A 115,343-nucleotide genomic window follows, 5' to 3' on the forward strand; every position below is an offset into this window, starting at 1 on the left:
CACAGAATGATGTCACGCTGAAAATGCCGGCCTTTGAATGGGTTCATGTGCAGCTCCATCAGCAAAAGGGGATGATAAGTTTATCACCACCGACTATTTGCAACAGTGCCGATAGTTTGGCTGTGAGCAATTATGTGCTTAGTGCATCTAACGCATAGTTGAGCGGCGGGCGCAGCCCGTCCGCTTGAACGCCGAGTTAGGCATCAGATGCCCTCGGCGCGGGTCGATGCACTTTTCGCACATGCCGCTCAACGCAAGATTCTCTCAATCGTTGCTTTGGCATATCGAACGAACGCGGCCGTCTCTTCGACGCGCATTGCTAGGTCGTCGTCCTCGCTACCCAGGTACGCCGCGCGTGCCTTGCAGATGAGGGGCCGATGCTCGGCAGGCAAACGCTCCGATACCCATGCGGCAGCAACGTCCTTAGGAGCAATGAGACCAGTTGAAGCGCTGTACCAAATGCGAGCAAGAGCAAGAACGACGTTCCGCTCGTCACCCTTCCAATCCGACTCTGCATTCCACTGGGCAATAGTGTCGAAAAGCGCCTTGGAGAAATGCTCCTTCGGCACCGGCTCGAAAAACGTGGCTGCGGATGGGCCTAGAAGCGCAAGGCTGTGTTGCCTCGCCTTGGTCAGCAAAATCGCAAGATCGTGATCCAGAACGGCAGGCTCGAACGTTCCGGAAAGGATGTCGTGGCGGAGCCACTCACCGAACTGAAGCTCACGCCGCGCCGGATAGCGCCAAGGCACTACTTCGCTTCGAGCGACAACAGTTAGCTCCAGCGGTCGCCATGTTCCGCCATCGCCTGGCGGTGATGAGACTTTCAGCAAATCGAGCATTAGCGCCTGCCGGAGCGAATCGTTAGGTGCGGCGCTGACGGTCACGAGCAAGTCTATGTCGCTGTCCGGCTTCAGCCCTCCATCGATCGCAGATCCGAACAGGTGGATTGTGTCCAGTGTCGCAGCCAGATGGCGCTCGATCACCGCGCGAGCGTGGGACAGCTGCTTGAAAACTTGTGCAGGGAAAAATTCACCCATGATGCCTAACGTTAAGTTCAGCGGCAGCTTTTAAGTTGCGGCTTTGTGGAATACTTTTGCGCAGCAAAACCACAAAGACGCGACTTAAAAGCTGTCCAAGGAGCGAAGCGACTGGTGCTGCAACGCATTGTTAGCCTTTTTTCCAAATCTGGTATGTATAATTTATATTAGACATAAAAAACTGTTCAAAAACCAAATTGAAATTCTCAGGCATTATAGGGAATTTGATATCACCTTCGACTTCAACGTGAACAGTAGACAAATGAATTATATCTGCTTTTTCAATAAGGCTATTATAGATTTGACCCCCGCCAGAGACATATACATGATCTGTAACTTTTGATAGCTCTTTCAAAGCATTTTCTATTGAAGGAAAAACTAGGACGTTTTCATTTGAGCTTGAAATTCCGTTCTTTGACACTACTGCATATTTGCGATTTGGAAGAACACCCATAGAGTCAAATGTTTTTCTTCCGACAAGGAGCCATTGATTATATGTGAGCGCTTTAAAGAGTAGTTGCTCACCTTTTACTGACCACGGGATATCAGGACCACTACCGATTACGCCATTTTCTGACACTGCAGAAATCAATGATATTTTCAATTTAACTCCCTTAATGGCTAACTTTGTTTTAGGGCGACTGCCCTGCTGCGTAACATCGTTGCTGCTCCATAACATCAAACATCGACCCACGGCGTAACGCGCTTGCTGCTTGGATGCCCGAGGCATAGACTGTACAAAAAAACAGTCATAACAAGCCATGAAAACCGCCACTGCGCCGTTACCACCGCTGCGTTCGGTCAAGGTTCTGGACCAGTTGCGTGAGCGCATACGCTACTTGCATTACAGTTTACGAACCGAACAGGCTTATGTCCACTGGGTTCGTGCCTTCATCCGTTTCCACGGTGTGCGTCACCCGGCAACCTTGGGCAGCAGCGAAGTCGAGGCATTTCTGTCCTGGCTGGCGAACGAGCGCAAGGTTTCGGTCTCCACGCATCGTCAGGCATTGGCGGCCTTGCTGTTCTTCTACGGCAAGGTGCTGTGCACGGATCTGCCCTGGCTTCAGGAGATCGGAAGACCTCGGCCGTCGCGGCGCTTGCCGGTGGTGCTGACCCCGGATGAAGTGGTTCGCATCCTCGGTTTTCTGGAAGGCGAGCATCGTTTGTTCGCCCAGCTTCTGTATGGAACGGGCATGCGGATCAGTGAGGGTTTGCAACTGCGGGTCAAGGATCTGGATTTCGATCACGGCACGATCATCGTGCGGGAGGGCAAGGGCTCCAAGGATCGGGCCTTGATGTTACCCGAGAGCTTGGCACCCAGCCTGCGCGAGCAGCTGTCGCGTGCACGGGCATGGTGGCTGAAGGACCAGGCCGAGGGCCGCAGCGGCGTTGCGCTTCCCGACGCCCTTGAGCGGAAGTATCCGCGCGCCGGGCATTCCTGGCCGTGGTTCTGGGTTTTTGCGCAGCACACGCATTCGACCGATCCACGGAGCGGTGTCGTGCGTCGCCATCACATGTATGACCAGACCTTTCAGCGCGCCTTCAAACGTGCCGTAGAACAAGCAGGCATCACGAAGCCCGCCACACCGCACACCCTCCGCCACTCGTTCGCGACGGCCTTGCTCCGCAGCGGTTACGACATTCGAACCGTGCAGGATCTGCTCGGCCATTCCGACGTCTCTACGACGATGATTTACACGCATGTGCTGAAAGTTGGCGGTGCCGGAGTGCGCTCACCGCTTGATGCGCTGCCGCCCCTCACTAGTGAGAGGTAGGGCAGCGCAAGTCAATCCTGGCGGATTCACTACCCCTGCGCGAAGGCCATCGGTGCCGCATCGAACGGCCGGTTGCGGAAAGTCCTCCCTGCGTCCGCTGATGGCCGGCAGCAGCCCGTCGTTGCCTGATGGATCCAACCCCTCCGCTGCTATAGTGCAGTCGGCTTCTGACGTTCAGTGCAGCCGTCTTCTGAAAACGACAATGGAGGTGGTAGCCGAGGGTGTGGAAACACCCGACTGCCTTGCGTGGTTGCGGCAGGCGGGTTGCGACACGGTGCAGGGTTTCCTGTTCGCCAGGCCGATGCCGGCGGCGGCCTTCGTCGGCTTCGTCAACCAATGGAGGAACACCACCATGAACGCCAATGAACCGAGCACCAGTTGCTGCGTGTGCTGCAAGGAAATCCCGCTCGATGCCGCCTTCACGCCGGAAGGGGCCGAGTACGTGGAGCATTTCTGCGGGCTGGAGTGCTATCAGCGCTTCCAGGCGCGGGCCAGCACTGCGACCGAAACCAGCGTCAAACCGGACGCTTGTGATTCGCCGCCGTCAGGTTGAGGCATACCCTAACTTGATGTCAGGCAGGGCCGCGCCGCTTCGTCAGAATAGAGTCTGCTTTCCCATTTTTTGACACATGCCCGCGAAGGTTATAGATTTCAGCCTGACAGAAATGGGCTTTGAGGCACAACGGAACAGAAAGTGCACTTAAGCCGCCTTCAACCAAGGAGACATCGTGCAGGGGCACCGCATCGGCTACGTCCGGGTCAGCAGCTTTGACCAGAACCCGGAACGCCAGCTGGAACAAACCCAGGTGAGCAAGGTGTTCACCGACAAGGCATCGGGCAAGGACACCCAGCGCCCCCAGCTCGAAGCGCTGCTGAGCTTCGTCCGCGAAGGCGATACAGTGGTGGTGCACAGCATGGATCGGCTGGCCCGCAACCTCGATGACCTGCGTCGCTTGGTACAGAAGCTGACTCAGCGCGGCGTGCGCATCGAGTTCCTGAAGGAGGGCCTGGTGTTCACTGGCGAGGACTCGCCGATGGCCAACCTGATGCTGTCGGTGATGGGGGCCTTCGCTGAGTTCGAGCGCGCCCTGATCCGCGAGCGGCAGCGTGAGGGCATCGCCTTGGCCAAGCAGCGTGGCGCGTACCGGGGCCGCAAGAAAGCCCTGTCCGATGAGCAGGCTGCTACCCTGCGGCAGCGAGCGACGGCCGGCGAGCCCAAGGCGCAGCTTGCCCGCGAGTTCAACATCAGCCGGGAAACCCTCTACCAGTACCTCCGCACGGACGACTGACACATGCCGCGTCGCTTGATCCTCTCGGCCACGGAGCGGGACACCCTGCTTGCGCTGCCGGAAAGCCAGGATGACCTGATCCGCTACTACACCTTCAACGACTCCGACCTGTCGCTGATCCGCCAGCGACGCGGCGACGCCAACCGCCTCGGCTTCGCCGTGCAGCTCTGCCTGCTGCGCTACCCCGGTTACGCGCTGGGAACCGACAGCGAGCTGCCCGAGCCGGTCATCCTGTGGGTGGCGAAGCAAGTCCAGGCCGAGCCGGCGAGCTGGGCAAAGTACGGCGAGCGCGACGTGACCCGTCGCGAGCATGCCCAGGAACTGCGCACCTACCTGCAACTGGCCCCGTTCGGCCTGTCCGACTTCCGCGCCCTGGTGCGCGAGCTAACCGAGCTGGCCCAGCAGACCGACAAAGGCTTGCTGCTGGCCGGTCAGGCCCTGGAGAGCCTACGGCAGAAACGACGCATCCTGCCGGCGCTGAGCGTGATTGACCGGGCCTGCTCGGAAGCCATTGCGCGAGCCAATCGGCGGGTCTACCGCGCCCTGGTCGAACCACTCACGGACTCGCATCGGGCCAAGCTGGACGAGCTGTTGAAGCTCAAGGCCGGCAGCAGCATCACCTGGTTGACCTGGCTGCGCCAGGCACCGCTGAAACCCAACTCTCGGCACATGCTGGAACACATCGAGCGGCTGAAGACATTTCAGTTGGTGGACTTGCCCGAAGGCCTGGGCCGGCACATCCACCAGAACCGCCTGCTCAAGCTGGCCCGCGAGGGTGGGCAGATGACGCCCAAAGACCTCGGTAAGTTCGAGCCGCAGCGCCGCTACGCGACCCTGGCCGCCGTGGTGCTGGAGAGCACCGCGACCGTGATCGATGAGCTGGTCGATCTGCATGACCGCATCCTGGTCAAGCTGTTCAGCGGCGCGAAGCACAAGCATCAGCAGCAGTTCCAGAAGCAGGGCAAGGCGATCAACGACAAGGTGCGCCTGTACTCCAGGATCGGCCAGGCGCTGCTGGAAGCGAAGGAAAGCGGCAGCGACCCCTATGCCGCCATCGAGGCGGTGATTCCCTGGGACGAGTTCACCGAGAGCGTCAGCGAGGCCGAGCTGCTGGCCCGGCCGGAAGGCTTCGACCACCTGCACCTGGTCGGCGAGAACTTCGCCACCCTGCGCCGTTACACGCCGGCCTTGCTGGAGGTGCTGGAACTGCGCGCCGCGCCGGCCGCGCAAGGCGTGCTGGCAGCCGTGCAGACCCTGCGTGAGATGAACGCCGACAACCTGCGCAAGGTGCCGGCCGATGCACCCACGGCCTTCATCAAGCCGCGCTGGAAGCCGCTGGTGATCACCCCGGAAGGCCTCGACCGGAAATTCTACGAAATCTGCGCCCTGTCCGAGCTGAAGAACGCCCTGCGCTCCGGCGACATCTGGGTCAAGGGCTCGCGGCAGTTCCGCGACTTCGACGACTACCTGCTGCCGGCCGAGAAGTTCGCCGCACTCAAGCGCGAGCAGGCCCTGCCCCTGGCGATCAACCCGAACAGCGACCAGTACCTGGAAGAGCGTTTGCAGCTGCTGGACGAGCAGTTGGCCACCGTCACCCGCCTGGCCAAGGACAACGAGCTGCCCGATGCCATCCTCACCGAGTCAGGGCTGAAAATCACCCCGCTGGATGCGGCGGTGCCGGATCGGGCGCAGGCGCTGATCGACCAAACCAGCCAGTTACTGCCGCGCATCAAGATCACCGAACTGCTGATGGACGTGGACGACTGGACGGGCTTCAGCCGCCACTTCACCCACTTGAAGGACGGGGCCGAGGCCAAAGACAGGACGTTGCTGCTGTCCGCAATCCTCGGTGATGCGATCAACCTCGGGCTGACCAAGATGGCCGAGTCGAGCCCCGGCCTGACCTACGCCAAGCTGTCCTGGCTGCAAGCCTGGCACATCCGCGACGAAACCTATTCGGCGGCCTTGGCCGAGCTGGTCAACCACCAGTATCGCCACGCCTTTGCCGCCCACTGGGGCGACGGCACGACCTCATCCTCCGATGGCCAGCGCTTCCGCGCGGGTGGCCGGGGCGAGAGCACCGGGCACGTCAACCCGAAGTACGGTAGCGAGCCGGGACGGCTGTTCTATACCCATATCTCCGACCAGTACGCGCCGTTCAGCACCCGCGTGGTGAATGTCGGCGTCCGCGATTCCACCTATGTGCTCGACGGCCTGCTGTACCACGAGTCCGACCTGCGGATCGAGGAGCACTACACCGACACGGCCGGCTTCACCGATCACGTCTTTGCCCTGATGCACCTGCTAGGCTTCCGCTTCGCGCCGCGCATCCGCGACCTCGGCGAAACCAAGCTGTACGTGCCGCAGGGCGTGCAAGCCTACCCGACGTTGCGCCCGCTGATCGGCGGCACCCTGAACATCAAGCACGTGCGTGCCCACTGGGACGACATCCTGCGCCTGGCCAGCTCGATCAAGCAGGGCACCGTCACCGCCTCGCTGATGCTGCGCAAGCTCGGCAGCTACCCGCGCCAGAACGGACTGGCCGTGGCCCTGCGCGAGCTGGGCCGGATCGAGCGCACGCTGTTCATCCTGGACTGGCTGCAAAGTGTTGAACTGCGCCGCCGCGTGCATGCCGGCCTGAACAAAGGTGAGGCGCGCAACTCGCTGGCCAGGGCGGTGTTCTTCAACCGCCTTGGGGAAATCAGGGATCGGAGCTTCGAGCAGCAGCGCTACCGGGCCAGCGGCCTCAACCTGGTGACGGCGGCTATCGTGCTGTGGAACACGGTGTACCTGGAACGCGCCACCCAGGGGTTGGTCGAGGCCGGCAAGCCGGTGGACGGCGAGCTGCTGCAATTCCTGTCGCCGCTGGGCTGGGAGCACATCAACCTAACCGGCGATTACGTCTGGCGGCAGAGCCGCAGACTGGAAGACGGGAAGTTTCGGCCCTTACGGATGCCCGGAAAACCTTAGCGTACGATTTTTTCCGAATTCTGCGGGCTCCCCTATCTCATCTGCGCAAGGCAGAACGTGAAGACGGCCGCCCTGGACCTCGCCCGCGAGCGCCAGGCGCACGAGGCCGGCGCGCGGACCCGCGCCACGGCCCACGAGCGGACGCCGCAGCAGGAGCGCCAGAAGGCCGCCAGAGAGGCCGAGCGCGGCCGTGAGGCTTGGACGCTAGGGCAGGGCATGAAAAAGCCCGTAGCGGGCTGCTACGGGCGTCTGACGCGGTGGAAAGGGGGAGGGGATGTTGTCTACATGGCTCTGCTGTAGTGAGTGGGTTGCGCTCCGGCAGCGGTCCTGATCAATCGTCACCCTTTCTCGGTCCTTCAACGTTCCTGACAACGAGCCTCCTTTTCGCCAATCCATCGACAATCACCGCGAGTCCCTGCTCGAACGCTGCGTCCGGACCGGCTTCGTCGAAGGCGTCTATCGCGGCCCGCAACAGCGGCGAGAGCGGAGCCTGTTCAACGGTGCCGCCGCGCTCGCCGGCATCGCTGTCGCCGGCCTGCTCCTCAAGCACGGCCCCAACAGTGAAGTAGCTGATTGTCATCAGCGCATTGACGGCGTCCCCGGCCGAAAAACCCGCCTCGCAGAGGAAGCGAAGCTGCGCGTCGGCCGTTTCCATCTGCGGTGCGCCCGGTCGCGTGCCGGCATGGATGCGCGCGCCATCGCGGTAGGCGAGCAGCGCCTGCCTGAAGCTGCGGGCATTCCCGATCAGAAATGAGCGCCAGTCGTCGTCGGCTCTCGGCACCGAATGCGTATGATTCTCCGCCAGCATGGCTTCGGCCAGTGCGTCGAGCAGCGCCCGCTTGTTCCTGAAGTGCCAGTAAAGCGCCGGCTGCTGAACCCCCAACCGTTCCGCCAGTTTGCGTGTCGTCAGACCGTCTACGCCGACCTCGTTCAACAGGTCCAGGGCGGCACGGATCACTGTATTCGGCTGCAACTTTGTCATGCTTGACACTTTATCACTGATAAACATAATATGTCCACCAACTTATCAGTGATAAAGAATCCGCGCGTTCAATCGGACCAGCGGAGGCTGGTCCGGAGGCCAGACGTGAAACCCAACAGACCCCTGATCGTAATTCTGAGCACTGTCGCGCTCGACGCTGTCGGCATCGGCCTGATTATGCCGGTGCTGCCGGGCCTCCTGCGCGATCTGGTTCACTCGAACGACGTCACCGCCCACTATGGCATTCTGCTGGCGCTGTATGCGTTGATGCAATTTGCCTGCGCACCTGTGCTGGGCGCGCTGTCGGATCGTTTCGGGCGGCGGCCGGTCTTGCTCGTCTCGCTGGCCGGCGCTGCTGTCGACTACGCCATCATGGCGACGGCGCCTTTCCTTTGGGTTCTCTATATCGGGCGGATCGTGGCCGGCATCACCGGGGCGACTGGGGCGGTAGCCGGCGCTTATATTGCCGATATCACTGATGGCGATGAGCGCGCGCGGCACTTCGGCTTCATGAGCGCCTGTTTCGGGTTCGGGATGGTCGCGGGACCTGTGCTCGGTGGGCTGATGGGCGGTTTCTCCCCCCACGCTCCGTTCTTCGCCGCGGCAGCCTTGAACGGCCTCAATTTCCTGACGGGCTGTTTCCTTTTGCCGGAGTCGCACAAAGGCGAACGCCGGCCGTTACGCCGGGAGGCTCTCAACCCGCTCGCTTCGTTCCGGTGGGCCCGGGGCATGACCGTCGTCGCCGCCCTGATGGCGGTCTTCTTCATCATGCAACTTGTCGGACAGGTGCCGGCCGCGCTTTGGGTCATTTTCGGCGAGGATCGCTTTCACTGGGACGCGACCACGATCGGCATTTCGCTTGCCGCATTTGGCATTCTGCATTCACTCGCCCAGGCAATGATCACCGGCCCTGTAGCCGCCCGGCTCGGCGAAAGGCGGGCACTCATGCTCGGAATGATTGCCGACGGCACAGGCTACATCCTGCTTGCCTTCGCGACACGGGGATGGATGGCGTTCCCGATCATGGTCCTGCTTGCTTCGGGTGGCATCGGAATGCCGGCGCTGCAAGCAATGTTGTCCAGGCAGGTGGATGAGGAACGTCAGGGGCAGCTGCAAGGCTCACTGGCGGCGCTCACCAGCCTGACCTCGATCGTCGGACCCCTCCTCTTCACGGCGATCTATGCGGCTTCTATAACAACGTGGAACGGGTGGGCATGGATTGCAGGCGCTGCCCTCTACTTGCTCTGCCTGCCGGCGCTGCGTCGCGGGCTTTGGAGCGGCGCAGGGCAACGAGCCGATCGCTGATCGTGGAAACGATAGGCCTATGCCATGCGGGTCAAGGCGACTTCCGGCAAGCTATACGCGCCCTAGGAGTGCGGTTGGAACGTTGGCCCAGCCAGATACTCCCGATCACGAGCAGGACGCCGATGATTTGAAGCGCACTCAGCGTCTGATCCAAGAACAACCATCCTAGCAACACGGCGGTCCCCGGGCTGAGAAAGCCCAGTAAGGAAACAACTGTAGGTTCGAGTCGCGAGATCCCCCGGAACCAAAGGAAGTAGGTTAAACCCGCTCCGATCAGGCCGAGCCACGCCAGGCCGAGAACATTGGTTCCTGTAGGCATCGGGATTGGCGGATCAAACACTAAAGCTACTGGAACGAGCAGAAGTCCTCCGGCCGCCAGTTGCCAGGCGGTAAAGGTGAGCAGAGGCACGGGAGGTTGCCACTTGCGGGTCAGCACGGTTCCGAACGCCATGGAAACCGCCCCCGCCAGGCCCGCTGCGACGCCGACAGGATCTAGCGCTGCGTTTGGTGTCAACACCAACAGCGCCACGCCCGCAGTTCCGCAAATAGCCCCCAGGACCGCCATCAATCGTATCGGGCTACCTAGCAGAGCGGCAGAGATGAACACGACCATCAGCGGCTGCACAGCGCCTACCGTCGCCGCGACCCCGCCCGGCAGGCGGTAGACCGAAATAAACAACAAGCTCCAGAATAGCGAAATATTAAGTGCGCCGAGGATGAAGATGCGCATCCACCAGATTCCCGTTGGAATCTGTCGGACGATCATCACGAGCAATAAACCCGCCGGCAACGCCCGCAGCATCGCGACCGTCATCGGTGAGAAGTTCGGCAGGTATTGGGTGGTGACAATGTAGGTGCTGCCCCAAATGGCAGGTGCTATCGCTGTGAACAATAAATCGGGCGTGCGTAATGACATGCGATTACAAGACCTCCGCTACGGCGATGGGTTTTTGAGAGTTGCAGGCGCCGCGATGACCGCACCCTGACTTGGACTGGCCCTGCCTCGCACCAATCCACCTGCGGCTATGGCCGCGATCATGCGAGGCCCGAAAATTACACGACCTGTACACGTCCGCCGAACCCGGAACGCAACAGAGCTTCGTGGGCATCCCGATCCGGGTCGTAGCAGCAGTCCTGGACCAAACGCACGTCGTAGTCCGCATCACTAGCCCAGGCGACGCTTGAAAGAACAACGCCGGTGGTGCTTATCCCGGCCATGACAAGCGTGCTTACGCCGCGCGTCCGAAGGTCGGCGTCGAGCGCCGTGCCATAAAAGACGCTGGCTCGCGGACATGCATAGAAAAGGTCGCCCCGTTCGATCGCAAGCCCTTCGACGGGCAGACCGGTGCGAAATCGTCCGCTCGGGAGATACGGTGAGATTTGGCGATTCGTCGCCGGCGGCGCATGTTCATACTCTTCGCCGAGCGAAAAGTTGGGGAACAGCACGGGCCGGCCGCGCAAGGCGTGCTGGCAGCCGTGCAGACCCTGCGTGAGATGAACGCCGACAACCTGCGCAAGGTGCCGGCCGATGCACCCACGGCCTTCATCAAGCCGCGCTGGAAGCCGCTGGTGATCACCCCGGAAGGCCTCGACCGGAAATTCTACGAAATCTGCGCCCTGTCCGAGCTGAAGAACGCCCTGCGCTCCGGCGACATCTGGGTCAAGGGCTCGCGGCAGTTCCGCGACTTCGACGACTACCTGCTGCCGGCCGAGAAGTTCGCCGCACTCAAGCGCGAGCAGGCCCTGCCCCTGGCGATCAACCCGAACAGCGACCAGTACCTGGAAGAGCGTTTGCAGCTGCTGGACGAGCAGTTGGCCACCGTCACCCGCCTGGCCAAGGACAACGAGCTGCCCGATGCCATCCTCACCGAGTCAGGGCTGAAAATCACCCCGCTGGATGCGGCGGTGCCGGATCGGGCGCAGGCGCTGATCGACCAAACCAGCCAGTTACTGCCGCGCATCAAGATCACCGAACTGCTGATGGACGTGGACGACTGGACGGGCTTCAGCCGCCACTTCACCCACTTGAAGGACGGGGCCGAGGCCAAAGACAGGACGTTGCTGCTGTCCGCAATCCTCGGTGATGCGATCAACCTCGGGCTGACCAAGATGGCCGAGTCGAGCCCCGGCCTGACCTACGCCAAGCTGTCCTGGCTGCAAGCCTGGCACATCCGCGACGAAACCTATTCGGCGGCCTTGGCCGAGCTGGTCAACCACCAGTATCGCCACGCCTTTGCCGCCCACTGGGGCGACGGCACGACCTCATCCTCCGATGGCCAGCGCTTCCGCGCGGGTGGCCGGGGCGAGAGCACCGGGCACGTCAACCCGAAGTACGGTAGCGAGCCGGGACGGCTGTTCTATACCCATATCTCCGACCAGTACGCGCCGTTCAGCACCCGCGTGGTGAATGTCGGCGTCCGCGATTCCACCTATGTGCTCGACGGCCTGCTGTACCACGAGTCCGACCTGCGGATCGAGGAGCACTACACCGACACGGCCGGCTTCACCGATCACGTCTTTGCCCTGATGCACCTGCTAGGCTTCCGCTTCGCGCCGCGCATCCGCGACCTCGGCGAAACCAAGCTGTACGTGCCGCAGGGCGTGCAAGCCTACCCGACGTTGCGCCCGCTGATCGGCGGCACCCTGAACATCAAGCACGTGCGTGCCCACTGGGACGACATCCTGCGCCTGGCCAGCTCGATCAAGCAGGGCACCGTCACCGCCTCGCTGATGCTGCGCAAGCTCGGCAGCTACCCGCGCCAGAACGGACTGGCCGTGGCCCTGCGCGAGCTGGGCCGGATCGAGCGCACGCTGTTCATCCTGGACTGGCTGCAAAGTGTTGAACTGCGCCGCCGCGTGCATGCCGGCCTGAACAAAGGTGAGGCGCGCAACTCGCTGGCCAGGGCGGTGTTCTTCAACCGCCTTGGGGAAATCAGGGATCGGAGCTTCGAGCAGCAGCGCTACCGGGCCAGCGGCCTCAACCTGGTGACGGCGGCTATCGTGCTGTGGAACACGGTGTACCTGGAACGCGCCACCCAGGGGTTGGTCGAGGCCGGCAAGCCGGTGGACGGCGAGCTGCTGCAATTCCTGTCGCCGCTGGGCTGGGAGCACATCAACCTAACCGGCGATTACGTCTGGCGGCAGAGCCGCAGACTGGAAGACGGGAAGTTTCGGCCCTTACGGATGCCCGGAAAACCTTAGCGTACGATTTTTTCCGAATTCTGCGGGCTCCCCAATTACAAAGTAGGTGCTGTCCTCAGAAACATCATCTACTTAAAGATTTTGCCTTCTACTATTGAGCGAAGTCGAAAGCGTCTGGCACTAACGAAAAGTGCAAGTAGCGGTGCGTTTCCTGGCAGAAACTAAACCGTCGCGATTGGCACTGTTGAGTAATAAATACTGGCAGTGCTGAATTGATGGTGTAGCTCAGCGGTAGAGCAGTTGGCTGTTAACCAACTGGTCGGTGGTTCGAATCCACCCACCATCGCCAATTTAGGGGAGTTAGTCCGTAGAGGTAGCGGTGTAGACTGTAAATCTACTGTCATGGCGACTCGGGTGGTTCGACTCCATCACTCCCCACCAAATTGCCGGTTTAGCTCAGTTGGTAGAGCAGTCGCTTTGTAAGCGAATGGCCAGCGGTTCAAGTCCGTTAACCGGCACCAACACAACAGGTAAGAGCATTGGGCGAATCGGCGATACTGACCCACAAGGCCGTAAATCGATAGAGTCAGACCAGTGCTCTTACCGTTGTGAGGAAGTGCAGCTCTTTGAAGCAACCAGAAGATAAGCATCTGGCTTCACAACACAACGATAAGATCATTACGGTTAATCGTCGTTCATGTGCACAATGACTGGTCGAAAGGTAGTGATCTTACCGTTGTGATGAATGCACAGGCTGATGTGCCGCAACTACAGTAGTGCGCGCTTTGCGGGGCTTGCTACAACCCTGTGTCGGAGTTCAGCACCGACCATCACAATAGCTGGAGAGTAGGGAGCATGGTGCTCAAGCGGTCTTGAAAACCGTCCCATTGCGCAAGCGATGATGGTTCGATTCCATTACTCTCCGCCAGACACAGCGTTGAGCGGTTTGGCCTTTTAATCAACTCGATTAAGACTCCGCTAACATAAACCAGACCGCTCAACGCTGTGATAGACAATTACGGCAGACGTTCTTAACCATAGCTTGCTAACATCCTAGCAACACTTTTTTAAGCGCAAAATCCAAAGGGGCTTCGGCCCCTTTTTTGTTAATGATTGCCTAGATATGATTTTAGTTCTTCTTTAATGATTAGTGAGTATTCTAAAATATCACTTAGTAAAAATTTTGCTCTGTTAAAATACCCACCAAAAGAACCTAAAATTTCAGATGGTCTTTCTAAGAGCATCACAATATCATCTTCTTGCACTTTAGTAATGTAACTTCTAACAGCTCTTTCTCCAATAACTCTTTTCTTACCGTTTATTTCAGATTCATCTAAAACCTTATTTATAAATTTTTCTGTATCATTGAATCGTCCACTATTGTGTACTATTGTATGTCTTAGTAGTTCAATTAGCTTGATGTTAAAGCGATAGTTTTTGCCAATCTTGTTGTTTGTTTCTATCTCTTTGAAGCCAGGTATTTTATTTCTGAAAATTTTAGTTATTTTTTTCGATGGGTTACTTTTTGCTTTTAATAATCTGTAATAAACTTCCCTTTTCCCAATTTCATCATCTTCAACCTTACCAAAATCACTTGAGGACCATAAATCATTTCGAACACATACAGTATAGACATATATTGCCTCAATATAGTCTTCCAGTAACTCATAGGCTTCAGTAATAACCCACTGATATTGTTTATTTTTCAAAGTATTACACAATCTTATCTTTTCTTCTAAATCAATGGCGCTGTTACCTATCTCTAATGTTGAACCTGTATATGGGTTTGAACATAAATGGCGAGCTAACGTTGTGCCACACTTAATCTTAATAGTTTCATTAATATTAATAATAGTATCTGGATTTTGTGCATACTCCACTTCTTTAAGAAGACGTTTTATATTTTTCTTTGTTGTATCATTTATCTGATTTAAATAGTCAAAAAGTAAAGATATTTCTTCTCTAAATTCGTTGTATTTATTTTCAATCAAAGAATCAGACAACTTACCAATCATTAAAACCTCTATAAAATGTACATTTCAAGGCAATCCTTACTGTAATCTATTGTCGTAATCACTTCAATTGTTTACTAGTCAATCAATAAGTTACTACATACTTATCAAAAAAATCTGTTTGTAGTATAGTCTGATATGTTCGAATCAATATTTATAAAGGTATTTGTTAAGTTATGACGATCACTATCTACGGACGAGATAACTGCTCATACTGCAAACGTGCGGTCGAGTTGGCGAAGCAACTAAAGGGACATGGCTACGGTGATTATGAGTATATAGATATTACATCTGCGGGGATCAACAAAGAAACGTTGAGCAACCAGGTTGGTAAACCAGTGGATACCATACCTCAGATATTCATACATGGAGAGCATATTGGGGGGTATACGGAATTTGCGGCGCTGGTGAGTACACTATAAAAATGAAAAGGCCCATATAGGCCTTTTCATTTAGCGGAGATATACGCTTTACGCAACCGCGCTTTTAGCATAGAGGTGCTATTAACTTTCAGGCTTTCACCTACATATTTACCGTTAATCAGTTTAATTTCCCCTGAACCCAACTTGTTCTTTAAATCCTGACCAGCAGCTTTCTGTAGTCTTTCGCCCATTTCAAGGCTCAAACGTTCTGCAGAGGTGGGGTAATAATTAATAACTTTCAGTCGTGACGACATAGCCTCTTCCTCCTGTTGGTACATCACAGTATGCCTCCCATCCAGGAAAACCATTGGCGAACAATCTACTTTTACGTTTTCCATTTAGACCTAGTATCTTACAGTAAATGTCTACCAAGTCAGTTCTGCGTAAATGCTGATGGTCGTCTGCGGCGGAGAAGACATAAGCTCCTGCGTTACAAACAGTATAATGGTCAAAGATTATACTTGCAACATTCAAAAGCACTTGACCACCTGCCAAGCCTTGATGTTGGATATGCCGAAATCCTTTGAAATCCATTTCTACAGGGTCAATTTCGTCAAAAATCACTCCCCATACACCACTCAGAGGAAACCGGAATGTTGGATGTACATTTAGGATATCAACTCCCTTACGTGTGAAATCATCCATCGTCAATATTTGTTCAAACCCAACGGCATAAATAGTGCTTCCCACAGTGAATTGTCTGTGTACCATCCCACTGCCGAATTCTTCTGAGAATGGGTAGTCCCAATGAATTTGGTTGTTCACTGATTATTCCATATCTGAATAAACATGCGTCTATTCAAGCAGATGCCAACACAAAACACAATTTTTAGTTTAGATAATTTATCCTGAGAAGAATCACAGATTTTATAAAAAAGGCCTACAATGATTCCATACCTACTATGTATGGAATCATTACTGAAAATGAGTTACTTTTACTCTTGATCCTATAAGAATCTATGCCTAATATACTGTTTACTTATACAGTGCATCGGCGTAACTCGGTGATTGTCATATGAAAAATAGCTTTGACAGAGCACGCGCTGCGGAGAACACCTCAAAAGAGGCGATTGAGTATCTCGAAAGAGCATCTCAAATGCAGGCCGTTATGATCTCCCAGGTCAGCAATGACATGAGATTCTCGGACGCATTCATGTTATTCACTCGCTTATCTCTGCTGATAACAAGACGTCGGCCAGAGATCGCTGTTCATTGTATTTTGATACATGTTTTGCCGCACATTGCCGATGTAAAAGTAAGTGATATTAATAGGTTCATGGTGAACCAACTGGTCAACCCACTAATACTGGATGGCAAAATTGTTATGGGTCGCCGCGTTTTCTCTCTGATGAAGCAGTTCCTCAGCTGGTGCGCCTTCCAGGGGATGATCGACGTGTCACCGTTAAACGATATGTCACTTAACAAAGTTGCCGGTGGCGCAAAGCCCACACCTCGCGAGCGGAAGCTAACCGACGCAGAGGTATGGGTGTTCTGGAATATATGGGACTACTTCAATGTGTGTGCTGGTACAAAATGGGCGGCCAGGCTATGTCTTGTATCCGCAAGACGACCTGACGAAGTACTGCGGGCTAAAAAAAGTGAGTTCAATCTTAAGCGTGGGGTTTGGAATCAAGGCAAGAGGAACAAATCTGCCCGTGAGCATTCTCTGCCTTTAAGCTCATTAATGCGCACATGCATTGAAGAGTTGTTCGAATACGGTAAAGGCAGCCAGTGGCTCGTGCCTTCGAATAAAAAAATCGGGAAAGACCTTCCTATGTCTAAAGTGGCAATAGCCCAGGCATTACGTCGTATTCTGGAACGACCAGAACTGATGGAGCTTGAGCCATTTACACCCCGAGACTTGCGCCGCACTGCGCGTAGTTACTTCCCAGCATTAGGCATAAGCCAGGAGGTATCACGCAAAATCATGAACCACAGTCTTGAGGGGATAGATCGAGTCTACGACCGGCACGATTATATGGACGAGATGCGAGACGCCTTAGAAAGTTTCTCGACGTACATCGCATCAATCGTAGAGCAACCGGATTTAGACGAAATTGACCACAAATTCAAGGGAGATCGTCTATCAACAGAGCTTATTCGTGTAAATTTTTCATAGAGACTTTATGGCCTCAACAACCTTTTGTGATGCGCCTTTCTCTTTACCGAATCGCTCGTTATATGCAGCAAGAACCTGTTTTTCGTCCTCGTTAAGAGGAGCGGTGCCTTCTTTGTATAAAAATGCTGCGAGTTCAGGTTGGCGTTCTTCCAGCACCATCATCATAAGACGACTTGGCTCAATACCCAGCGCCAGCGCCAACGGACGAACCTTATCGATAGGCAAAGGAATTTTGCCACTTTTAATTAAAGAAAGGTTGTTGGCATTTTTATAACCAATAAGTCTGGCTATTTGGGCCTGACTCATAGGTGAGGATTCAATCAGCCCTGCGATAAAAGCAGCATAGCGACTTTCTATAAATTCAATCTTGTTGTCAGACATTGTTACAACCTTTGCGCGTTCAATTCTCTCTGGTAAGTGCTTACCGATATTACATCAAAGGTTAGGGTTGTAAAGCTATTATCATTTTTTTCGATAGGCACTTAAAAGACCGGTTAAAGGCCATTGCACGGAGAAAAATTAGCCCAAAACAGGTAAGAAAATTAACTTGCATATGATATGAATGTATTCAGTATTGATATAAATTTTAGTAGTATTCCTTACCATAGTATAAGTTAGAATGGATTGATTGAATGAACACCACTATTTCCAGCCTAATCGCTCTTGAGATCGGACACGTACAGAAATTAGCTGATGAGTGTGTAGCTGACATCCTCACCGATCTACCGAATGAGCAGATTCAGGTTGGTGTGAATGACACAACTGGCTTTATATTCGAACTTAACAACAAACGCTTCACGCTTCTCAATATCGGCTCCGGGTCTTTAGCCGTCAGAATCTGTTAACCCCTCTTCTCCCTGCGCGAATGGCTTAGTTCCCTGTTCGCGCAGTGCTACATTAAACACACTAGTAAATAATTTGTTTTCATAACAAAGGATTAGCCATGTCTAAAAAACGTTCCATCAAAGAGGTTCAGGACTTCCGTGACAGTGTAAAACGAGTAGTCGCTCTCCTTTCAGGTAAAAACATCCCTGTTGCAGAACGAGGGGACGACGCTTATGTACGCTATAACGATGATGGAGAGCCAATTTTCGTAAACATCCCATCAATCCCGGATAACGCAACACCGGCATTGATGAATGCTGTGCGCGGATTTCTCGATCATGAGGTTGCTCACATTTTGTTTACCGATATTCGTGTGTCCAACAAAATGAGAGAAAAAGGACGCGTTCCTTCCTGGTCGCTATGGAATGCCTTAGAAGACGTGTTCATCGAGCGAAAAATGGGTCAGGTCTTTAACGGAACAAGACGTAATCTGATGGCAACTCAGCGCCTTATAATCGAAAAAGTCTTTAAACCAAAGGCTTCAGAGGCTATTGCTTATTGTGGCAAAGATCAGCGCGCGCTTTTTCTAAACTTCTTTCTCTGTCCGGTTGTAAGAGCCTGGGATGGCCAAGCACCGTTCGTAGATTTCATGGATGAACATTGGCCTGTCATTGAGAAACCAATTTCATTATTAAAAGAACATGGTATCGATGTGGCCGTGCGTAACATGTCTTGCACCGAGGATTGTGTAAAGGTGGCTGCGACCATAGCTAAGATCCTCAAAGACACTGAAAGTGAAAGCAAAGGTAAGGAGTCAGCTCCGGGAAAAACTTCCGATCCTTCAGACGCTGACCAGACGGATGCCTCTGGAGAAAACAATGAAGACAACGAAGATCATGAGACACCCTCAGTGTTAGATAATCACAAATCTATCAAATCAGAATCACATAGTAAGTACAAACATGATAATAGCGACAGTGATGATTCAGATAATTCTGAATCATCAGAAACAATATTCGATGATACAGAAAATGATAAAGAGGTATCAGATTCTGATGCTTCTGATAACGCGGCGTCAGAATCATTAACCGCTGACCACGAAAAAAGAAAAACGACAGAAGATGGCTCTTCAGATATCCCAACTCCGTCAAAAATGAGTCTGGAAGAGGCTTTAGAGGAGCTGGATAGCATAGAAGATGAAGTCGGAGGCATGACAGAAGATGCTCTATCCGAAACGATTAAAAGCGAGTTAACAGAAAGCTCGAAAAGCGAATACAGGCCATACAATCGCTCATACGACTTCATCGGCTCGATTGATCAGGCAGAAGCCCATATCAAACGGCTTATTAAAACATTCTCCGATATTGATTTGGGAGGATATCCAATCAGCCGCTATCGCATCGTTCCTGAAGGCAACCAGCTCTTCGACAAATATATTGAAAAGCATCTTTCGTCAGGTGTTTCGTCGACGCTGGCAAAAGACCTGGAGCGAGCAATAGCAAGCAGAAACAGAGTTCAGTTTATACCGGGCCAGCGTCGGGGGCGCATTCATGGTTCTAGTATCTACAGATTAGCAATGAATGATGCTCGCGTGTTTCGTAAAAAAGAAGAATCTAAAGCCGTTAACGCCTGTGTTCAACAAGTGATTGATTTATCAGGTTCAATGAGTGGTATAACGATTAAACTGGCTCTTGCAAGTGCATATACCATCGCCGATGCCCTTGATCGAATAAATGTTCCCAACATTATCACCGGCTTCACTACATTTGGTAGTCATATGGCGGCAGGAGAACTTAAGGCTGTCAAGTATGAGTTCTCTCGCTTTGAATCTTTAATGCTACCTATCATCAAAAATTGGAATGAAAAGGTAAATTCTCGCGAAGTTCGCTCACGTATGGGGTGCGTAGGCTACACATTCCCACTTCTTAATAACGTGGATGGTGAAAGCATAGCCAGCCTTGCATCGTTATTTTCCGGTCGCATGGAGGACAGGAAGATCATGCTTGTTCTGAGTGATGGCGCGCCGTGGGCTGTTGGGAGAGGTTTTGACGCTCATTTGCGTTCAGTTGCGAAGCAAATTGAAACGCAGACTGATATTGATTTGATGGCAATTGGCATCATGACTGACGCACCGGAGAGATTTTACTCAAATCATGCCCTGGTAACGAGCGTTGATAGTCTTGGTTCATCTGTAGTTACTGAACTATCTCGTATCATTTTAAAGTGAACAAAACAGCCTTAACGATAAGTAACCACTTACGATATATAATGATATATTTATATAAGAAGTTGAACGCTCATTAGAGAACAAAGGAAAAACGCATGACGACTACTGCACTGCAAAATGAAAAAAATCCTTCTGATTACCTTGTTTGCAAGTGGTGCGGCAAATCATTTCACTATTTTAAGTCCCATGTAGCCAATGGTAATTGCGAGGGCATTCCTGAGTCAGTAAAAGATGCCGATCCTGACACCGTACTGAAAATGTACACAACGCAGTTTCCAGATGAACCAACGCTATCGAAAAAGGCACTTGATGCAATTCAAGCTAAACGTGCCGAGCAAAAAAGCGAAATGGCCAAATCTTCTGTCTTGACCAGTAGCCCTGGCTACACAGGCACAGTTGAGTACAAGACAGATCTGGTCGCAGCTCACGAACTGCTAAACGTAACGGTGGAAGAACTCGGAACAAAACGTGGGACGCCGCTCATGGTTAGCGTCAACGTCAATACGCCGTATCCAGAGTTCGTTCCAGAAGTGAAGAAGGGCTACGTATATGGCGACTTCGAACTGATCAAAGATATTTTCATGATGCTTGAACTTGGCATACCTGGCTATTTGTGGGGTCATGCAGGAACAGGCAAATCGTCATTGCCTACACAGCTATGTGCTTTGCTCAATCGTCCGTTGATCCGTGCCCAACATACAGCATCAATGGAAGAGGCACATGTTACGGGGCAAATTCTGGCGCGTGATGGCTCTACGTATTTCGAACCTGGCTTGCTTGCGCTCGCAATGAAGCATGGCTGGGTTTACCTCGCGGATGAATACGACTTTGCGTTTCCACAAATTCTTGGCGTGTATCAGCCAGTGCTGGAAGGTGAAGCGTTGGTCATCAAAGAGGCAACTCCAGAATGGCGTCGCATTACTCCGCATGAACGGTTTGCTTTCATTGGCACTGGCAACACGAACGGATCTGGTGATGAAACCGGCTTGTACCAGGGTACAAACATCCAGAACGCCGCGAACTTTTCGCGTTTTGGCATCGTTTCGAATGTGAAATACATGAGCAAAGACGCAGAGATCAACATGTTGACAAATGCAGGCATCGTGGATGAATACGCTGAAAAGATGGTTAAGTTTGCCGGTATCGTTCGCGATGGATACGAAGAACACCTTATTAGTCAGCCAATTGGCCCTCGTGAACTTTTGTTGTCAGCCAAGATTGGAATGATGCGAGGCGACTTTGTGACAGGTATTGAGCGTTCTTTCATTAACAAACTCCCTTCAGCTTCTGCACAAGCGGCTCGTGAAGTTGTTCAAAAAATATTTGGTTAATCGTGCGTAAAGGATGTTTCGGCTCTCTTATCGCTGCTTCTGAAACAGGTAAGGCTTGTCTGGTGTGTCCAGACAAGCCCGATTGTCACCAATCAGCAAAAGAAGTTGCGATTTCGATGCATGGGAAGTTCGTAGGCTTCCCCAATGACAAAATCAAAAAAACCAGAAAGGTAAAAACACATGAAGGCACTGATGGTTCGAACTGACTTCTCACTTGGGGAGTCGGCTCTAAAAGCAGAAAACGCGGTGAAGATTGCCAGAGAAGCTGGCTACACCGCTGTAATTTCAGCAGATAGCATGAATATTGCGAGCGTTATTCCACTACAACGTGCCGCTGGTGACGACATGGCGGTTATTTGTGGTGTGAAACTAAACATTGTTGATGATCCCACATACGAGCACCGGGCTAAACTTGCTAAAGAATCTATGAGATGTATGGAATCATTAGAGCGAGGACGTAACTACTCGTTTACCGCTCTAATTAAAAATGAGAAAGGATATCGCGACATCTGCGAACTAATGACGGCGGCCAACACACGAGAACAGTTCTACTTTGTACCGCGTCTCTCGCTCGAACAGTTGGTTTCTACATATGCCAAAGGCAACATCATCCTGCTTACTTCCGACATCGGTAGCGTGTTCCAACGCAACGATTTTGCAAAAATCATAAGCACACTGATTACAGCGGGTGGAAAAGACAACTTCTATAGTGTGGTTTATCCGCACCCTACCCCATTCTACGACCAGATTAACGTCCGGGCGATGAAAGTCGCCAGCGCACTGAAAATAGAGCCAGTAGCGTTCTATCCCGCTTATTACGAATCGATCGACGATGCAGACATTAAAGACATTGCGCACATGGTTACGAACAACATAAAAATCGACCAGCCGCATCGTCTGCGTATCCCCCACCAGCGAGATAACGCCATCAATGGTCGTCGCCATCTCCTTGAGGCGCTTAAAGCCTTCTCCGTTCGCATGGATGTGCCGGTAACAGCTGCAATGGCCTCAACAACGCAGGACTCCATTATCGATGCCTGCACATGGCGCTGGCATGAATTGCCACCAGCACTGCCCAAGATGGCAGACGACGAACCTGCAACGCTGATGAAACTGGCTGTTGCAGGGCTGCGTAAACGTCTTACCACAAAAGAGTTTGGATACACACCACCTGCTTCTGAGAACAGGGTTTATGTTGAGCGACTTAAGTACGAAATGGACACGCTTACTCGCCTGGGATTTTGTGGTTACTTCCTGATGGTACGCGATCTGATGAATCACAGCCGTGAAACTGGCATTCCTGTCGGGCCTGGTCGTGGTTCCTCTGCCGGTTCTCTGGTGGCGTGGTGCATAGGCATAACCAACGTCGACCCAATCCGTCACGGTCTTCTGTTTGAGCGTTTCATCAACCCTGAGCGTCTCGACTTGCCGGATGCGGACTTGGACTTCAGCCAGGCACGTCGCCATGAGGTGATCGAGTATCTGAATGAACGCTACGGCGAAGATTACGTTGCAGGCATTCCGAACTTCACCTACCTGGGCGCAGCCTCTGCACTACGTGACACCGCTCGTATTTATGGTGTGGAGTCCGCAGATATGGCGGTATCAAAAGAACTGAAGAACGTCGAGGATGATAGCCTTCCATTGGAAGAGCTGCGCGAACAACTGGCAAGTCTCGACAAATACGCAACAAAATATCCTGATGCATTCAATGCAGCCTGCAAGTTACAAAGCCTTATGCGTGGCTTTGGTAGACATGCGGCAGGGATGATCGTAGCAGGTGTTCCTCTGACAGAACGTACACCGGTTGAACGCCGTGGTGACGCGCGTTGTATCGCATTTGACAAGCGTTACTGCGAGGCTATGGGCCTAATTAAGCTGGACGTGCTTGGCCTGGCAACTCTCGATTTGCTCGATAGTGCAAAACGCTACATAAAAGAGAACACAGGTGAAGATATCAATCTTGATGCCATTTCTCTTGAAGATCGCAAGGTGCTGGATGGTTTTGCTGCAGGGTATACACAGGGCGTATTCCAGCTTGAATCAGGCCCAATGCGCAAGCTGCTTAAAGATTTAGGTGGTGGAATTGAGCCAATGAGCTTTAAAACGGTCGTCGCTACAACTGCGCTCTTCCGACCTGGCCCGATTCAATCCGGCATGTTGGACGATTATGTGTCCGTGGCCAAAGGCTTCATGGCCCCACATTCCTTACACCCAATGCTGGACGACATCTCTCGCGACACAAACGGAGTTCTGATTTATCAGGAACAGATCATGGCTGCTACGCGAATCTTGGCGGGGTTCTCAATGGCGGAAGCAGACTCGGTCAGGAAAGCGATCGGGAAAAAAGATATGGAGAAAATGAAATCCATTGGCGGCGACTTCATTAAGCGAGCGGAGGAAGGCTGGGTGACAGTGTCACTGGATGATGGTTCTACGAGAAAAATCCATAAAGCAGCACGCCTACTTTGTGCTGATGGTGAGCGTCGCACTTATGCCGAAGCAATGGCAATAAATGCCGACATAACGAGCTTCGATATTTGAGAATTAATTTATAAGATAAGAAAACAATTTGTTTAGTGAGTCTTAGAAATGCCGAGTACGAAGTACAAAATCACAGAAGAATGGTTACGTCAGCGTTACATGGTTGACCTGATGAGAAAAGAAGACATTGCCGCCGAAGCTGGTTGCAGCAAGGCAAATATTGACCGCTTATTAGCCAAATGGGGGATCAGGCGCGGAAGCGCGCGGATCTCCGCTACCCCAGCCTGGAATCGTGGCAAAAACAAAAATAATGACGAACGTATGAAGCGTCTCTCCGAAGCCCGGACTGGCACTGGCAACCCTATGTATGGGAAAACCTCGTGGAATGCCGGTCTGCGTGCTGATATCGATGAGCGAGTGGCCACCGTTTCGAAAAAGCTAACCGGCAGAACAATCCGCGCGGAGACGAAGGAAAAGCTGGCGGCTGCCAAACGCGGAAAGATCGGAGAAGAAGCGAACAACTACAAAGGTGGCATCATCGTAAAAACCAACGGCTACATGATGCAGCTGGTTGGTAACAATGGCGTTTCGCAATACGAATACGTTCATCGATTGATAGCGAAAGAACGTCTCGGTCGGGAGCTACGTGACGATGAACATGTCCACCATATTAACCGCGATACGATAGATAACGCCCCTGGGAATCTTGTAGCACTTCCAGAAGACGCCCACATTCGCCTGCATAGTGAAATGCGTGAAGAGATATGGAGCTGGGAGCGCCAACGGAACTGGCTGGCCTCCAATGGGTATGAGTTCGTGAAGATTGATGAGGTGACTGCATGAAAATTACCGGTGTTGTCGAAGAGAGCAATGGCCTGACGCACGAACGAGCCGAAGAAATCTGGAATATGTTTGAGAAATCCGGCGCGTATGCCTTCAACAAATCACACTCTGTTGCTTACTCCTTAATCAGTTATCAATCTATGTGGTTGAAAACTCATTATCCCGCAGAGTTTTTCGCTGCTGCTCTCACTATTCTTGGCGAAGATAAACACCAGGGGCTGGTTAAAGATGCGCTGACCTATGGCATTCGCGTATTGCCACCAGACGTTAACGTGTCATCTAACCGAATCGAGATCCGCACGCTTGAAGATGGCAGCCAGGTGCTGTATGCGCCCTTCTCTGCTGTGAAGGGGTGTTCTGAGAATGGCTGCCAAGCCATCATGAGAGCGCGAGAAAAAGTTGGCGGCAAATTCGAGTCACTGGCGCAATTCGAAGAAGCTGTCGAGAAACGTGCCTGTAATAGTCGAGTGCGCGAATCGCTGCAAAAAGTAGGGGCGTTTGCATCCATCGAGCCAGGCAGTCTGCCAGCAACTGATCCAGAGCGCCTACGCGACCAGGCTGAATTGATGGGAAACCTTGTCATAGACGCAGTTAAAGCCTCACGTCCGTTTGAGATGAACCCCAAACGTTCGGCTGAAATTAACGTACTCATGACGCGGATGGCGGCTGAAATGGGCTTAGGTGATGAACTAATCCGCCCCAGCATTGGTATTAAGCCGAAAATCATGATCATTCTGGACAATGCGAACGGCAATGATGCTCGAACCGGTTACTTTATGGAGAACGGATACGACGACTTTAAGGCCAAGCTATTGACGGCTGGAGATTTACGCATGGGCGATCTCTATGTCACAGGTGTTTGCAAGAAGGTTAAAGACAAAGAAAAAGACTACACCAAAGACGAGATCGGCCAGTTCACCGACTTTATGCGTGAAGAGATCAATCTGGTGCGTCCGACCTATGTGCTGACGTGTGGCAGCCGGGCAACTTCATTGTTTAACAACAAAAACAAGCCATCCGATTTGGTCGGCAGGAAGGAGTATCTTCCAGACCTTGACGTTACTGTCTTTTACGGGTTTAACCCCAACATTCTTTACTTCAGACCTGAAGAGGGAGAACGACTAGAAGCGATATTAGCCGACGTAGCAGAAACTATTAAGACGTGATCCAATAAACATGGCCATAAAGGCCATGTTTTCCCTTATCCCCTCACCCCCCCTATCTTCAAGCTCATTGCCTCATCATTACAATGATATAATCAATACAAAATGATAAGTGATAAGGAAATGTGCATGATCGCCGATATTTACGAGAAAATAATGTCTGATCTCGAGTTTGACCGAGACAATCTGGAGGAAGTCTGGCGTAGACAACCCCGCCTTTTAATGGAGTATGGCTCAAAACTCGCTCATGCAGAAAGAAGTGTCGCAGAGGCAAAACTTAACCTTGAAGCTGTTGAAGCAAAGCTATACGACACAGAGCGTAAGAACTTGAGTATGAACGGCATTAAGTTCAACGAATCTGTACTGGACGCTAAGGTTAAAACAAACCCACAGTATCTGTCTAAAAGGCAGAAGTTGGATGAAGCACGGCACATCGCAGACATATACAAACATGCTGTCGCCGCCTTTTCGCATCGCCGAGACATGATCGTTCAGGCGTCAAAGATGGCCATCGTTGAATTAGAGCGATTAGGCTCTGAACGCTTTATTACTCCCCGTTGATTTTTGATAGATAATAAGTAAGTACTGATCTATCATTTAACAGCTCGAAAGAGCCACGAATGAACGAAAGCCCAACGCGCATAGCGCCATCGGCCAAATCACAACAAGGAGAAACACATGTCTAAGACATTACTTGATTTGCTTAACAAAACTCGTGAAGACATTGCCGCCAAACGTGGTAACAACGTTGATCTGACTCGCTTAAAAGACGGCGTCAACTATATCCGCATCTTCCCGAATAAAGACGACCCAAACGGTAAGTTCTTCCAGACTTTCGGTATGCACTACGTTAAGTATCAGAACGAGGAAGGTAAAGAAGCAACCAACGCTTATATTTGTGAGCAACATACTCACGGTCGCGCTTGTCAGCTATGCGAAATGGTGATGGAAGGTCGCGCTCGTCACAAGGGTAACAAAGCAATGGAAGAACGCATCGGTCAAATGCGTGCCACTCCTCGCTACCTGGTCAACGGCATTCTTTCTGCTCGTGAGGATTTCGCAGATGCTGAGAAATGCCAGTTAATCGAGCTGCCGTCTACTGTATTCGATGATATCTGCAAAGCAATCACCGAAGACATCGCTGATGATATCGGCAATCCACTGAGCAAAGAGGAAGGCTACGCATTCCTGATTAAACGTACTGGCTCTGGTCGCGATACCAAATATGACGTCTCGCCTAAGCGTAAAGTCTACAAAGGCGATATCGAAGATAAATTCTGGAATACCCAGCATGATCTGATCGCATACGCAAATCAGGCTGATGAAACTCGTCTTCTGTCGACAGTTCGCACTATGGGTCGTCTGATTGGCATCGCTGCACCAACTGCCGCAGCATCTGCACCAGCAATTTCCTCAACCGCGAAAACATCGGCTGCGGCACTACCTGGATTTGGCTCTGTCACTGGTCATACGGAGGGTGCGACTGCTGTAGCTACCGCTCATACCCCAGCTTCTGAACCAACCAGTCTGGTTGATGAAGAAATCCTCCGTGCCGTTGAAACTGAATTTAAACCAGAAGCAAGTCCCGCTGCCGTTGCAGTATCAGTCAAAGAGTCTGAAGCAGTCGCAACGACATCTGTAGCAGCCGCATCTGCGACGGAAGATGAAGGTCTGGATGACCTACTGAGAGAGCTGGACTCTCTGTAATCCCATTACGTGACCAGTAAGGCGTCTACGGACGCCTTACTTTTTGGAAGGAATGTACCGGTGAATTATCTCTTCGTAGATGGCAATAGCCTGGGTTATTACCACCAACAATCTGACAAATTGCACAACGGCGAAATGGAAGTACAGGCTGCTTTCGGCTTTGTTAAGAACGTCCGTCGTTATGCCTCCATCCTCCATGCCCGACCTATGATTCTTTGGGATGGATTTAGTGACAAGCGTCGCGACTTTTACCCGGACTACAAAGCAAATCGCGACGACGATCCTGATATGAAAAAGATGAAGGAAGGCTTTGCTATCCAGAAGCCATACATCCTCAAAATGATGACCGCGCTTGGAGTTACCCAACTCATTGCAAAAGATGCAGAAGCGGATGATCTGGCCGGGCTGCTGGTATCCCGCATGGCACCGCAGCCAACCGTTGAACACATCTATCTGTTAACAGGCGATAGCGACTGGCTTCAGTTAGTTCGTGAAAACGTAAGCTGGGTAAGCCTGCGTGAAGACGCCAAAAACAAGCAGGTTAATTTTGAGCAATTTGCGGAGCTGACAGGATTCGCTACTCCTCGCGCATTTTTGGAAGCAAAAGCATTACAAGGCGATAAATCGGACAACATTAGCGGTGTTGGTGGCATTGGTGCTGGCGGTGCGAAAGAGCTGCTGCATGAATGGGGAAGTGTCGCAACGATGGTACGCGGCATCAACGACGGCTCAATCGTGGTTGACAAAGGACGCCATAAGACCGCCTTCAACAAACTAGCGAAGAATGCCTTCAACGAGAAAACAGGCTGTCGAATGCTCGAAGCGTTCAAGAGAAACATCACGCTAATGAACCTGATTGAGACGAAGTTTCCGCCTACCGAAATCGAAACAATCAAAGGCAATCGTGACGTGAAAGCATTCGAGCAACTGTGCTACGAGCTGAATTTCCGTTCGTTCCTTGAAGACCTTGAAGTGTATGTTCTTCCATTCGAAAGGTATTGCTAATGCTTAAATCAATTATTAATGGCGCTACAACCACCCCTGCCCAACTGGCAAAAGAGATTGTCTTTTATCACGGTGAGTACGCTGTCATCGCACTGCCGTCAATTCTAGGCGCTGCCGGAATGAAAGCGACAGATCGCGAGTTTGGATTAGTCAGCGAGCAGGTCGTAAAAATCCTCGCTCGTGTATCCAGACTCCTTAACCACGATGCGATTGTATTCGATGAATCCGCCGCTTTAAAACGAATCAACGAAACAAAAGGAGCCTGATCATGGCAAAAGGAAAATCCGCACTGGCACTTGCTCTGAAAAAGAAAATCGGTAGCAACGACGAAATTCAGAAAGTAACTCATTGGATTGATACAGGCTTTCCACCGTTAAACAAAGCTATTTCTGGTCGTTACGATGGCGGCTTCCCATGTGGTCGTATCGTCGAAGTATTCGGTCCTCCAAGTGCAGGGAAATGTGTTACCGCAGACACCATGCTGCTGACGGAGCGTGGAATGGTAACAGTGAAAGAGTTGTTTGAGATTGAAGGGTACAAAGCGACATGCACTACTCGCGATGTAGAGCATAACGTTGGACTCATCAATGAAAATGGCGTGATAGAGAAGACCTCACACCTGACATGGAACAACCGTCGCAAATTCAAGCGTATTAAGCTGGCATCAGGCGGTTATATCGAGGCTACGTTCCGTCACCCAATCCGTGTGGTTGACGACTTAGGTAATGTCGTCTGGCGACATGCTGAAAAAATCAGTGTAGGCGACACGATTCCTTCAATGGTTGGCACACATCAATTCGGCGATCAGCACCTGGATGCCAATATCGCAAAACTGATGGGCTATTTAATTGCTGACGGATACGTCGCCTCTGAAAATTCAGTGAATTTTTCTAACACAGATCCTTTCATCAAGGATGAGTACTACCGCCTCATTTCGCTGGTATCAGACAAGATGCCAGTTACGAGAAAACATAACGGCTCGGAAGACCATGTGCTGTTTAGCAAAGAGGTGCGTTCGCTGCTTTTTAAAGAATATGGTCTGGAGTATGAGAAAGCTGCTGGCAAGCAGGTTCCGTTGAGTGTGCGTCGCGCCAATAGCGAGGCTCAAATTGCATTCCTTCGCGGCTACTTTGAGCTGGAATGCCACGTCAATGATGGTCGCTGCATTGAGGTTGTGAGCGCGAGTGGGCTGCTGCTACAGCAAATTCGCCTCATGCTCCTGAATCTGGGGATTACGTCAACTATCTCTGAAAAACACGTCGCGGGTTATGAAAATACATATTACCGGCTGTCATTCAGTGGCTCTAATTACGACCTTTTTCTGTCAACGATTGGTTTCGAATCTCCGGCACGTTTATCAGTGGCAACCAAACGGGACATTGGTTTTGACCGCACTTACTCAGGCTATGTTCCGCACATCAGCGGCTTAGTGAAATCACTCTACGAGTCGCTCACCAAGACCACCCGTGAAGACTACGCTCTGGTAGACCACGTTATTGGCCGCGGCGATCGTGTCGGAATAGACAAACTGCGAGAAATCTATGTCTCCTTCATTGGCAGAAAGAATCGTTTTAACGAGCATCTGTTTGCACAACTGGCAGCGGTAATTGGCTCTAACTTGTTCTACGACGAAGTCGTGGCTATTGAGGAAGGTGAAGCACCAACGTTCGACGTAGCGATGCCGGAAACACACTCTTTCTGGTCTAACGGGATTATCAGCCACAACACATTCCTTGCAACAGCAGCGATGATCTCCGCTCAAAAACAAGATGGTCTGGCGGTATTCCTCGATCATGAAAACAGTTTTGACGTTGGCCTGGCTGTAGCCAATGGCCTGAACGCAGATGAGGATGACGGTCAGTGGGTCTACAAACAGCCGGATACCTTCGAAGACTCCGTAGAGCTGATCGGCACAATCCTCAAGCTGGTGCGCGACGAAGAGCTTATTCCGGAAACAGCCCCTATCTGCATCGTAGCCGACTCTCTGGCGTCGATGGTTCCGAACTCGAAGGCTGAGAAGTTCGACAAGATGGCAGAAGGCACTGCGAAAGACAAAGATCAGCTGAACATGAACGACAACACGGCGCTGGCGCGCGCGACAAGTGCGAACTTCCCTACTCTGGCGCTTTGGGCGCGTAAGTACAACGCGTGCATCATCTTCTTGAACCAGGTGCGTACCAAAATTGGTGTGATGTTTGGCGATCCGACTACGTCTCCGGGTGGCGACTCTCCGAAGTTCTACGCGTCGGTGCGCATCCGTCTGGGTGCATCCGTCATGAAGGATGGCAAAGAGAAGATCGGACAGGACGTTGGCGCCGAGTGCATTAAAAACAAAGTCGCGCCTCCGTTTGGCAAATGCTCATGGAAATTCTACTTCGACCCGACTCGCGGGCTGGACGTCGTCGAGTCTCTGGTTGAATACATGCTGGAGGAAGGATACCTGCCCAAGAGCGCCAGCGGGCGTGTGGAAATTGGCGAGAAGAAATACACCAAATCACAGATCGTCGAGATGTACCGGGAGAAGCCATTAGCTGAAATCATTGCTGCGTTACAGGCAATAGATGACAGGCGCGAGAAGACATCACCGACAGATGAATTAGAAGATTAATTTTCAGGCGTCCGAATGGACGCCTTTATACCTTGAAAATATATAAACACTTACTCACCATCTACACACAATAGCCACATAGGAAAACACATGATCAAACTCTATCTGATGGCAGTGGCTACAGGTATATCTGTAGTTTTCATCTACTGTTTGCTGGTTCCGTCGCTGATCTCGGCTAAAAGCGATATTGCCGTAATGCTTGGAATCATTGTTGCTTTTGGCGCTCCTGTTATCGGCTTTAATGTTGGTCGTAACTTTCTGAAGTCACTAATTAATTCGAAGGGGAAGTAAGTAATGAAGAAAGGTTTACTGGCAGTGATCGTGGCTGCTGTTTGCACAATGGGTCTTACAGGCTGCGATCGTGTTGAGCCTGGGTACGTTGGCATCAAAGTAAACAAATTGGGTGAAGACAAAGGTATCGGTGAAGTTGTCGGCGTTGGCCGTCAGTGGACTGGTCTGAATACCGAGCTGTACACCTCTCTTTAAGTCATCTTAAATGACTCTGAGGTGTCTGTTAAACCTGTGGCGATTCAGTCTATTAAACCTGTGGCGATTCACTTTATGGTGTCATAAACTTAAATCTAGCGCCGGGTAGAACAAGTTAATCGAACGATGTAGAGGCCATTTAGGCGTTACAGAAAGAACAGAATTTTAAATTTATAGTGAAGCCGTTGCAGCAACTTTGTGGGGTGCAACCAACACTGAACAGGAAAAGAAAATGGATCATAGTGTACATAACAAGCTCATCTCATTTATATGGAACATTGCCGACGACTGTTTACGTGATGTGTACGTTCGCGGTAAGTACCGCGATGTGATTTTACCTATGGTGGTATTACGACGTTTAGATACGTTACTTGAACCCACCAAAGAAGCCGTGCTTGAAGAGGTCAAGTTCCAAAAAGAAGAGATGCAAGCCACGGAGCTTGATGATGAACCATTGAAGGCGGCTAGTGGTTATGTTTTTTACAATACATCTAAATGGACCCTGAAATCCCTGTTCAACACCGCAACGAATAACCAACAGATATTACTCGCCAACTTTGAAGAGTACCTGCTTGGCTTTAGCGATAATGTTAAAGAAATCATTGAATGCTTTAACCTCAAGTTGCAAATTCGTCACATGGCCTCAAAGCAAGTCCTTCTTGATGTCGTCGAAAAGTTTGTTTCCCCTTACATCAACTTAACTCATGAAACGATCGAAGACCCAGATGGCAACAAGATGCCAGCCCTTACTAACCTGGGTATGGGGTACGTGTTCGAAGAGTTGATCCGTAAGTTCAACGAGGAGAATAACGAAGAAGCCGGTGAGCACTTTACACCTAGGGAAGTGATTGAGCTGATGACACACTTGGTTTTTGACCCAGTGAAAGAGCAGCTACCATTGACCATGACCGTTTACGACCCTGCGTGTGGTAGCGGTGGTATGCTCACTGAATCTCAAAACTTCATTGAAGAGAAATACCCGAACGACAGCCGAGATATTTACCTTTACGGCAAAGAGATCAATGACGAGACCTACGCGATTTGTAAATCGGACATGATGATCAAAGGTAACAACCCTGAGAACATCAAGGTAGGCTCAACCTTGTCTACCGACGAGTTTGCGGCTTCACGCTTTGACTTTATGTTGTCTAACCCGCCATACGGTAAGAGTTGGGCGTCTGAACAGAAGTACATTAAAGACGGCAGTGATGTGATTGACCCGCGTTTTAAGGTTAGCCTGAAAGACTATTGGGGAAATCTCGAAGTGGTGGATGCCACGCCACGTTCGAGTGATGGCCAGCTGCTTTTCTTAATGGAGATGGTCAACAAGATGAAAGATCCGAGCGTAAGTCCATTAGGCAGCCGGATTGCCTCTGTTCATAACGGCTCATCGCTCTTTACCGGAGATGCGGGCGGTGGTGAAAGTAATATTCGTCGCTTCATCATTGAAAACGACATGCTAGATGCCATCGTTCAGTTACCTAATAACCTGTTCTATAACACTGGCATTACCACTTACATTTGGGTGTTGAGCAACAATAAACCTGAGGCGCGTAAAGGTAAGGTGCAATTAATTGATGCCAGCTTGCTCTACCGTAAGTTGCGCAAGAACTTAGGTAACAAAAACTGCGAATTTGCGCCTGAGCACATCACGGAAATTACCGATACTTACCTCGCGTGTAAGGATGTTGAAAGAGCACTGGATGCAAACAATGATCCTGTTGGCATCGCCAGTAAGGTATTCAGCAATGACGATTTTGGCTACTACAAAGTCACTATCGAGCGCCCAGATCGCCGCAAAGCCAAGTTTACTCAAGATGCCATAGCCCCACTGCGTTTTGATAAGCAACTTAGTGAAGTGATGGAGTACGTGTACGCAGAGCACGGCGAACGTGTTTACGAAAAAACTGGCTACGGGTCAGATCAGAAAAAGAGCTTCTTAAAATCCATCGAGAAAGACATTCTTTCTTGGTGTGAAGATAACGACATCAGTCTCAATGCTAAGGCTAAGGCCAAACTGCTTGATGTGAAACACTGGCTGGCGCTAAAAGCATTGCTTGAAACTGCACAAACGCTGATGGCTGACATCGGTAGCATTGAATTTGATGACTTCAATAGCTTTAAAACCCAAGTTGATAAATCGCTAAAAGCCCATGCTATTAAGCTTTCAGCACCTGAGAAAAATGCCATTCTTCACGCGGTGAGCTGGTATGACGAAACCGCCAAGAAAGTGGTTAAAAAGGTAGTTAAATTAACGGGTGATAAATTAAACGACCTGCTGGAGCGCTATGAGTGTGAAGTCGCTGACTTGCCAGATTTTGGTTATTACCCCGTTCCTTCAGCAGAAGGCGGTAAAAAAGGCGAGTATATCACTTACGAGACCAATTCAGACCTGCGAGATACAGAATCTGTTCCATTAAAGCAAAGCATTTACCAGTACTTCCTAGATGAAGTGAAGCCTCATGTCGATGAAGCATGGATAAACCTAGATACGGTAAAAATTGGCTATGAAATCAGCTTCAATAAGTATTTCTATCTGCATAAGCCATTACGTAGTCTTGAAGAAGTAGCAACTGACATTATCAATCTAGAGCAGAAGGCTGATGGTTTGATTGCACAAATATTAGGCGTGAAAGTGGCGGAAGTTCAGGGAGAAGCCTAATGGAAAGCATTACCTCAACGCTAAAGTATGATCAATATAGTGACTCTGGTTATGAGTGGATTGGCGAGATTCCAGAGCATTGGGACTTGGTTAAGTTAGGCTCGTGCCTATCTCCGGTGTCGGTCAAAAACTGCCCTGAATTGCCACTACTTTCGATAACACGCGAACAAGGTGTTATCGAGAGAGACGTGGATAATCAAGAGTCAAATCACAATTTTATACCAGATGATCTTAGCGGCTATAAAAAGCTTGAGAAAGGTCAATTTGGAATGAATAAAATGAAAGCGTGGCAGGGTTCTTACGGTGTATCAAAGTTCACTGGAATTGTAAGTCCTGCGTATTTTATTTTTGATTTTACAAAGGCAATAAATCCTGAGTTTTTCAATTGGGCGATACGCAGTAAGTTATATGTATCGTTTTTTGGTAGTGCATCAGATGGTGTAAGGATTGGTCAGTGGGACCTTTCAAAAGCACGGATGAAGGTGATTCCTTTTGTCCTGCCTTCAGAAGAAGAGCAGTCCCTAATTGCAAATTTTCTCGACAAGAAAACCGCTCTAATCGACGAAGCGATTTCGATCAAAGAGCAGCAAATTAGCCTGCTGAAAGAGCGTAAGCAGATCATCATCCAACAGGCGGTGACCCAAGGGCTTGATCCCAATGTGCCAATGAAAGACTCCGGTGTGGATTGGATTGGTAAGATTCCAGCGCATTGGGACGTTAAGAGGTTAAAATATCTTGGTAAATCGATCATTGGGTTAACTTATTCGCCAAATGATTTAAGTGATGAAAAAGGCGGAACTCTAGTTGCGCGATCATCAAACTTATACGAAGGGAAGTTTAAGTATGGTGAAAAGGAAAATGTTTATGTCAATTGCTTTATTCCTGAGCACTTAAAGCTTAAAAAAGGTGATATTTTGATATGCTCCAGGAATGGAAGTCGAGACCTAATTGGCAAGTGTGCATTTGTATCTGACGCTGATGAGGGAAACAGCTTCGGGGCCTTTACTACGGTATTCAGATCTAAACACAATGAGTATTTATTTTGCATTCTAAATAGTGATGTTTTCAAAATGTTATCAGGGACATTTCTTACATCAACAATTAATCAGCTTACAGTGGGGAATCTTAATAGCATTTTTGTGCCTTTCCCCCCTTCTAAAAATGAACGAGATGGAATTATTACGTACATTAACAGATTAAATGGTGATGTTGAGCGAGCTATAGAGTATCAAAAAATACAAATCGAAAAGCTTAAAGAATATAAAACCACCCTGATCAACAGCGCCGTGACAGGAAAAATCAAGATCACCCCAGAAATGGTTGAGCAATAGGAAGCGAATATGTTCACGGTAAATCATCAGACCAACAGGATTAGTCCGGTTAAGACGAAGAGATTCAGTGAGTTGGGCTTTACTGAGCGCAAAAATCTTCAGGAATGGTTGGCACACGAGCCTTCCGCACTGGGTGAAGAGCTGCTGATTATTCAAAAAGAGTTCGATGGCTTTGATGACACCCGTGAACGCTTAGATTTACTGGCACTGGATAAAGATGGCAACTTGGTCATTATTGAAAACAAGCTGGACGACAGTGGCCGCGATGTGGTGTGGCAGGCGCTTAAATATGCCTCCTACTGCGCAAGTTTAACCAAAGCGCAAATCGTTGAAATTTACCAGCAGTACTTAGACCGCTATGAGCCTGTAACAGGAGAGGTTGACTTGTTTAATACCCCTGCAAGTGCCTCTGCTAGAATATGTGAGTTTTTGGATGCGCCCGATCTCGATGAGTTAAAGCTCAACCTGGGTAACAGCCAGCGCATTATGTTAGTTGCGGCAAACTTTCGCAAAGAAGTGACCAGCACCGCGCTGTGGTTATTGGGTCAAGGCATTAGCATTGCCTGCTTCAAAATCACGCCTTATTCACTGGGTGAACAGCTACTGATTAATATTGACCAGATCATTCCAACGCCAGAAGCGAAAGAGTTGATGATCGGCATTAATGCCAAGGAAGCGGAAGAAAAAACCACCGAAGTGGTACTAAAAAACCGCCATACCGTGCGTCGCGAGTACTGGGAGCGTGCCTTAGAGGCGTTTCAGAAAAGCTCTTGCCAACTCTATAACAACATTAGCCCAAGCAAAGATCATTGGTTATCAGCAGGCTCAGGGCTAAGTGGATGTCCGTATAACCTGATATTTCTGCAAAAAGAGCTTCGAGTAGAGCTTTGGATCAGCCGTGGGGTTACCGAAGAGAATAAATACCTTTTTGATTTGTTGAGTCAGTCCAAACAAGACATTGAGCATACTTTTGGTGCAGAACTTGAGTGGATGAGGCTGGATGAGAAGAAATCTTGCCGTATCCAGTTTTCGACCAAAGCTGACGGGTTTAACAAAGAGACTTGGCCCCAAGCGGTTGCGTGGCACTTAGAGCAGATGACAAAGTTAGAAAAAGCCTTAAAAGGACCGCTGCAAAAAGCGGCTGAGGCAATGAAACAGAAGAATTTTGATTAAGGGAACTTACAATTATGGTCAGTCAAACCAATGAACAAGCATTAGAGTCGGCCATTGAGAAATGTCTGGCTGGGATCAGTACTGAAGAGCTCAAAGAGGGGCTGAGTCAGCAGTCACTGGGTGCTGGATACTTCATTGGTGCTGCTAGTGACTTTAATATGCAATATGCCATTGATGAACGTTTTTTCTGGCAATTTCTGCAAAAGACACAAGAAGTAGAGTTGGCCAAACTGCAAAAGAACAACCCCTCAGATTGGCAACGTAAGTTACTCGAACGATTTGACCGACTGATTAAGAAGCATGGCATTCTTCATTTACTTAAGAAAGGGCTAAGCGTAGACGATGCTCATTTCAATTTGCTCTATCCAGCCCCTTTGGCAAGTAGTAGTGAGAAGGTAAAGCAAAACTTTGCAGATAACGTGTTTAGTTGTACTCGCCAAGTGCGCTATTCCATGGTAAATCCCCTACAAGAAATCGACATGGTATTGTTTATCAACGGAATACCCTTGATAACGCTGGAGTTGAAGAACGCATGGACCGGGCAAACAGCACGTTATCACGGCCAAAAGCAGTATCGAGATGATCGGGATGCAACTCAGCCATTGCTGACCTTTGGCCGCTGCCTAGTGCATATGGCGGTCGATACCGACGAAGTGTATATGACCACCAAGTTATCAGGTAGCAGTACATTCTTCTTGCCGTTCAATAAAGGTCACAATCTTGGACAAGGCAACCCGCCGAATCCATCTGGCCATAAAACGGCATACCTATGGCAAGAAGTATTCACTAAAGACAGCTTGGCGAATATTATTCAGCATTTTGTGCGTCTGGATGGGTCAAGCAAAGATCCATTACCCAAGCGAACCCTGTTCTTTCCTCGATACCATCAATTGGATGTGGTGAGAAAATTAGTAGACCATGCCGCCCAGCACGGTGTCGGTCAGACTTACTTAATTCAACACTCAGCCGGTTCAGGTAAGTCTAACTCGATTACCTGGGCAGCTTATCAGCTAATTGAAACCTATCCTGCTTCGTCTGATGTGGCAGGCGGAAAAAGCTTGGAGCAGCCGTTGTTTGACTCTGTGATTGTGGTCACCGATAGACGCCTATTGGACAAGCAGCTGCGGGATAACATTAAAGAGTTTTCTGAAGTAAAGAACATTATTGCCCCAGCGAATAAGTCTTCTGAGCTTAAGCAGGCGCTGGAGAATGGCAAAAAGATTATTATAACGACGATTCAGAAATTCCCGTTCATTATTGATGGTATCGCCGATCTTAGTGACAAGCGCTTTGCAGTGATCATCGATGAAGCACACAGCTCACAGTCTGGTTCGGCGCATGACAATATGAACCGAGCGATGGGCAAGTCTGAAGTCGAAGAGGCAGAAGATGCTCAGGATAAAATCCTTCAGGCGATGAGATCGCGTAAGATGCGCGGGAATGCGTCGTACCTGGCATTTACAGCGACACCAAAAAACAGCACTTTGGAGAAATTTGGTCAACGCCAAGAAGATGGCTCTTACAAGCCGTTTCACTTGTATTCGATGAAACAAGCCATTGAAGAAGGCTTCATCTTGGATGTGCTGGCAAATTATACGACGTACAAAAGTTATTATGAGATTGAGAAATCAATTGCTGATAACCCTGAGTTTGATACCAAAAAGGCGCAGAAAAAACTCAGAGCTTATGTAGAACGAAGCCAGCAAACAATTGATATCAAGGCAGAGATTATGCTGGAGCATTTTGTTCCGCATGTCGTGAATACGAAAAAGCTCAAAGGTAAAGGTAAAGGAATGGTGGTCACTCAAAATATTGAGGCGGCCATTCGATACTACAAAGCGATAAGGCGAATACTTGAGGAGCAAGGAAACCCGTTTAAAGTTGCCATTGCTTTCTCAGGAACCAAAGAAGTTGATGGTATTGAATATACCGAAGCAGATATTAATGGTTTTGCCGAGTCAGATACCAAAGATATGTTTGATACCGATGAGTATCGACTTTTAGTGGTTGCTAACAAGTATCTGACTGGGTTTGACCAGCCTAAGCTTTGCGCCATGTATGTAGATAAGAAGCTCGCCAGTGTCTTGTGTGTTCAGGCGCTATCTAGGCTCAATCGCAGTGCACCTAAGCTAGGGAAGAAAACAGAAGACTTGTTTATCCTGGATTTTTTCAACTCGGTTGAAGATATTCAATCAGCATTCGATCCTTTCTATACAGCAACGTCATTGTCCCAAGCTACAGATATAAACGTACTGCACGAGTTGAAAGATGAAATGGACGATGTCGGTGTGTACGAGTGGTATGAAGTTGAAGACTTTGTGACGCGTTATTTCAAGAATGAAGACGCCCAAACACTCAGTCCAATCATTGATATTGCCGCAGCGCGGTTTGACCATGAACTAGATCTTGAAGCTGAAGCTAAAGTGGACTTTAAGATTAAAGCCAAACAGTTCGTTAAAATCTATGGGCAGATGGCTTCTATCATGCCTTATGAAATGGTCAGCTGGGAAAAACTGTTTTGGTTCCTGAAGTTTTTAATACCGAAATTGAAAGTGGAAGATCCCGATGCTGATGCTATTGATGAGCTTCTCGATTCTGTCGATCTGAGTTCATACGGTTTGCAACGTGTGAAGCTTAACCACAGCATTAAACTTAGTGACCAAGAAGCGGAGCTTGATCCTCAAAATCCGAACCCACGTGGGGTGCATGGCGGTGAAAAAGAAACTGACCCGCTGGATGAAATCATTCGCACATTTAATGAGCGATGGTTCCAGGGCTGGAGTGCCACACCTGAAGAGCAAAAGGTTAAGTTCGTGAACATCGCTGAAAGTATCCGCAATCACCCTGACTTCGAATCGAAATACAAAAACAACCCAGATCCCCATAATCGAAATTTGGCCTTCGAAAAAATGCTCAAGGAAATCATGCTGCAACGCCGTAAAGATGAACTTGAGCTCTACAAGTTGTTCGCAGGAGATTCAGCATTTAAAGCCTCGTGGACGCAAAGTATGCAACGAATGGTGGGTAGGTAGAAAGGAGTGATGGTTTGCTGAAGGCAGTCTCAGAGTTATTAGGTGGGTCACCAGGCCTGAAAGGACGTCAAATTGCCAAGGAGCTGGGGCTGGTCAGCTGTCAGCAGCCGACTCACCGGTATAAACGTGGTGGTCATGAACATGTTGCTATCCCTAACTACCTTGAACGGCAGTTCGCCGTGACCGAGCCAAATCAGGTGTGGTGCGGTGATGTGACCTATATCTGGACGGGTAAGCGCTGGGCGTACCTCGCCGTTGTTCTCGACCTGTTCGCAAGAAAACCAGTGGGCTGGGCCATGTCGTTCTCGCCGGACAGCAGGCTCACCATGAAATCGCTGGAAATGGCATGGGAAACCCGTGGTAAGCCCGGCGGAGTGATGTTCCACAGCGATCAGGGCAGTCATTATACGAGCAGGCAGTTCCGGCAGTTATTGTGGCGATACCAGATCAGGCAGAGTATGAGCCGGCGCGGAAACTGCTGGGATAACAGCCCAATGGAACGCTTCTTCAGGAGTCTGAAGAACGAATGGATGCCGGTGGTGGGTTACGTAAGCTTCAGCGAGGCAGCTCACGCCATAACGGACTATATCGTTGGATATTACAGCGCACTAAGACCGCACGAATATAACGGTGGATTACCCCCAAATGAATCGGAAAATCGATACTGGAAAAACTCTAACTCGGTGGCCAGTTTTTGTTGACACTTCATCTACACTCGCGGCATTGGAAGCAAAGATATGATCGTCTGGCACCTGATGCACATTGATAAGGCTATCAACCACACGCTGGAGAAGTTCTTTCCACCAGCCTGAACACAATGATTGTGCGCCTTATAGCGCCCATTAAGATAGATAAGTACTTACCAACAAGGAGAAAACACATGAAGACTTTGGTTCGCATTTCATCTAGTACCGACTATGACGTTTACCCGTTGTTCATGATCAAGTGCGACGGGCTGAACGATGAAGAAATTCAAGCGGCAATTGAACGCAATCTAGTTGAATACACAGGAATGGATGCGGATTCTATTTATATCGATGATGACGGTGTTTGTTGGCACAACGGTAGCTGCTGGTACGTAGACGACACAATGCTGGTAAGCGATGAAGACGCGGCCCATCTTGAGCGCATTTTGGGTATCAGCACTTTTGAGTGATATTTACAGCAAAAATATATAAGTTAGCATTTACCTATCGTGAAAATTTTATTAGATATCACGTTACTTATTATCTCGATAGCCTTTGTGCTCGACTGCATCTTCACAGGGGCAATCCGTAAAGCGCTGGCGCCTGTTAATGATGTGATGATCAATGCGCTGGCCGTAGTACTGGTCTTCGACTCAGCATTAGGCGTTTTCAAAGGAGTCGTGGCATGAAGAAAACAGCCCTGGTACTGGCGCTGCTCACTCTCCCCGTCTTTGCGGACACACATGTCTATGAGTGCGAAATGTTTGTGGTCGAAGCGAAAAACGGCCTGATCCGCAACGCCGTTAAAGCTAATTACGGCGCGATGGTTGTGGACCGTGGCGAACAGTTTTATGTGGTACGCGATGATCGCGTCCTGTCTTCCCCGTTTCTCACTAAACGTAACGGCGAACTATCTGGCGTAGGTAAAGATAGGTTCGTTTACAACAAATCGGGTGATGTATACGGCGTTCACGCGAAGAACGACAGCTACCTTTTCGATGACTGCAAGGAGGTTGGGTAATGGCATTAACACTGGCAGGTCTGGAAATCGAGAAAACAAGCGGCTACTGGCGTGCTAAGGGTTTCAAGCAGCCTGGCATTCTTGAGCGTCTGGAACGTGAAGATGGGTATATCGTCCACCAGCGGCGTGAATGGCGTATGTACGATCCAGAAACAGGAAAACTGACTACAAAAGCCGGAACACTTTGGGGTCTGTTAAAGAAAATACACTAAATGCAAACTGACTGCGGCACGTTCCGCAGTCATATTTCATAGTCGTCACCGCTGACAGCATACACAATCAACTACCGCTGATAGCATATCGAGAGTCTATCTCACCGCTCACAGCATACTTTACTCGATTTTTTACCGCTGACAGCATACTTAAGACATTGCATGAATAATGTGTCCCGGTATGGGTATAACCAGAACAAAATTACCGCTGGCAGCATACGAAGGTCTGACATATACCATTAATTACCGCTGATAGCATATCCAAACAAAAATTCCTCAATAAAACACCGCTGACAGCATACATTCTATCAGGGAGTAGCAGGCAATAAATGCCTTTCACTACAAGCAATCAGCGCAATAGCAATAGAATGTTAGTGAGCGCAAACCTATATGGAATGCACTCTTCGAGGTTAGTAACCACTGGGGAGGTATGGCAGAGCATTGAGTGGTGATAGATGATTTACCGCTCACAGCATACGTTCATCTCACTATACCGCTGGTAGCATATCTTTAACCGTTCACAGCATACTTTTCAGAAAAATAGCCGCTGATAGCATACATTTCACCGCTGACAGCATATCAAAGCAGTTTGAGACTATTGGAAAGGATCTCAATCATCTTGATATTTTCAGGCGTCAAATTCTGCGAAAGTTCGGTTATCTTATTGATAATGTTCTGTTTGGCATCAATTTCCCCGGCTTTCTCATCTGGTTTTTTGGGTTCGATGTCTTCAGGTTTTGGCGGTGCGACTTTGAGTTTTGGATTGCGGCTGTGAATCTGGATATAGATCGACCGCCCACGCTTAATCTCGCTGTATTCGAGATAGCCCAAATCTTGGAGAGCTTTTAAGCCGTTACGTATAGTCTGATTCTGCGAGCTGACATTCCTGCTACTCAAATTGAGTCGCGCACGCAATCGAGCAAGCGATACCGGCGCAGGCTTGGTTGGAAGACTTTCGATGAAGGTGTACAGAGCCTGTGCTGTTTCTTTGCGTGGTAGCTTATTGATAACCTTTAACTGCAAAAGAACCTTATGGTCAAAGCGATATAGTTCGGCCAGCTTCGGTTCTGCATAGAACACCACCGTATCTTTCTGCTCGTTGTAGTCCACGCTATTGATGAGGTGCACCATCAGAAGCGAGATCTTGTTAGAGCCGTCGACGTTCTTTTCTTCATACGTTCTCTGGAAAGACAGAGTTGTACGCATGATCTTCAAAAGACTGTTTGTAAGCCGGTCGCGGAGTGTTTTGCGGATCTGTGACGATGGATAGCCACAAAACTTCGCAAATTTCGTGATGCTTAACTCGACACGACCGTTAGGTTCGCCGTATTCTGCCAGCGAACGCACAACGCCCACCCACGTTTTGAAATCATGATCCATGTCGAGACGAGGACCGGTTATCTTGATATCGGAATAGCCTTCAGAACGGGCTACTTCGAGCTGGACAAGCTCCTTTGAAGCATCGATCTCATTTGGCTTGTTACGTTTACTGTATTTTGTTCCCTTAAGCGTGGGGACGAACAACCCCAGTCGCATCAACGCAATTGGTTGGACTGTATTGTTGCTATTAGGGACAAGTTCCCCTGTGTACAATTCAAGGGAACCTTCTTCAAAGTTGTCGATGTTATCTTCTACTTCTTTGTTATTTTTACCTTTTTTATTTTTTGTGGACATGTGGACACCTTTGTCATTCAACCGCTGACAGCATACTTGATTTGCCGCTGACAGAATACCAAAAACAGTTGGCAGCATACGGTGAACCGCTGACAGACTATCAATTACCGCTGACAGCATACATGAACATGACTTCAGACCAGTCGTGGCGCGGCTTACAGCGATCGGGGATCTTATTTGATCTATATAAGGATCTATCTATGGATCTCTTTATTAGGATCTATCCTGTGGATATGTGAATAATTAAAACAGGCATTTACTACCTTCGGCGCACCTGGTGGGTTATCGTTGCCTCGGCTAACAATCACAGAAAAATGACATATGGATCTAAAACGCACGCGCTGGGTTCGTCGTCTTGAAGACGGCTCCTACACTATCGAATCAAATTCCAACCTGAATAAGCAGAAGTTGCTTTGTGACATCTGCGGTATAGCGGCGAAGTGCCCGATCTACGAAACCAGAATTAAACTTGATAAGGCTGGTGTGAATTTTCATTTAAACAGTTGCATCAGGTACGTTCCATTACTCGCATTTCGTAAACCGATCATCGGATTGGATGCTCCCTACTTCAACACACTCCGTTCAGGTGTGACGTGGCGAGATCGTTTATCACCAGACAAGCTGATTTGCCTCGTATCCGCAGACACAGGGAAAATCATCCGTTTTGGGAAAGTAGACAAGGTTTACTCAGGCCCAGTAGACGAAATGTTGCGGAAACACAGCCGGTTTAATCATCTCTGTATGGGTGGTGAGAAAATCGAGAAGGTAGAAGAAGTGATCCGCAAATCCTACGGACACTTTCTGACCAAAGATAGCCTGCTCACCGCAATCTACATCAGACATGTAAAACGTGAGTTCGACCTCGAATACCACAGCGAAGAAGAGCTTAACCTTGTTGACCCACGTCCAAAAGCTGGCGTCATAAGCATAAACGCAGCGCGTAAAAAGCCCACTGACGCGCTGTAACCCTCCAGATCGTATATTGGCGTAGATAGAATCTACGCCTCCTCAAAATAGCTCTCATAGCGTTCTACAGTGATCCTGTCTTATTTTTAGTCATACAGACAAGCAAAGTTGCGCCACAATAAATAGGTATATACTTACTTATAAGTTTTGTATATTAAGACGCTCGTTTCATTCCTAACATACCGTTATGCATAGTTGTTTACCTTCTCATTGCTCTTAAAATTTGTATCAAAATAACCACAAAGGAAAAACACATGACTTTGCCATACGGCGTCATTTCTGACTGCCACTACCACAAATGGGATGCGTTCTCCACGACGAACGCAGAGGGGCTTAACTCCAGACTTGAAATACAGTTGGAAGCAACGAAAGAAGCAGCCATCGCCATGAAGAAGGCCGGTTGTAAGTACATGTTGGTTGCCGGTGATACATTTCACGTCCGAGGAACTGTGTCCCCTTCTGTTTTGCATTACGTAACTGAAACGTACAAGTGGATTATCAACGAGCTTGATCTGACAGTAGTAATGCTGGCCGGTAATCACGATCTTGAAACCAACGATTCAGTATATAGCGCCAACGCAGCAGCATCGCTGAGTTCTATCGGCGTGGTAATCGTATGTGGCAAGCGCCCACACTCAATAAAAATTGGTGATGTGACTGTCCACCTGATTAGCTGGCGTAACAATCATGCGGAGCTTATCAGCGATCTGAAAGCATTACGTAAGAGCGTAGAAGGTGATAACCATGACGTTGTTATCCATACATCCATTAACAAAGCCATTCCAACAATGCCTGACGTCGGTATCGATGCGCAGGAGTTAAAGGATATCGGCTTTCGTCTCGTGCTTAGTGGGCATTACCACAACCACAAAGAGGTCATTCCTGGAGTTATCAGTGTCGGTGCGCTGACCCATCAAAATTGGGGAGATGTTGGATCTCTGGCTGGTTACATGATCGTAAACCCGGACGGCAGTTTCAGTCACTACGAAACCAGTGCGCCTAAATTCATTAACCTGGAAGATTATGTTGCCGATGACCAAATTCGCGGCAACTACGTGCGTTTCCGCGCCGTAATTGAGAACGATGAAGAAGGCATTAAGTACCAGAACATCCTCAAAACAATGGGTGCAAAAGGTGTCGTGTGCAACTTCATCCGTAAGTCATCAATGATGGAAGGGACAGCAAGCACAACGGAAACCAGCAAAATCGATAGCCTGGGAGAGTCGGTATCTGCTTATTGCAAGATTGTCCACGATACTGACGGCGGATTTGATCTGAGCAAGTTGGATATTTTGTGTCAGGAAATCCTCACCGAAGCGGAGAGTTCGGAGGCTGTGTGAGGCAAAGTCGTTATGGGAGCTTTCGAGACTTTGCCATCACGATGAAAAGACTTGAACGAGGCCAGACGGTGATGTTTCACAAGCCCTACCCGCCACAAGGAAATCCCGTAGCGTTTTATCTTGGAAGGTTAACCAGAAAAGGCGTATTGAGGCGCAGATCCTTCCCGGCGCATACGGAGTTCAGATTGAAAGAAGGTCAAAAGCTAACACACGGTATCAAAGGTGTTATATGAAGTTTTTAAAGCTCCAGGTTGAGAATTTTATGGCTATCGCCAGCGCGGAGGTCGAGTTAGATCAGCGTGGTTTAGTGCTCATTCAGGGTGTTAATAGTGATGATAGTTCCGCATCAAGTAATGGCTCTGGAAAGTCAACGCTAATGAATAGCCTGATGTGGTGTCTTTATGGCGAAACAGCTCATGGTGTGAAGGGGGACGATGTGTTGTCTACCGACCATGAAAAGAACTGTCGTGTTGCAGTAACCATCGAGGATGAAGGCAAGAGATATGCGATCATTCGTCACCGTAAACACAAAGAGTTCAAAAATCGGCTTATCGTTCGTGGTGAAGACGGCGATATGACGAAAGGCAAAGATGCGCTGACGCAAGAGTTCGTCGAGCGTCTGATCGGTGCATCTAAAGAGGTTTTCATGGCTTCCATCTATGCGAGCCAAGAAGCTATGCCAGATTTACCTGGAATGTCCGACAAAAACCTCAAAACCATCGTAGAAGAAGCCGCTGGCGTTGACAGACTGACACGCGCCTACGCTATTGCTCGTGAGCGAGCTAATGCAGCTGCCGCACGTATGGATGTGGTTAAAACCAAATTGGAGTCGACAATCTCGACCATTGAGGCAACACAGTCAGAAATTGAGTCAGCGAAAGCCTCCTCTGAATCATGGGAGCAAGAGCGTTCTAAACGTTATGACGATGCCCTGGCTGGGCTGGCCAGTGCCGAAGTTGAGTTAACGGAAGTTGAACTTGAGATCCGCACTCTTCCCGAACAGATCCGTGATACCGAGAAGGCAATCGAAAGTGAGCGCAAAAAGTTAGCCTCAAAAGAAGAACATGACGCCAAGTTGCTCAAAGTTCGTGGTGCGATAACTGATATTCGGGCAAGCATCAAAGCTACAGAAAATAGTCAGGCTGATGCAATGAGCCGCGCGCGTAATTTTAAGACCAAAGCAGAAGAGGTTGGTACTAAAGTGGGATCACCATGCCCTACTTGTGGCAAAGCCTACTGCGAAGAAGATCTATCAACGGTGAAGGAGAATTTCATTGAACAAGCACGTCAGGAAATTGGTCAGGCGAAGACACTTGCAGAGGCAATGGCTAAACACAAAACGAATCTTGAGAAAGCGTTAAGCATTGAGTCTGCCCTTGTTAAAACGACACCTGATGTAACGGCTATCATTGCCCGGATTGAAGAGCTTACGAAACAACTCTCATCTTTGCGTCATCGTGAGAAGGAGGTTGTTGCTATTGAGTCTCTTGTGACTCGTGCTCGTACTGAGGTCGATCGTATATCAAAAGAGATTAATCCGTTTATTGCTCTTATCGCCAGACACGAAGATAACCTGGTATCCAGTAAGTCTACCTTCAAGTCCTTAAAAGATGAGTTGAAGGCTATTCAGGAACAAACGTTGCTATTGGAAAAAGCTCGTCAGGTCTACTCTCCTGCCGGGGTGCGTTCTCATATTTTGACGTCTGTTACGCCTTTCCTGAATACACGCACTGCCGAGTATCTCAATACGTTGTCTGACGGGAATATTACTGCTGAGTGGTCGACGATGGATGTCACTAAAAAAGGTGAGTATCGCGACAAATTCAACATTAGTGTGCAGAAGAAAGGTTCAAGTAAGTCGTTCCAAACCCTCTCTGGTGGTGAGAAGCGGAAGGTTCGCATTGCGTGTTCTTTGGCATTGCAGGATCTGGTTAGTAACCGGGCGAGTAAAAACATCGATTTGTTTATCGGCGACGAAATTGACGATGCACTCGATACAGCCGGTCTTGAACGCCTCATGGGTATTCTGGAGTCCAAAGCTCGCGAGCGAGGTACTGTGCTGATTATCTCCCATAAAGAGATGAAGTCATGGTTCCGGGAAACTATTACGCTGGAAGTTAAAGAGGGGCGCAGCTATGTCGTTTAAATTAAGCCGCTCGCAGTTTTTGCAGGTATTTGCAGTGATGCAGTCGATAAAACTGATCAATGGGCATACTTCCAATGGTGCGGCTCCACGTATTCTATGGGGCAGCAACAATATTGACGGAGTACAATTCGCCGCGTTGCTTGGTCTAATATCCGAGACACCATTGATGCAAAGTTTGAAATCACTACCACCTGGATGTATTGCGCCGATCCTGATTAATCCTTTTGTTGAGGGGGGATATCTTCCCAACGTCGGGCCTGGGTTTATTGCATCCCATGAAACTGAAGATCTTAACATTAATAGCGAAGGGTTCTTTGGGGGAATGGGTGCGCATCACTGTATGGCTTTCACGAACCTTATTCGACTTGCCAATAAGCGGGTGGATAGTTTGGCATCGCCAGGTGATGCTTTTACTGGTTTCCTTATCCAAAGGAGGGATAAAAAGTACAGTGCGGACAAACTACAGTTTGTTGGTAAGTATGGAGAAATGGTAGAAATCGAACTTCAGCTCCCTCATGTTTTAGCAAACGATAGTGCAGACAGTCGGAGGCTGTTGGGCATCATGCGTCATTTCATAGCAAGTGGCGTTAAACATGCCGTAGATAAACGTGTCACGCAGGAAAATGAGTATTCAGACTTTGCAAACTATCCCCAACCAACGTTGCAAACGGCAATAGTAGCCAATTCGTTGGAGGCGAGATTATTGGAAAACCCTCTATGGGGAACATGGTAAGGAGACTATATGAGTAAAAAAATCAGCGTAGTTGGTGTTGATCCCTCTATGAGCAACTTTGGGCTTGCTGTGGGCACTTTAGACCTTGAAACGGACGAACTTGAGATTCACGGCCTTACTCTTGTTGAGACTAAAGCGGGGAGTAACAAAAAGACCGTTCGTGTGAACAGTGACGATCTGCGCCGTGCCAGTGAAATATGGCGTGTTGCGAAGCCAATCATTGATAAGGCGAATATGGTTTTTTGTGAACTACCGGTTGGGAGCCAAAACTCTCGTTCGCAGACGTCTTACGGTATTTGTATCGGTGTACTTGCGTGTGTGGATAAGCCATTGATCCAGGTCACTCCAAACGAAATCAAGCATTTTGTTGGCAATAAACTTACTACATCGAAAGAAGAGATTATCCAGTGGGCTACGAAAAAACACCCTAAAGCACCGTGGCTGCGTCGTAAGCAATCTGGACAGGATGTTCTCGTGAACAAAAACGAACATTTGGCTGATGCGGTGGCTGCCATCCATACCGGTATGCAAACAGATCAGTTTCGCCAGGTGCGCGATGTTCTCAAGTCTCTCATTTGATCTCATTGATAGGTAAGTGCTTATCTATTAACATGGGCCACTAAATATAGTGGCCCTCTTTATTTGGTGATACATGATAAGCATCGTAAAACGTAACGGCCAAACAGAGCCGTTATCCGAAGAAAAATACAACCGCGTCGTAATGTATGGCGTAGAAGGCATTCGTGGTGTAAGCGCATCCGCTGTAGCAATGGGAGCTGCGGCCAGCATTTTTGATGGGATTACCACCAGCCAGTTGCATGAGGCTTTGGTTAAATCTGCCGCTGATTTGATCTCACCAGATGCACCAAATTACTCGCAGGTGGCTGCCCGCCTGAACATTTTTAAAATCCGCAAAGATGCCTTCGGTCGTTACGACTATCCGAACTTCTACCAACACATTATCAAGAACGTTAGCAAGGGCGTTTATGACAAGGATTTGCTGACACATTATTCATTTGAAGAGATCGAAGAACTCGGCAATTACATTAAGCCTAAACGTGACGATCTTTTTGGCTATGCGGCTACGGTGCAATTGCAAAGCAAATACCTCGTTCAAAACCGTGTTACTGGTGAGATTCATGAGGGGCCGCAACATATCTATATGCTGGTGGGCATGTGTCTGTTCCAGAATTGGGAAGACGACTGCGCTGGCAAAACACGTATGGAGATGGTCAAAGGTTTCTATGACGTTACAAGTACGTTCAAACTGTCTCTGCCCACACCAATCATGGCCGGCGTCCGTACTCCAACCCGTCAGTTCTCCAGTTGTGTGCTGATTGAGTCTGGCGATAGTCTGAAAGGGATTAGTGCAGCTTCAGCCGCAATTATCGACTACGTTTCACGTCGTGCTGGAATTGGTATTGGTTTTGGCCGTATCCGTGCGCTGGGCAGCGAGATCCGCAATGGTGAAGCCACCCATACCGGAGTTATTCCATTCCTGAAGCATTTCCAGACTGCTGTTAAATCTTGCTCGCAAGGTGGTGTCCGTGGTGGCGCAGCAACAGCGTTTTACCCGATTTGGCATCTTGAAGTTGAAAGTCTGCTGGTGGTGAAAAATAACCGTGGTATCGATGAAAACCGCGTTCGCCATCTTGATTACGGTGTCATGAGTAACCGTCTGATGTACCGTCGACTCGTCAGAAGCGAGAACATCACTCTGTTCAGCCCGCATGATGTGCCTGATATGTACGAAGCCTTCTTCACAGACCAGGATCTGTTTGAAAAGCTGTACCATAAATACGAAGCCGATGATTCAATTCGCAAGAAGTCAGTACCTGCCATTGAGCTGTTCTCATCTCTGATGCAGGAACGAGCGTCCACGGGCCGAATTTATATTGCGAACGTCGATCATATTAATGAGCATGGCGCTTTCATTCCTGCTCTTGCACCTGTCCGCCAGTCAAACCTGTGTATGGAGATCACCCTACCCACCCGTCCACTGGCATTTACCGACGACCCGAACGGTGAGATCGCGCTATGCACTTTATCCGCTTTTAACCTCGGAGCCATCCGTTCACTGGAGTCTCTTAAAGAGGTGGCGTTCTATGCCGTTGCTGCACTGGATTCGTTACTGGATTATCAAGACTATCCGATGGAGGCAGCCGAAGTGCCTGCCAAAGCTCGTCGTAGCTTGGGAATTGGTGTAACCAACTTTGCTTATTACCTGGCAAAAAATGGCGTTCGTTATTCTGATACCGCTGGCAATAAACTGGTGCATGAAACGTTCGAAGCTATCCAGTATTACCTTCTTGATGCCAGCTGCCGACTTGCTGAAGCAAAAGGTGAGTGTGACTGGTTTGAGCAGACCAAGTACGCAATTGGTCAGTTGCCGATCGACCATTACCGTTCTTCATTAGACGAAAGTGGCGAAACCAACTTTGAGTTAAAGATGCCGTGGGAAGAACTGCGTGAACGTATTGCAAAATACGGCCTTCGCAACTCCACACTGACGGCACAAATGCCATGCGAGACTTCCAGCCAGATCACTAATTCCACCAACGGCATCGAACCGCCTCGTGGCCCGGTGTCAGTGAAATCTTCTAAGGACGGCATCGTCAAGATGGTCGTGCCTGAGTTTGAAAAACTGAAGGAACAGTATGAATACCTGTGGGATATGCCGGACAACCGCGGCTATCTGACAAAGGTGGCGATCATCCAGAAGTTCTTTGACCAGGCTATTTCAGCCAATACCAACTATGACCCTTCTCGCTTTGAAGGCGATAAAGTCCCAATGATGACGCTACTGTCAGATGTGCTTCTCGCCTACAAGATGGGAGTTAAAACGCTTTACTACCACAACACCAGAGATGGGGCAGGAAAGCGTGATGACGACGAACCGCAGAATCCACTGACGCAAGCTGTAGCCGTCGAGCCAGAAGATGAGTGCGACGGAGCCTGCAAAATCTGACATATGGTGGGGTGTATCCCCACCTTCTCTTTGATTTGTAAGCCTTGTTTAAACAAATAAGATAACAACTTGTTTAAACACATAAAAAAGAAAAAGGAAAAACACATGTCATATTCAACGTTCCGTTTGGGTGCTAATGATGCAACCAAAGAGTCTATGTTCCTCGGACAATCTGTCAACGTGGCACGTTACGATCAGCAAAAATACCGTGATTTTGAAAAGTTGATTGAACGTCAATTGTCTTTCTTCTGGCGGCCGGAAGAAGTTGATATTTCGAGCGATCGTATCGACTTCAACACGAAGCTGCGGGACCACGAACGTCACATTTTTCTGAGCAATCTCCGTTATCAAACGTTACTCGATTCAGTTCAGGGACGTAGCCCAAATGCAACGCTGCTGCCGCTTATCTCTATTCCTGAACTGGAAACGTGGGTTGAAACGTGGTCTTTCTCTGAGACTATCCATAGCCGCAGCTACACCCACATTATTCGTGGCATGGTGGACGATCCGAGCATTGTTTTTGACGGTATTGTTACGGATGAAGAAATCATCAACCGAGCGATCAGTATCTCTGCTGAATATGACAGGCTTTATGGGATGACCTGCGAGCGCCAGTCGTTAGGTGAGAAGGAATTTGAGCGTCTGTACGTAAATGAATATGGCTGGGAGCCATACCCTTTGCATCGTCAGCTTTTCCGCACGTTGGTGTCCATTAATGCGCTTGAGGCGATCCGTTTCTACGTAAGTTTTGCATGTACGTTTGCCTTTGGTGAACGGAAGTTGCTTGAGGGTAACACCAAAATTATGCGCTTTATTGCCCGTGATGAAGCTCTGCATTGCGAAGGAACTGAACGCATGATCCGCTTCATGCGTACCGGTCGCGAAGGTTTATTGTGGAAAGAGATTGCTGCTGATGAAGAAAACGTCATTTACGACACCATGAAATCAGTCGCCGAACAAGAAATGAACTGGGCAGACTATCTCTTCAAAGACGGTTCGATGATTGGTTTAAACGCGGATATTCTCAAAACCTATGTAAAATACCGCACCAATCTGGCTATGAATCGTCTTGGCCTGAAGGCTTTATTTCCAGAAGTTACCACTGACCCGCTGGTCTGGATGAACAAGTGGTTGTTAACCGACACACTGCAAATTGCACCACAAGAGGCAGAGCAAAGCACATATCTGGTAGGTCAGATCGATTCTACCGTGGATAAGGCTTCTCTAAGCCAGTTTGCAGACCTGTAAACCGATACAAAGCATTATGTGGCCTGGCAACGCTGGGCCACAATGGATCACAAGAATTAAGAAGGAACAAAACTAGCATGAACTTTACCAAACTGACTGACCACCTGAAACTTGCCACCGATCGACTCATTGGATTTAAGCCAGAACCATATGAATTGCATGAAGGCCATGGTGTAGCCACTGAAAGTATTTACAAGATGGTCGATCAGTTTCATGAACTCTTCCAGCATCCGAGACGCGTTATGCCGACACCAGAGCTGCTTCGTCTCCGTGCAAGCCTGATTCATGAAGAAGCTGTAGTGGAAGGTATTCCAGCCGCAATGAATGGGGATATTGAGCAACTGCTGGATGCAATGGCCGACTTTTTATACGTTGGTGTTGGTACGATGGTCGCCATCAAAGGTGGTATTTCTACCGGCATGACTTATTACACGCAGGAACAGAGCATTGATCGCTTTATGCAGACAATTTTTGTGCCTGGTAACACTGTTTTCGATGATATGGCAATGCCATTTCAGGAAGCTCGTGAGGCGTCATGTATGCTCGAAGAGCTGGCAGATAAACTTGAGAAGAAGACTGTTAAGGATTCTGAGCTGATTCAGGAACTGCGCCGTGTAATGAACAAAATCTATGTGGCGTGCATGATGACTTATCGACTGGCTGATTTTCTCGGTATCAATGTCGTCGAGCTGGTTGGCGAAATTCATCGGTCCAACATGACAAAATTATGGCCTGCAGATGCCGAAGAGCGTCGCCATGCTGTGGCCAACTGCAAATACGACTCTTCTGACCTGGGATTTCGCCATGCTGATGGCACCGATAAGATGATCGGTTTTCGAATTTCCGATGGAAAGATTCTGAAGTCTCCAACCTATAGTGATGTCGATTTATCCTCCTTTGTTGAGCAAGCTAAAGCCTCAGCAATGTACGGAATGATCAAAAAATAATTGTAGGTAGTTATCTATCTGTGTATATTTCGCTGGCGCGTTAAATTTCTGAAACAACTATTCGTTTTTGGTGGCCTATGGCCACCATTTTTTTATCTATCTGGCCTTGTTCCCTCAATAAATGTAAACTCACTTAATGAATAAGTGGTTACTTATCTTTGTGAGGTTTTTGTGTCACTCCTTTTGAATCGTGAGCATACGAACGGTCAGGTAACAAACGCATCGTATGCAAAAGTTATTGAGACGGTGCTTAAAAGCGGCGTGCAGGCTGATGATCGCACAGGCACTGGTACTTTAAGCACCTGCTACGTTCCCTCTTACTACATGCTTACTGGTGGGACTGTGCCGCTTATTTCTGGAAAGGCGGTAAATCTTAAGCCACTGCTTGTCGAACTTGAGTGGTATCTGAAAGGCACGGGCAACATCCAATTTCTCAAGGATAACGGCGTTAAGATTTGGGATGCATGGGCCGATGAGAATGGCGATTTGGGGCCGGTTTACGGTAAGCAGTGGCGTCGATGGGAAGATACCCGCATCGTGAGCCATAGTGAATATCTGAGCAAGATCGCTACTTTCCGTGAACGCGGGTACAAAGTCGAGGGATACCTGGGTATCAGTGAAGATCGCGTAGTGCTGTCCCGTGAAATCGATCAGCTACAGCGTATTGTCGATACACTGCGCACGAACCCTACCGATCGTCGCATCATGCTTAACGCATGGAACGTAGGCGAGCTTGAGGATATGAAACTGCCACCTTGCCACTTTGTCTTCTCTTTGTGGAGTCGTGAACTGGATTTTGAAACCCGTTTAACGATGGCAACTGACATTGGTCTTCAACACAGTCGCCTCGGTTATGAGTCTATCTACACCAAGATGCTATACGATCTGGAGATGGACGGCAGTGTTACTGAAACTGAACTGGATGAACTTGGAATCCCCAAACGCATCCTCAACTCCTGCCTCGTACAGCGTAGCGTAGACACTTTTGTTGGTATGCCATTCAATATTGCTGGCTATGGCATTCTCACTCATTTTCTCGCGAAGATTACGGGTCACATGGCCGGTGCATTTGTGCATTTTGGCTTTGACGTGCATTTGTACAACAACCACATGGAAGGTGTGTGTGAGCTAATGCAACGACAGGCTCCAGAGCATTCAGATCCGGTCGTTATATTCCCTAATGAATGGTCTGAGCTGGATGATTTCAAATGGGACGAGATTCTTATTCTTGGCTATGCCCCTCTACCGTGGATCAAGGTTCCAGTGGCGGTGTGATATGGCAAGAGGTATGTATGTCTTATGCGAAATTGAAGGTGTGCTGGCAAATACCAGCCATCGTAAATCTGTATCTGACTCGGATGCAGGCCAATTCATTGCCGGTGATGAACTCATTTTCCCCACCAGCCGTATGTTGCGTGGTTTTGCTCGCTCAGGGGCTGAAGTGGTGCTTATCAGTAGCCGCTCTGAAACTCTTGAAGCGCCAACTAAACGATGGCTGAAAGATTTTGGCGTTGATTATGACTGGCTTCATCTCGTACCGAATGGCACCAGTTATGAGAAGCATATTAAGCGCACATTAGCGGAGCATAAAGGCGATCTGCTTATCGCTGCGCTGGTGCACGATCCTCGACTCCGTGCCGCTTTAGCCGACTCTCACCATCGACCGGTCATCTATGAGGTGAGCAAATGAAGATGATCGCTGCTGTTGGCCGTAACTATGAGATCGGCATAGCGAATGAACTCCCCTGGCGTTGTTCTACCGATCTGAAGCTATTTAAGAGACTCACCAAAAACGCCACTGTCGTTATGGGGCGTAAAACGATGGAAAGTCTCAAACGCCCTCTTCCAGAGCGTCATAACCTCGTTTTGACGCGCTCTCATGGCTTTGTACCAAATGGATTCTACCCTGCTGGTGTGGATGATGTGTTGCGATTACCAGAGCCTGTGTGGGTGATTGGCGGGGAACAAATTTACTCGCTATTCATGCCGCATGTTGAAGAGATTTGGCTCTCCCACATCGGCATTGATGTACCAAACGCCGATGCATTCTTCCCGGCAAGCATGATGCGTAACTTAGGCTTTGTGCCTGTTGAAACAGCTTATACCCAACGAGCCAGCGAGGAAGAGCCTGGCTTTTCGCAGATCGTATACAGAAGGTCGTAATGGATTACCGGATTGGGATCACTGGTGCTCAGGGCAGTGGGAAAACAACCCTGGCTAAATATATCGACAAACATTACGGAATCCCTTACGTGGATGCTGGTGTCGGAAGTTTGATGAGCCGCCTCGGTGTTCGAGTAGGTGATTCTATGCCTCTATATGAGCGGCTTCAGATTCAAATGGAAATAGCAAAGCATATAGAGCTACTTACGCGTGGTGTTGAAGGCTTTGTTATCGATCGCACACCTGCTGATGTTATGGCCTACACGTTGGATTTGGTCGGCCATACAAATGAAGATCGGTGTATTGAGTTAGCCCTCGATATCGAAAAGTTTTGCCACAAAACTGCTATTTCAAACTTTAACGCCATTGCTGGCTTACGCCCGGGAGTCGCTCTCTCAGAGCGAGATTACTTGCGATCACAACGAGCATCATTAGACCGTCTGTATGTCGCTCGTATTGATGCGTTGATGTGCGGGGAACTGACAAAAATTCACCTGCATCCGCAAAGGGGAGATCTGCAAACCTTCGTCGTTTCCAACCGATATCGCACGGTTGAAGCAAGAGCCAGATCAGTGATGAGAATGCTAGATAACGCTGTAGAAAAGATAGAAAACCGGTTCTGTGGCCGAGTGACCGTTCATTAGAAATTGTTCGCCTCTTCGACATTGCGACAATAAAACTCTCAAAATGGGTTAAGGATAAAAAATGTTTAGTGAAATGTTGCTTGAAGATGAACTGGATCGGAAAACAACAGAGGCTTTGATTCGTGTAGCGGACGAACATTCCCGGTCGCTTATGAGCGATCGAGAGGCTCGTCTGGCTATTCGTGCCATATTCGAAACTGCGCAGGGGCTTGTTGGTACACAAGTGGGTGAAGCCATTAACATCGCCATGTCTCAGTTCAGTGAAGGCAGTAAAAAGCCTCTGTTTCCTATGCATTTGATGCTGGCTGGTGGCACAGTGCTTTATATCTCTGTTTGTCTGGATAGCAACCAAATCAATATTCTCAACACTGTGTCAGGTAAGTGGAAAGATCCGATTGTCTGTGAAACCAGTGAAGAAACTTTGAAAAAAGCGGCTCAATTTGTACGTAGCGCACTACTTAAGGGCGCTAAGAAGTTGTAAGGAGTTCTGATGACAACGATTGTTGCAGGCATCGATATCGAGTCTACGGGACTGGATTTCCTTGCTGGTCATAAAATTATTGAAATCGCAATTACCCGCTATGAACTGGAGACACAGAGACATATTGATAGTCTGGAGATGCGTTTTAACCCTCGCAGAAACATAGATCCGAAAGCTCAAGCCGTTCATGGCATTTCATTGGAACAGCTCGCAGCTGAACCTTTGTTGTCAAATCATGCCAGCGAAATTGGCGCTTATATGGGGGCATGTAGTGTGTGGGTTGCTCATAACGGCGAAGCATTTGATATACCATTTATTCGACACGAGTTTTCAGGGTATGGAGTAAGACTGCCAGAAGTTCCTGTTATAGATACTATGTTATCGGGATTGTGGGCCACAGAAGACGGTAAACGTCCCCGCCTTGAAGAGTTGGCCTTCTCTCTTGGCTTTATATACGATCATGCCAAAGCACATAGTGCCTTATATGACACAAACTTAATGATGCAATGCTTCTTTAAGGCACGTAATAAGTACGGATTTTTTAAATTACCCTCTGAAATTGTGTAAAACAAAAGCCTACTTTAAAAAGTTTAAAGTAGGCTTTTTTTTAAAGAACAGTCGCCTTTCAATCATTTTCTGCCTGTATTTAATACTTTTCCGCCTGATAGGTTTAGTCAAAATGCAGCCATCGAAACGCAAATGTAACCAAACAGAAGGAGACTTACATGAGTTCGGTTGAAAATGTAATGACAAATGATGATCTGGACGAGCTGACAGCCATGTTGCAATCACTTGATGAACCAGTAAAAAAAGCTGCACAGGTTGAAAATACTGATGATATTGACGATCTGCTGCTCGGCCTAGATGCTGGCGTAGCCATGAGTTCTGATGATGTTGCCGAAGAACTTTTCAATGAAGAAAAAGCAGGTGATTTCAGCTCTGCTTTAAATGAGTTGGAGTTAGCGCATGAGCCTATAAACGTAATTAACGCTGAAAGTGTTGAAGCTGCCGAAAACGAGCCAGAACAATTGGGATTTATTGAGGTTGAAGAGTGTGTTGAGGTTAATGATGAATTAAAAGTTCAACAGTCAAATGATAGCAATACAAATAAAAAAGCTCGTACTGCAAGAGGTCCTCGTTTTACTTTAAGTGATAAAGATGATTCGTTTTTCAATAAAGCGGGCTTAGAAAAAGATATTTTCTTAGACGCTTACGATAACGCGCCTGTCAAAGCAAAGGATAAGATATTAAACCTTCTTAATTGGTTTAGCGGAGGTCCAGATATTAGTGTTTACACGGTAATTTCCATGAGACACCTTCTCACAGAAAAGAAGGCTACAAGTAATAGTATTAAGATTGCTTTAATGAGCAATCCAGAAAAACCGTATCCGCTTAACACTGCGTCAACTCAGGCTGGGCAAATGATGGCTGTATTTCCAGCGACAGGAATTGCCGTTAGAGACGGTGGAAATCTAACATTGAACGAAGAATCACCGATCGTTAAGAAGTTTGTCGCGGAGTACACTATTGGATGACGTTCCCCTACTTAAAATAAAGCCCATAGAGAGCTTTATAGTACTGGGTAAGCCAATCACATACCCAGCACCACAAAAACGCGCCAGAGAGCTTCTCGTTTGCATTTCTGGCGCGTTTTATTTGATTGCCAGACATAAAATCAAATGCAAAAATAGGTATTTACTTACCTATCGAGAAAGAAGATGATTGCAGCCGAAAAAATCAAACAGCGAAAGCGTGACAACTCTCTTCGTGACCTCTGGAGAACACCTGACTGGCTGTTTTCTGCCATTCAACGTTATCTTGGAGTGACATTTGATGTTGACGTTGCCTGCAACAAGGACAATGCAAAGCTGCCTAATTTCATAGGCGTTGAGCGTGATGCTTTGAAATCTGAATGGGGACAGCCAGGTACAATTGCCTTCCTCAATCCACCCTACTCCAAAATCTACCCCTGGATTGATGCGGCTATACGTGAGCAGGCTCGCGGAGTTACAACAGTGATGCTAATTCCTCAATCCCTAGATACAAAGTGGTATGAGCGTGCAACAGAGTGTGCGAATGAGACGATTATTCTGTCTGGTGGCCGCGTAGCGTTTGTCGAGCCTGACGTAAATCTGGGTCAGGTAGAAGTAAACATCAACCCAGGTGGCAGTATGCTCGTTGTTTTTCGAGGATTCTGTCAGGACGCTGGGCACTCTATAAGCAAGATCCCTTTGGACGTCATGAAAAGTCTGGGAGGGTATGATCCTGCGAATGTGATCAGGAAAAAAAGACCATCAAAGAAGGCTGCTTAGTTTGTTCTGGCGTCTGTAATTAGCCTGCTTCTGTATATATAAATAACTACATATTAATTATTAATATACGGAAGCAGGCTGTTTTGTATCAGAGACTCCAGACCTGAACATCACAACAGAATCCACTAGAACCCCTTCCCAGACGCTTTAAAATCGATTTTATGAACCACTTTAAGGAAACCAACATGTCATACCCGACTAATGTCGTTGCGCTCGTAGAGAGCGATTTTCTGGCCCAGGCTCGTGAAATGATGAAAGATCGTGAGCAGGCTTTCAACTTGTACGAATGGGCAATTAAGTGCTTGCATCTTGGCGAGCATCGCGAACTTGTTGAACAGCTTTTAGGTGAGTTGATCAATGAGGTGTTTGCCTTGAATGTTCAACTACATGGTAGAGAAAATAATCAATCACAATGATAGATAAGTACAAACTATTCATAAAGTGAATTGTAAGTGCTAAGATCTGATAGTTTCCAGTCGTAGACTGGAGACTCGACCTGATGGGTGGGGGTAAGCGTCACTGGCGTCAGGTTTAAAAAAGCTCACTACCAGCGTAGAACTGGTGCCGTTTAGGTGTCGGGGAAGGGGGAACCAAAGTGAGCAGAGACAAGGGTCACTTTATGATTGTCGAGTCTGGGGTGTTTCGAGAGGTTGAATCCAGTACTCCCCTTCATAAAGTGTGGGAAGATCTCGGTTCTGGGGTGCTGTCATCCATAACTTCCCAAGTCTAAGCTGGCAGTAGACTTAGACCATAACTTTTCAGGTTATGAAACGACCAGGTTGGTGAGAGATTTTTATACTCACCTCCCTGGGAGAGTATTACCTGAAAAGACAACCTCTCACTTCGTTCGAGGTGAACTTCACTCACTTCGTTCGTTCAGTTCAGGTTTATAAAAACCTGTTCTGGGAAGTAATTTGTTTATTTTAATAATTATTAACACGCACGCGTGTGCGCACGCGCGAGGAAAAATCGGCGCGGCGCTTGATTCAGGAGTTTATATGACGACGAAGACACCAGCCCGATCGCAAGCAAAAACTCGCAAAAAAGCCAAAAACAAAAATTCCCCCCGCACCAATCCCACAACGCCTGTCGTAGAGTTCAATCCCCAGCTTAAAACCGTGAAAATCTTTAGTGATGGCTCTTGCCTTAAAAATCCGGGTGGCCCGGGCGGTTACGGTATCGTTCTCCAGTATCGTGGTGAGGAACGCGAGTTCTCAGATGGTTTTCATAGCACCACCAATAACCGCATGGAGATGATGGGGGCACTTATCGGGCTGGAGCGTTTGAAATATCCATGCAACGTTATTTTGCACTCTGATAGCCAGTATCTGAAAAACGGCATGACACAGTGGATGAAATGGTGGAAACGCAATGGATGGATGACTTCTGACAAAAAACCGGTAAAGAATGTTGATCTGTGGAAGCGTCTGGATGAGGCCGCAAGTCGACATAATGTTCGCTGGAAGTGGGTTAAAGGTCACGCCGGGCATCGTGAAAATGAAATATGTGATCGACTCGCGAAGATCGCAGCTTTTTCAGCAGCAGATATGCCTCACAAGAAAGATATTGGTTTTGTTTATAATAAATAGTAAGTAAGTGTTTACCTATCATTTTAAATCATGTATCTTATCGGCGTCAGGATGACAATGTGTCGGTAAGACACAGTTCCAGGATGGAACGAGAAAGGCGGCTGGCAATCGCCAGCCGCAACTCTTTCTGACACTGGATGGAGTCCACATGGCACGTCAAACCTATTTCACTTCTGTAACTAAACGTCCTCGTTCTTTACGTCAAATTTTGGCCGAATTATTTAGCGGTCGTGTTATGTCACGCCTTGATGAACTAGAGACTACCGTTCGGTTGCTGAATGAACGTTTAGATAATCAAGCGTCAGTTGTTGCGAACGTGGGGGCGATTGTTGCCTCTGGTTCTTCACGCGAAGCGAAAAATGCACGGCCTTTAGTGAAGGAGAAAAACAACAAGGACAGTTCGAATGGAAAATTTTCAAAGAAAGAGGCTGAAACCAATGGCCTACGTTCTCATTATAGTTTCACTGGCGACGGTAGCCGTTCCAGCCGGTCAGAGCCTTTTGATGCCGGATTCATCCATCACCACACCTTCGTCGACGACAATTACCACCACTCCAGTGGAGCGTCCTGTCACTCTGGATGGGATGGCGGTGGATGCGATACCTCAAGTTCATCCAGTTACTCAGGATCATGCTGTGACTAAGGCGGTTGTATGAACTGGTTTTCAAATCACTTTGGAAAAATTTGGCTGGCAATTCTTGCCCTTATGGCCGCCGGTTGGGTATCGAACATTATAAAACTTGTTTGCTCTGGCGATCTCCAGTTTCAGGCTGGCATGACCTTGGCTCGTGTAGTTGGGATTTTTGTTTTTCCAGTTGGTTCGGTACTTGGTTATTTCTGACGGCTGTTAGTGCATATGCATTGACCATCTCTGCGTAAGCAATTTATGTAATTAGAAAACAACTTGTTTTGACAAATAATAAAAGGAAAGCACATGTTAGGTTTCTTCAAAAAGAAAACTCGTAAAGCTGTTATCGAAGTCAAAAAAATGGAGAACCGTGATGCGGTTGAGGCCACCGTGTGGGGCGCGTACATGATCTCCTATGCCGACGGCACATGTGACGCAAAAGAAATTGCCATTCTTGAGAAGACAATTGCAGCTCTGCCTGCGTTTTCTCCGTTTGCTGGTGAAATTGCCCAAATGAGCGCCAATATCCGTGCTCGTTACGAAGCGTCCCCTCGTTCTGCTAATGCACAGGCTATTCGTGAGCTGTCTGATATTGCGGGTACTCCAGAGGCGGTCGATGTTCTGTGTCTGTGCCTTGATATTGCCGATCAGGACGGCATTGGTGAACAAGAAGAGCAGGCACTGAAAAAGATCGCCCAGGCGCTTCAGTTGTCACTGGATGCTTATCTCTAATGCTTGAGAGATTCCGGCTTGTGATCGTCATTGCTCTTCTGGTGATGGCGGTGTTGGTGGATTTTACGGGAAAGATGATGTCTGTCATTTCTGATGGCGTCCTCATTGGTTTGGCGATCTACTTCGCTTATCCGTTAGTTCGTAAAGCAAAGTGTTAATGACAAGGGCCAAATGGCCCTTGTGTTTCGTTGACCGAAATAGAGAGTTTGCACCTTTACGTTTAGCTTGCTCCCCTTTTATGCCACATCACAATAAAGACAATAAGAAAACAACTTGTTTAAGCATTAGGAAAAACACATGTGCAAGAAATGCAAAGCGATAGCTGATGAACAAAACGCCTTATTCGAAGAAATGGATGCTAATGAACTGGTCAAAATGTTAGCCATTCTTCGAGGAATAGAAGACGTTTCCATATTTGAGAGACTGTTTACAATACTTAATTTTAATTCCACCTTTGAAGAGCCAACTCAGATTGTAGCTTTGGCACACCATTTCGGTGTTCATTACCTTGCTGAAAAAGAGAGAGCTGATAAGTTGCAAGCGACTTTGGATATGGTGAGCGAGACTCAAGAAACTGATGACGGTAACAAAAGTGAGACGATTATTGCCAGCAAAGATCGTGAAATTGCCGGGCTTAAATCCTCTCTAACGATGTTGATGTCTGCAATCAACCTTATGTCTTCTAAAGCAGGTTCTAAAATGCCATCACTAAACAGCGACGGTCCGATGGCCGTTCGCCAGCTTTTAGGTGCAATGGCCGACCAGCTCGACGACACAAAGAGTCGCCTTGAAGACATGATGCGGGAGCTCACGCATCGCCATGACTTGAATAAGCAGCCGCACAAAACGCAATACGCACTCTAATACAGCACCAGTCGACAGGGGGCGACAGCCCCCATTTTTACGCCTTAAATCTGCTGTAACGCCTATGAATGCAGCTTTTATGCCTTTTCAAGTTTGCGATAATTACACCAATCAGAAAACAAATTATTTAATGGTGTAATTATGAATACAGCCCTTTCCATCATCGACGATGCCAGCTCAAACACTGCTATCGATTATCGTCAGGAAATGAACGTTATCCACGAAATTGTGGCCGAGTGCGAGAAAGAGATCGCCTTCATGTATCAGGTTCACAACTTCGTTTATGGCGACGAACGCCACAACATGATTAATCGCCTGCTGAAACTAAACCATCGACCAGATGAAGATCGCTCGCGTTTAAATCGAGGTTGGTTGGATAAAGTCGATCTGGAATGGGTGAAACAGAATATTTGGGCCGAGTACTGGAGGAAGGTCACGGACATGACTAACGTTTTGCTGATCATGCCAGCTTCCCGTCGAGATGAGTGGCGCGAGCAGTTTATAGAGGGCAAACAGGAAGTCATCAAAACTGACAGAACCGGCTACCAGATGAAGGTTAAAGAGTTCGTTGGTGTACCGGAGTTCAAAGCAGAAACGGTCATACCCACGATGCTTAATTTGCTGAATGACAGGCACAAATATCTCTCTGAGCGCGTGTATGGCTTGTTTAAGGCGCTGAGTCCTGTGCACAAGACAAATAAGACAAATGGTTTCAGCGAGCGGCTGATAATCGCTGACTGCATTTCTGATTTCTGGCGGGACAGCGTTAGCGTGAACTATCGCAAAGAGGACTACATCGACGATCTGCGTGTCTTGCTTCATTTCTTCGCGCACAAAGAATTTATTACCATCAACCGCACTGCTGAGGTGCTATCAGCTGCGTATCGGGCAAACGACTGCCAGACCGGTGACTGGATGAACGTCGATGGAAATCTGATGCGCGTGAAGATGTTCAAGAACGGCAACGTTCACTTTGAAATACATCCTGACGTGGCCTGGAAGTTGAATGAGGTGCTGGCTTACAGTATGCCTGCTGCAATCCCCGCGCCATGCCGAACTGCGCCAAAAACACGGGCACCAAAGCAGTTCGGTTTAATCCAGAAGACGATCTCCGTGCCGGTTCGCACTGCGCTTCGTGACGGGCGATTGAGCAAAGACAAAGGTGTATGGTACTTCTCTGATTCAGCTCTCCAGAAGTCGCAGGTGGAAGAGCTTGAGCGCACACTGAGCTTCATTGGCGGCGTGCAGGAGAAAAAGCACTGGCAGTTCCCGTATGACATCGGCCATACGCTAAATACGATTGTGGCTACCGGTTTAATACCGGATACAAAATCACACCAGTTCTACCCTACCCCACGCTTGATTGCTGAGTACGTTGCAAGAGCCACTGAATTGAAGCCTGGTGAGAAGCTGTTGGAGCCTCAAGCCGGACGTGGGGATCTTCTGGCCTATATTGACGCCGATCTGGAAGATGTTACCTGCATAGAAATCGCACCTCTCTTCGCTGATATCCTGCGTGGAAAAGGGTATACGAACACGATTTGCTGCGACTTCATAAAGTGGTCTGAGGACAACGCAGGTTATCAGTTCGACAAAATCGTTATGAACCCGCCGTACTCGCTTGGTCGTCATAGAGAGCACACGCTGGCTGCGCTGGGGCATCTGAAAGTCGGCGGGCGTCTTGTAGCAGTATTGCCGGGCACTGCGCCAATACTGGACTGGATGACGATGGATAATTACGTTTATGCCAGAGGGAAGTCGTTTACCAACGAGTTTGAAGACACAGGGATCACAGTCAGCGTATACGTTTTCAAACGCGTTAAATGATAGGTAAATGCTTACTTAATTTATGTAAGAATGTAGTTACTAAACGATAAGAGAAAAACACATGAGCAACCTCCAGTTAGAGCATTTTAACGTCACAGGCCATTCCGATTTTCCTTTCAAGTTTACATTGAAAGGTTATGCAGAGGATGCGGTAGGCCAGATCATTATTGATAAAGGCATCGTTAAGTTTGAGGGGAATTTTGATGAATCCGCGAAAACATTCATAGACTTCGTTGCCAAACGTTGGAGCGAGCAATGGAAAGACCTGGAAAAGCGCGCTAGTGAGTTTGATCGGTTCATGGATGCAATGGATACAGCAAAAGAGGCTCTTGCTGCCGGGACTCCGTTAGATCTGGAGTCACTTTTCAACGGAGAAGTGGCCTCTGCGATGTTCGCCACCATGTTCGCGGGTGAGTTCGTCCGCAGCGGTGCCAAAAACTACCTTGAGCTGGATTACAACGTCCCTGCAATTGGCGATTTCGTCGTTACCATCCAACGCAAAGAAGGTAAGACGCCAGGTGAACGCGTCGCAGAGCTTGAGGCCGTTGTGGATCAGCGTAACGGAGAGTGTGACCGTTTGATCAACGAGCTTCATGCACTTCGGGAAGAAAGAATATGCGCGGGTAGCAATACACGTAATGCAGCGGATATCTACTTCCAGTTAGTTGAGGAATGCCAGATTCCACCAGGCGGCTCTCTTGTCGATTACGTCAGACATTTAATGACGGAAGTTAACTCCAGCCATAAAGATGGTGAGGTGCGCTGATGTTTGGCATTGATGCACAGCGTATAGCAGCTTTTGCAAAAAGCCCTCTTGATAATCCCTTGTCTCGTAGTGAGCAAATGGCGCTGGCAAGGCTTTTTCTTCACATTCAAAAACAGGCAGACATTTTCAATAACATGCCTAATCAACCTATTCTGGATGGTCACATCCAGATGGTCATTAACAGTCATGAGAAAGGCTGGGCTGCAATCGTCCCCTGCACAATTACATACAAGTTGGCGAAAGAGGTTCAAGAGTTTCGTAAAGCCAGTGTCGAATCGGAGTCTACCAAAGCCGCAATAAACACTCTTATTCGCATGGGGTTCACATGGAACGGTGGAGCCTACTGGCAAGCACCTCACCCCATTTTATCCGGCAATTAGACGCTACAAATCCTTCGGCATGAATAAATAAAGGCCATAAGTTGTGGCCTTAAATAAATTGTTTTCTATCTTTTCTTATTTGTGAAAATAACCACAACTAGAAAACAACGGAGTTAAGAATGTCTAGTATTTCCGAAGCTCATATGTTCGCCGCTGGCGCTCGGTGATGCTGCCAACTTACTGATTTAGTGTATGATGGTGTTTTTGAGGTGCTCCAGTGGCTTCTGTTTCTATCAGCTGTCCCTCCTGTTCAGCTACTGACGGGGTGGTGCGTAACGGCAAAAGCACCACCTTTTTATCACACTGCGCGGAATGCGATTTCGCCAGGTATTACTTCACCTTGCCAATACATTTGGGCAGCAACGCGATCTGCGAGGTCACGATAAATAGCCGTAAATTCACTATCTGGACGACTAATAACGGTTGGTGTTCCGTTATCCAGATCTTCACGAAGAGAGATATGAAGTGGCATTTGGCCTAACAACTGCGTGTTGTATTTCTCGGCCAGTTTCTGTGCGCCACCGGTGCCAAAAATTGGCTCGTGATGACCGCAGTTACTGCAAATATGCACACTCATGTTTTCAACGATACCCAGTACCGGCACTTCGACTTTTTCGAACATCACAATGCCTTTCTTCGCATCGATCAGCGCGATGTCTTGCGGCGTAGTTACCACAACCGCACCAGTTACAGGAATGTTCTGCGCCAGCGTCAATTGAATATCACCAGTGCCCGGTGGCATATCGAGAACGAGATAGTCCAGATCAGGCCACAGTGTTTCCTGCAACATCTGCATCAGCGCCTTGCTGGCCATCGGTCCACGCCACACCATTGCATTGTCGTCGGTGACCAGATAACCAATAGAGTTGGTTGCCAGGCCATGAGACATGATAGGTGCCATGTGAGTACCGTCCGGTGAGGTTGGACGTTGGTTTTCCGCGCCCAGCATGGTTGGAATTGATGGACCATAGATATCGGCATCCAAAATACCAACTTTCGCACCTTCAGCAGCCAACGCCAGTGCCAGGTTTACCGCCGTGGAGGATTTACCCACGCCGCCCTTGCCTGAGCTGACGGCGATAATGTTCTTAACGCCATTAATGCCTGGTTGGTTTTTGACGCGCTTAAGCGTGGCAATGTTGTACGACAGCTTCCAGTCAATAGCCTTTGCGCCAGTGATACGTAGCAGATCACCACTACATTGCTCTTTCAGGTCTTCAAAAGGCTTATTCCACACGAAAGGCATGATTAGTTCGACATGCAGTGTGTCATCCATCAACGCAACATGGTGTAACGCTTTAAGCGTAGTCAGGTTGTGTTTCAGGGTTGGGTGCTGAAAATTAGCCAGCGTACCGGCTACCATTGCTCTCAGGGCATCCGGCGATTTGGACTCGCTCATCCCGTCTCCTTTATTTTAATTTGCGCAATTGTCGCCTTGTAGTGTACTCCAGCTACGACATTTAATCATTTATGAGAAATGCTGTTATCACATGGCAGACATAAGGCCATTTTGTTACTATCAAGCCCCTTTTCACTACAAAGAAGTAATGCCTACTATGACCCAAGTCGCGAAGAAAATTCTGGTGACGTGCGCGCTGCCGTACGCTAACGGCTCAATCCACCTCGGCCATATGCTGGAGCACATCCAGGCTGATGTCTGGGTTCGTTACCAGCGAATGCGCGGCCACGAGGTTAATTTCATCTGTGCCGACGATGCCCACGGTACGCCAATCATGCTGAAAGCACAGCAGCTTGGTATCACACCGGAACAGATGATTGGCGAAATGAGTCAGGAACATCAGACTGATTTCGCAGGCTTTAACATCAGCTATGACAACTATCACTCGACGCACAGCGAAGAGAACCGTCAGTTGTCCGAGCTTATCTATACTCGCCTGAAAGAGAACGGTTTTATTAAAAACCGCACCATCTCTCAGCTGTACGACCCGGAAAAAGGCATGTTCCTGCCGGACCGTTTTGTAAAAGGCACATGCCCGAAATGTAAAGCGCCGGATCAATACGGCGATAACTGTGAAGTCTGCGGCGCGACATACAGCCCGACGGAACTGATCGAGCCGAAATCAGTGGTTTCTGGCGCTACACCGGTAATGCGTGATTCCGAACACTTCTTCTTTGATCTGCCTTCTTTCAGCGAAATGTTGCAGGCATGGACCCGCAGCGGTGCGTTGCAGGAGCAGGTGGCAAACAAAATGCAGGAGTGGTTTGAATCTGGCCTGCAACAGTGGGATATCTCCCGTGACGCACCTTACTTCGGTTTTGAAATTCCGAACGCACCGGGCAAATACTTCTACGTCTGGCTGGACGCGCCGATTGGCTACATGGGTTCCTTCAAGAATCTGTGCGACAAACGCGGCGACACTACCAGCTTCGACGAATACTGGAAGAAAGACTCCACCGCCGAGCTGTACCACTTCATCGGCAAAGATATCGTTTACTTCCACAGCCTGTTCTGGCCTGCCATGCTGGAAGGCAGCAACTTCCGCAAGCCGACCAACCTGTTTGTTCACGGCTATGTGACGGTGAACGGCGCGAAGATGTCCAAGTCTCGCGGCACCTTTATTAAAGCCAGCACCTGGCTGAATCATTTTGACGCCGACAGCCTGCGTTACTACTACACTGCGAAACTCTCTTCGCGCATTGATGATATCGATCTCAACCTGGAAGATTTCGTTCAGCGTGTGAATGCCGATATCGTTAACAAAGTGGTTAACCTGGCCTCCCGTAATGCAGGCTTTATCAACAAGCGTTTTGACGGCGTGCTGGCAAGCGAACTGGCTGACCCGCAACTGTACAAAACCTTTACTGATGCCGCTGAAGTGATTGGCGAAGCATGGGAAAGCCGCGAATTTGGCAAAGCTATCCGTGAAATCATGGCACTGGCTGACCTGGCTAACCGCTATGTTGATGAACAGGCTCCGTGGGTGGTGGCAAAGCAGGAAGGACGCGATGCCGATCTGCAGGCGATTTGCTCTATGGGCATTAACCTGTTCCGCGTGCTGATGACGTACCTGAAACCGGTACTGCCGAAACTGACTGAACGTGCAGAAGCATTCCTGAATACAGAACTGACCTGGGATGGTATCCAGCAACCGCTGCTGGGCCATAAAGTGAATCCGTTCAAGGCACTGTATAACCGCATCGATATGAAGCAGGTTGAAGCACTGGTGGAAGCATCCAAAGAAGAAGTGAAAGCCACAGCCGCACCGGTAACTGGCCCACTGGCTGACGACCCGATTCAGGAAACTATCACCTTTGACGACTTCGCCAAAGTTGACCTGCGCGTGGCGCTGATTGAAAACGCAGAGTTTGTAGAAGGTTCTGACAAACTGCTTCGCCTGACGCTGGATCTCGGTGGTGAAAAGCGTAATGTCTTCTCAGGCATCCGTTCCGCTTATCCAGATCCACAGGCACTGATTGGTCGTCACACCATTATGGTGGCTAACCTGGCACCACGTAAAATGCGCTTCGGTATCTCTGAAGGCATGGTGATGGCTGCTGGCCCCGGCGGGAAAGATATCTTCCTGTTAAGCCCGGATGCTGGTGCTAAACCTGGCCACCAGGTTAAGTAATTAAACAACCTCTCTTCGCAATGCCCGGCAACACGCCGGGCATTTTCATATAGACACAACCCCTTCTGACTTTAACAAACTCTAAAACAATTTGTTTTCTACCTTTTGTTGATTGAGATAATAAGTCATATAAGAAAACAAATTGTTTAGGAGATGAAGATGTTTGGAACAGCAAAAGAAATCATCGAGAAACTGAAAAACTATCCAGAAGACGAACCCTTACTCATGGTTATGTGGCACAAAGAAGATATTGCTGAAGTAAGGACAGATCTCACTGATGAACAATGCGTACAGGTGATGCAAAAAATCAGACAATGCCATAACGCTGATGTCGGCGTTAATTGGGAGGTTATATCAACTACGGCGAATGAGTTGTTTCCGAACGGGGTGGTAAAATGCTGAAACTCACCAAATTGTATAAGACGACAGTTAGTAGCCCTACCCTCGTTACACAGCATGACTCTGAGTGTCTACCAAATATCTGTTTCGAGCACCATACAATCTCGGACTCAATTGGGTACAGAAACGGAGTATGGGGGAGTCAGGGGAGGGAAGAAAAGCTGCGTGATTACGGTGTCACATAGCAAACCATCAAGAACATTCGAAAGGTGCTCGATGTAGGATTTGATGCGGTACAATTCCACCCTGACGCTGAAATAGACGATGGTCTGGAAAATTGGAAATTGTGAGGGATAAATGAAATATGCACCATTGGCACTAATATTTTTTGTGCTTTCTGCTAATGCCACGCCAGTTGAAGAGCCTAACACTATCGTGTACCCACGATGCATGAAAATAGATCCGGAAACACACAAGCAATTACCTGGTTACAATATTGTTATGGATATAGGGAATAAATTTAAAATCGTTTCCCCAAATGGGAATTCGGTGATATCCATCTCGCTTGCCCAAAGTGAAAAAGATAGGAACATGTTCGACGCCTCAGTCGGCGATGTTTACTTCTCTCGTTACCATGTTCAACCTGATGGGAACTTTCTATACTCAGCCTGGAGTGAAAAGGCGAAAGTTACAGTGCTGTGTAATGGTAAAAGCGGTGAGCGGCATTACGTTGACCCTATTCATTTCGAGAACTGACTACACAAGTAAACAAATCAATCAGTTGATAATGGCGGTCACAATTTGATTCTTTTCTATAAGAATCCGTTGATCGCCACTACTCTTCTTCCATACCCGCAATCACATCCTTAAATATCAATAAGTTATAGTTGTTTATACAATCAAGAAAACAACTGAATAACAGATCAACGAAACATCAACGCTTTCACCCGATTTGGTCTAAAAAATTGACGTTTTCACACATCACTGCTTATACCCGTAACTCTACGCAGCAGACAGCGCCACAGCGTCCAATTTTCACCACAGACGACCCAACACACTACCAACAAAAACACACGCTCAAAATCGCTCCCGTTGCGTTACACAACCATATAAACAACTTATTTTCAGGCATAACAAAACAACTAAATAACACAAATGCCATTTCCAAAAACAACCAACCTCTTTATGGCAGGCTACCGAAAAGACCCACCTCTTCTCCCCAGGCTACCGAAAAGACCCACCTCTTCTCCCCAGGCTACCGGACAACCAACCTAACTTTCACAGGCAATCCGAAAACATTCATACGCGCGATACCCACGACACGCCATTCCCCAAACAGCGAAGAACACCAGAATCACTGAAACCCCAACGAAGCCTGTAACCGCAAGGTTTCTCTCAATCCCAAAAGACACGAAACACAACAATCACGGGAAATGCCATTACCCAATACACGAATAACTGCAAAAGCCTTTCACACACTCCAGACAAACAACTCAAACACAACAACGAAAGGAATCGCCCACCTGCCATTACTCCATACACGGAGAAGAACAATCACCAAAACGACGAGAACACCCCATAGAAGAACCACCGCAAAACGAACGAAACCACATACACCGACAGAGAGAACAACACACCCAATTCACCAACAGAAATAGTTGCCGTATAGAACATTCTGGAAGGAGTGAGCATTAACGCCTATAGAGAGGTTGAGACAGATAAAACACAACATGTATAGCGAAGAAGCCAGGTATGTATAAGTGGGGAGGGAAGGAGGGGTGTCGCCTCCTTTTTCGTATTTATTCAACTCCTGATTTTATCCCCCGTAACACCCCTACGGTCAGCCTTCGGTCCATACAGGGAAAAGGTTGCATCCCGCTACAGAAACGGCTGGGTTGCCTTCGGGGAACGGCTGGAGGTTTTCAGGGAAACGGTCGAGTTGCCTGTGTGGATTTCGGGAAAAGGCTCGATGCCGGTTCAGGAACGGCGGCGTACCGGCATAGCGAGAGGGAGAGTTGCGGCTACCCACCTGTAATGTGCGGGAAGAAGAGAGGCGCTCACGTGAAGGCGAACCTACTTACCGCTGGATTCCCTCTGAATGCCCAGTTACAGCGTAATTGTGCCAGACAGCCAACGGGTCACAATCGATTTCAGTAGGTTTTCGGGGAGATGATTATTCTGCCCACCAGCCATCTTCGGCCACTAAATCAGAATAATGTAAAAAGTGTACTCTGTACTGAACCTGAAAACTCACTGCCAAAACCACATTCACCGGAATAAAATCCTTTTTCGCCTGTGCGTTATTGCGATAATAACACCATTAAGAAAACATCTTGTTTAAGGATTGCTTTATGTTTGCAAATATCGACATCAACCAAATTAAGAAATTGACTCAAAAAGAGTTTGACCAGTTTTATGAGCTGGAAGGTTGGTCTTCCACTCTGATTAATTCAAGATGGGTGCTGGAGCTGATGACTCGTGATGATGCACCTGCTTTGATGATTAGCGACCTGGGTGATGATGCTGACTTTATGGATATGAGCGAATTTTGTGTGGACACATACAACCGCAGCCAGAAGTACTACTTCACATGCGATAGCGAAAATGACGTGATTTCTAAGGTCTATCTTCACCTCGTCCAGCATTGGGACGTTCAGGAGTTTCTTGAGGTATTCGCGTAATCCCAACCAAAGCCAGCATTGCTGGCTTAACTTAATCTGTAGCCGCAGGGAAGAACCTGCATATCGCTCATGCACCTGATCATTATGCTTTGTAGCCGTTTTTTTATTGGTATTATTTACGCCATTGAGAAAACAAGTTGTTTACGGAGTTGTGATGAAAAAATCATTGGTTCTTGGTCTGGACAAAGACCAGAAGAGAAAAGAGAAGCCTGCGCTGGTTGCTCAATTAACTTTGCTGGACATCGTTGCCAATGGAACCTCTATTCGTCTGTTCCGTGAAACAGCGGTGTCTTTCGATAAAAACACCTTTACTCGTTATGTAATGAATGTTCGTCGCCAGCGTGGAAAAGGCTGGATGGCGTTTCAAAGAATGTGGCCGGAACATCAGCTCGAACTGGCCTTGATGGAAGTTAACCGCGTGGCCCAGCAAGAAATTCAGAGAGCATCAGTGATGGCAATAGCCTGATAATGTGCAAGTGGCAATTAGTCGACAGTACGACAGCCCCGCCATCCTTACGGGGCTTTTTGTATTGTAAGTAAATACTTACGATTATAGAATATAAAAATAACCAATACACTACGGAGAGTGAAATGACCGTTAAACGCGAAAAACTGACAGTTGATGTTTACTATGCCTCTGAAACCGCCGAAGGTAAGAATGTGGCAAAAATTACCGTTGTTACGTACAACACCGAAACTGGTGCCGAAGTCCAGGCCAGTACGATCGTGCGTAAAGGTGATGCCTCCGGCGGCGAGTACGCGACTCAATACCAGTCCATTCTCGATGCAACTGACCCGCTGCTGCTGAAAATCGAGAACTACTTCCGCCAGGTTGATGAAGAGGTGTTTGAAACCATGATGAATATGGTTAACACCGTATTCGCCTCCAGCCTGAATACCAACACTACCTGGATTGGTCAGTACGGCCTGCGCATTACCTCTGGCATTCCTGCCGACACCTTAATCCCTGAAAGCGTATTCGCTTAATCCTCTTTAAATGGCGCGTAAACCGCGCCATTTTATTAAGCCCGATAACAATTTGTTTTCTGCCTTATCTGATTTGTGAAAATGATTTTACTGAAGCAAGTTAATAAGGAAACCATCATGGGACTTGATATCTATATCGAGACACAGCCTAAAAACGATCTGAATAACGAGGCATCCAGAAAGCAGGTTGCTTACTTCCGTAAGTTCAATGCGCTCGTTGGGTGGATGGAGCGCAACGTAGGTGAAGTCGAAAATTGTGAGCTTTTAGAATTAACGATGAATGACATTTGTCTTCTGAAAGCTCATTTGATGCACATAAACGAAAGCAATTGCGAAGAGTACTTGCCTACTCGGGAAGGTTTTTTCTTCGGCAGTCAGGAGTACGACGAAGGTTACTGGCATGATGTGGGGCAGTTGAAAGAGCTTGTGGAAGATCTGATTAAGAACCACGACTTTCACAATAACAGACTGACCTTCTGCGCCTGGTGGTAAATATGGGCGATTTCAAGAAACGCCTGAAGGAAAGAGCCGAGATGGTCAGAAAGCAAAACGCCTCTTCTGTCATCAGATACGCAAGGCAGTTTAGTCGCAACAACAAATCAGTTGAGGAAAAGATCCTTAGCGTAATCGGGCGATAATTATTAAGGCCACCAGCATTGGTGGTCTTAAATGACCATCCTGTTTCCCTCAGGCTAATAACACCAACCTCTTACCTCCAGGCAACCGACAAACCCACCTGTTCCCGTCCGGCTACCGCAACTTTCCACTTTGACGCCTTATTCGTACAACGATAATTAACACCAACAAGAAAACAATTTGTTATTTACGATAAGGAATTAATCATGAATTTTATCGCTACTGTAAACGCACCCGCACATGGCAATATCGCTGTAACGTTCTCTGACATTGAAAAACGAGTACTTGGTGCATGGCGCGACAATGAGACGGTAGAACTGTCAGCACAAGAAAAATGCATTATTGCACGCGACATCATTGGCAATCGTCGTTACTCGCGGGTATTTGAGAAAGCATATGTGGTAAATTCTGGATTCGGAACGTTCGTCTTTCCGGTGCGCTCCGGGCGATTCTGCCAGTCCAAGCTGATTGAGTTCGCTACGCAGATTTCTGTCTGGATTAAAACTCAATCGTCGTTCAAATTTTCCGACGATGAAGCAGTATCGCAGGGGATGCGGATCGCCAACAATGCAATTAAATGCAAAAACATTACGTATACCGCTGGCGTTGATACATGGAAACTGTTTTGCGCTAACTTTATGCTGAATGTATACGCAAGCAACCGCATCCACATCCTTGATGGCGTGTAACTGAGAAGAGGGCCAGAAACGGCCCTTTCTCTATAGCCACCAGCTGCCGCAGGGAAATTTTCAGAAACGGCGAGGAACGTATTCATGAGCCGACGGGGAACGGCCAGGATTTTTTCGGGAAACGGCTGCATTCGCCTTTGTGTAGAAAAAACATCGGGAAGCTGGTGGAATCCAACCAGCGGTTGTCGGACAGGTGAGCGGGGGAAATTATGATGACTTTCGTCGCCTGAGACATCCAGATTTCTTTCGTAGCATAATCACATACGTGATTAAGTGGTGTGATTATGTGAAAAATCACGCGCACATAATACGCGAGCGGATACAGAACAAAACAAAATGCCGATCCGCACCGACAAATAAACGCGGATCACATAGCAAGACTAAAAGCCAATGATTAACCATACTCTATAGCGCAATATAATGCGTTTTAAGCGCGTTAATGTGTTAAGTAATGGGCATGTACTGGTAAGGATATAAAAGCGCGTCTATGGCGTTATTTTGGCGCTTATTTTTATGTTGTTGGAGTGAGTTAAAGACAATAAAAACGCGCCAATGATGGCGCGTTATGGTAGGTGTATTGGAAACGAAAAAAAGCGCCCATAGTGGGCGCTCGATTTTATTTGTGTAAACTGATTTTAAATCCCATTTCTACAAACGCTTTTAACATTAAAAATATATCAGCGTCGTTCACGTCTGCTTTTTTTCGCTCCTGGTCGCTCAATAAGTCAATTTTGCGCGTCGTTTCATCTATAAGCTCGACTGCGCGCCCAGCGTAACCAGCGATCCCAGCGATGCGATTAACATAATATTCATTATGGACGTTAACGCCAGCGATAAGAACAAACATGATTAAGCTCCTTAAAAAAAATTAAATAGAATTTTGAAGTTTTCCGATTAATGCGCTTAAACGTAAGTATTCACGTTTGCGCTTGCAATCTCGCTTGCTATTAAGCAAATCAGAAAACGTAAAATTTAATTGGTCGCGTTGCGCGATCAAATCATCGATTAATTCCAGTTTATAAGCGCGATACTTTGCGCGATACTTTGCGCGGATCTTGTCATAGCTGACCATTTTTTTAAAGCTCCTTTAAAGCGCCCATAGTGGGCGCTTGATTCCATTAATTACGCTTTAAAAGCATCAGCTAAATAATTGTAGAAATCATTCTTGATAAAGCGATATTGCTGTGTACCAGCTTTTGCGCTTCCCATTCCTTTGACTTTCTCAACAAGTCCAAGACGTTCGCAAAGATTGATCAACTGGTTGGCTTGAGTATAGCCAGCGTCCAATTTAATTTCGCACGCTTTTTTAGCTTCATTCATTAAATCGAAAACAGCGCCATTGGTGAACGTGTCGATCTCGTCGTTAATCATATCGATTAAAGCGAATACACGAGATCCTGACATATCAGCGATGGAATAAACGCATTTACCAGATTTAATTGATTTAACCAGATAAACCAGTTTTTCCAGAGAATAACTATTAGTCATTGCATCACGGAAAAATACTTCTGGCGCTTGTTTGCTTGCTTTAATCGCATAGTAGAAAACAGAGCATAATTTTTCGTCTTCTACTGCGTTTACGACGTTGTTGATGAAGTAAGCAAGTTTAGTGGTCGCAGCTTGCATATTTGCTTTGTCTGCTTTAGTGTGCGTACCATTTTTATAATGTTCGTTATATGTTTGAGTTGCCAGATCTGCTTTTTCGCGCAGTTCATCGGATACAATGGAAGCAGCTTCAATGATGGATTTTTTAGAAATGATAATGTTAGCCATGATAATTTTTCCTTATGTAAATTTAAAATTTATTGTCGTTAGCGTCTTCGCTTTCGACGAGTTCAATTATCGATACGCGAAAATAGATTGCAAGTGTTTTTTTAAAATTTTTTGCAGGGATGAAAGTCCTAGAAATAAAAGCGAGATCGTCGAAGGTGTTCCCTAAATAAATAATCGATTGCGGCTTTAGACCTTATATATATTTAGGTTATTTGATTTGTAGATATAAAGAAGTGATGTGAAAAATAATAACCGGACTTAGCCGGTTATTAACCTTATAGATTTATTGAACAGACTCTACAGCCTTACGATTGGTGTCAAATAGCGCATCAACGAACTGTGCCGATGACTCGCTAGATTCGCAATCCAACATTGCCCTTTCTTCATTTGCCACTTTCTTACACAGTTCCACATTCTCACCTATCGCTTTTCCTGCTTTTACGGCTGCCGAAAATTGATACATGCAAACTGATACATTCTGAGACGTTGAGCACACGTCATTCATCAGCGACTGAATGACAGGCTTATAGTCCATTGCATTTGCCGTAACTGAGCAAAGTAAAAATAATGGTGGTAACAATATCGATTTCATAACTCAAAAAGGCAAAATTCGTTCAACCCAATCGAACAAAACAACTATTTTTCTACCGTTCTCGACACGTAGTGTAACCTGACAAGCATCTGCGCCTGCTGACACCCCCTCAATTTCACGGCCATCCGCCATGTACACCCTTATAGATTTGTTTGCTTTGTAGGCTTGGTTGCAAATTGCAAAAAAATCGCGGCGTGATGGCCGATTATCGACATAATCAGGGTGAACTGTTAGTCGACCTTTGAAATCGTGAGCGATACTGTCAACCACACCTGATTCAATTGTACTAATGCGTTCAAGTGGGAGCCTTATACGATTTTCTTTGTCAAAAGGGGCTGGGCAAAGGTCAACTTTGTTACGAGATGGCATGAGGCCATAAACGTACATGCAAAACGCCTGGCCATCTTCGAGAGTGACCCTTACAGGAATTTGTTCTCTGCGCCAGAACATCAGTAGTTTTTCAACGTTAGTGTAATCTCGCGGCCAGAGTTCAGCTTGGATACCGTAGGTAATATCTTTGGTTGTCATGTCATCACAGAGTTGTTGGCAGAATGTCGATGTCACCAGAATTGCTGGTGAACACCCTGAACGCTTTTGTGTCTCCATTCTTCAGAGTCGTTTCTCGCTCTTGACGAGCGGGGTTTAGAGCACATAAACCTGCACCTTCAAGAGATGCACCCATAATTAATTCTCCGGCATTTAAATGGAAAGTCGCTTTTTCGCCTGTAGCCAGTTTTGCGACAGTTTCGCCGTTGATGAAAATGGAAGCATCACATCCAGCTCCTACAAAACCTGTGTCTCTCATTACCACCAACGTAGCTGGCGCTGCGCTTTGATACTTGAACACTTTGGCCTGCGGTGCTGGTTTGGCGTCATGGATTGATATTGGGCGTGATTGGCACGCGGTAAGCATCAACACTGGTAACGTTAGTAGAGGGAGAAGCGAGTATTTCATGATAGTTTTAGAACAGAAAGTGAACAGTATGGGAGACTTCATCTTTGTCTCCCTAATTGATAGCGTGATTATTTTAATCTGCTTAATAGCGTTTCGAGATCTTCCTTTGTCATATTAGAGTTCTCATAGATACGCATGATTTTCTCACGAGTCTTAGCGGAAGCCCCGACAGAAGATATAACCTTGTCAAAGTCGGCCATTGTCAATTGTTCCAGAATGGTATTTATGACTTCAGCCTTAGACATTTTGATATTTTTTTCTTTTAGTTTCACTTGAAACTTTCCAAGTTTGTCATTGGCCTTATCAGACAATGCTACCTGACAATAAGTTGTTTTCTTTTCGCTCATAACTAATCTCGTTTCAGAACTCCAAAATCGAATGCTCCATCAATAGGCAATACACCTTCTGCAAAGCCAGGTGTGGTGTCGATGATGTGTTTTCGCTCATAAGAGTGAGACAACAGGTATTTGTTGCTAATGTCAATGAAATCAGTGATAAAACACACGTTTGCCTGATTTTTTTTGGCTCGTAAGCCACGACCGACACGCTGCCTCATTTCAACTTCTGCTTTCCCACCACCAGCAAGAATGACCGCACCAACGCTTGGCACATCAACACCGACATCCAGAATAGTCGAGCCTATTAAAACATCTATTTCTCCAGACGCTAAACTGTTCAGCTTTGCTTGCCTTGTCGCCTGGTTAGATTCCCCATAGATGAAGTCAACTCTAAGGCCGGACTCTTTCATCATTTCCATCAGGATTTGCCCGTGGCGTTTAAGACGAACCAGAGTCATACAATTGAGAGAATGTTGCTTATAGAGCAATGCTTCGCGAACAATGGCCTCGTTACGTCCCAAATTATACACGATCCCCAACTGATAAGCCTTTTGGTAGGCGGTGCTCATACCAACTCTAAAATTGAGGTGTTTGTTGGCAAGTTCGGCCTTGATTCTGGCCTCGTCTGGCTTGTAGGCAACTTTATGATAAAGGAAGTACGGCTTTGCCAGAATGCCTCGATCAATCAGGTACTTTTCTGTGACTTTAATTTCAATTCGCCCGGCCACCGCCATCAGGCGCATGTTGGCTTCCGTCGAATCCTTCATGAACGGCGTGGCTGTAAGCGCCAGACGATAGTCTGCGTTCACACATAATCTGGCGATGTCATAGAAATTTGAGCCTGAAGACTCATGCGCCTCTTCCAGAATAAGAAGAGAGACACTTGAAAGGAAGCGTTTCACCAACTCCCGACGTTTGAGGTGGTAGCTTTTCTTATCTGGTGTTGCATCGCGTGGTGGTTCTTCGAGGAAACTTGCAAGAGTTTGAACTGTAGCGACGTTGATATGTCGTGATACCTGGAACTCACCCGAGCCAATGACTCCAACCTTTTGGTCTTTTAACCACGGTTCGCCATTTTCGGCGCGGTAGTCGATGGATCTCTGGAAGTTTTCGGCCATTTGAAACATCAGAACAGAGCGGGTTGTTAAAAATAATGTCATTCGACCGATACGTGCAGCTGCTTTGCAGGCAACGTTAGATTTCCCGCCACCAGTAGCGATCTGCGCAATCATCATTCCCTCTCGAACCAGTGTTTCCACAGTCTGATCCTGATACGCATAATCAGGATTGTATGGGAATGGGTTAACCGCCGGATTTGGTTTACCAAGCGCCGGGGCTTTGTCTTTGCGGATATGAACACATTTGATGCCCGCCTTGTTCAAGTTCGCCGCTACAGGCTTGGCAAAGCCAGCAGGGAACGAGTTTTTACTCCAGTTGAACATCGTGCTTGTGCCCTTCCAGTCGCCAGTCTCGACTTCGTAGCTCAACATTTGCTGCACCAGTTGCTTTACCTTGTCATCTGCGCCAGAAATAAGCGCATTTACTGCGTTAGATACAATCCGAACAGTCATAAACCTCTTTCCTTAGTGCCTTTTGTATGTTATTTGGCTATTATAATAAGTAAGTGATTACTTAGTGGATTGTAGCAATAAAATGGATGTAAAAATCACGATTTTGCAGGTTGATGTTGCCAACCTTCGCCCGAATACCTGGAACACCAATTCGGTTGGTGCGCAGAATTTTGAAAAACTGAAAGGTTCTATCGAAAAATTGGGCTTTTTTAAGCCAATTTTGGCTCGTGAACTTGAAGATGGATTTTTTGAAATCCTCGGCGGCGAACATCGCTGGCGTGCTGCTATTGAGCAAGGAATTTCAACGGTTCCGGTGCTTTCTGTGGGCAAAATTAGCGATGTCGTAGCTAAACAGATGTCACTGGTGGACAACGAGCGATACGGTGAAGACGACCAAATCGCATTGCAACGCTTCATTGAAGAAATTCAGTCAGAACTTGACTATCAACTGTCTGAAATCGCCCCGTATGACGACGAAATCTCGATGGTTTTAGCAAAAGAGGCGGCAATCGACCTTGAAGCACTGGAGGCGTTGTCTCGTGGTAGTGATGAGCCTGTCGATACCGACAAACGAGAGAAAACCGAACGTGTGGGTGCGGAACATCAGACCATGCGCTTCAAAGTAACTTTCGATGCGTCAGATCGTGTTGCAGAAACCATAAAAAACATCATCAAAGAGCAGGCTATTAACACCGGTAATGAAATGGAGAACGCTGGTGAGGCTCTGGTGTGGCTGGTCGACTACTACAAGGAGCGTATGTAATGACCAAAAAGTTTGAAATCGTATATCGCGACCCGGCAGATCTTATTCCCTATGAGATGAATGCCAAAAAGCATGATGAACAGCAGATCCGAGATCTAGCCGCAGCCATTAAAAAGCGCGGATTTGACCAGCCAATTACGGTCGATAAGAACGACGTAATTATTACTGGCCACGGCCGCCGTGAGGCTGCAATTTTTGCTGGACTTGAGCGCGTACCGGTTATTGTTCGCGATGATCTCAGTGATGACGAGGTTCGTGCGAAGCGCCTTGAAGATAACCGACTTGCCAGCATTGATTACGATGCAATTAAGCTACAGAAAGAGCTTGAGTCGCTTGTTCTGGACGATATCGAGGTTTTCGGCTTTGAAGAGCGTGAGTTGAATGTTCTCGTTGGCAGTATGACAGAAGAAATGGACACCGACTCGCTAGTTATCGATCTTGGCGAAGAAACTAAACGACAGAAGGATGAACACACCGAGATCAGTCGTGAAGTTGCAGCGGAAGAAGTACGTGTTGTCGACGTATTGGGCTTTAAAACGCTCCCTGCTGGCTCTGCCATTGTTGTTGGTGATTTGCTTGCCCACATGGAAGAAATGACGGGAGAAAGCGGGGTAGACGCATTTGTGGCATATGCGGAGAAGATCTCTTCCGGGGAGATGGCTGCATGAGCAAATACATCATCAACGTATCGTTTCAGACACGCGTAAATAAAACCACGCGCACGTTGGAAATCGCTGAGTCGTTCGGGCTTGGCCTGGACGAAAAAGAGTGGACGCTTTACGACAATCTGGAGCTGGAAGTGAAGCAGGGCGATGTGGTGTACATCACCGGCCAATCCGGTTCCGGCAAATCCGTTGTGCTGCGCGAGTTGCAACGACAGATGAAGGATGAAGGGCTGTCTGTAGCCTCCATCGATGATTTTACCTTCGATAATGAGGTTAACGTCATCGATCAGTTGGGCAAAACGACCAGTGATGCGCTTGGGTTGTTATCTATGGCTGGTCTGAACGATGCATATCTGTTTGTTCGCAAGCCTTCTGAAATGTCAGACGGCCAGAAATATCGTCTCAAGATTGCCAAACTGATTGAGTCAGGCGCTAAAGTGTGGGCTGCTGACGAGTTCGGCGCTGTTCTCGACCGTGTAACCGCTCAGGTTGTGGCGTCTAACCTCCAGCGTGCCGCTCGAAAGGTTGGTGCGACGGTAATGGTGGCGACGACTCACGAAGACCTGAAGAACGCGCTGCGCCCGGATATGCAGATCACCAAGCACTACAAAGAACGCGTGAAGGTGGAATATCGCAATGGTAGTCACGATGAGGTCCATTCATGACGGACATCATCATTAAACGCTACCGCCCTGAAGAGTTTCCGCGTCATCTGGACTTTCTGGAGCGAATGACTGTTACAAAGGGAACTGTAGAGGACTGGCACGCTCTTAAGTCGCTTCACTACAAAACAGACGGCAAACCTTTCGCGCCAACTTACTATCGCTGCGAACTTGATGACCGTCTGGTGGGCGTCGTGGTTATGGCTTACCCGAAACTACTGTTGGCACCTCGCCACCGCATGTTTCCTAAGTTGAAACCAACCACTAATACCACCGTGGCTAACCAGTACTGGGGTCGGTACGTGAATAACAACTTTGCGGTGATCAGTCGCTCAGTTGTGGATACTCAGTATCGTGGCGTAGGCGTCTCTTATCGAATGATTAACCTGGTTAGCAGGATGCATGACCGGCCAATCATTGAGATCCAGTCCTCGATGAGCAAATACAATCCCTTCGCCATGAAAGCAGGGTTTAAGTTCATCCGCCCTGAGCGACCGAAGAGCTATGAAAGTGCACTGCGTGTATTCCAGCGCCATTTCCGTTCCGACCCGGGTGATAACGAGGCGATCGTCAAAGAGTTGTTCGCAATGAGCGAGTCTCGTCGTCGCCGTGCACTGCGTGATCTGGTGGCGGACTACCACAAGAACAGTTCCCTGGCAAAAGCTGGGCGGAATCGTGGCACGACGATTCAGGACATTGCCGACAGTCTGGTGGACGAGGCCAGCATTGTGAAGTTGCTCAAGGACATTCACAACCTGAGCTTTACGTCTCCGTTGTATGGGGTGTATCGAAACCCTGACTTTGGTCGTCGACTGCCTGACACGCTGCCACTGCTGGCATTCGACAAACAACCTTTGGATAAACCGTTAGAAATTGCTTTACCGGCATAAGGATTTGCCATGACGTTAACCGATAAACAAAAGGACATCATCAAAACGCTCAATCTCGGTTATGAGCGAGGTTATCTACTTGATCTGGACGAATTGCTTGAAGTTTTGCCGTACAAGACAACCAAGCAAAGTATCCAGTTCTCAATTCGCGCTCTGATAAAAAAGGGGCTTGTGGAGAAAGGGCATACGCGCCAACGCAGTGACAATCGCTATCACCGCCGAACTCTTGGGTTAACCACTTTAGGTCGAGCCAAAGCGAAGTTACTGGTGATGTAATCGGTCTGGGAGCTTATTTAAAGACCTGCTTCTGTATATATAAATAATAAGTAACTTATTAAATATATACGGAAGCAGGCTTAATAAGACATGCCCAGACCTAATTAAACAACCCAGAAAACAAGTTGGTTAGAAAATGCAGTAAACAAGTTGTTTTAGAGCGCATGGACGCGCTCTGTGTGTTTTAGAGGGATCTATGACGGTCGAAAAAGACGAGGTAAAAACTCGCCTGACACCAGCGGAGTGGGCCGAAGCTGAAGCCAAATGGACGTCAGGCGAATATACACTCTCAAAGCTGGAGGAAGAGTACGGCATTCGTCGTGAAACACTCTCCAGACATTTCAAAAAGCGAGGATTAGAGAAAGGCGCGGACTCTGTTGGGAAGATGGTTCGTGAGTCTCTTAAATCTGACGCAGAGCTTCGCGCTAAAGCCCGTGCGGAAAAGATAGAAGAACGTCGTACACGTTATGACGGCTGGGCGTATGCGTTGGGGCAGATGGTGATGGTCGAAGTCACTACGGCCAAACGTGAGGGTAAGCCTTTAGGGGCGATTGAGGATTCTCTCAAGAGCTTACAGAGAGCCAGTAATACCCTTGCAAAATGCTTTGAAGTTTCGTCCAAAGCATTGGGCATGGATCATGCGGAAAATGACGAGGAAGAAATTCCGAACCTGGTATTTGGTGAGCTTACGCCTTCCCAGGTGGCGAAATTACGTCAGGAAGACGACGAGCCTGAAATCATCGATGACGAATTGCTTGAGACGTTGGAAGAAGAAGCTCTAAGCGAATTTGATGCGACAGATGATGGAAGTGAAGGGGAGGACGAATAATGGCAATCCCGTCCTCGCTCAGTCTTGTGCAACTGCATTCTGGACAGATGAAAGTCTTCCAGTCTCCGCATCGATTTAAAGTTGTTTGTGCTGGTCGACGCTGGGGAAAATCCCGGTTGTCGATCTCCACTATTATTCGTGCGGCGGCAAAGGAAAAAAAGCAAAGGGTCTGGTATGTCGCTCCTACTTACCAGATGGCTCGCCAGATTTTGTGGGACGATCTACAGGAAGTTCTGCCTCGTAAGTGGGTTAGGAAAAAGAACGACACCACGATGACAATCGTGTTGAAGAACGGTTCGGAGATCGCCCTCAAAGGTGCTGATAAGCCTGACACTCTGCGCGGCGTAGCGTTGCATTTTGTAGTGCTTGATGAATTTCAGGATATGAAGGCTGACACCTGGTACAAGGTGTTACGACCTACTCTTTCATCGACACGCGGCGGTGCACTTATCATTGGTACGCCAAAAGGTTTCTCGGAATTTCACAAACTGTGGACTATAGGCCAGAACGTAGAGCTGCAAAGAAAGGGACAGTGGAAGAGCTGGCAGTTTGTAACTGCCGATTCTCCGTTTGTGCCTACGGCGGAAATTGAAGCTGCTAAGAACGATATGGACCCGAAATCGTTCGCTCAGGAGTACCTGGCGAGCTTTGAGAACATGTCCGGGCGCGTTTACTACCCGTTCGATCGTAACGTGCATGTAAAACCGCTTCAGTTCAACCCTCGGTTGCCTATATGGGTAGGGCAGGACTTCAACATTGACCCGATGTCTTCAGTAATTTTGCAACCTCAGCCAAATGGTGAGCTATGGGCAATTGATGAATTGGTGCTCTTTTCCTCTAACACGGCAGAGGTTTGTGATGAGCTTGAGAGACGCTTCTGGCGCTGGAAATCACAGATAACGGTATTTCCAGATCCGGCAGGTGCTTATCGCCAACATGCTCGCGGGGAGTCTGACGTCGACATATTCAAAGAGAAGGGATTCTTACGTGTCGATTATTCGAAAAAGCACCCGCCAATTGCGGATCGTGTTAATGCTGTTAACCGAATGCTGATGACCGCATCTGGAGATATCCGGTTGTATATCGATCCGAAGTGCAAGCATTTGATTGATTCACTGGAAAAAGTCATCTACAAGCCTGGAACACGAGATATGGATAAGACAGGTGGCATTGAGCATAGTGCAGACGCATTGGGCTATCCAGTACATCGTAGGTATCCAGTCAAAAACCGTGTTATTCTTGGTGGTTCTCGATAGGTAGGTAATTATCTAAGGTTATTCAAATGGAATTGAACGACAAACAAATTAAGGATCTGGTGGCGCGACGCCACCCGGAATACGAAAAGAAAAAAGAACATTGGGACTTCCTCGCCAGCACTTACGCTGGCGGGCGTGGTTGGTTTACAGACAATATCTTTCGTTACTTTAAAGAGGGAGATCAGGAGTTTAAGGAGCGAGTTGAGCGTGCTTATCGCTTCAACCACACTCGTGAGGTGGTAAACCTCATCAACAAATATCTCTTTAAAGAAGACATTCATAGAAATATCGAAGAGGCACCAGAGCAGATCCGCAATTTCTGGAAACGTGCGACTCGCCAGAATGCCTCTATTGACTCATTTATGGCCGCTATTGATTTGCAGTCGTCTATTTACGGTCGCATATGGGTTGTTGTCGATAGCACGATGAGTGGTGATGTTGAGTCAGTAGCTGACGAGAAAAAGAAAGATGCTCGCGCCTACGCCTACTGGATTTCACCTCAGCAAATGCTGGATGTGGCATGGGACGACGACGGGAATATGTTGTGGGCGTTAATTGTGGAAGTCGCTCGTGATGACGCAGATCCTTTTACTTCTACAGGTCAGGAATACCAACGTTATCGTCTGTGGACACAAAACGAGTGGTATCTGTTCCGTGAGGAAGTGAAGAAGGGCGCTGGTGGAGCAGGTCGCCGTCAGGCAAAAGTTATTTTAGAGGATAGCGGTGAGCATAATCTCAGCGTAGTTCCTGTGTTTCCTGTTGATTGTATTGGAGAAAGTGAATCACCGTATTTCAGCCCATCGTTGATCGATGATATCGCTTATCTTGATCGTGCGGTTGCAAACTATCTGTCAAACCTTGATGCCATTATTCAGGATCAGACATTTAGCCAGTTGGCTATACCGGTACAGTCGCTTTTACCTGGTGATGAAAACCACACTAAAGTGCTTGAAATGGGCACAAAGCGAGTCTTCACCTACGATTCTGAAGGTGGAAACCAGCCGTTTTATTTGTCACCAGACCCGAAACAAGCTCAGATGATCATCACTACGATTAAGACGGTGATTAACGAAATCTACCATTCAGTTGGTGTCGCTGGTGAGCGAACGAAGCAGGACAACGCACAGGGAATTGATAACTCATCTGGTGCCGCAAAAATGTATGACTTCCAGCGTGTAAATAGCTTGCTTGTCACAAAAGCAGAGCGTCTGGAAAGGGCTGAACGCCAAATCATGCTACTGGTTGCGAAATGGATGGGGGTAGATCTGGACGAAGACCACTCTTTAATTGCGTATCCAGAAAGTTTCGATATTCGTGGCCTTACAGATGAATTTTCTGTTGCCGAGAAACTGTCATTACTTCAGGCACCGGACTCTGTACGTCGTCACCAGATGGAAATGCTTATTGAGAAGATTTTCCCGAACATTACTGAGGCGATGAAAAAGGAATTTGATAAAGATCTCTTGAATTTTCCGCCAAAAAATGATCTAAATACCCTTGAAAATAAGTCAGTACTTACTTATGATCGTGGTGCAGCCCAAGAAAGCGGGCAAGATCAACCCCGAGGGAATGGGGACTCATCTACTCAAGAGAACGAGTGATAAGTAACAAAGGGAATTTTTATGAAACTGTGGCAAATGCTTTTGGCCCGTCGTGGTCTGATGGATGTTGCTGAAGCGCATGAGCGTGGGGGCGCTGGCGGTGTAGCTGCTGATAATGAGCAGAGTACACAAGATCCTGACAAGCAGGGTGAACAAAAAGAGCAGCCGAAGGGTGATGACGAATACGCTGGCATGACTCATGAAGAGTTACTGGCCGAACTTCGCAAAACCAAGAAAGCTGGTGCTGAACTGCTGAAAGAGAACATGAAGCGCAAAGAGAAAGAGCGCACATTGGCCGATCAGCTTGCTCAGTACGGTGAAATCGACCCGGCGCGTGCTCGCCAGCTTTTAGAAGCTGAACAGGCCGCAGAAAACGCACGTCGTGAGGCGGAGCAAGCTGAACTGGAGCGTCGTGGTGAGTTCGATGCTGTTAAAAAACAGATGATCGAAGCACACCAGGCAGAGCTGGCACAGCGTGACGAACGTTATGCAGCACTGGAAAGTGAAAACGCATCACTGAAATCTCAATTAGTCGAGATGACCGTGGGCGCTTCCTTCAGTAACTCTCTCTTCCTACGTGACAAAGTTCTGATGACTCCGGCAAAAGCCCGCGTGATCTACGGTTCTCATTTTGAAGTGGGTGAAGACGGTAGCGTAGTGGGTTATGACAAACCGGCAGGTCATAAAGAACGAGCTGTTCTGGTTGACGGTGAAGGTAAGCCGTTGCCGTTTGAATCCGCGATTGAACGCATTGTGCGGGCAGATCCGGAAGCTGACGCATTGATGCGTAGCGAAGCCAAGCAGGGTGTAGGCTCACATTCCAAATCGACCTACACAATATCCCAACCGAAGAACAAGTCGACTATGGATAAGTTGGCCTCCGGTCTGGGGAAAATTGGACTTAAGTAACATCTAAATCAAAGGGAATTGATAGATGCCATTACTGCGTGAAGAAGCTGAAAAGCTGTCTAACAACGAACTTGAACAGGGCGTGATTGAAACCATCATCGATCGCGATGACCTGTTTGCCATCCTGCCTTTTATGAAAATTACTTCAAAGGCATATCTGTACAACCGTGAAAAAACGCTGAGTGAGGCTACCTTCATCGACGTTAACGACACCATCCCGGAAGGTGCAGCAACCTTCGAAGAATGCGTTGCGAAACTGCGTATTCTGGCTGGTGACGTAGACGTTGATAAATTCCTGGCAACCACTATGGCCGACACCAATAACCAGTTGGCTATTCAGGTTCGTCAGAAAGTTAAAGGTCTGGCTCGTGCGTTCCGTCGCAATCTGATTTTGGGTGACTCCAGCACCAACAACAAAGCGTTTGACGGCATTCCACGCCTGATGCACGCAGATCAGAAGATCGATATCGCCGGTGCATCTATGACTTTCTCTATGTTCGACGAACTGGTCGATGCGGTGAAAGATCTTGGTGCTGACTGCATCATGATGCGTTCAGAGCACCTTCGTGCTTACCGTGCGCTGCTGCGTACAGTAAACGTAGGTCCGTCTGAAATCATGATGGAGAACTTCGGTCGTCCGATGCTGTGTCATAACGGCGTTCCGTTCATCATCAACGACTTCATCCCGACTGATTCTGGCAAAGCAAGCATCTACTGCTTGCATCTGTCAGAAGAGAACGGCGTTACTGGTCTGTATGGCGGCGATAACGCAGGTATCGTTGTTGAAAACATTGGTACTGTACAGAACAAAGACGCAGTACGTACCCGTGTGAAGTGGTACTGCTCTCTGGCGAATAAGCACGATAAGGCTATCGCTGCACTGACCAATGTAAAAATTTAATCAGTGTAGTAGATAAGTAGTTATCTATGTTAAAGGGTGGGCTATACGCCCACCCTTTTTGTAGGAGCGAGAAATGCCAGAACAAAAGATGAAGATTACGGAAGAGGCATTTTCGGATTTTACGGGGCATATGTGCCGTGCCGGATTTACCAATTCTATCTCCGATGAACCTTTAACCGAGCGGCAACAAAGTCAGCTATCTGCTTGTTTGCAGGCGGTTCCCCTCTCCCAATCCGTAAACATAACCCCGGCTTCACCGTCAGTTTTGGTTGGGAAAACTGTTCAACTTAGTGCAGGTATTAGTATGGGTAAGAGTGCCAGTTCATTCACCTGGAAGTCAGCCAATGACCAAATTGCAACCGTTAACGGCACTGGATTAGTAACTGGCGTAGCACCAGGCAAAGTAAAAATTACTGCAACTGATCAGGAAACCCAGCTTTCCGCTTCAGTGGAAGTCACCGTAAATCCGGTAGCCGTTCAATCCGTAACGGTAACGCCAGAATCAACGTCTGTTGAGAAAGGGAAATCAGTCAGTCTGAAAGCGAATGTTCAGCCGTCAAATGCGACGAATAAGGCTGTTACCTGGTCTTCCAAAAATGAAGATAAGGCAACGGTAGACCAGAGCGGGAACGTTACTGGTGTAGAAGTTGGCACTGCGACGATTGAGATCGTTTCCCAAGATGGCAGCAAAAAGGCAACTGCAACGGTGGAAGTAACTGCGCCTGTTGTGGCTGTTACCGGCGTCGAAATCGACCCAAATAGCACAACCGTTGAGGCAAACAAAACTGTTCAGCTGACAGCAAATGTCGAGCCGGCAGGAGCCACAAATAAAACCGTTACTTGGGAATCCAAAAATACCGAGTTTGCAACGGTTGACAGCGAAACCGGTGTTGTAACTGGTGTTGCGGCTGGTACTGCCACAATCGAGGTTACTACCCAAGATGGTAGCCACAAAGCGACAGCAACTGTAGAAGTTACTGCCGCACAGGAATAACCGATATTGGGCGGCTTTCGCCGCCCAAGTGGAGAGAAAGCGTTATGAAACCAGCAAAAATTGTTTTATTAGAACCGCAATTTTCCGGTTATTCGGGAATGCTGTGTGGCGTTCAGTTCGAGAACGGGGTATCCGTAGCGGAGTTGCCTTTTATCGATCAGCAGAGGATTTGTGCTTCAATGCGAGCGTCAACAGTAGAGGGCAAAAATGTTTCTCCGTCTGCCGCATACAGTGATCGTGGTGAATTGACAGCAGACCTGATTACCGAGCCAGCAGCGCCTGACATTGTGCCAATGAAACGTGGGACACCAGATGAACCGGCCAAACAGATCCAGACTTTCACACGAGAAGAGCTGGAGTCAATTGCAGACAACGAAGGTATTGCCGGTCTACGAGTTATTGGTAATCAGGTTGGTGTCAAAGCGAAAGGAATTGTCGAAATGATTGACGGCATCCTGAAAGCACAAGGCGGTGAGTAATGGCGCAGATCGACTCGTATCGTAGCGGTGAAGCTGTTTCTCTTTCATTTGCCTTCAACGTGCTGGATATCGAATCTGCCACCTACACAGTAAAGGACAGCACCGGGGCTATTCTCGTTGATGGCGAGCCGCTAGAAATTACCAGCGGTCAAATGTCGATTCCGGTTGTCGTGTCGGCTGAATATAACCAGCTCTCTGAGAAAGAGCGAGATCTGCGGTACGTCATTGTGAAGGCTGTTGCATCGGGTCTGACGCATGAAGAGCGGCAAATGTATGTTCTGCTGAATAGTTTTGAACTGTCGATACCAGAACAGTCGTTTGCAACTGTCGCTGATGCTCAAATGCAGGCGATCGATATGCTGAATGGGGACACTTTGCTGTCGGATGGTGAAGGCTTAATGCGCAAGCGTCTCATTGAGGCTACCAGACGAATTAAAACTTTACCGTTCTCAATCCGCAAAATTCTACGTATCGACTTTGACCGATACGATCGCCCTCAAAATATGCTGAATGTGTATGACATTCCGTGGGAAGCAGATGGAGCGTACCGGCATGATTTAGTCGATTGGGAAAAGATGACGCAGGAGAAGTTTGAAGAGTTCCCTGACTACTTCAAAGAAGCGTTGATGCTTGCCGTTGTCAACGAAGCGTGTGAGATCGCAAATGGCAATGATGTAGCCGCAGCACGAGAGGATGGCATTTTGTCAGAGTCCATCGGTGAAACAACCAACATGTACCGTACCGGTAAAGCTGCAAACGTGCATGTGGCTCGTAGTACCTGGCGCTTGCTGGTCAGTTACATCAACAACCGTATGATTGTTCGCCGTGCGTAACGCCAGTCGCATTATTTACTTTTGGTCGAAAGGTTTTTTGGCCAGTAATGAGAGCGACCGACAACAACAGGGAGAGAGCATGAATATTTCATGGCAAACAGAAATTGCGATCTACCGCTTTGGCGCAAAGAACGTTTACGGTGAGGCGCAATTACAATTCGTCAGGAAGACGAATGTCGGCGTGGTTAAGTTCGAACAGAGTAATGAGAAATCGTCAGTTCGTGCTGATAGCTCTGGTAGTCGTGGTAAGGCGAGTCTGGAGCTGTTTGATGCTGTGTTAGTTGTCCCTTTAGAAGCGGCTGTACAACTTGATGATGTACTGATCCTTGAAGGTCAAAAATTAAAGGTGTCCAGTGTTCATCGCCGCTGGGGGCTACGAGGAAGACCTGGGCATCTTGAAGTAGGGGCGAATATATGGGTCTGAAATACGATGCGCATCAGTTCAAACGTGCGGGGAATAGACTCAACAACAGCCAGAAAGCATTTAAGCGATATCTTATTCGGGACATGGAAAAGCTGGCGCGTTTGGTTGAGCGCCTCAGCCGTGCAATGGCCCCGCTGGAAACCGGATCTCTGGAGACAGCCATCTTTGCCAGGGTGATTAAAGAAGGTTATTCAGGGCTGCGTATTGAGCTTTCTGTGTCTGGAGCAAAACCACGTCAGGGGCATCCGGGCGTAGAAGTAGGTGACTATGCTAAGTACATGGAGCTGGGTAAATACCGACTCGGTTATCTTTCTCGAATGAAGAACGTGACAAACCCACCAATTGCCGGTGTTAAACCCCGTGTTGGGCCACACTTTCTGGAAAGAGCGGTGGAAATTAGCGAGAAGCAGTTCTCAGAAGCGATTCTTGAGGCTGCCAGAAAAGCCGGATTTACGAGAGGTTAATGTGTTTATTGAAGCGTTTGCAAGTTTGATGCAGAAGGCAAAGATTGGCACGGTCGGGACTGACATTTTCTGTCACTACTTGCCTGCCAATGTGAAATCTGGCGTCCTGCTTATTAACCCAAATACCGGTATCAGCATCGATCATGAGCTACAGGGCTTTTATCACGAATCATTCACAATCATTGTGCGTGGTTCGTCAATTACTACGACGGTTGAGAAAGCCAATAAAATCATTGAGATGTTTCCAGTAGAGGAAACGGAATCTGGTGGTGTTTATTTTCGACTGGTACGACCGATTGCGATGCCAATCATTTATCCCAAAAATGATGGAGCATTAATAGAAGCAGGCATTCCTGTTGAATTTGCTGGCTATTTATTGAATTAAGTTAATCGGTAAGTATATACTTACTATTAGCGCAATGAATGCGTAGAATTAACGGAAAAAGGAGTTTTCCATCAATGTCTAATACCCATGTAAAAAACATCAAACTTGGTGCCTGTAAGGTGTCGTTTGGTGGTGTGGATTTGGGTTACACCAAAGGTGGTGTTCAGGTTGAAGTAGCCACTGAAACGCTGAAAGTCACTGTCGACCAGCACGGGCAGACAATTATGTCCGAGCTGGTGCAGGGTCGTAACATTACCATTACTGCGCCGCTGGCCGAGTCTGTGTTGAAAAATATGGTCGATCTGATGCCGGGGTCTACTCTGAACGAAGACGACAACGCTGTGACCATCACTTCCGCACAGGGTGTCAACCTGATCGACGTAGCCAAAGAGCTGGTTCTGACTCCGCAGGACACTACCGACTACGTTCTGACCATCCCGAAAGCTGCGACCGCAGGTAACTTCACCATGACTTACCAGTCTGATGATGTTCGTGTGTTCTCTGTTCAGTTCAGTGCGTACCCTGATGACGAAGGCGTTCTGGGAAGAATGAGCGGCCCTAAACCGGTAAAAACCGTGTCGATCAAACCGGAATCTCCAACCGTAAAAGCTGGAGAAACTGTGCAACTGACAGCCGAAATCACTCCAGCTGATGCCGCAGACAAAACCGGTGTTTGGGAATCCGAAGACCAGGAAAAGGCCACGGTAGATCAAACGGGTCTTGTGCGCGGTGTGGCGCAGGGTACTGCAAACATCTCCTTCACCAGCAATAGCGGTTCTAAGAAGGCTACTAAGTCAGTAACGATTAACTCCGCAGATTAATCAGTAACTAAGCAGAGGCTCAGGATGAGCCTCTCTTTTAAAAGGATTTAAACCAATGACCAAATTACTCGATCTCGATTCCATTCTGCCTCCGAAGAAAAGCATCAAATTTGGCGGTCAGGAATATCCCATCGTTGAAATGACGGTAGGTTTGTTCGTTTCCATCAAGCAGATGGAAGGCAAAGATCTCATGAACATGTCTCCTGTTGAGCAAGTGACAGCTTATGCAGATCTGGTTCGTAAGGTTATCCCTTCAGTGCCTGATGAAGTTCTTGAAAAACTGACTGTTCCGCAACTCCAGCAGATCTTCACCTTCGCTATGGAAGTGATTGATGAAGAAAACGAAAAAGCGGCTGGCGAAGGGGCAAAGTAATTTCCCGCGATGAATCCGGGACAAGGACCGTCTCAATAGATCTCGGATTCTATTTCAGTCGTGTAGTTGCTCACTACGCCGTGTCGCCATTAGAGCTACTGAACGTTCCTCTCACGATGTTCTGGATGCTCAGTCGCAATATAGACCGTCTGCGTGCGGAAGAGGATGTCCGCAACTTACAAGTCGCTCGTGCGTCCCAGGCGGATGGCGAGGCTGTGAAGGCGTTCATGGAGGGTTTGCAACTCAGGATTGGAAGACCAGTCGTAACAGATAAAGTCTACGATCCAAGCCAGGATAAGGCAGACCCTGACGCCAAAGAGCAACTGATGCAAATATTTGGCAGAGGATGACAAGGGAATGTCACAAAACGTAGAGTTTATCCTGTCGCTGGAAGACAAACAGTTTACAGCGTCAATCGATCGTGCGGGGAAACTGCTTACTCGATTTGGTGAGCAGGTAACAAAGCCTGCTCAAAAAATCCAAACCTTTGAACGCTCTTTGGGTTCGGTCGCCCGTATCATTGGCGTTCTGGAAAGCAAGCTCGATTCTACAGCAGATAAACTACAGGATGTAGCTGCCGGTTTTGAGCTTGCTTCAGATGCTACGCGTAAAATGCGTGGCAACATCACCAGCCTCAATTCTGGTCTTAAAGCCCTGATTGAGCGCGTCGATACGACAACTTCTTCAGTAGATAAACTCACCGCGTCATTACGTAAAGTGCAATCAGAGCTAAATGATTTCTCTGATTGGGCGACCTATGCAAGCAAAAGCGCAAGCCGCTTTGGTACGGAGGTCAAAGAAGCCTCTGCGTCCGTGAGTGGCATGAATACGCGCCTTAATACCACGACGAAGCGACTCAGTAATTGGGGTGTCACAACGAGTCAGGCTGCCGAGGGACTGAAAAAGGTTCGTGAGCAGATGGACGAAGTTATCGGACGTCAGCAACTGATTAGCAAGCCGGTACGCGTTCGTACATCTGGAAGTGGCGATGGTGGTAGCGGGCGGCGTAGCGGCGCTTCTGGCCATAGCGGTAAAAGTAACGAAGGAGGTATGTTCTCTGGCCTTCGTGGCAACATTTTCCTGCTTGGCGAGATCGGAGATGCAGCCAGAACGGTTACTGACATCATGTTTGGGTGGCAGAAGCCTATTGTTGAAGCTGCGGCCGAAATGGAACGTATGCGGGTGATGCTTCGAGGGTTGAATAAGGAGAAGTCCAACCCTGGCCAGGCTGCCGCTGATGATATGAAGTACATCGTAGACATGGCGCAAAATGCGCCGTTCGCGATGCAGGCGTTAACAGATTCCTTCGTGAAGTTTCGTTCTGCTGGCTTAGATCCAACCGATGGTTCTCTGAAGGCGCTGGTGGACTCCGTTGCTCGTTTTGGTGGTGATAGTGAGCTGTTGAAACGTGCGGCTGTGGCCGTTCAGCAGATGTCCGGTAAGGGCGTTGTGTCAATGGAAGAGCTACGTCAGCAATTAGGTGAAGCCGTTCCTAACGCGATGCAGGCAATGGCAGACGCCGCAGGCATCACTATGGGGGAACTGACTAAAGCCGTTGCCAGCGGTACGGTTGAGGCAAAACAGGCGTTGTCTCTGATGTTTGTTGGTCTGCGTGCGGAGAATGAGAACGCAGCGAAAGACATGATGCAAACCTACACAGGTGCGCTGGCGCAACTTCAGACGTCATTCACGTTATTTGCTGATCGGGTTGGTCAGGCCGGATATCTGGATTCTCTATCGAAGGGGATGAAAGAACTGGCTTCAATCATGAATAGCGCCGAAGGGATTTCGTTTGCCAATTCTTTAGGCTCGGGGTTAACGACGGCAATTGATGGGTTGCGTCAGCTTGCTCAATGGTTAGCAAAGAACCAAGAGCTGGTAATTAATCTCGGTAAGGTCGTGGCCGCGATGGTTGCGTTCAAACTGATGCGAGCAGGGATCATGGGGGTAGTTGGCGCAGGCAGCCAGATGGTTAGCACCTTTGCCACGATGGCGACCGCCATACAGACTCCATTTAACCTCGGCGCTACAGCAGTAACCCGATTCAATCGTGCGGCACGTATGGGGCTGGCTCCGATCCCCTCTCTTATTTTCGCCATCCGTGGGGCGATTACGGGGCTTAAAGGCGCTTTTGCTGGATTAACGGCGTTCATTGCAGCAAACCCTATAGGGGCAGCATTTACAGTTGCCACTGTAGCTGTTGCTGGCCTAATCACGTACATGACCATGCTCCGCAGCGAAACTTCAAAGGTCGTTGACGAGATTAGGAAAATACCAGAGGCGATGACGGCGGCCAAACGTGCACAAATGGCCGACCGCGCAGAAAAGCTCGAAAAGCAGATTCTTGCTGATCAACGAGCATTAAAAACTGGTGAGGGTGTTAATTACGTATCTAACTCTGCCGGTGTTATTACTCACAAAGAGTCGAAGGCTGACATCGAAGCACGCCTGAAAAAAAATCAGGAAGAGTATCAAAAGATAACCGGCACGATAGCTCTTGGTGACGGCGCTGTAGCAAAGCGTTTGGCTAAAGAGGCTGCCGAATCTCAGATTGAGAAAATTCGAGCGGAAAACCAGATTTTCGCGGCAACATTCGTGAAAGCCCGGCAGGAGGCTCTGGATAAGATCCAGAAAATCAATGATGACGGTTCACTTTCAGATGACGAAAAGAACAAGCTATTGGCACCGTTACGTGAAACGGTAAACAAAAGCTATCTGGAGCCTGCGCAAAAACTGGTTGATTCACTTTCTTCTCGTAAGAATGCGACCGAGAAGCAAATCGCGACTCTTAATGATCAGCTTGAAAAAGCCAAAAAGGATGGCAATACCGAGCAAATCCAGAAACTGCAAGGCAGTATTCGTGGTTATCAGGAGCATTTGGAAGCCGTTGCTCAGGAACTTACTCAGGCAGAGTTCGAGAGAGATAACGCGGCCAAAACTGGTAAGGGCGTAATGTCAAACCAGGGGACTGTTCTTGGGTTAGGTACAACTGATAAAGCTGCTCAGAAGGCGTTGGCGCAATATATGCGAAACCAGATGGATTCTGCGACTTATCAGCGTACTTTGCCTGACGGCACTCCGATGATGGACTTCGAAGGTAAGCCGATTATTGGGCCTAAACAACTCAAGACGCAGCTTAATTTGCAGAAAGCATCCAGCGCCAGCTCTCTGGAGAAAATGAGCGATGAAGAGCGTGCCGCAGCCATTGCTGCACTAACTAAAGCTCGTGAACAGGATGCAGCAGCTGCCGAGAAAGCAGCCCAACGATCAGCTAACGCCTCGCAGCGTGCGGCCAAGAAGGAACAGGCAGCGCAACAGAAACTGGCAGCCGGATACCAGAAGGCTCTGGACAAAGCCGATCAGCTTATGGGGCAAATGGGTGAAAGCTCTAAGGCTACGGTATCGTTTGATCAGTCTCTTCGCGATACAACGAAATCGCTGACAGATTTGGCTAATGCGGTTCCTAACGAGTTCATCACTCAAGAGATGATCGACAAGGCGAAAAAACGTCTTGAAGACCTCAAAAATGCGACACCTGAATATCGTGAGATGTTTAATCGCCGCAATGTTGAGCAGATGATCTCCACTTGGGCACCGGAGGCGGATTCCATTATTAGTGCTGGCTATACGCCGTCTCGCGAAGAGAAAGTTGCCGATTTCGAAGACACCTACAACCGCAATCTCAAAGCGTTGATAGAACTTCGTGATAAGGCGTCTGATCCTAAAGTTGTGGCGCTTTATACAAAGAAAATCAATCAACTGATTGCTGCTGGCAATACCGCGCTTATTAAAGAGACGGGGACTGCGACGCAGAAGTTGGCACTGGAATACGAAAACTTGGCAGAGCAGATCGAAAGCACCTGGACTGATTTGTTTAGTGGCTTAACTGATGTCCTGACTGATTTCGTTATTAACGGGAAGATGAGCTTCTCCAGCCTATCTCAGTCCATTTTGAAAGATATCACCAATATGGTCGTGAAGTCGCAAATCACGCTGCCTCTAATGAACATGTTGGGGATGGGAACCACCGCAGCTGGTAGTTCACAGAGTGGCAATTTGCTCACTGGAGTTGCTTCTGCCGTTGCCAATCAAGGTGTACGAATGGGCAACACTGTTAATGGCGACAAGTCGGTAGGAGAAGCCACGAAGGAGACGTCCAGTTCGGTAACTGGATTGGGGCAAACAACACAGCAGACCACCAGCGCAATTGGCACAGCAACAAATGCGATTGGTAGCTGGGTATCGGGGCTATTTGATAGCACCGAAGCCAAAGATGCTGAGACAAAAGCAGTGAAGGACTCCATCTTCTCGATGCAGAACCTCAGCTCTGTTACCGGCGCTCTGTCTGCCGCGTTTGCAATGCTTGGAGCTAATGCTTCCGGCTCTGGTAATAAGTGGTTGAATTTCGGCGCGACAGTTGCATCTGGTTTGGTTTCAGTATGGGCTGGTGGTGGATTCGATGGATTGATGTCCGGTTCTTCTGGCTCAACTTCCGGGTTCAACAATCTGACCAGTTCTGCTGCCGATGGCACGAATGGTATTCCTGCAATTCCGAAGTTTGCAAATGGTGGCATATTCGGAAAAGACGGCGTGATCCCGCTCCGGGCATACCAGAAAGGCGGTATCGCCAACTCACCTCAATTGGCGTTGTTTGGGGAAGGCGATATGAATGAGGCGTATGTTCCATTGCCTGATGGTCGAACAATCCCTGTAACGCTCAGTACCGATGGTATGAGTGGAGGAGGAAATGTTCTTTCTCCGGTATCAATTGAGATCAACGTCCATAGTGACGGTAGCACAACTGAATCCGGCGATACAGAAAGCATATGGAACAATGCCGCTCAACGGATGAAAGCAATCGCGCTTGAGACTATCGCTCAAGAGAAACGCCCTGGCGGATCTCTCAACCCAAACACTCAACGTAACTAACTATCGACTGCCCCGACCGGGGCAGTCTCACAAGGATGTGAGATGGAAAGACAAACGTTTAATTGGTATCCAGATTACGAATCTGAAAAAAGCGTAAAACCGAATGTAACGGTACTTAATTTTGGTGATGACTACGAGCAGCGACAGGCTCAAGGTCTTAATCGTATTAAAGAAGAATGGTCGTTAACCTTTACCAGATCATACAACGAAATTAATGCAATCGATGACTTCCTGACTGAGCGATCAGGCGTTGAATCGTTCTATTGGGTTAATCCAAGAGGCAAGCAGATTGTAGTTGTATGTGACAGTCATACGGTCAAGCGATATCAGGGGTACTGTGTCTTAACTGCTACATTCAGACAAGTATTTGAGGCTTAAGTATCTGGATAAGTAAGTACTAATTTACTATCATTGTGGCGCTGACAGGATGTTAGCGCCTACTTATTTCAAGGATGAAACAATGGGAATTAAAGCTGATATTCAGAGCTTATCTCCCTCTGCACTCATTGAGTTGTTCGTACTGGATATGTCGAACACAACTTCAGGGGGGAAGCTATTCTTCCACGCCGGAACAAACGAACTGATGCAACCGGTCGTCTGGCAAGGAGTGACATACGAGCCGTGGCCAATAAAAGCATCAGGCTTTGACAAAACGGGCCAGGGAACGTTGCCACGTCCAAAAATTCAGGTATCGAACTTTGCCGGAACCGTCTCTGCGGAAGTTCAGGCGAACGACGATCTTGTTGGCTGCCGCATTATTCGCAAGATGACGCTGGCTCGCTTCCTCGATGCCGTTAATTTTAAAGACGGCAACCCAACAGCAGATCCAAACCAACATTTCCCGGATGAAATGTGGTTTATCGAACAGAAAACTCTCGAAACTCATCAGGTTGTCGAGTTTGAATTGTCCAGTGTGTTCGATTTGATGGGGGTGCAACTGCCGTATCGTCAGATCATTAAAAACACCTGCCCGTGGAAATACCGAGGGCCAGAATGCGGCTATACCGGTCCATATTTCGACAAAAATAACCAGCAGACGTCTATGTCTGGTGCGGATTACTGCACAAAACGTTATGACGCCTGTAATGCGCGTCGGAATTATTTTGCCGACGGTGTGATCCATTTTGGCGGATTTATTGGAGCTACGCGGTATGGGTAATAAAGCAATCCCTGAGCTTGGCTCTGACGTTATGCAGCAAATCTATCTCTGCGCCATAAATCGCTACCCTAATGAAGCGTGTGGCTTTCTGGTTAGAACTAATGGCGACAAATATCGCTTTATGGAAGCGCGGAATGTTTCGGAGAACCCGCAGAACACTTTTGTAATGCACGTTGACGACATTATGGCGGCAGAGGATGCGGGTGATGTTATCGCAATCTGGCATTCACATACTGATGAATCAGCAGAAGCATCTGATGCCGATCGTGCAGGCTGCGAAGCGACGGAAGTTCCGTGGATGATTCTGGCTATTCGCAAGAATGTTGAGGGAGATGCCCCTTTCCATTTTAGCGAGATGAATGTGATCACACCTGATGGTTTCGAAATGCCATACCTGGGCAGACCGTATGTATTTGGCGTATTTGATTGCTGGATGTTGTGTCGGGACTATTTGAAGCGTGAGTTTAACGTCGAACTAAACCCGAACGCACACCTGCATATTCCATCGTGGTACACCGGCGATAACGACATTCTCGATCAGAACTACCGTAACGAGGGATTGGTGCGTCTTGCGCCCGGAACAGAGCCTCAACGTGGGGACGTATTCTTTATCCAATACGGGAAAATGCCTGACCACTGCGCGGTTTATATCGGCGATGGAATGATTCTTCATCACCAGATCGACCGCCTAAGTTGTCGTGCTTATTACGGCGGAATGTATCAGAAACATACGACGCATCACTTGCGTCACAGAGACTTGCTCAAGGGAGATGAGACGTGTCTGAGTTAGTTCATGTGCAGCTTGGCGGCCCTATGGCCAAACATTTTGGCCGCCACTGGCATCTAAAGGTGCGTAATACAAAACAGGCTCTGGATTTAATTGAGGCCAACAAGCCTGGGTTTAAAGCATGGATGAAGCGCAATATCAAAACCTATGACAGATACCACATCCAGATCACCAATAAACAGGGCCACAAGTGGTCTGTGGACGAGAGTGAATATCAGATGATGGGGCAGTCTGACAATATTGCAAAAATCCGCATTACCCCTGTTCCGCGAGGAAGTGGTGGATCTGCTTTTGGATGGTTTCAGACGGTTGTTGGAGCAGTATTAATGGTTGCCTCGATATGGGTGCCCGCTCTTGCGCCTCTCGGTTTGTCACTGATGATGGGCGGTATAGCGCAAATCATATCTCCGCAAGCCACTAACGAAAGTGTGAGGCAGGCGGATAACTCGAACTCTTATTACTTTGATGGACCTCAAAACACAACAAACCAGGGGAACCCTGTACAGCTTATCTATGGCGAGGAAATTTTAGTTGGCTCACAGGTCGTGAGTTCTTCTATCACCATCGACCAGCTTATGTAATCAAGGATTTTTTGGACATGGAACAGTTCAAGAAGAAAAAATTACCGCTTCTTATTGCCGGTGCTGGTGGCAAGAAAAGTAAAAGCTCCAGCCGTACCCCGGTTGAAGCTGATGATACTGTCAATTCTCGTGCTATGGCAGCCATCCTCGACCTTCTTGGCGAGGGGGTTATCGGTGGCCTGGTAAATGGCGCAAAGTCGATCTTCATCGACGATTTACCGATCTTGAATGAAGATGGCTCTTCCAACTTCAGCGGTATTACATGGGATTTTCGTGACGGCTCACAAGACCAGACGCCAATGGCTGGTTTTGATTTTGTCGAAACGCCTAAGTCCGTAAATATTCAGCTTAAAAAAACACACGACGTTACGGTTTCAATCGATAACGATGAAGCTGATCGCGTTCGTGTCATCATGAAATTCCCCTCTTTACGTAGCGTTGATAAAAGCTCTGGCGATACAAATGGCACTACGGTGAAGTACAAATTCCAGATCGCCAACGGAGACGCAACATTTTCTGATGTAGTGGCAGAAGGTGAGAAAAGCGTTGATATCACGCTAACGGCAAAGAAAACCGGCGTGTATTACCGTAGCTATGAGCTGAAACTACCTAAGCCTGGTCGTGCATACAAGGTTAGGGTGATTCGTCTTACAGATGATAACAGTAGCCAGTACCTCTACAACGACACATGGGTTGATTCCATAGGTGAGATTGTCGACACGCCAATGAACTACCCTAACTCTGCTCTTGTTGGCTTGAAGGTCAATTCAGAGCAGTTTGGTAGCACAATGCCTTCCCGTTCGTATTTGGTGCGCGGTATCAAAATCCGAGTACCGTCAAACTACAACGAATACACCAATACTTATGTCGGCGTATGGGACGGTACTTTTAAGCTGTTGTCTTCTTCAAACCCTGCGTGGATTCTCTACGATTTGCTTACCAATACTCGGTATGGTCTTGGGCAATTTGTGTCGGAATCCATGATTGACCTCGGCCAGCTCTACCAGATTGGTCGATATTGTGACGAAGAGGTCGATGATGGCTTTGGGGGTAAAGAGAAACGCTTTGCAATCAATACGCAGATCACCAGTCGACAAGACGCATACCGATTAATTCAGGATATTGCCGGTGCATTCCGCGGCATGGTGTTTTGGGCTGGTGGCATGGTTAACATCATGCAGGATAGCCCATCAGATCCAGTAATGATGTTTACCAACTCCAACGTCAAAGATGGACTGTTTACCTATAAAGGTTCTGCGCGTAAAGATCGCCCATCCGTTGCGCTCGTAACCTACAACAACAAGGAGGACGGTTATAAGCAAAACATCGAGTACGTTGAAGATCAGGACGCAATGCGCCGTTATGGTGAGCGTAAAACAGAAGTCGTAGCATTTGGATGTACAAGCCGAGGCCAGGCTCACCGAGTTGGTTTGTGGCTTTTGTATACCGCCAGAATGGAGTCGGATGTAATTACATTTACTGCCGGCTTAGACGCCTCATTTCTGATGCCCGGTGAAACCGTTCTGATTCAGAACAAATATCGTGCAGGTAAACGTAACTCCGGTCGAATTGTGGAGTTTACCAAAAACAGCATCACTCTCGATGCGCCTGTGTCGTTAGCTAAAAGCGGCAGCTTTATTCGGATATTGAATCAGGAAGGCAAAATCGTTGAGCGCGATGTTCTTGAAACTGGCGAAAACATAACAAAGGTTACGTTTTCAAAAGCTCTGTCGTCAGCGGAAACGCCTGTTTTGAACGGTGTCTGGACAATTATAGAACCAGATCTCGAACCTATGCGCGTTCGCATCGTTAACATCGCTCAGGGGGAAACGTCGGGTAGCTTTGACATCACCGCTGTTGAAAACAATCCGTCTAAATATGAGGCGATCGACAATGGTGCAACGCTTATCCCGCAGAATACGACGGTATTGGACCCGACTTACTCCAAGCCGTCTAATTTGCAAATCACTGAAGGGACTTACCTCTCAAGCCCGGGCAACCTGTCAGTAAAACTGACTGCAACATGGGAAGGGAAATCTCCAGAGTATTGGATCAGTTGGCGACGTTCTGATGAAAACAATGTATCGAACTGGCAATCGGCGCGTGTAACCGAAGAACAATACGAAATCGTTAATGTCGCGGAGAATGGACGCTACGACTTCCAACTGTATGCGGTTTCATTCAACGGTAAAAAAACAGAAATTATCAGTACCGTTTATCAGGTGCTGGGCACAATGACACCGCCGGATGCACCAACGTCATTAACGGCCGTTGGAGACTATCGTAATGTGATACTGAATTGGGTTAATCCAGATTCGGTAGACCTTGATCACATTAATGTTTACGCATCCCAGACCAACAATCTGGATACGGCGAAACTGATCGCAGAGTCTGCAAGCACCACCTTTACACATGCTGGTCTTGGGGATAGCGAAACGTGGTATTACTGGGTTCGAGCATCGAACAAGCGAGGTATGTTAAGCCCTCCGAACTCAAACTTGGGTACAGAGGCGACAACTCGCGATGTACTGTCGTTCCTGGCTGGCAAAATTACATCTTCCGAGCTTGGTCAGGCTCTGCTTGAGGACATCAACAGCAAAGCCTCTCAAGAAGCAGTTGACGAGTTAAATGAGCATATCAACCAGAGCGTCGAATCTTTGGAGGGGTCGGTAAACGACGTTAAGGAAGATATAGCTGAATTAGATAAGCAGTTCAGCGATAACCTCGCGGGTTTTGAAATAAAATTCAACGAGCGTAGCGATGCTTTGGAGAACGCACAAACCGAGCTTAAAGGTGAGGTTTCGGCAACGATCGACAAGGTCAATGAAGCGTTTGAAAAAATTGATGCTACTGATGCTGCAATTGTTGAAATCGAAAACACCGTATCTGAACACGATAAAGCTCTCGCTAATACAGTCGAGGCAATAAAGGCTGCAAGAGATGAAGCGGCGGCTCTTATTGCTAAGGAAAGCGAGGCTCGTGTTGAAGGCGATGCTGCAAACGCTAAACAACTGGAAGTGTTGCAGTCAACGGTAGAGGAAAGCTCCGCTGCCGTTGAAGAAATGAAAAAGACGGTTGCAGAGGTCGATCGTGCCAGTGCAGAACTGACTACGAACATTGAGGCGTTAGCCAAAACAAATATTGACCTAGCTCTTCGTCAAGATGAAGACCAGCACAAGCAGATGGTCAATAACGCGAAGATCGCAACAACACAGAAAACCTTTGCTGATGATATGTCTGCAATGGCCACGAAGGTTGAGGAAATTCGCGTAGAAATTGGCGAAGACATTAAGGCCAGTATTCTGGAAGAGTCCACCGCTCGTGCCGATGGCGATGAAGCGTTGGCAAAGCGTGTCACTCAGCTGCAATCTAAGTTTGAAGGAGATATCAGCGCGGCGATTAGTACAGAGCAGGAGGCTCGCACATCTGCCGATGAAGCTCTGACGACACAGATCACTCAGCTTGAGTCGAAAGTAAGCAACGATATCGTCGCAGCTATTAAGGAAGAGCAAGAAGCCCGAGCAACGGAAGATTCGGCTCTGGCAAGCCAGATCACCCAACTTCAGGCAAAGGTTGATGATGATATTTCTGCTGCAATACGTAGTGAGCAGGAGGCCCGAGCAAGCGGGGACTCTGCGTTAGCCAAACAAATAAACCAGCTTCAGTCAAAGGTTGACGGTGATATATCCGCTGCCATCACTCAGGAGCAGGAGGCCAGAGCAAGTGCTGACCAGGCGCTCTCACGAGAAATTAACAGCCTGCGAGCACAAACCGGAACTGATATTGCCGCAGCGGTTGCTGTAGAGACAAAGGCAAGGACTGATGCCGATAGTGCATTGTCCACTCAGATTTCGTCTCTTACAGCAAAAGCTAATGATCTCGAGGCATCTCTTGCCAGAGAAACAACGGCTCGTGCTGATGGTGATACCGCTTTAACAAAAGAGGTTTCAAGTTTAAAAGCACAGACAGCGAAAGATATTAGTGCGGCCGTTGCAGTTGAAACGCAGGCTCGAACTGATGCTGACTCGGCGTTGTCGTCTCAGATCACCAAGCTGACCTCTCAATACAAAGAGGATATTAAAGCGGCTGTAGCAACCGAAACGAAAACGCGTACAGAGCAAGATGCTGCATTGGCGACTCAAATCACAAACTTAGAGTCTCAAACGGCAGCCAACATTTCCGCGGCGGTAACAACTGAAACGACAGCGAGAACGCAGGCAGATAATGCTCTGAGTGGGCGAATCGATACTCTGAAAGCAGAGGTGGATGGAAATACCGCGACAATTCAACAGCAGGCAACAGCTATTGCTGATACCAACAAAAAAGTGTCAACCGCGTGGACGTTGAAAATGGAAACTTCAACGAGCGGAGGGCAGAAGTATGTTGCTGGTATTGCGCTTGGTATCGACACCACTGGCCTTTCTCAGTTTTTGGTGCAGGCTGACAGGTTTGGTTTGGTCAACTCTGTTAACGGGAAGATCACCACGCCATTTGTTATCGAAAACAGTATCGCCTATATGAATGGTGCGTATATCAAGGATGGCACAATCACCAATGCAAAAGTAGGCGATCTGCAATCTACCAATTTTGTTAGCGGTAGATCTGGATGGCGGTTCGGCAAAAATGGAACGCTTGAGATCAACGGTAATAGCGGGGGTAATGGGCGACTGGTCATAAATGGTCAGCGGATTGACGTTTATGACGATAACAACGTCCTACGAGTAAGAATTGGCCTTCTGTAATGTAGAAAAAAATATTTATATCGGTAAAAATAAGTAGGTACATACTTAATGGTGGGCAAGGATAGCCCACCAAATCAAGGAGCATATTCAACATGTGGTACAGGGAAGGTACTATCACATTTACACAGGGCAGCAATACTCTGGTTGGGGCAGGGACAGCCTGGAACGTAACAGCTAATGGTGTGTTGCCGGGGATGATCGTCATTGGCCCCGACAATAAGCTGTATGAGATCAAGCGCGTAACCAGTGATACGAACATTGTTCTCTCAGAACCTTATACCGGCGAAACTCAGTCTGAAGTTCCGTGCCGAATCATTACGACCTATGAAGGCGACTTAACACAGTTTAGCGCGCGCTTTACAGCACTAATGTCGCGTATGTCGGCTGATTCCAAGTCCATGCGCAGTTGGTTGACTGCTCTGGATGAGGTGACAATCGAGCGTGAAGACGGTTCAGAAGTAACCGTTAAGCCGCTAATGCAGATCGTCAACGAGCACAACGAAAACGTTGAGTGGTATAAAAATAACACTGACGCGATTGATGCTGCTGGCGACAAAGCTCGTGAGGCGGCGGCCAGTGCTGCCGCAGCAGCAGAAAGCGCCAATACCGCTGGAGAAAAAGCCTCTCAAGCGTCTCAAAGTGCATCCGCTGCGGCATCCTCACAAAGTGCCGCAAGTGCGAGTGCAACTGCTGCGAAAAAATCTGAAACGAATGCCGCAGCGTCACAACAATCAGCAGCCACTTCTGCATCCACCGCGACCACGAAAGCGTCAGAAGCTGCCACCTCAGCCCGGGATGCGGCGGCCTCAAAAGAGGCAGCGAAATCATCAGAAACGAACGCATCCTCGAGCGCCAGTAGCGCAGCTTCCTCGGCAACGGCGGCAGGAAATTCCGCGAAGGCGGCAAAAACGTCCGAGACGAACGCCAGGTCTTCTGAAACGGCAGCGGGACAGAGCGCCTCGGCTGCAGCAGGCTCAAAAACAGCGGCTGCGTCGTCTGCCAGTGCCGCGTCAACAAGTGCCGGGCAGGCCTCAGCCAGTGCCACAGCCGCCGGAAAATCGGCAGAAAGTGCCGCATCGTCTGCTTCAACAGCCACAACGAAGGCTGGCGAAGCCACTGAACAGGCCAGCGCAGCAGCGAGGTCTGCTTCCGCAGCGAAGACATCCGAAACGAACGCGAAAGCGTCGGAAACCCGTGCAGAATCCTCAAAAACGGCAGCCGCATCGTCCGCCAGTTCGGCAGCGTCATCGGCATCATCTGCGTCTGCTTCAAAAGATGAGGCGACCAGACAGGCGTCAGCAGCGAAGGGCAGCGCCACGACGGCATCCACGAAAGCAACAGAGGCGGCAGGCAGTGCGACGGCAGCATCTCAGAGCAAAACTGCTGCTGAATCCGCTGCGACCCGTGCGGAAGCTGCTGCTGATCGTGCTGAAGAGATTGCCGGTGCAGTTGCGATGGAAGACGCAAGCCTTACAACTAAAGGTGTTGTGAAACTTAGCAGTGCTGTCGACAGCACCAGTGAATCGCTGGCCGCAACGCCAAAAGCAGTTAAAGCAGCCAATGACAATGCGAATAGCAGGGTGCCATCTAACCGAAAAGTTAACGGTAAAGCACTGACTGCGGATATCACATTAACGCCGAAAGATATTGGTACTTTAAATTCAGTAACGATGTCTTTCTCTGGCGGGGCAGGGTGGTTCAAACTGGCTACGGTTACCATGCCACAAGCGAGTTCCATCGTTTACATCGCATTGATTGGTGGCGCTGGTTACAACGTCGGCTCCCCACATCAGGCAGGCATTTCAGAACTGGTTCTACGAGCAGGCAATGGAAACCCCAAAGGGATTACAGGTGCTTTGTGGAAGCGTACAGCTGTCGGATTAACGAATTTCGCCTGGATCAACACATCCGGCGATACATATGATATTTACGTTGAGATTGGCAATTATGCGACTCGTGTAAATATCCATTGGGATTGTACTGCAAATGCGACAGTTTCTATTTATACATCGCCAACATATTCAGCTAGTAAGCCTTCCAGCGTTACCGATGGTGTTGTTTATACGATGTATAGCACACATCAGAAACCGACGCCGTTAGATATTGGAGCACTGCCAACAACCGGAGGAACAGTTTCAGGTCCGTTGTCTGTTACTGGTGGGATCACCGGAACATTAAATGGTAATGCAAGTACAGCAACGAAATTGCAGACGGCAAGATCTATCGGTGGAGTTGGTTTCGACGGTTCTGCAAATATCAACCTTCCAGGTGTAAATACTACGGGTAATCAGAACACCACTGGTAATGCTGCAACTGCTACAAAACTTCAGACGGCAAGAACTATCGGCGGCGTGAGCTTTGATGGTACTGCGAATATTAATTTGCCAGGTGTTAATACGACTGGTAATCAGAATACAACGGGCAACGCGGCTACTGCTACGAAGTTGCAGACTGCGCGTACTATCAATGGGGTGTCGTTTGACGGCTCGGCAAATATTTCCTTGTCGCCAGCAAATATAGGTTGCCCGGCATCTCCTACTGGTTGGTTAACTACAGGAAGTAATGGCGGAGCAATAACAACAGCACAGTTAGTGACGTTATTGCAAAATAATGGAGCATTTAACACAAAGTCATGGATTGCTCGATGTGCGTGGGCCTATGCCAATAGTGCAACCATACCAAATAGTGAAACTGGTTGTGGCGTTATTCCATTGGCAGGAGCTGTTATAGAGGTATTTAATAACGGTAGTAGCTCAAACAATTATACGATCCGTATAACAACGGCCACAACGACGAGTGTCTCTGGTGCTCTCACTAATGCGGAGTTTATCTATGTATTTAATGGCACAGATTATTCTCCGGGATGGCGAAGAGTATATAACACGAAAAACAAACCAACAGCCTCTGATGTCGGTGCATTACCTCTTACCGGTGGTACATTATCTGGAGGTTTGACATCTTCTGGCGAGATCATTTCAAAATATGCAAATGGTTTCCGCATTGCTTACGGTAGCTTTGGGTTCTTTATCCGTAATGATGGATCGAACACATATTTCATGCTAACAGCATCAGGAGACACATTAGGTTCATGGAACGGTTTGCGACCTATTACAATTAATAATACCAGCGGTGCTGTATCAATTGGTAATGGACTAAATGTGACTGGTGGCGTAAATGGTAGTTTGAACGGTAATGCTTCAACAGCTACGAAGTTGCAAACAGCGAGAAACATCAATGGTGTTAAGTTTGATGGCTCAGGCGATATCAACATTAATACATTGGTATCTCGTGGCCGAGTTACGGCGTTAAGCGGCTCTACTCAAGGCACTGCTGGCATTCAAATGTACGAGGCGTACAACAATAGCTACCCGACCATGTATGGCAACGTATTGCACATGAAAGGTGCGAGTGCTGCTGGTGAGGGAGAGTTGCTTATTGGCTGGAGTGGTACGAGCGGTGCACATGCGCCAGTTTTCATTCGCTCACGAAGAGATAACACAGGTGCGGCATGGTCAGCGTGGGCGCAGGTATATACCGCTAAGGATTCAATCCCTGGTGTGAATACAACTGGTAATCAGAACACTACTGGTAATGCCGCAACCGCCACAAAATTGCAGACAGCAAGGAAAATTGCTGGTGTGGCGTTTGATGGCTCTGCCGATATAACTTTGACTGCGGCTAACCTTAATGCTTACACGAAAACAGAGGTAACAAACCTTCTAAGTTCCTATGCAAGCAGATCATCACTGACAGGCTATAGTGGCAACCTGGATATTATTGCTGAAACACTGGTTGTCAAATCAGGCGGTAGTGGAGGGTTTGCTATATGGGATATTGGCACAACTACTAGCGGTGCCAATATGTACATTGATCCAAACCCAGGTATCAATACAGTTTGGCGTTCAACCTCTTCAAGGCGCTATAAAAAGGATATTGAAACATTACAAGATCGATATGCTGATGAACTTTTGTCATTAAGACCTGTTTGGTATCGTTCAATTTGTCGAGGTGACCGAAAGGATTGGGGGTATTACGGCCTTATTGCTGAAGAGGTTGGTGAGATTGCCCCGCAATATGTCCATTGGCGTGAACCAACAAATAATGATTCTCCAGAAGATATTTCCTCAAATGGTATGGTCGCTGAAGGAGTGATGTATGAGCGTTTGGTTGTACCACTCATTCATCATATTCAGCAATTGACCAAAAGGGTTGAGGAGCTTGAAACGAAGTTAAATTCACCTAAAGAATAAACAACTTCAATCGGGGCTGGAACTAAACCAGCCCCTGCTTAAAAGTATAAGGATATATTTATGAGCTATGGTGCACAGGTTTGGTCGCCATCAAGACAGGAGATGGTCGATGCGTTGGCCCCTGTTTATTACCTCGATTATTTTACTCCCTCTGGTTCAGGAAGTAGAACATATGAGGTTGAGGCGGGATTGGGAATCGACTATTACATAATGGACGTAACCAATGGAAAATACACAAGTCTTACGGTTTCTGGAAATACCATTTCGTGGTCTGGAGCTAGTGGTAATTTAAACATATTGGTTTTTCAAAAATAATGTACGGAAGCAAGATATATCGATCTGACGGGAAGGTCTGGATGTCTCCTTCTTTGTCTCCTATCGTTTTTCAGAGAAAGCAGGTTGTTTCTTTGTCCGGCGGGACAGAGTTTAACACCCAAATATCTCCAGATCGTTCACCGATGATTTTTGTTGCCTATTCGAAAGCTGTTTCATTAATAGCCAACAGAATAGTGCGTAACAACCAGGTGATTTACAGTTTCGGAGGTCAGGGTAGCGACTCTAGTGCCACGATATACGTATTTTCGAAAGGTATAGCCAAAAAAGAAACTTGGGGCATGAGTTTTTTCAATGCACAAGGGGAGGAAATCTATAATACGGCAAATATCCCACTTTCATTTACCTTTCTTAATAATACGGAGTGGAACAGCTCTGGAGGGCATGTTTTTGATTACCCACCAGCGATAATCCCAACATATGCGAATGTGTTCGCTGTTCCAGTACCGGGCGGAGCCATGACAATGGTTTATGGATATGCGGCATATGGAAATACTGTTAGCTCGATATTCGTAAACCAACTTAATGGCGGCCATAGTTTTAGCGTAAATGGCAGAGTACCGGTAATAAATAGAAATCTGTATAACTGATGAGTAAATGATGAAAAGATTATTTCTAATAATAGCTGTTGTTCTCTCTCTTACTGGCTGCCAGAAATTGCCGACACCTATATGTTACGGTGAGGCTATCATTGGTGGACAGGAGACAGTCATACCCATATATGCTGTTAAAAAAGTGAACGACTATACCTTATACAAAGCGGGTAGTATCTATAACTGGCGATGGGTAGGAGTAGGTGCTTTCTCATCAGTCCGTTGCAATGCTGAATGATAGGTAGGTACACACCTACAATAAAAGGGTGAAATGTGATATAAATCCGCCATCCCGATTTGACTTTTCATGGAGGAAAACATGTCGAACGAGATGGCGAGCGTTACAACAGAGCAAGTTGAGCGTATTGCCGCGATCGTTGCTCGGGAGGTTGTTGGCAAATTAGGTAAAGAGCTACGTGAAGAAATTGGCCAGGAGGTCAATGATCAGCTGAAAACCTACTTTGGTGATATGACCCCGGCGCAACATAGTATTCAACACTCCAATCTGGACAAACTCCTTAACCGGTTAGATTCCATCTCCAGTGGGTTCTTTGGCGGCATTGTTTCTAAAATAACGTCGTTCATTATTACTGCACTGCTTTTGGGGTTAGCCGCGTATGGCGTAAAAAATGGACTGCAATAACAGGAGATCAAGGATGAAGACTCCGAGAGGCATTCGTAATAATAACCCCGGTAATCTTGATAAAGGATCACCGTGGCAAGGTCTGGTTGCGAATCCAGACGAACCGCGCTTTTGCACGTTTAAAGACCCTGTTTGGGGGATTCGTGCGCTGGCGGTGACTCTAATTACCTACCACGACAAACGTCGCGCAAAAGACGGCTCAAGTATCGATACCATTCGTGAAGTTATTGAACGTTGGGCACCGCCGAATGAAAACAACACTGACGCCTACATTAATGAGGTGTCTAAAGCCGTTGGTGTAACCGCAGACATGATCATCGATCTGCATGATTACGACATCCTTCGACCTTTGGTTGAGGCAATCATTCGCCACGAGAATGGTCGAGGTCCACTAAAAACGCTGAACACCTGGTATGCGGCAGAAGTTATTGAGGAAGGTCTGCGTCGAGCCGGCGTCGTTAAGCCGGTGAAAACCGTGAAGGCTGTTCCTGTAACTAAAGAAACCGCAGGCGCAACTGTCACAGCAGGTATTGGTCTGGCGCAGCTTGCCGATGTTATGCCGCAGGTTTCCGCTGCTATGGATAAAGCACAAGGTCATATCTCTAGCGGGGATACAGTACGCATCATCTTCGGTATTGCCACTATTGTTGTGGCAGGATTCATTGCCTGGTCGCAGGTAAGAAAACACCAGAAAGGGATGGTCTAATATGCTAGGCAGCCTGATGACAAAGCTAAAAGTTGCTTTGATTACGCTGGCTGCCGTTCTTTTCGTTCTTGTCGGCGCTTACACGATGGGCGGAAATGCGGCGCGACGAGCAATGGAAGAGAAGGCAAAACAGGAAGACAGAAAACGACTTCAAAGCACAGTGGATGTCAAAAATGAAACGGTTAATGAAGTGCGGCAAAAAGATGCCTCTGGTGTTCATCGCGAGCTGTTTGATAAATGGGTGCGTGATTAAGACGCAGGCTCCAGGCGTGCTATTCTGCGATGCTGCAAATCCTATTTATGTGAGTAGAGAGGATTTTATGACTGAGGAAACGGAGCGACAGTTGCTTATCCACAATACGATAGGTGAAAGGTTGTGTGAGTGGGGGCACCTGAACTGAGTCGATGATTGATGAGTGGTCTCAGTTTACCTTTTATCCTAAAGATGGCATCTTCACTCATATACACGCCTGTTCACTCAAGCTCATGTTGAATCATTTAGTAATTTGATGTAGATTTATTAGGCATCCACGTAAGTGGGCACATACAGGCTACGCATCCTCGTAGCCTTCAACCCCGAGAGGGGTGCCGCAATGACACTTGTGTTAACGGCTAAGGTGGACACATGCTGAACGAGAAACGTTCTATACAAACTATTCGCGATTGCACGAGTATTATCGAGACTCATGTGCTGAATCAGCACAAGCTTGAAGTACGTAAGCTCAATAATGACGCTATTGAACCGGAAGACTCACGCTTCATCGTTACCTTCAAAGACGATGTTGAGCGCGCTGGTGCAAGCGTGAAGCCATTAGCTGAAGCAATTTACCTGAATGGTCGTGTTCGTTTTGTAGTCAAGCCAGCTAAACAGTACCCTGAGCTGTCTCGTTTTATCGAGGCTTTTTCGGAGGTTATTGAACATTCTATTCGCCGCTTCTTACGCAATCATGGTAGCATTGTCAGCACGGTTAAGGCTGATGATTCTGCTACAAAATGGCTCCTACACTAGATAGCGCATATTCAAAAGATCTAAGCGAGTTTCCTCATAAAGGGGAGACTCGTGTTGTTCGTTTTGGCTTTCTTATCAATGAAGCCTCCCTCTATAAAATCTCAGAAATTGAAATCATTGAACCAGAAGATGACATTTGCCTGTATGTCTCTATGGAACTTGTAGGTGCGCGCGACCAAGGCGACCTGAGCGAATTCATCTTAGATCGAGCGGATGAAGATGCCCCTGAAGAAGAGATTATCAAAGAGGTGCTCCAGTCCGGGCTTCTGGACGAAAACAAAAATACGATCGCTGGTAGGATAGCTCTGCGTGAATATAGTTTTGTTGAAGACGGTAATGAGATCGAATGTTACCAGGTAGCCGGTGTCGAAACTGTCAGAGAGCGTCGTCAGCGAGGATTGTGTCACCGTACCTATCTCTTTCTTCTTCATTGGTATGAGCATTTAGTCTGCGACGATACACAAACCATTCCTGGTGCTAAGATCTGGGCAGGGCCTCTCATGCGAACCGGCGATGTGCGTATATACAATGCCAAAACAGAAACGTTCGAGGATGTGTTAGGCGAGTACGGGATGGGGAAAGAAACCGGATTTTTGCCGTGGAACAGAGGATTGTTGCTTGATGCAGAGTTAAGCTCTTGGCTCCCAAACAAAGTGCAAGTTAACGTTCAGAAATTTATCGTACTTATCATCTCCCGCAAAACAAGAACTCCAGTAGGTTTATACCTAAAAGATTAAAAATAAGGCGACTTTGGTCGCCTTTTTTGTTAACAGCCATTGATTCTCGCCTAAAAATTCTAAGGCAGCACCTACCATTTAACCTTTACACCACAGCCGTAGGCATTTAGGCTATATCACATATAAGAAAACAAGTTGTTTCAGACGATAATTATATACGCAAAGGGAACTCTCCAATGACCAAGATCTTTGTGGTTGGCGGCACAAAGGGCGGGCCTGGCAAATCCACCGTTGCCCAGCAAATTGCCGTTTGCCTGAAAGTCAAAAAGAAGAAGAAGGTTTATATCACCGATATAGATATTCAGCGCACGACAACGAGCTGGTGTGAAGACCGTCGACAGAACGAAGACCTTGAGCTGATTCCTTTTGCATACGTTCAGGATGACATCATTAAGCACCTAAAATCGCTTCAGGGTAGAGCTGAGTATGTAGTGGTAGATGCTGGTGGCTTTGACTCCGAAATTCAGCGACAAGCGATGCTGATGGCCGACGTTATCATTATCCCGCTTCGTCCTAAGCGTCGTGATTTGAAATCTCTGCGTGACATCGATCCTATTATCGACAATGTTCGTAATGTAAACGATAAAGTGAAGGTCCGCGCGGTCATGAACCAGTGCCCGGCTTTGCCATCACAAGTGTCTCGCATTCTGGCGGCTAAAGAGATTGTTGAGACGTTTGGCATCGAGTCTGCGCCAGTCAATCTATATAACCGCAACGTCTATGATGATGCGGAAGAGTCTGGTCGTTCTATCTTTGAAATGACCGGTAGCGAGCGCGACAAAAAGGCGGAAGCCGAGTTTGAAGAATTTGTAGATTATCTGTTGAGTCTGGAGGAAGAAGAATAATGTCCATGAAAATGGGTGACCTAGCAAAGCGCAAAGAGCCTGATGCACCGGCTAAGAACACAACTCCTTTGCGCCAACCAGTCAGACCACAGGGACG

Annotated in this window: 115 protein-coding genes, 4 tRNA genes and 6 pseudogenes (1 of these 125 running past the window's edge); 106 read left to right on the forward strand and 19 right to left on the reverse strand. The window is 48.0% G+C overall.

The features are described from left to right. Positions 1-248: 248 nt before the first annotated feature. Both ACJHYD_RS18075 and dfrA17 read right to left on the reverse strand, forming a co-directional pair. The gene (locus tag ACJHYD_RS18075) at positions 249-1,037 is read right to left on the reverse strand and encodes an ANT(3'')-Ia family aminoglycoside nucleotidyltransferase AadA5 (protein WP_000503573.1); all 789 of its coding nucleotides are present in this window, start codon (positions 1,035-1,037) and stop codon (positions 249-251) included. Between the two features lie 130 nt (positions 1,038-1,167). Continuing rightward, positions 1,168-1,641, reverse strand: a complete 474-nt coding sequence (dfrA17, locus tag ACJHYD_RS18080; protein ID WP_001389366.1) for a trimethoprim-resistant dihydrofolate reductase DfrA17 — start codon at positions 1,639-1,641, stop codon at positions 1,168-1,170. Between the two features lie 157 nt (positions 1,642-1,798). Between dfrA17 and intI1 the strand changes: the two genes are divergently transcribed. The 5 genes and pseudogenes from intI1 (at position 1,799) to ACJHYD_RS18105 (ending at position 7,371) form a co-directional block, all read left to right on the forward strand. Beyond that, the gene (gene intI1 / locus ACJHYD_RS18085; protein WP_000845048.1) at positions 1,799-2,812 is read left to right on the forward strand and encodes a class 1 integron integrase IntI1; all 1,014 of its coding nucleotides are present in this window, start codon (positions 1,799-1,801) and stop codon (positions 2,810-2,812) included. Positions 2,813-3,014: 202 nt separating this feature from the next. Then, positions 3,015-3,365, forward strand: a pseudogene (locus ACJHYD_RS18090) (DUF3330 domain-containing protein); the annotation flags it as partial. 175 nt (positions 3,366-3,540) lie between these two features. Next, positions 3,541-4,101, forward strand: a complete 561-nt coding sequence (locus ACJHYD_RS18095; RefSeq protein ID WP_001161490.1) for a recombinase family protein — start codon at positions 3,541-3,543, stop codon at positions 4,099-4,101. Between the two features lie 3 nt (positions 4,102-4,104). After that, the gene (locus ACJHYD_RS18100; protein WP_001138014.1) at positions 4,105-7,071 is read left to right on the forward strand and encodes a Tn3-like element TnAs1 family transposase; all 2,967 of its coding nucleotides are present in this window, start codon (positions 4,105-4,107) and stop codon (positions 7,069-7,071) included. 57 nt (positions 7,072-7,128) lie between these two features. Then, entirely contained in the window at positions 7,129-7,371 is a 243-nt protein-coding gene (locus ACJHYD_RS18105; protein ID WP_000844627.1) for a transposase, read from the forward strand. Between the two features lie 31 nt (positions 7,372-7,402). On the opposite strand, the gene tetR(A) is transcribed toward ACJHYD_RS18105, so the two are convergent. Next, a complete protein-coding gene (gene tetR(A), locus ACJHYD_RS18110; protein WP_000164043.1) occupies positions 7,403-8,053 on the reverse strand; it encodes a tetracycline resistance transcriptional repressor TetR(A) in 651 nt (216 codons plus the stop codon). 105 nt (positions 8,054-8,158) lie between these two features. On the opposite strand from tetR(A), the gene tet(A) reads away from it, so the two are divergent. Beyond that, positions 8,159-9,358 carry a tetracycline efflux MFS transporter Tet(A) gene (tet(A), locus tag ACJHYD_RS18115; RefSeq protein ID WP_000804064.1) on the forward strand — a complete coding sequence of 400 codons (1,200 nt, stop codon included), beginning with the start codon at positions 8,159-8,161 and terminating at the stop codon, positions 9,356-9,358. 31 nt (positions 9,359-9,389) lie between these two features. On the opposite strand, the gene ACJHYD_RS18120 is transcribed toward tet(A), so the two are convergent. Next, positions 9,390-10,274 (reverse strand): DMT family transporter, encoded by an 885-nt coding sequence (locus ACJHYD_RS18120; RefSeq protein ID WP_000058717.1) that lies wholly within the window; start codon positions 10,272-10,274, stop codon positions 9,390-9,392. Positions 10,275-10,411: 137 nt separating this feature from the next. Then, a complete protein-coding gene (locus tag ACJHYD_RS18125) occupies positions 10,412-10,804 on the reverse strand; it encodes a cysteine hydrolase family protein (protein WP_001351729.1) in 393 nt (130 codons plus the stop codon). A gap of 3 nt (positions 10,805-10,807) precedes the next feature. On the opposite strand from ACJHYD_RS18125, the pseudogene ACJHYD_RS18130 reads away from it, so the two are divergent. From ACJHYD_RS18130 to ACJHYD_RS18150, 5 genes and pseudogenes are all read left to right on the forward strand, one after another. Further along, positions 10,808-12,559 (forward strand): annotated as a pseudogene (locus ACJHYD_RS18130) (Tn3-like element TnAs1 family transposase); the annotation flags it as partial. A 214-nt stretch (positions 12,560-12,773) separates the two neighbouring features. After that, positions 12,774-12,848: transfer RNA gene (locus ACJHYD_RS18135), tRNA-Asn, on the forward strand. A 5-nt stretch (positions 12,849-12,853) separates the two neighbouring features. Next, a tRNA-Tyr gene (locus ACJHYD_RS18140) sits at positions 12,854-12,940 on the forward strand. Between the two features lie 4 nt (positions 12,941-12,944). Then, positions 12,945-13,020 (forward strand) — tRNA-Thr (locus ACJHYD_RS18145). Positions 13,021-13,340: 320 nt separating this feature from the next. Then, positions 13,341-13,427, forward strand: a tRNA-Ser gene (locus ACJHYD_RS18150). Between the two features lie 178 nt (positions 13,428-13,605). Here the strand turns inward: ACJHYD_RS18150 and ACJHYD_RS18155 are convergent. Further along, positions 13,606-14,514, reverse strand: coding sequence for a hypothetical protein (locus ACJHYD_RS18155; protein ID WP_001755525.1), 909 nt, complete (start codon positions 14,512-14,514; stop codon positions 13,606-13,608). Positions 14,515-14,687: 173 nt separating this feature from the next. Between ACJHYD_RS18155 and ACJHYD_RS18160 the strand changes: the two genes are divergently transcribed. Then, on the forward strand, positions 14,688-14,933 hold the full coding sequence (locus tag ACJHYD_RS18160; protein WP_032328856.1) for a GrxA family glutaredoxin: 246 nt from the start codon (positions 14,688-14,690) through the stop codon (positions 14,931-14,933). A gap of 26 nt (positions 14,934-14,959) precedes the next feature. Here the strand turns inward: ACJHYD_RS18160 and ACJHYD_RS18165 are convergent, their stop codons facing one another. Further along, positions 14,960-15,187 carry a hypothetical protein gene (locus ACJHYD_RS18165; RefSeq protein WP_032328855.1) on the reverse strand — a complete coding sequence of 76 codons (228 nt, stop codon included), beginning with the start codon at positions 15,185-15,187 and terminating at the stop codon, positions 14,960-14,962. After that, positions 15,162-15,698 (reverse strand): hypothetical protein, encoded by a 537-nt coding sequence (locus tag ACJHYD_RS18170; RefSeq protein ID WP_077818713.1) that lies wholly within the window; start codon positions 15,696-15,698, stop codon positions 15,162-15,164. The genes ACJHYD_RS18165 and ACJHYD_RS18170 overlap by 26 nt, the downstream gene beginning before the upstream one ends. A 250-nt stretch (positions 15,699-15,948) precedes the next feature. Here ACJHYD_RS18170 and ACJHYD_RS18175 point away from each other — a divergent pair, with 250 nt between their 5' ends. After that, on the forward strand, positions 15,949-17,052 hold the full coding sequence (locus ACJHYD_RS18175; RefSeq protein WP_032328854.1) for a tyrosine-type recombinase/integrase: 1,104 nt from the start codon (positions 15,949-15,951) through the stop codon (positions 17,050-17,052). Here ACJHYD_RS18175 and ACJHYD_RS18180 read toward each other — a convergent pair. Next, positions 17,047-17,433 (reverse strand): helix-turn-helix transcriptional regulator, encoded by a 387-nt coding sequence (locus ACJHYD_RS18180; protein ID WP_001282577.1) that lies wholly within the window; start codon positions 17,431-17,433, stop codon positions 17,047-17,049. The genes ACJHYD_RS18175 and ACJHYD_RS18180 overlap by 6 nt on opposite strands. 251 nt (positions 17,434-17,684) lie before the next feature. Between ACJHYD_RS18180 and ACJHYD_RS18185 the strand changes: the two genes are divergently transcribed. The 22 genes and pseudogenes from ACJHYD_RS18185 (at position 17,685) to ACJHYD_RS18290 (ending at position 41,848) form a co-directional block, all read left to right on the forward strand. Further along, positions 17,685-17,897, forward strand: coding sequence for a hypothetical protein (locus ACJHYD_RS18185; RefSeq protein ID WP_001098352.1), 213 nt, complete (start codon positions 17,685-17,687; stop codon positions 17,895-17,897). A gap of 98 nt (positions 17,898-17,995) precedes the next feature. Then, positions 17,996-20,104: a cobaltochelatase CobT-related protein gene (locus ACJHYD_RS18190; RefSeq protein ID WP_032328853.1), complete on the forward strand. Its 2,109-nt coding sequence runs from the start codon at positions 17,996-17,998 to the stop codon at positions 20,102-20,104. 95 nt (positions 20,105-20,199) lie between these two features. Next, a complete protein-coding gene (locus tag ACJHYD_RS18195; RefSeq protein WP_032328852.1) occupies positions 20,200-21,435 on the forward strand; it encodes an AAA family ATPase in 1,236 nt (411 codons plus the stop codon). A 180-nt stretch (positions 21,436-21,615) separates the two neighbouring features. Further along, on the forward strand, positions 21,616-23,979 hold the full coding sequence (gene dnaE / locus ACJHYD_RS18200) for a DNA polymerase III subunit alpha (protein WP_072147172.1): 2,364 nt from the start codon (positions 21,616-21,618) through the stop codon (positions 23,977-23,979). Positions 23,980-24,027: 48 nt separating this feature from the next. Further along, entirely contained in the window at positions 24,028-24,762 is a 735-nt protein-coding gene (locus ACJHYD_RS18205) for an HNH endonuclease (RefSeq protein WP_001141258.1), read from the forward strand. A gap of 47 nt (positions 24,763-24,809) precedes the next feature. Beyond that, positions 24,810-25,928 (forward strand): annotated as a pseudogene (locus tag ACJHYD_RS18210) (DNA polymerase III subunit alpha); the annotation flags it as partial. A gap of 126 nt (positions 25,929-26,054) precedes the next feature. Continuing rightward, the gene (locus ACJHYD_RS18215; RefSeq protein ID WP_001404458.1) at positions 26,055-26,486 is read left to right on the forward strand and encodes a hypothetical protein; all 432 of its coding nucleotides are present in this window, start codon (positions 26,055-26,057) and stop codon (positions 26,484-26,486) included. Between the two features lie 117 nt (positions 26,487-26,603). Beyond that, entirely contained in the window at positions 26,604-27,632 is a 1,029-nt protein-coding gene (locus tag ACJHYD_RS18220; protein WP_032328850.1) for a hypothetical protein, read from the forward strand. A 60-nt stretch (positions 27,633-27,692) separates the two neighbouring features. Further along, complete coding sequence (locus ACJHYD_RS18225; protein WP_032328849.1) at positions 27,693-28,637, forward strand: 5'-3' exonuclease H3TH domain-containing protein; 945 nt, start codon at positions 27,693-27,695, stop codon at positions 28,635-28,637. Continuing rightward, a complete protein-coding gene (locus ACJHYD_RS18230; protein WP_000920224.1) occupies positions 28,637-28,903 on the forward strand; it encodes a hypothetical protein in 267 nt (88 codons plus the stop codon). Before ACJHYD_RS18225 ends, ACJHYD_RS18230 begins: the two co-directional genes overlap by 1 nt. 2 nt (positions 28,904-28,905) lie before the next feature. Continuing rightward, positions 28,906-31,245: an LAGLIDADG family homing endonuclease gene (locus tag ACJHYD_RS18235; RefSeq protein WP_032328848.1), complete on the forward strand. Its 2,340-nt coding sequence runs from the start codon at positions 28,906-28,908 to the stop codon at positions 31,243-31,245. 90 nt (positions 31,246-31,335) lie between these two features. Further along, positions 31,336-31,536 (forward strand): membrane protein, encoded by a 201-nt coding sequence (locus ACJHYD_RS18240; protein ID WP_001711109.1) that lies wholly within the window; start codon positions 31,336-31,338, stop codon positions 31,534-31,536. 3 nt (positions 31,537-31,539) lie between these two features. Beyond that, positions 31,540-31,719, forward strand: a pseudogene (locus ACJHYD_RS18245) (SPFH/Band 7/PHB domain protein); the annotation flags it as partial. A 244-nt stretch (positions 31,720-31,963) separates the two neighbouring features. Further along, positions 31,964-34,393 carry a class I SAM-dependent DNA methyltransferase gene (locus ACJHYD_RS18250; RefSeq protein WP_032328847.1) on the forward strand — a complete coding sequence of 810 codons (2,430 nt, stop codon included), beginning with the start codon at positions 31,964-31,966 and terminating at the stop codon, positions 34,391-34,393. Further along, positions 34,393-35,724 carry a restriction endonuclease subunit S gene (locus tag ACJHYD_RS18255; protein WP_032328846.1) on the forward strand — a complete coding sequence of 444 codons (1,332 nt, stop codon included), beginning with the start codon at positions 34,393-34,395 and terminating at the stop codon, positions 35,722-35,724. The genes ACJHYD_RS18250 and ACJHYD_RS18255 overlap by 1 nt, the downstream gene beginning before the upstream one ends. Before the next feature lie 9 nt (positions 35,725-35,733). Then, positions 35,734-36,897: a DUF4268 domain-containing protein gene (locus ACJHYD_RS18260; RefSeq protein WP_032328845.1), complete on the forward strand. Its 1,164-nt coding sequence runs from the start codon at positions 35,734-35,736 to the stop codon at positions 36,895-36,897. Positions 36,898-36,911: 14 nt separating this feature from the next. After that, entirely contained in the window at positions 36,912-39,929 is a 3,018-nt protein-coding gene (locus ACJHYD_RS18265) for a type I restriction endonuclease subunit R (protein ID WP_032187690.1), read from the forward strand. Between the two features lie 68 nt (positions 39,930-39,997). Next, a pseudogene (locus tag ACJHYD_RS18270) lies at positions 39,998-40,630 on the forward strand (IS3 family transposase); the annotation flags it as partial. A gap of 179 nt (positions 40,631-40,809) precedes the next feature. Next, the gene (locus tag ACJHYD_RS18275; RefSeq protein ID WP_023135696.1) at positions 40,810-41,085 is read left to right on the forward strand and encodes a hypothetical protein; all 276 of its coding nucleotides are present in this window, start codon (positions 40,810-40,812) and stop codon (positions 41,083-41,085) included. Positions 41,086-41,124: 39 nt separating this feature from the next. Next, positions 41,125-41,304: a hypothetical protein gene (locus ACJHYD_RS18280; protein WP_023135695.1), complete on the forward strand. Its 180-nt coding sequence runs from the start codon at positions 41,125-41,127 to the stop codon at positions 41,302-41,304. Then, positions 41,301-41,636 carry a hypothetical protein gene (locus tag ACJHYD_RS18285; protein ID WP_032252468.1) on the forward strand — a complete coding sequence of 112 codons (336 nt, stop codon included), beginning with the start codon at positions 41,301-41,303 and terminating at the stop codon, positions 41,634-41,636. The genes ACJHYD_RS18280 and ACJHYD_RS18285 overlap by 4 nt, the downstream gene beginning before the upstream one ends. Continuing rightward, entirely contained in the window at positions 41,636-41,848 is a 213-nt protein-coding gene (locus ACJHYD_RS18290) for a hypothetical protein (RefSeq protein ID WP_001229345.1), read from the forward strand. The genes ACJHYD_RS18285 and ACJHYD_RS18290 overlap by 1 nt, the downstream gene beginning before the upstream one ends. Before the next feature lie 579 nt (positions 41,849-42,427). Here the strand turns inward: ACJHYD_RS18290 and ACJHYD_RS18295 are convergent. Beyond that, the gene (locus ACJHYD_RS18295) at positions 42,428-43,642 is read right to left on the reverse strand and encodes a RepB family plasmid replication initiator protein (RefSeq protein ID WP_001348683.1); all 1,215 of its coding nucleotides are present in this window, start codon (positions 43,640-43,642) and stop codon (positions 42,428-42,430) included. Between the two features lie 201 nt (positions 43,643-43,843). Here ACJHYD_RS18295 and ACJHYD_RS18300 point away from each other — a divergent pair, with 201 nt between their 5' ends. From ACJHYD_RS18300 to ACJHYD_RS18435, 28 genes and pseudogenes are all read left to right on the forward strand, one after another. Then, complete coding sequence (locus ACJHYD_RS18300) at positions 43,844-44,488, forward strand: hypothetical protein (protein ID WP_000364573.1); 645 nt, start codon at positions 43,844-43,846, stop codon at positions 44,486-44,488. A 254-nt stretch (positions 44,489-44,742) separates the two neighbouring features. Next, positions 44,743-45,828, forward strand: a complete 1,086-nt coding sequence (locus tag ACJHYD_RS18305; protein ID WP_000174804.1) for an exonuclease SbcCD subunit D — start codon at positions 44,743-44,745, stop codon at positions 45,826-45,828. Beyond that, on the forward strand, positions 45,783-46,061 hold the full coding sequence (locus ACJHYD_RS18310; RefSeq protein WP_001348682.1) for a hypothetical protein: 279 nt from the start codon (positions 45,783-45,785) through the stop codon (positions 46,059-46,061). The genes ACJHYD_RS18305 and ACJHYD_RS18310 overlap by 46 nt, the downstream gene beginning before the upstream one ends. Continuing rightward, positions 46,058-47,974, forward strand: a complete 1,917-nt coding sequence (locus ACJHYD_RS18315; RefSeq protein ID WP_001404451.1) for an AAA family ATPase — start codon at positions 46,058-46,060, stop codon at positions 47,972-47,974. The genes ACJHYD_RS18310 and ACJHYD_RS18315 overlap by 4 nt, the downstream gene beginning before the upstream one ends. Next, positions 47,964-48,707, forward strand: a complete 744-nt coding sequence (locus ACJHYD_RS18320; RefSeq protein WP_032328878.1) for a hypothetical protein — start codon at positions 47,964-47,966, stop codon at positions 48,705-48,707. The genes ACJHYD_RS18315 and ACJHYD_RS18320 overlap by 11 nt, the downstream gene beginning before the upstream one ends. A gap of 9 nt (positions 48,708-48,716) precedes the next feature. Then, entirely contained in the window at positions 48,717-49,286 is a 570-nt protein-coding gene (locus ACJHYD_RS18325; protein ID WP_000037962.1) for a hypothetical protein, read from the forward strand. Positions 49,287-49,359: 73 nt separating this feature from the next. After that, complete coding sequence (gene nrdA, locus ACJHYD_RS18330) at positions 49,360-51,675, forward strand: class 1a ribonucleoside-diphosphate reductase subunit alpha (protein WP_032328877.1); 2,316 nt, start codon at positions 49,360-49,362, stop codon at positions 51,673-51,675. Positions 51,676-51,780: 105 nt separating this feature from the next. Beyond that, positions 51,781-52,923, forward strand: a complete 1,143-nt coding sequence (nrdB, locus tag ACJHYD_RS18335) for a class Ia ribonucleoside-diphosphate reductase subunit beta (protein WP_032328876.1) — start codon at positions 51,781-51,783, stop codon at positions 52,921-52,923. A gap of 77 nt (positions 52,924-53,000) precedes the next feature. Continuing rightward, positions 53,001-53,870 (forward strand): hypothetical protein, encoded by an 870-nt coding sequence (locus ACJHYD_RS18340; RefSeq protein ID WP_001011859.1) that lies wholly within the window; start codon positions 53,001-53,003, stop codon positions 53,868-53,870. A gap of 171 nt (positions 53,871-54,041) precedes the next feature. Beyond that, the gene (locus ACJHYD_RS18345) at positions 54,042-55,145 is read left to right on the forward strand and encodes a thymidylate synthase (protein ID WP_023908289.1); all 1,104 of its coding nucleotides are present in this window, start codon (positions 54,042-54,044) and stop codon (positions 55,143-55,145) included. A gap of 1 nt (position 55,146) precedes the next feature. Beyond that, complete coding sequence (locus tag ACJHYD_RS18350; protein WP_022644975.1) at positions 55,147-55,560, forward strand: hypothetical protein; 414 nt, start codon at positions 55,147-55,149, stop codon at positions 55,558-55,560. Beyond that, a complete protein-coding gene (gene dfrA51 / locus ACJHYD_RS18355; RefSeq protein ID WP_022644974.1) occupies positions 55,557-56,033 on the forward strand; it encodes a trimethoprim-resistant dihydrofolate reductase DfrA51 in 477 nt (158 codons plus the stop codon). The genes ACJHYD_RS18350 and dfrA51 overlap by 4 nt, the downstream gene beginning before the upstream one ends. Beyond that, positions 56,033-56,677, forward strand: a complete 645-nt coding sequence (locus tag ACJHYD_RS18360; protein ID WP_000386469.1) for an AAA family ATPase — start codon at positions 56,033-56,035, stop codon at positions 56,675-56,677. The genes dfrA51 and ACJHYD_RS18360 overlap by 1 nt, the downstream gene beginning before the upstream one ends. 61 nt (positions 56,678-56,738) lie before the next feature. Further along, positions 56,739-57,158 (forward strand): hypothetical protein, encoded by a 420-nt coding sequence (locus ACJHYD_RS18365; RefSeq protein WP_001718079.1) that lies wholly within the window; start codon positions 56,739-56,741, stop codon positions 57,156-57,158. Between the two features lie 9 nt (positions 57,159-57,167). Next, positions 57,168-57,725, forward strand: coding sequence for a 3'-5' exonuclease (locus ACJHYD_RS18370; protein WP_016607532.1), 558 nt, complete (start codon positions 57,168-57,170; stop codon positions 57,723-57,725). A gap of 158 nt (positions 57,726-57,883) precedes the next feature. Next, positions 57,884-58,693 carry a hypothetical protein gene (locus tag ACJHYD_RS18375; protein WP_000099880.1) on the forward strand — a complete coding sequence of 270 codons (810 nt, stop codon included), beginning with the start codon at positions 57,884-57,886 and terminating at the stop codon, positions 58,691-58,693. Positions 58,694-58,876: 183 nt separating this feature from the next. Beyond that, positions 58,877-59,470, forward strand: coding sequence for a phage N-6-adenine-methyltransferase (locus tag ACJHYD_RS18380; RefSeq protein ID WP_000559570.1), 594 nt, complete (start codon positions 58,877-58,879; stop codon positions 59,468-59,470). Between the two features lie 185 nt (positions 59,471-59,655). Continuing rightward, positions 59,656-59,886 (forward strand): hypothetical protein, encoded by a 231-nt coding sequence (locus ACJHYD_RS18385; RefSeq protein WP_000121543.1) that lies wholly within the window; start codon positions 59,656-59,658, stop codon positions 59,884-59,886. A gap of 582 nt (positions 59,887-60,468) precedes the next feature. Beyond that, positions 60,469-61,059: a ribonuclease HI gene (gene rnhA, locus ACJHYD_RS18390; protein ID WP_001404443.1), complete on the forward strand. Its 591-nt coding sequence runs from the start codon at positions 60,469-60,471 to the stop codon at positions 61,057-61,059. 148 nt (positions 61,060-61,207) lie between these two features. Then, entirely contained in the window at positions 61,208-61,702 is a 495-nt protein-coding gene (locus tag ACJHYD_RS18395; protein ID WP_021512350.1) for a hypothetical protein, read from the forward strand. A gap of 9 nt (positions 61,703-61,711) precedes the next feature. Continuing rightward, positions 61,712-61,900, forward strand: coding sequence for a hypothetical protein (locus tag ACJHYD_RS18400; RefSeq protein WP_001103988.1), 189 nt, complete (start codon positions 61,712-61,714; stop codon positions 61,898-61,900). Positions 61,901-61,993: 93 nt separating this feature from the next. Further along, positions 61,994-62,419, forward strand: a complete 426-nt coding sequence (locus tag ACJHYD_RS18405; RefSeq protein WP_000900261.1) for a tellurite/colicin resistance protein — start codon at positions 61,994-61,996, stop codon at positions 62,417-62,419. After that, positions 62,419-62,577, forward strand: a complete 159-nt coding sequence (locus ACJHYD_RS18410; RefSeq protein WP_000893470.1) for a DUF3927 family protein — start codon at positions 62,419-62,421, stop codon at positions 62,575-62,577. Before ACJHYD_RS18405 ends, ACJHYD_RS18410 begins: the two co-directional genes overlap by 1 nt. Before the next feature lie 139 nt (positions 62,578-62,716). After that, positions 62,717-63,283, forward strand: coding sequence for a hypothetical protein (locus ACJHYD_RS18415; protein WP_032328875.1), 567 nt, complete (start codon positions 62,717-62,719; stop codon positions 63,281-63,283). 141 nt (positions 63,284-63,424) lie between these two features. Further along, positions 63,425-65,110, forward strand: a complete 1,686-nt coding sequence (locus ACJHYD_RS18420) for a DUF4942 domain-containing protein (protein WP_032328874.1) — start codon at positions 63,425-63,427, stop codon at positions 65,108-65,110. A gap of 61 nt (positions 65,111-65,171) precedes the next feature. Beyond that, a complete protein-coding gene (locus ACJHYD_RS18425) occupies positions 65,172-65,876 on the forward strand; it encodes a hypothetical protein (protein ID WP_032252453.1) in 705 nt (234 codons plus the stop codon). Further along, complete coding sequence (locus ACJHYD_RS18430; RefSeq protein WP_032252452.1) at positions 65,876-66,256, forward strand: hypothetical protein; 381 nt, start codon at positions 65,876-65,878, stop codon at positions 66,254-66,256. Before ACJHYD_RS18425 ends, ACJHYD_RS18430 begins: the two co-directional genes overlap by 1 nt. Positions 66,257-66,473: 217 nt before the next feature. Further along, positions 66,474-66,548 (forward strand): annotated as a pseudogene (locus ACJHYD_RS18435) (IS1 family transposase); the annotation flags it as partial. Positions 66,549-66,554: 6 nt separating this feature from the next. Here ACJHYD_RS18435 and apbC read toward each other — a convergent pair. Further along, on the reverse strand, positions 66,555-67,655 hold the full coding sequence (apbC, locus tag ACJHYD_RS18440; protein ID WP_000004356.1) for an iron-sulfur cluster carrier protein ApbC: 1,101 nt from the start codon (positions 67,653-67,655) through the stop codon (positions 66,555-66,557). Between the two features lie 157 nt (positions 67,656-67,812). On the opposite strand from apbC, the gene metG reads away from it, so the two are divergent. The 8 genes from metG to ACJHYD_RS18480 all read left to right on the forward strand — a co-directional run bounded on the left by metG (position 67,813) and on the right by ACJHYD_RS18480 (position 75,178). Next, positions 67,813-69,846, forward strand: a complete 2,034-nt coding sequence (gene metG, locus ACJHYD_RS18445; RefSeq protein ID WP_001755492.1) for a methionine--tRNA ligase — start codon at positions 67,813-67,815, stop codon at positions 69,844-69,846. 159 nt (positions 69,847-70,005) lie between these two features. Then, positions 70,006-70,248 carry a DUF1380 family protein gene (locus tag ACJHYD_RS18450; RefSeq protein ID WP_032252493.1) on the forward strand — a complete coding sequence of 81 codons (243 nt, stop codon included), beginning with the start codon at positions 70,006-70,008 and terminating at the stop codon, positions 70,246-70,248. A gap of 294 nt (positions 70,249-70,542) precedes the next feature. Next, positions 70,543-70,941, forward strand: a complete 399-nt coding sequence (locus ACJHYD_RS18455) for a hypothetical protein (RefSeq protein WP_032252448.1) — start codon at positions 70,543-70,545, stop codon at positions 70,939-70,941. A gap of 1,595 nt (positions 70,942-72,536) precedes the next feature. Beyond that, positions 72,537-72,866: a hypothetical protein gene (locus tag ACJHYD_RS18460; RefSeq protein ID WP_000457884.1), complete on the forward strand. Its 330-nt coding sequence runs from the start codon at positions 72,537-72,539 to the stop codon at positions 72,864-72,866. Between the two features lie 154 nt (positions 72,867-73,020). Continuing rightward, the gene (locus tag ACJHYD_RS18465; protein ID WP_000749406.1) at positions 73,021-73,332 is read left to right on the forward strand and encodes a hypothetical protein; all 312 of its coding nucleotides are present in this window, start codon (positions 73,021-73,023) and stop codon (positions 73,330-73,332) included. A gap of 125 nt (positions 73,333-73,457) precedes the next feature. After that, on the forward strand, positions 73,458-73,853 hold the full coding sequence (locus tag ACJHYD_RS18470; RefSeq protein WP_000216801.1) for a hypothetical protein: 396 nt from the start codon (positions 73,458-73,460) through the stop codon (positions 73,851-73,853). Positions 73,854-73,970: 117 nt separating this feature from the next. Next, complete coding sequence (locus ACJHYD_RS18475) at positions 73,971-74,345, forward strand: hypothetical protein (protein WP_032252751.1); 375 nt, start codon at positions 73,971-73,973, stop codon at positions 74,343-74,345. Between the two features lie 350 nt (positions 74,346-74,695). Continuing rightward, a complete protein-coding gene (locus ACJHYD_RS18480) occupies positions 74,696-75,178 on the forward strand; it encodes a hypothetical protein (RefSeq protein WP_001009193.1) in 483 nt (160 codons plus the stop codon). A gap of 616 nt (positions 75,179-75,794) precedes the next feature. Here ACJHYD_RS18480 and ACJHYD_RS18485 read toward each other — a convergent pair. The 8 genes from ACJHYD_RS18485 to ACJHYD_RS18520 form a co-directional block, all read right to left on the reverse strand. Continuing rightward, entirely contained in the window at positions 75,795-76,025 is a 231-nt protein-coding gene (locus ACJHYD_RS18485) for a hypothetical protein (protein ID WP_000497810.1), read from the reverse strand. A gap of 21 nt (positions 76,026-76,046) precedes the next feature. Next, the gene (locus ACJHYD_RS18490; RefSeq protein ID WP_022644954.1) at positions 76,047-76,250 is read right to left on the reverse strand and encodes a hypothetical protein; all 204 of its coding nucleotides are present in this window, start codon (positions 76,248-76,250) and stop codon (positions 76,047-76,049) included. A gap of 50 nt (positions 76,251-76,300) precedes the next feature. Then, on the reverse strand, positions 76,301-76,951 hold the full coding sequence (locus ACJHYD_RS18495) for a hypothetical protein (protein WP_022644953.1): 651 nt from the start codon (positions 76,949-76,951) through the stop codon (positions 76,301-76,303). Positions 76,952-77,234: 283 nt separating this feature from the next. Beyond that, positions 77,235-77,486 carry a hypothetical protein gene (locus ACJHYD_RS18500; RefSeq protein ID WP_000384933.1) on the reverse strand — a complete coding sequence of 84 codons (252 nt, stop codon included), beginning with the start codon at positions 77,484-77,486 and terminating at the stop codon, positions 77,235-77,237. 60 nt (positions 77,487-77,546) lie between these two features. Further along, positions 77,547-78,071 (reverse strand): hypothetical protein, encoded by a 525-nt coding sequence (locus ACJHYD_RS18505; RefSeq protein ID WP_000208379.1) that lies wholly within the window; start codon positions 78,069-78,071, stop codon positions 77,547-77,549. A gap of 4 nt (positions 78,072-78,075) precedes the next feature. Next, positions 78,076-78,540, reverse strand: coding sequence for a hypothetical protein (locus ACJHYD_RS18510; RefSeq protein WP_242815507.1), 465 nt, complete (start codon positions 78,538-78,540; stop codon positions 78,076-78,078). Between the two features lie 26 nt (positions 78,541-78,566). Beyond that, positions 78,567-78,845 (reverse strand): hypothetical protein, encoded by a 279-nt coding sequence (locus tag ACJHYD_RS18515; protein WP_001291060.1) that lies wholly within the window; start codon positions 78,843-78,845, stop codon positions 78,567-78,569. Positions 78,846-78,847: 2 nt separating this feature from the next. After that, positions 78,848-80,407, reverse strand: a complete 1,560-nt coding sequence (locus ACJHYD_RS18520; RefSeq protein ID WP_001717190.1) for a DEAD/DEAH box helicase — start codon at positions 80,405-80,407, stop codon at positions 78,848-78,850. An 82-nt stretch (positions 80,408-80,489) separates the two neighbouring features. Here ACJHYD_RS18520 and ACJHYD_RS18525 point away from each other — a divergent pair, with 82 nt between their 5' ends. The 35 genes from ACJHYD_RS18525 to ACJHYD_RS18695 form a co-directional block, all read left to right on the forward strand. Further along, on the forward strand, positions 80,490-81,170 hold the full coding sequence (locus tag ACJHYD_RS18525) for a ParB/RepB/Spo0J family partition protein (RefSeq protein ID WP_000382660.1): 681 nt from the start codon (positions 80,490-80,492) through the stop codon (positions 81,168-81,170). Continuing rightward, the gene (locus tag ACJHYD_RS18530; RefSeq protein WP_000161986.1) at positions 81,170-81,838 is read left to right on the forward strand and encodes a ParB/Srx family N-terminal domain-containing protein; all 669 of its coding nucleotides are present in this window, start codon (positions 81,170-81,172) and stop codon (positions 81,836-81,838) included. The genes ACJHYD_RS18525 and ACJHYD_RS18530 overlap by 1 nt, the downstream gene beginning before the upstream one ends. Further along, positions 81,835-82,500, forward strand: coding sequence for an ATP-binding cassette domain-containing protein (locus ACJHYD_RS18535; RefSeq protein ID WP_032328873.1), 666 nt, complete (start codon positions 81,835-81,837; stop codon positions 82,498-82,500). The genes ACJHYD_RS18530 and ACJHYD_RS18535 overlap by 4 nt, the downstream gene beginning before the upstream one ends. Next, the gene (locus ACJHYD_RS18540; RefSeq protein WP_000129633.1) at positions 82,497-83,387 is read left to right on the forward strand and encodes a hypothetical protein; all 891 of its coding nucleotides are present in this window, start codon (positions 82,497-82,499) and stop codon (positions 83,385-83,387) included. Before ACJHYD_RS18535 ends, ACJHYD_RS18540 begins: the two co-directional genes overlap by 4 nt. 9 nt (positions 83,388-83,396) lie before the next feature. Beyond that, positions 83,397-83,663 carry a hypothetical protein gene (locus ACJHYD_RS18545; RefSeq protein ID WP_032328872.1) on the forward strand — a complete coding sequence of 89 codons (267 nt, stop codon included), beginning with the start codon at positions 83,397-83,399 and terminating at the stop codon, positions 83,661-83,663. A gap of 196 nt (positions 83,664-83,859) precedes the next feature. Then, positions 83,860-84,492, forward strand: a complete 633-nt coding sequence (locus tag ACJHYD_RS18550) for a hypothetical protein (protein WP_000215413.1) — start codon at positions 83,860-83,862, stop codon at positions 84,490-84,492. Further along, a complete protein-coding gene (locus tag ACJHYD_RS18555; protein ID WP_001007299.1) occupies positions 84,492-85,748 on the forward strand; it encodes a phage terminase large subunit in 1,257 nt (418 codons plus the stop codon). The genes ACJHYD_RS18550 and ACJHYD_RS18555 overlap by 1 nt, the downstream gene beginning before the upstream one ends. 26 nt (positions 85,749-85,774) lie before the next feature. After that, complete coding sequence (locus tag ACJHYD_RS18560) at positions 85,775-87,349, forward strand: phage portal protein (protein WP_032328871.1); 1,575 nt, start codon at positions 85,775-85,777, stop codon at positions 87,347-87,349. A gap of 21 nt (positions 87,350-87,370) precedes the next feature. Beyond that, positions 87,371-88,258 carry a DUF6651 domain-containing protein gene (locus ACJHYD_RS18565; RefSeq protein ID WP_032328870.1) on the forward strand — a complete coding sequence of 296 codons (888 nt, stop codon included), beginning with the start codon at positions 87,371-87,373 and terminating at the stop codon, positions 88,256-88,258. Positions 88,259-88,283: 25 nt separating this feature from the next. Continuing rightward, a complete protein-coding gene (locus tag ACJHYD_RS18570) occupies positions 88,284-89,159 on the forward strand; it encodes a major capsid protein (protein WP_032328869.1) in 876 nt (291 codons plus the stop codon). A 73-nt stretch (positions 89,160-89,232) separates the two neighbouring features. After that, a complete protein-coding gene (locus tag ACJHYD_RS18575) occupies positions 89,233-90,153 on the forward strand; it encodes an Ig domain-containing protein (protein WP_001717194.1) in 921 nt (306 codons plus the stop codon). A 44-nt stretch (positions 90,154-90,197) separates the two neighbouring features. Beyond that, a complete protein-coding gene (locus tag ACJHYD_RS18580; RefSeq protein ID WP_000801186.1) occupies positions 90,198-90,632 on the forward strand; it encodes a hypothetical protein in 435 nt (144 codons plus the stop codon). Continuing rightward, positions 90,632-91,465 carry a hypothetical protein gene (locus tag ACJHYD_RS18585; protein WP_032328868.1) on the forward strand — a complete coding sequence of 278 codons (834 nt, stop codon included), beginning with the start codon at positions 90,632-90,634 and terminating at the stop codon, positions 91,463-91,465. Before ACJHYD_RS18580 ends, ACJHYD_RS18585 begins: the two co-directional genes overlap by 1 nt. Before the next feature lie 79 nt (positions 91,466-91,544). Further along, complete coding sequence (locus ACJHYD_RS18590; protein ID WP_001027663.1) at positions 91,545-91,889, forward strand: hypothetical protein; 345 nt, start codon at positions 91,545-91,547, stop codon at positions 91,887-91,889. Continuing rightward, complete coding sequence (locus ACJHYD_RS18595; RefSeq protein WP_000523628.1) at positions 91,880-92,353, forward strand: hypothetical protein; 474 nt, start codon at positions 91,880-91,882, stop codon at positions 92,351-92,353. Before ACJHYD_RS18590 ends, ACJHYD_RS18595 begins: the two co-directional genes overlap by 10 nt. Before the next feature lies 1 nt (position 92,354). After that, the gene (locus ACJHYD_RS18600) at positions 92,355-92,738 is read left to right on the forward strand and encodes a minor capsid protein (protein ID WP_032328867.1); all 384 of its coding nucleotides are present in this window, start codon (positions 92,355-92,357) and stop codon (positions 92,736-92,738) included. A gap of 74 nt (positions 92,739-92,812) precedes the next feature. Beyond that, positions 92,813-93,559, forward strand: coding sequence for an Ig-like domain-containing protein (locus ACJHYD_RS18605; RefSeq protein ID WP_032328866.1), 747 nt, complete (start codon positions 92,813-92,815; stop codon positions 93,557-93,559). 55 nt (positions 93,560-93,614) lie between these two features. Continuing rightward, entirely contained in the window at positions 93,615-93,932 is a 318-nt protein-coding gene (locus ACJHYD_RS18610) for a hypothetical protein (RefSeq protein WP_000163861.1), read from the forward strand. 125 nt (positions 93,933-94,057) lie between these two features. Continuing rightward, positions 94,058-94,282, forward strand: coding sequence for a hypothetical protein (locus tag ACJHYD_RS18615; protein ID WP_000952686.1), 225 nt, complete (start codon positions 94,058-94,060; stop codon positions 94,280-94,282). Positions 94,283-94,289: 7 nt separating this feature from the next. Then, positions 94,290-98,861, forward strand: coding sequence for a tape measure protein (locus ACJHYD_RS18620; RefSeq protein ID WP_032328865.1), 4,572 nt, complete (start codon positions 94,290-94,292; stop codon positions 98,859-98,861). A gap of 42 nt (positions 98,862-98,903) precedes the next feature. Further along, positions 98,904-99,239, forward strand: a complete 336-nt coding sequence (locus ACJHYD_RS18625; protein ID WP_000442113.1) for a phage tail protein — start codon at positions 98,904-98,906, stop codon at positions 99,237-99,239. An 82-nt stretch (positions 99,240-99,321) separates the two neighbouring features. Continuing rightward, complete coding sequence (locus ACJHYD_RS18630) at positions 99,322-100,020, forward strand: phage minor tail protein L (RefSeq protein ID WP_000511445.1); 699 nt, start codon at positions 99,322-99,324, stop codon at positions 100,018-100,020. Next, a complete protein-coding gene (locus tag ACJHYD_RS18635; RefSeq protein WP_001405045.1) occupies positions 100,013-100,810 on the forward strand; it encodes a C40 family peptidase in 798 nt (265 codons plus the stop codon). The genes ACJHYD_RS18630 and ACJHYD_RS18635 overlap by 8 nt, the downstream gene beginning before the upstream one ends. Continuing rightward, on the forward strand, positions 100,798-101,388 hold the full coding sequence (locus ACJHYD_RS18640; RefSeq protein ID WP_001293196.1) for a tail assembly protein: 591 nt from the start codon (positions 100,798-100,800) through the stop codon (positions 101,386-101,388). Before ACJHYD_RS18635 ends, ACJHYD_RS18640 begins: the two co-directional genes overlap by 13 nt. Positions 101,389-101,405: 17 nt before the next feature. Beyond that, positions 101,406-106,130: a phage tail protein gene (locus ACJHYD_RS18645; protein ID WP_410228827.1), complete on the forward strand. Its 4,725-nt coding sequence runs from the start codon at positions 101,406-101,408 to the stop codon at positions 106,128-106,130. Between the two features lie 476 nt (positions 106,131-106,606). Next, on the forward strand, positions 106,607-110,380 hold the full coding sequence (locus ACJHYD_RS18650; RefSeq protein ID WP_404852823.1) for a tail fiber domain-containing protein: 3,774 nt from the start codon (positions 106,607-106,609) through the stop codon (positions 110,378-110,380). A 60-nt stretch (positions 110,381-110,440) separates the two neighbouring features. Next, positions 110,441-110,695: a hypothetical protein gene (locus tag ACJHYD_RS18655; protein ID WP_000120168.1), complete on the forward strand. Its 255-nt coding sequence runs from the start codon at positions 110,441-110,443 to the stop codon at positions 110,693-110,695. Between the two features lie 41 nt (positions 110,696-110,736). Next, entirely contained in the window at positions 110,737-111,303 is a 567-nt protein-coding gene (locus tag ACJHYD_RS18660; protein ID WP_225088409.1) for a hypothetical protein, read from the forward strand. 322 nt (positions 111,304-111,625) lie between these two features. Continuing rightward, positions 111,626-111,949, forward strand: a complete 324-nt coding sequence (locus ACJHYD_RS18665; protein WP_000064177.1) for a hypothetical protein — start codon at positions 111,626-111,628, stop codon at positions 111,947-111,949. 13 nt (positions 111,950-111,962) lie between these two features. Then, a complete protein-coding gene (locus tag ACJHYD_RS18670) occupies positions 111,963-112,655 on the forward strand; it encodes a hypothetical protein (protein ID WP_000856757.1) in 693 nt (230 codons plus the stop codon). Position 112,656: 1 nt separating this feature from the next. After that, entirely contained in the window at positions 112,657-112,908 is a 252-nt protein-coding gene (locus ACJHYD_RS18675) for a hypothetical protein (RefSeq protein WP_000901561.1), read from the forward strand. A 372-nt stretch (positions 112,909-113,280) separates the two neighbouring features. Beyond that, the gene (locus ACJHYD_RS18680) at positions 113,281-113,664 is read left to right on the forward strand and encodes a hypothetical protein (protein ID WP_000931257.1); all 384 of its coding nucleotides are present in this window, start codon (positions 113,281-113,283) and stop codon (positions 113,662-113,664) included. Then, positions 113,649-114,401 (forward strand): hypothetical protein, encoded by a 753-nt coding sequence (locus tag ACJHYD_RS18685; protein ID WP_000035506.1) that lies wholly within the window; start codon positions 113,649-113,651, stop codon positions 114,399-114,401. The genes ACJHYD_RS18680 and ACJHYD_RS18685 overlap by 16 nt, the downstream gene beginning before the upstream one ends. A 176-nt stretch (positions 114,402-114,577) precedes the next feature. Then, positions 114,578-115,246 carry an AAA family ATPase gene (locus ACJHYD_RS18690; RefSeq protein WP_000161229.1) on the forward strand — a complete coding sequence of 223 codons (669 nt, stop codon included), beginning with the start codon at positions 114,578-114,580 and terminating at the stop codon, positions 115,244-115,246. Positions 115,247-115,251: 5 nt separating this feature from the next. Beyond that, a protein-coding gene (locus ACJHYD_RS18695) for a hypothetical protein (protein ID WP_160378290.1) crosses the window boundary here: on the forward strand, positions 115,252-115,343 show its beginning. Its footprint extends 262 nt past the window's final position; only the first 92 of its 354 coding nucleotides appear in the window; its start codon is at positions 115,252-115,254; its stop codon lies beyond the right edge, outside the window.

Source organism: Escherichia sp. WS1368 (assembly GCF_046487485.1).
Taxonomy (GTDB): Bacteria; Pseudomonadota; Gammaproteobacteria; order Enterobacterales; family Enterobacteriaceae; genus Escherichia; species Escherichia coli.

Excerpts from the sequence above, each read along its gene's own strand:
- ACJHYD_RS18075 (WP_000503573.1), bottom strand. The coding sequence starts at position 1,037 with ATGGGTGAATTTTTCCCTGCACAAGTTTTCAAGCAGCTGTCCCACGCT.
- intI1 (WP_000845048.1), top strand. The coding sequence starts at position 1,799 with ATGAAAACCGCCACTGCGCCGTTACCACCGCTGCGTTCGGTCAAGGTT.
- ACJHYD_RS18100 (WP_001138014.1), top strand. The coding sequence starts at position 4,105 with ATGCCGCGTCGCTTGATCCTCTCGGCCACGGAGCGGGACACCCTGCTT.
- ACJHYD_RS18120 (WP_000058717.1), bottom strand. The coding sequence starts at position 10,274 with ATGTCATTACGCACGCCCGATTTATTGTTCACAGCGATAGCACCTGCC.
- ACJHYD_RS18155 (WP_001755525.1), bottom strand. The coding sequence starts at position 14,514 with ATGATTGGTAAGTTGTCTGATTCTTTGATTGAAAATAAATACAACGAA.
- ACJHYD_RS18160 (WP_032328856.1), top strand. The coding sequence starts at position 14,688 with ATGACGATCACTATCTACGGACGAGATAACTGCTCATACTGCAAACGT.
- ACJHYD_RS18165 (WP_032328855.1), bottom strand. The coding sequence starts at position 15,187 with ATGTCGTCACGACTGAAAGTTATTAATTATTACCCCACCTCTGCAGAA.
- ACJHYD_RS18175 (WP_032328854.1), top strand. The coding sequence starts at position 15,949 with ATGAAAAATAGCTTTGACAGAGCACGCGCTGCGGAGAACACCTCAAAA.
- ACJHYD_RS18180 (WP_001282577.1), bottom strand. The coding sequence starts at position 17,433 with ATGTCTGACAACAAGATTGAATTTATAGAAAGTCGCTATGCTGCTTTT.
- ACJHYD_RS18185 (WP_001098352.1), top strand. The coding sequence starts at position 17,685 with ATGAACACCACTATTTCCAGCCTAATCGCTCTTGAGATCGGACACGTA.
- ACJHYD_RS18190 (WP_032328853.1), top strand. The coding sequence starts at position 17,996 with ATGTCTAAAAAACGTTCCATCAAAGAGGTTCAGGACTTCCGTGACAGT.
- ACJHYD_RS18195 (WP_032328852.1), top strand. The coding sequence starts at position 20,200 with ATGACGACTACTGCACTGCAAAATGAAAAAAATCCTTCTGATTACCTT.
- dnaE (WP_072147172.1), top strand. The coding sequence starts at position 21,616 with ATGAAGGCACTGATGGTTCGAACTGACTTCTCACTTGGGGAGTCGGCT.
- ACJHYD_RS18205 (WP_001141258.1), top strand. The coding sequence starts at position 24,028 with ATGCCGAGTACGAAGTACAAAATCACAGAAGAATGGTTACGTCAGCGT.
- ACJHYD_RS18215 (WP_001404458.1), top strand. The coding sequence starts at position 26,055 with ATGATCGCCGATATTTACGAGAAAATAATGTCTGATCTCGAGTTTGAC.
- ACJHYD_RS18220 (WP_032328850.1), top strand. The coding sequence starts at position 26,604 with ATGTCTAAGACATTACTTGATTTGCTTAACAAAACTCGTGAAGACATT.
- ACJHYD_RS18230 (WP_000920224.1), top strand. The coding sequence starts at position 28,637 with ATGCTTAAATCAATTATTAATGGCGCTACAACCACCCCTGCCCAACTG.
- ACJHYD_RS18235 (WP_032328848.1), top strand. The coding sequence starts at position 28,906 with ATGGCAAAAGGAAAATCCGCACTGGCACTTGCTCTGAAAAAGAAAATC.
- ACJHYD_RS18240 (WP_001711109.1), top strand. The coding sequence starts at position 31,336 with ATGATCAAACTCTATCTGATGGCAGTGGCTACAGGTATATCTGTAGTT.
- ACJHYD_RS18250 (WP_032328847.1), top strand. The coding sequence starts at position 31,964 with ATGGATCATAGTGTACATAACAAGCTCATCTCATTTATATGGAACATT.
- ACJHYD_RS18255 (WP_032328846.1), top strand. The coding sequence starts at position 34,393 with ATGGAAAGCATTACCTCAACGCTAAAGTATGATCAATATAGTGACTCT.
- ACJHYD_RS18260 (WP_032328845.1), top strand. The coding sequence starts at position 35,734 with ATGTTCACGGTAAATCATCAGACCAACAGGATTAGTCCGGTTAAGACG.
- ACJHYD_RS18265 (WP_032187690.1), top strand. The coding sequence starts at position 36,912 with ATGGTCAGTCAAACCAATGAACAAGCATTAGAGTCGGCCATTGAGAAA.
- ACJHYD_RS18275 (WP_023135696.1), top strand. The coding sequence starts at position 40,810 with ATGAAGACTTTGGTTCGCATTTCATCTAGTACCGACTATGACGTTTAC.
- ACJHYD_RS18285 (WP_032252468.1), top strand. The coding sequence starts at position 41,301 with ATGAAGAAAACAGCCCTGGTACTGGCGCTGCTCACTCTCCCCGTCTTT.
- ACJHYD_RS18290 (WP_001229345.1), top strand. The coding sequence starts at position 41,636 with ATGGCATTAACACTGGCAGGTCTGGAAATCGAGAAAACAAGCGGCTAC.
- ACJHYD_RS18295 (WP_001348683.1), bottom strand. The coding sequence starts at position 43,642 with ATGCTGTCAGCGGTAATTGATAGTCTGTCAGCGGTTCACCGTATGCTG.
- ACJHYD_RS18300 (WP_000364573.1), top strand. The coding sequence starts at position 43,844 with ATGGATCTAAAACGCACGCGCTGGGTTCGTCGTCTTGAAGACGGCTCC.
- ACJHYD_RS18305 (WP_000174804.1), top strand. The coding sequence starts at position 44,743 with ATGACTTTGCCATACGGCGTCATTTCTGACTGCCACTACCACAAATGG.
- ACJHYD_RS18315 (WP_001404451.1), top strand. The coding sequence starts at position 46,058 with ATGAAGTTTTTAAAGCTCCAGGTTGAGAATTTTATGGCTATCGCCAGC.
- ACJHYD_RS18320 (WP_032328878.1), top strand. The coding sequence starts at position 47,964 with ATGTCGTTTAAATTAAGCCGCTCGCAGTTTTTGCAGGTATTTGCAGTG.
- ACJHYD_RS18325 (WP_000037962.1), top strand. The coding sequence starts at position 48,717 with ATGAGTAAAAAAATCAGCGTAGTTGGTGTTGATCCCTCTATGAGCAAC.
- nrdA (WP_032328877.1), top strand. The coding sequence starts at position 49,360 with ATGATAAGCATCGTAAAACGTAACGGCCAAACAGAGCCGTTATCCGAA.
- nrdB (WP_032328876.1), top strand. The coding sequence starts at position 51,781 with ATGTCATATTCAACGTTCCGTTTGGGTGCTAATGATGCAACCAAAGAG.
- ACJHYD_RS18340 (WP_001011859.1), top strand. The coding sequence starts at position 53,001 with ATGAACTTTACCAAACTGACTGACCACCTGAAACTTGCCACCGATCGA.
- ACJHYD_RS18350 (WP_022644975.1), top strand. The coding sequence starts at position 55,147 with ATGGCAAGAGGTATGTATGTCTTATGCGAAATTGAAGGTGTGCTGGCA.
- dfrA51 (WP_022644974.1), top strand. The coding sequence starts at position 55,557 with ATGAAGATGATCGCTGCTGTTGGCCGTAACTATGAGATCGGCATAGCG.
- ACJHYD_RS18360 (WP_000386469.1), top strand. The coding sequence starts at position 56,033 with ATGGATTACCGGATTGGGATCACTGGTGCTCAGGGCAGTGGGAAAACA.
- ACJHYD_RS18365 (WP_001718079.1), top strand. The coding sequence starts at position 56,739 with ATGTTTAGTGAAATGTTGCTTGAAGATGAACTGGATCGGAAAACAACA.
- ACJHYD_RS18370 (WP_016607532.1), top strand. The coding sequence starts at position 57,168 with ATGACAACGATTGTTGCAGGCATCGATATCGAGTCTACGGGACTGGAT.
- ACJHYD_RS18375 (WP_000099880.1), top strand. The coding sequence starts at position 57,884 with ATGAGTTCGGTTGAAAATGTAATGACAAATGATGATCTGGACGAGCTG.
- ACJHYD_RS18380 (WP_000559570.1), top strand. The coding sequence starts at position 58,877 with ATGATTGCAGCCGAAAAAATCAAACAGCGAAAGCGTGACAACTCTCTT.
- ACJHYD_RS18385 (WP_000121543.1), top strand. The coding sequence starts at position 59,656 with ATGTCATACCCGACTAATGTCGTTGCGCTCGTAGAGAGCGATTTTCTG.
- rnhA (WP_001404443.1), top strand. The coding sequence starts at position 60,469 with ATGACGACGAAGACACCAGCCCGATCGCAAGCAAAAACTCGCAAAAAA.
- ACJHYD_RS18395 (WP_021512350.1), top strand. The coding sequence starts at position 61,208 with ATGGCACGTCAAACCTATTTCACTTCTGTAACTAAACGTCCTCGTTCT.
- ACJHYD_RS18400 (WP_001103988.1), top strand. The coding sequence starts at position 61,712 with ATGAACTGGTTTTCAAATCACTTTGGAAAAATTTGGCTGGCAATTCTT.
- ACJHYD_RS18405 (WP_000900261.1), top strand. The coding sequence starts at position 61,994 with ATGTTAGGTTTCTTCAAAAAGAAAACTCGTAAAGCTGTTATCGAAGTC.
- ACJHYD_RS18410 (WP_000893470.1), top strand. The coding sequence starts at position 62,419 with ATGCTTGAGAGATTCCGGCTTGTGATCGTCATTGCTCTTCTGGTGATG.
- ACJHYD_RS18415 (WP_032328875.1), top strand. The coding sequence starts at position 62,717 with ATGTGCAAGAAATGCAAAGCGATAGCTGATGAACAAAACGCCTTATTC.
- ACJHYD_RS18420 (WP_032328874.1), top strand. The coding sequence starts at position 63,425 with ATGAATACAGCCCTTTCCATCATCGACGATGCCAGCTCAAACACTGCT.
- ACJHYD_RS18425 (WP_032252453.1), top strand. The coding sequence starts at position 65,172 with ATGAGCAACCTCCAGTTAGAGCATTTTAACGTCACAGGCCATTCCGAT.
- ACJHYD_RS18430 (WP_032252452.1), top strand. The coding sequence starts at position 65,876 with ATGTTTGGCATTGATGCACAGCGTATAGCAGCTTTTGCAAAAAGCCCT.
- apbC (WP_000004356.1), bottom strand. The coding sequence starts at position 67,655 with ATGAGCGAGTCCAAATCGCCGGATGCCCTGAGAGCAATGGTAGCCGGT.
- metG (WP_001755492.1), top strand. The coding sequence starts at position 67,813 with ATGACCCAAGTCGCGAAGAAAATTCTGGTGACGTGCGCGCTGCCGTAC.
- ACJHYD_RS18450 (WP_032252493.1), top strand. The coding sequence starts at position 70,006 with ATGTTTGGAACAGCAAAAGAAATCATCGAGAAACTGAAAAACTATCCA.
- ACJHYD_RS18455 (WP_032252448.1), top strand. The coding sequence starts at position 70,543 with ATGAAATATGCACCATTGGCACTAATATTTTTTGTGCTTTCTGCTAAT.
- ACJHYD_RS18460 (WP_000457884.1), top strand. The coding sequence starts at position 72,537 with ATGTTTGCAAATATCGACATCAACCAAATTAAGAAATTGACTCAAAAA.
- ACJHYD_RS18465 (WP_000749406.1), top strand. The coding sequence starts at position 73,021 with ATGAAAAAATCATTGGTTCTTGGTCTGGACAAAGACCAGAAGAGAAAA.
- ACJHYD_RS18470 (WP_000216801.1), top strand. The coding sequence starts at position 73,458 with ATGACCGTTAAACGCGAAAAACTGACAGTTGATGTTTACTATGCCTCT.
- ACJHYD_RS18475 (WP_032252751.1), top strand. The coding sequence starts at position 73,971 with ATGGGACTTGATATCTATATCGAGACACAGCCTAAAAACGATCTGAAT.
- ACJHYD_RS18480 (WP_001009193.1), top strand. The coding sequence starts at position 74,696 with ATGAATTTTATCGCTACTGTAAACGCACCCGCACATGGCAATATCGCT.
- ACJHYD_RS18485 (WP_000497810.1), bottom strand. The coding sequence starts at position 76,025 with ATGTTTGTTCTTATCGCTGGCGTTAACGTCCATAATGAATATTATGTT.
- ACJHYD_RS18490 (WP_022644954.1), bottom strand. The coding sequence starts at position 76,250 with ATGGTCAGCTATGACAAGATCCGCGCAAAGTATCGCGCAAAGTATCGC.
- ACJHYD_RS18495 (WP_022644953.1), bottom strand. The coding sequence starts at position 76,951 with ATGGCTAACATTATCATTTCTAAAAAATCCATCATTGAAGCTGCTTCC.
- ACJHYD_RS18500 (WP_000384933.1), bottom strand. The coding sequence starts at position 77,486 with ATGGACTATAAGCCTGTCATTCAGTCGCTGATGAATGACGTGTGCTCA.
- ACJHYD_RS18505 (WP_000208379.1), bottom strand. The coding sequence starts at position 78,071 with ATGACAACCAAAGATATTACCTACGGTATCCAAGCTGAACTCTGGCCG.
- ACJHYD_RS18510 (WP_242815507.1), bottom strand. The coding sequence starts at position 78,540 with ATGAAGTCTCCCATACTGTTCACTTTCTGTTCTAAAACTATCATGAAA.
- ACJHYD_RS18515 (WP_001291060.1), bottom strand. The coding sequence starts at position 78,845 with ATGAGCGAAAAGAAAACAACTTATTGTCAGGTAGCATTGTCTGATAAG.
- ACJHYD_RS18520 (WP_001717190.1), bottom strand. The coding sequence starts at position 80,407 with ATGACTGTTCGGATTGTATCTAACGCAGTAAATGCGCTTATTTCTGGC.
- ACJHYD_RS18525 (WP_000382660.1), top strand. The coding sequence starts at position 80,490 with ATGGATGTAAAAATCACGATTTTGCAGGTTGATGTTGCCAACCTTCGC.
- ACJHYD_RS18530 (WP_000161986.1), top strand. The coding sequence starts at position 81,170 with ATGACCAAAAAGTTTGAAATCGTATATCGCGACCCGGCAGATCTTATT.
- ACJHYD_RS18535 (WP_032328873.1), top strand. The coding sequence starts at position 81,835 with ATGAGCAAATACATCATCAACGTATCGTTTCAGACACGCGTAAATAAA.
- ACJHYD_RS18540 (WP_000129633.1), top strand. The coding sequence starts at position 82,497 with ATGACGGACATCATCATTAAACGCTACCGCCCTGAAGAGTTTCCGCGT.
- ACJHYD_RS18545 (WP_032328872.1), top strand. The coding sequence starts at position 83,397 with ATGACGTTAACCGATAAACAAAAGGACATCATCAAAACGCTCAATCTC.
- ACJHYD_RS18550 (WP_000215413.1), top strand. The coding sequence starts at position 83,860 with ATGACGGTCGAAAAAGACGAGGTAAAAACTCGCCTGACACCAGCGGAG.
- ACJHYD_RS18555 (WP_001007299.1), top strand. The coding sequence starts at position 84,492 with ATGGCAATCCCGTCCTCGCTCAGTCTTGTGCAACTGCATTCTGGACAG.
- ACJHYD_RS18560 (WP_032328871.1), top strand. The coding sequence starts at position 85,775 with ATGGAATTGAACGACAAACAAATTAAGGATCTGGTGGCGCGACGCCAC.
- ACJHYD_RS18565 (WP_032328870.1), top strand. The coding sequence starts at position 87,371 with ATGAAACTGTGGCAAATGCTTTTGGCCCGTCGTGGTCTGATGGATGTT.
- ACJHYD_RS18570 (WP_032328869.1), top strand. The coding sequence starts at position 88,284 with ATGCCATTACTGCGTGAAGAAGCTGAAAAGCTGTCTAACAACGAACTT.
- ACJHYD_RS18575 (WP_001717194.1), top strand. The coding sequence starts at position 89,233 with ATGCCAGAACAAAAGATGAAGATTACGGAAGAGGCATTTTCGGATTTT.
- ACJHYD_RS18580 (WP_000801186.1), top strand. The coding sequence starts at position 90,198 with ATGAAACCAGCAAAAATTGTTTTATTAGAACCGCAATTTTCCGGTTAT.
- ACJHYD_RS18585 (WP_032328868.1), top strand. The coding sequence starts at position 90,632 with ATGGCGCAGATCGACTCGTATCGTAGCGGTGAAGCTGTTTCTCTTTCA.
- ACJHYD_RS18590 (WP_001027663.1), top strand. The coding sequence starts at position 91,545 with ATGAATATTTCATGGCAAACAGAAATTGCGATCTACCGCTTTGGCGCA.
- ACJHYD_RS18595 (WP_000523628.1), top strand. The coding sequence starts at position 91,880 with ATGGGTCTGAAATACGATGCGCATCAGTTCAAACGTGCGGGGAATAGA.
- ACJHYD_RS18605 (WP_032328866.1), top strand. The coding sequence starts at position 92,813 with ATGTCTAATACCCATGTAAAAAACATCAAACTTGGTGCCTGTAAGGTG.
- ACJHYD_RS18610 (WP_000163861.1), top strand. The coding sequence starts at position 93,615 with ATGACCAAATTACTCGATCTCGATTCCATTCTGCCTCCGAAGAAAAGC.
- ACJHYD_RS18615 (WP_000952686.1), top strand. The coding sequence starts at position 94,058 with ATGCTCAGTCGCAATATAGACCGTCTGCGTGCGGAAGAGGATGTCCGC.
- ACJHYD_RS18620 (WP_032328865.1), top strand. The coding sequence starts at position 94,290 with ATGTCACAAAACGTAGAGTTTATCCTGTCGCTGGAAGACAAACAGTTT.
- ACJHYD_RS18625 (WP_000442113.1), top strand. The coding sequence starts at position 98,904 with ATGGAAAGACAAACGTTTAATTGGTATCCAGATTACGAATCTGAAAAA.
- ACJHYD_RS18630 (WP_000511445.1), top strand. The coding sequence starts at position 99,322 with ATGGGAATTAAAGCTGATATTCAGAGCTTATCTCCCTCTGCACTCATT.
- ACJHYD_RS18635 (WP_001405045.1), top strand. The coding sequence starts at position 100,013 with ATGGGTAATAAAGCAATCCCTGAGCTTGGCTCTGACGTTATGCAGCAA.
- ACJHYD_RS18645 (WP_410228827.1), top strand. The coding sequence starts at position 101,406 with ATGGAACAGTTCAAGAAGAAAAAATTACCGCTTCTTATTGCCGGTGCT.
- ACJHYD_RS18650 (WP_404852823.1), top strand. The coding sequence starts at position 106,607 with ATGCAGATCGTCAACGAGCACAACGAAAACGTTGAGTGGTATAAAAAT.
- ACJHYD_RS18655 (WP_000120168.1), top strand. The coding sequence starts at position 110,441 with ATGAGCTATGGTGCACAGGTTTGGTCGCCATCAAGACAGGAGATGGTC.
- ACJHYD_RS18660 (WP_225088409.1), top strand. The coding sequence starts at position 110,737 with ATGTCTCCTTCTTTGTCTCCTATCGTTTTTCAGAGAAAGCAGGTTGTT.
- ACJHYD_RS18665 (WP_000064177.1), top strand. The coding sequence starts at position 111,626 with ATGTCGAACGAGATGGCGAGCGTTACAACAGAGCAAGTTGAGCGTATT.
- ACJHYD_RS18670 (WP_000856757.1), top strand. The coding sequence starts at position 111,963 with ATGAAGACTCCGAGAGGCATTCGTAATAATAACCCCGGTAATCTTGAT.
- ACJHYD_RS18675 (WP_000901561.1), top strand. The coding sequence starts at position 112,657 with ATGCTAGGCAGCCTGATGACAAAGCTAAAAGTTGCTTTGATTACGCTG.
- ACJHYD_RS18680 (WP_000931257.1), top strand. The coding sequence starts at position 113,281 with ATGCTGAACGAGAAACGTTCTATACAAACTATTCGCGATTGCACGAGT.
- ACJHYD_RS18685 (WP_000035506.1), top strand. The coding sequence starts at position 113,649 with ATGGCTCCTACACTAGATAGCGCATATTCAAAAGATCTAAGCGAGTTT.
- ACJHYD_RS18690 (WP_000161229.1), top strand. The coding sequence starts at position 114,578 with ATGACCAAGATCTTTGTGGTTGGCGGCACAAAGGGCGGGCCTGGCAAA.